The organism is Flavobacterium eburneipallidum (assembly GCF_027111355.2).
Lineage (GTDB): Bacteria > Bacteroidota > Bacteroidia > Flavobacteriales > Flavobacteriaceae > Flavobacterium > Flavobacterium eburneipallidum.
In genome coordinates, this window is record NZ_CP114291.2 from 519,043 (window position 1) to 634,385 (window position 115,343).

101 protein-coding genes and 1 pseudogene (2 of these 102 only partly in view) are annotated in these 115,343 nt (G+C 34.2%); 33 read left to right on the forward strand and 69 right to left on the reverse strand.

Annotated features, from left to right (window positions below):
- From OZP15_RS02165 to OZP15_RS02175, 3 genes are all read right to left on the reverse strand, one after another.
- Positions 1-2,207, reverse strand: partial view of an AAA domain-containing protein gene (locus OZP15_RS02165; protein WP_281336881.1) — the beginning only. Its footprint begins 3,202 nt before the window's first position; 2,207 of the gene's 5,409 nt are visible here — the first part of the coding sequence; it begins with the start codon at positions 2,205-2,207; its stop codon lies beyond the left edge, outside the window.
- Position 2,208: 1 nt separating this feature from the next.
- Complete coding sequence (locus tag OZP15_RS02170) at positions 2,209-3,411, reverse strand: M48 family metalloprotease (RefSeq protein WP_269226867.1); 1,203 nt, start codon at positions 3,409-3,411, stop codon at positions 2,209-2,211.
- 174 nt (positions 3,412-3,585) lie between these two features.
- Entirely contained in the window at positions 3,586-4,482 is an 897-nt protein-coding gene (locus OZP15_RS02175; protein ID WP_281336882.1) for a LysR family transcriptional regulator, read from the reverse strand.
- An 86-nt stretch (positions 4,483-4,568) separates the two neighbouring features.
- Between OZP15_RS02175 and OZP15_RS02180 the strand changes: the two genes are divergently transcribed.
- From OZP15_RS02180 to OZP15_RS02190, 3 genes are all read left to right on the forward strand, one after another.
- The gene (locus tag OZP15_RS02180; protein ID WP_281336883.1) at positions 4,569-5,333 is read left to right on the forward strand and encodes a type 1 glutamine amidotransferase domain-containing protein; all 765 of its coding nucleotides are present in this window, start codon (positions 4,569-4,571) and stop codon (positions 5,331-5,333) included.
- A gap of 3 nt (positions 5,334-5,336) precedes the next feature.
- The gene (locus OZP15_RS02185; RefSeq protein ID WP_281336884.1) at positions 5,337-6,494 is read left to right on the forward strand and encodes an iron-containing alcohol dehydrogenase; all 1,158 of its coding nucleotides are present in this window, start codon (positions 5,337-5,339) and stop codon (positions 6,492-6,494) included.
- A 373-nt stretch (positions 6,495-6,867) separates the two neighbouring features.
- Positions 6,868-7,863 carry an NAD(P)H-dependent glycerol-3-phosphate dehydrogenase gene (locus OZP15_RS02190; protein ID WP_281336885.1) on the forward strand — a complete coding sequence of 332 codons (996 nt, stop codon included), beginning with the start codon at positions 6,868-6,870 and terminating at the stop codon, positions 7,861-7,863.
- Between the two features lie 75 nt (positions 7,864-7,938).
- On the opposite strand, the gene OZP15_RS02195 is transcribed toward OZP15_RS02190, so the two are convergent.
- The 8 genes from OZP15_RS02195 to OZP15_RS02230 all read right to left on the reverse strand — a co-directional run bounded on the left by OZP15_RS02195 (position 7,939) and on the right by OZP15_RS02230 (position 17,619).
- Positions 7,939-8,346, reverse strand: a complete 408-nt coding sequence (locus tag OZP15_RS02195) for a hypothetical protein (RefSeq protein WP_269226870.1) — start codon at positions 8,344-8,346, stop codon at positions 7,939-7,941.
- A gap of 48 nt (positions 8,347-8,394) precedes the next feature.
- Positions 8,395-9,414, reverse strand: coding sequence for a phenylalanine--tRNA ligase subunit alpha (gene pheS / locus OZP15_RS02200; protein WP_269226871.1), 1,020 nt, complete (start codon positions 9,412-9,414; stop codon positions 8,395-8,397).
- 111 nt (positions 9,415-9,525) lie between these two features.
- Entirely contained in the window at positions 9,526-9,882 is a 357-nt protein-coding gene (locus OZP15_RS02205; RefSeq protein WP_269226872.1) for a hypothetical protein, read from the reverse strand.
- 246 nt (positions 9,883-10,128) lie between these two features.
- Positions 10,129-11,334 carry a T9SS type A sorting domain-containing protein gene (locus OZP15_RS02210; RefSeq protein WP_269226873.1) on the reverse strand — a complete coding sequence of 402 codons (1,206 nt, stop codon included), beginning with the start codon at positions 11,332-11,334 and terminating at the stop codon, positions 10,129-10,131.
- Between the two features lie 5 nt (positions 11,335-11,339).
- A complete protein-coding gene (locus OZP15_RS02215) occupies positions 11,340-12,431 on the reverse strand; it encodes a right-handed parallel beta-helix repeat-containing protein (RefSeq protein ID WP_281336886.1) in 1,092 nt (363 codons plus the stop codon).
- A gap of 18 nt (positions 12,432-12,449) precedes the next feature.
- A complete protein-coding gene (locus tag OZP15_RS02220) occupies positions 12,450-14,990 on the reverse strand; it encodes a T9SS type A sorting domain-containing protein (RefSeq protein ID WP_281336887.1) in 2,541 nt (846 codons plus the stop codon).
- Positions 14,991-15,239: 249 nt separating this feature from the next.
- Positions 15,240-16,988 carry a sensor histidine kinase gene (locus OZP15_RS02225; protein ID WP_281336888.1) on the reverse strand — a complete coding sequence of 583 codons (1,749 nt, stop codon included), beginning with the start codon at positions 16,986-16,988 and terminating at the stop codon, positions 15,240-15,242.
- 4 nt (positions 16,989-16,992) lie between these two features.
- On the reverse strand, positions 16,993-17,619 hold the full coding sequence (locus OZP15_RS02230) for a response regulator (RefSeq protein ID WP_269226880.1): 627 nt from the start codon (positions 17,617-17,619) through the stop codon (positions 16,993-16,995).
- A 298-nt stretch (positions 17,620-17,917) separates the two neighbouring features.
- Here OZP15_RS02230 and OZP15_RS02235 point away from each other — a divergent pair, with 298 nt between their 5' ends.
- The 3 genes from OZP15_RS02235 to OZP15_RS02245 all read left to right on the forward strand — a co-directional run bounded on the left by OZP15_RS02235 (position 17,918) and on the right by OZP15_RS02245 (position 21,346).
- On the forward strand, positions 17,918-18,772 hold the full coding sequence (locus OZP15_RS02235; RefSeq protein ID WP_269226881.1) for an MBL fold metallo-hydrolase: 855 nt from the start codon (positions 17,918-17,920) through the stop codon (positions 18,770-18,772).
- Positions 18,773-18,858: 86 nt separating this feature from the next.
- The gene (locus OZP15_RS02240) at positions 18,859-20,001 is read left to right on the forward strand and encodes a geranylgeranyl reductase family protein (protein ID WP_281336889.1); all 1,143 of its coding nucleotides are present in this window, start codon (positions 18,859-18,861) and stop codon (positions 19,999-20,001) included.
- A gap of 595 nt (positions 20,002-20,596) precedes the next feature.
- Positions 20,597-21,346, forward strand: coding sequence for an SGNH/GDSL hydrolase family protein (locus OZP15_RS02245; protein ID WP_281336890.1), 750 nt, complete (start codon positions 20,597-20,599; stop codon positions 21,344-21,346).
- A gap of 71 nt (positions 21,347-21,417) precedes the next feature.
- On the opposite strand, the gene OZP15_RS02250 is transcribed toward OZP15_RS02245, so the two are convergent.
- The 7 genes from OZP15_RS02250 to OZP15_RS02280 all read right to left on the reverse strand — a co-directional run bounded on the left by OZP15_RS02250 (position 21,418) and on the right by OZP15_RS02280 (position 25,862).
- Positions 21,418-21,735, reverse strand: coding sequence for a 2Fe-2S iron-sulfur cluster-binding family protein (locus tag OZP15_RS02250; RefSeq protein ID WP_269226885.1), 318 nt, complete (start codon positions 21,733-21,735; stop codon positions 21,418-21,420).
- A 78-nt stretch (positions 21,736-21,813) separates the two neighbouring features.
- Positions 21,814-22,053, reverse strand: a complete 240-nt coding sequence (locus tag OZP15_RS02255; protein WP_269226886.1) for a NifU family protein — start codon at positions 22,051-22,053, stop codon at positions 21,814-21,816.
- Between the two features lie 34 nt (positions 22,054-22,087).
- Positions 22,088-23,215: an Mrp/NBP35 family ATP-binding protein gene (locus OZP15_RS02260; protein WP_269226887.1), complete on the reverse strand. Its 1,128-nt coding sequence runs from the start codon at positions 23,213-23,215 to the stop codon at positions 22,088-22,090.
- Between the two features lie 397 nt (positions 23,216-23,612).
- Positions 23,613-23,948: an MGMT family protein gene (locus OZP15_RS02265; protein WP_269226888.1), complete on the reverse strand. Its 336-nt coding sequence runs from the start codon at positions 23,946-23,948 to the stop codon at positions 23,613-23,615.
- A gap of 4 nt (positions 23,949-23,952) precedes the next feature.
- Positions 23,953-24,585, reverse strand: a complete 633-nt coding sequence (locus OZP15_RS02270; protein WP_281336891.1) for a LysE family transporter — start codon at positions 24,583-24,585, stop codon at positions 23,953-23,955.
- A 10-nt stretch (positions 24,586-24,595) separates the two neighbouring features.
- Positions 24,596-25,273: a tRNA (guanosine(46)-N7)-methyltransferase TrmB gene (gene trmB / locus OZP15_RS02275; protein WP_269226889.1), complete on the reverse strand. Its 678-nt coding sequence runs from the start codon at positions 25,271-25,273 to the stop codon at positions 24,596-24,598.
- Positions 25,274-25,385: 112 nt separating this feature from the next.
- A complete protein-coding gene (locus OZP15_RS02280) occupies positions 25,386-25,862 on the reverse strand; it encodes a regulatory protein RecX (RefSeq protein ID WP_269226890.1) in 477 nt (158 codons plus the stop codon).
- Between the two features lie 205 nt (positions 25,863-26,067).
- Between OZP15_RS02280 and OZP15_RS02285 the strand changes: the two genes are divergently transcribed.
- Positions 26,068-30,288 carry a DUF8693 domain-containing protein gene (locus tag OZP15_RS02285; protein WP_281336892.1) on the forward strand — a complete coding sequence of 1,407 codons (4,221 nt, stop codon included), beginning with the start codon at positions 26,068-26,070 and terminating at the stop codon, positions 30,286-30,288.
- Positions 30,289-30,445: 157 nt separating this feature from the next.
- On the opposite strand, the gene OZP15_RS02290 is transcribed toward OZP15_RS02285, so the two are convergent.
- The 6 genes from OZP15_RS02290 to OZP15_RS02315 all read right to left on the reverse strand — a co-directional run bounded on the left by OZP15_RS02290 (position 30,446) and on the right by OZP15_RS02315 (position 35,132).
- Positions 30,446-31,228 (reverse strand): DUF3050 domain-containing protein, encoded by a 783-nt coding sequence (locus OZP15_RS02290; protein ID WP_281336893.1) that lies wholly within the window; start codon positions 31,226-31,228, stop codon positions 30,446-30,448.
- Between the two features lie 86 nt (positions 31,229-31,314).
- On the reverse strand, positions 31,315-32,493 hold the full coding sequence (locus OZP15_RS02295; protein WP_281336894.1) for an acyl-CoA dehydrogenase family protein: 1,179 nt from the start codon (positions 32,491-32,493) through the stop codon (positions 31,315-31,317).
- Between the two features lie 195 nt (positions 32,494-32,688).
- Positions 32,689-33,144, reverse strand: a complete 456-nt coding sequence (locus tag OZP15_RS02300; protein ID WP_269226893.1) for a hypothetical protein — start codon at positions 33,142-33,144, stop codon at positions 32,689-32,691.
- 112 nt (positions 33,145-33,256) lie between these two features.
- Entirely contained in the window at positions 33,257-33,970 is a 714-nt protein-coding gene (locus OZP15_RS02305; RefSeq protein ID WP_281336895.1) for a tRNA1(Val) (adenine(37)-N6)-methyltransferase, read from the reverse strand.
- Positions 33,971-34,025: 55 nt separating this feature from the next.
- Entirely contained in the window at positions 34,026-34,553 is a 528-nt protein-coding gene (gene rimM / locus OZP15_RS02310) for a ribosome maturation factor RimM (protein ID WP_281336896.1), read from the reverse strand.
- Positions 34,554-34,568: 15 nt separating this feature from the next.
- Positions 34,569-35,132, reverse strand: a complete 564-nt coding sequence (locus OZP15_RS02315; RefSeq protein WP_281336897.1) for a 30S ribosomal protein S16 — start codon at positions 35,130-35,132, stop codon at positions 34,569-34,571.
- 228 nt (positions 35,133-35,360) lie between these two features.
- On the opposite strand from OZP15_RS02315, the gene OZP15_RS02320 reads away from it, so the two are divergent.
- Positions 35,361-36,056, forward strand: coding sequence for a porin family protein (locus tag OZP15_RS02320; RefSeq protein WP_269226895.1), 696 nt, complete (start codon positions 35,361-35,363; stop codon positions 36,054-36,056).
- Here the strand turns inward: OZP15_RS02320 and OZP15_RS02325 are convergent.
- The 3 genes from OZP15_RS02325 to asnS form a co-directional block, all read right to left on the reverse strand.
- Complete coding sequence (locus tag OZP15_RS02325; RefSeq protein ID WP_281336898.1) at positions 36,051-36,656, reverse strand: hypothetical protein; 606 nt, start codon at positions 36,654-36,656, stop codon at positions 36,051-36,053. The genes OZP15_RS02320 and OZP15_RS02325 overlap by 6 nt on opposite strands.
- A gap of 66 nt (positions 36,657-36,722) precedes the next feature.
- Positions 36,723-38,198 carry an RNA polymerase factor sigma-54 gene (gene rpoN, locus OZP15_RS02330; protein ID WP_281336899.1) on the reverse strand — a complete coding sequence of 492 codons (1,476 nt, stop codon included), beginning with the start codon at positions 38,196-38,198 and terminating at the stop codon, positions 36,723-36,725.
- Between the two features lie 80 nt (positions 38,199-38,278).
- A complete protein-coding gene (gene asnS / locus OZP15_RS02335) occupies positions 38,279-39,712 on the reverse strand; it encodes an asparagine--tRNA ligase (RefSeq protein WP_269226897.1) in 1,434 nt (477 codons plus the stop codon).
- Between the two features lie 211 nt (positions 39,713-39,923).
- Between asnS and OZP15_RS02340 the strand changes: the two genes are divergently transcribed.
- Genes OZP15_RS02340 through OZP15_RS02350 form a run of 3 tightly spaced genes read left to right on the forward strand, consistent with a single transcriptional unit; the run spans position 39,924 to position 44,527 of the window.
- Complete coding sequence (locus tag OZP15_RS02340; protein ID WP_269226898.1) at positions 39,924-40,385, forward strand: hypothetical protein; 462 nt, start codon at positions 39,924-39,926, stop codon at positions 40,383-40,385.
- 5 nt (positions 40,386-40,390) lie between these two features.
- Complete coding sequence (locus OZP15_RS02345) at positions 40,391-42,817, forward strand: GTPase (protein ID WP_281336900.1); 2,427 nt, start codon at positions 40,391-40,393, stop codon at positions 42,815-42,817.
- Positions 42,818-42,823: 6 nt separating this feature from the next.
- Positions 42,824-44,527 carry a GTPase gene (locus OZP15_RS02350; protein ID WP_281336901.1) on the forward strand — a complete coding sequence of 568 codons (1,704 nt, stop codon included), beginning with the start codon at positions 42,824-42,826 and terminating at the stop codon, positions 44,525-44,527.
- Positions 44,528-44,572: 45 nt separating this feature from the next.
- Here the strand turns inward: OZP15_RS02350 and OZP15_RS02355 are convergent, their stop codons facing one another.
- The gene (locus tag OZP15_RS02355) at positions 44,573-45,484 is read right to left on the reverse strand and encodes a helix-turn-helix transcriptional regulator (RefSeq protein ID WP_269226905.1); all 912 of its coding nucleotides are present in this window, start codon (positions 45,482-45,484) and stop codon (positions 44,573-44,575) included.
- Positions 45,485-45,627: 143 nt separating this feature from the next.
- Here OZP15_RS02355 and OZP15_RS02360 point away from each other — a divergent pair, with 143 nt between their 5' ends.
- Positions 45,628-45,843 carry a hypothetical protein gene (locus tag OZP15_RS02360; RefSeq protein ID WP_269226906.1) on the forward strand — a complete coding sequence of 72 codons (216 nt, stop codon included), beginning with the start codon at positions 45,628-45,630 and terminating at the stop codon, positions 45,841-45,843.
- Between the two features lie 47 nt (positions 45,844-45,890).
- Positions 45,891-46,145 carry a hypothetical protein gene (locus tag OZP15_RS02365; RefSeq protein ID WP_281336902.1) on the forward strand — a complete coding sequence of 85 codons (255 nt, stop codon included), beginning with the start codon at positions 45,891-45,893 and terminating at the stop codon, positions 46,143-46,145.
- A 133-nt stretch (positions 46,146-46,278) separates the two neighbouring features.
- On the opposite strand, the gene OZP15_RS02370 is transcribed toward OZP15_RS02365, so the two are convergent.
- Both OZP15_RS02370 and OZP15_RS02375 read right to left on the reverse strand, forming a co-directional pair.
- Positions 46,279-48,897, reverse strand: a complete 2,619-nt coding sequence (locus OZP15_RS02370) for an MGH1-like glycoside hydrolase domain-containing protein (protein ID WP_281336903.1) — start codon at positions 48,895-48,897, stop codon at positions 46,279-46,281.
- 438 nt (positions 48,898-49,335) lie between these two features.
- Positions 49,336-51,753 carry an efflux RND transporter permease subunit gene (locus OZP15_RS02375; protein WP_281336904.1) on the reverse strand — a complete coding sequence of 806 codons (2,418 nt, stop codon included), beginning with the start codon at positions 51,751-51,753 and terminating at the stop codon, positions 49,336-49,338.
- A 184-nt stretch (positions 51,754-51,937) separates the two neighbouring features.
- Here OZP15_RS02375 and OZP15_RS02380 point away from each other — a divergent pair, with 184 nt between their 5' ends.
- On the forward strand, positions 51,938-54,205 hold the full coding sequence (locus tag OZP15_RS02380; protein ID WP_281336905.1) for a cation:proton antiporter: 2,268 nt from the start codon (positions 51,938-51,940) through the stop codon (positions 54,203-54,205).
- Between the two features lie 60 nt (positions 54,206-54,265).
- On the opposite strand, the gene frr is transcribed toward OZP15_RS02380, so the two are convergent.
- From frr to OZP15_RS02420, 8 genes are all read right to left on the reverse strand, one after another.
- Positions 54,266-54,829: a ribosome recycling factor gene (gene frr, locus OZP15_RS02385; protein ID WP_269226909.1), complete on the reverse strand. Its 564-nt coding sequence runs from the start codon at positions 54,827-54,829 to the stop codon at positions 54,266-54,268.
- A 90-nt stretch (positions 54,830-54,919) separates the two neighbouring features.
- Positions 54,920-55,627, reverse strand: coding sequence for a UMP kinase (gene pyrH / locus OZP15_RS02390; RefSeq protein WP_269226910.1), 708 nt, complete (start codon positions 55,625-55,627; stop codon positions 54,920-54,922).
- A 148-nt stretch (positions 55,628-55,775) separates the two neighbouring features.
- Complete coding sequence (locus OZP15_RS02395; protein ID WP_281336906.1) at positions 55,776-56,111, reverse strand: type II toxin-antitoxin system RelE/ParE family toxin; 336 nt, start codon at positions 56,109-56,111, stop codon at positions 55,776-55,778.
- Positions 56,087-56,251: a hypothetical protein gene (locus OZP15_RS02400; protein WP_281336907.1), complete on the reverse strand. Its 165-nt coding sequence runs from the start codon at positions 56,249-56,251 to the stop codon at positions 56,087-56,089. The genes OZP15_RS02395 and OZP15_RS02400 overlap by 25 nt, the downstream gene beginning before the upstream one ends.
- A 600-nt stretch (positions 56,252-56,851) precedes the next feature.
- Complete coding sequence (gene truB / locus OZP15_RS02405; protein WP_269226912.1) at positions 56,852-57,544, reverse strand: tRNA pseudouridine(55) synthase TruB; 693 nt, start codon at positions 57,542-57,544, stop codon at positions 56,852-56,854.
- On the reverse strand, positions 57,544-58,341 hold the full coding sequence (locus OZP15_RS02410) for an undecaprenyl-diphosphate phosphatase (RefSeq protein WP_269226913.1): 798 nt from the start codon (positions 58,339-58,341) through the stop codon (positions 57,544-57,546). The genes truB and OZP15_RS02410 overlap by 1 nt, the downstream gene beginning before the upstream one ends.
- Positions 58,342-58,412: 71 nt before the next feature.
- Positions 58,413-58,652 carry a DUF3098 domain-containing protein gene (locus OZP15_RS02415; protein WP_269226914.1) on the reverse strand — a complete coding sequence of 80 codons (240 nt, stop codon included), beginning with the start codon at positions 58,650-58,652 and terminating at the stop codon, positions 58,413-58,415.
- A 38-nt stretch (positions 58,653-58,690) separates the two neighbouring features.
- Positions 58,691-59,566: a cell division protein FtsX gene (locus OZP15_RS02420; protein WP_269226915.1), complete on the reverse strand. Its 876-nt coding sequence runs from the start codon at positions 59,564-59,566 to the stop codon at positions 58,691-58,693.
- 163 nt (positions 59,567-59,729) lie between these two features.
- Here OZP15_RS02420 and OZP15_RS02425 point away from each other — a divergent pair, with 163 nt between their 5' ends.
- Both OZP15_RS02425 and OZP15_RS02430 read left to right on the forward strand, forming a co-directional pair.
- Positions 59,730-62,774, forward strand: coding sequence for a leucine--tRNA ligase (locus OZP15_RS02425; protein WP_281336908.1), 3,045 nt, complete (start codon positions 59,730-59,732; stop codon positions 62,772-62,774).
- A gap of 368 nt (positions 62,775-63,142) precedes the next feature.
- Positions 63,143-63,823, forward strand: coding sequence for a zinc metallopeptidase (locus OZP15_RS02430; RefSeq protein WP_269227854.1), 681 nt, complete (start codon positions 63,143-63,145; stop codon positions 63,821-63,823).
- A gap of 83 nt (positions 63,824-63,906) precedes the next feature.
- Here the strand turns inward: OZP15_RS02430 and OZP15_RS02435 are convergent, their stop codons facing one another.
- Together OZP15_RS02435 and OZP15_RS02440 are read right to left on the reverse strand one after the other, a co-directional pair.
- Positions 63,907-64,656, reverse strand: a complete 750-nt coding sequence (locus OZP15_RS02435; RefSeq protein ID WP_281336909.1) for a uroporphyrinogen-III synthase — start codon at positions 64,654-64,656, stop codon at positions 63,907-63,909.
- Between the two features lie 13 nt (positions 64,657-64,669).
- Positions 64,670-65,341, reverse strand: a complete 672-nt coding sequence (locus OZP15_RS02440; protein WP_269226916.1) for a DUF4271 domain-containing protein — start codon at positions 65,339-65,341, stop codon at positions 64,670-64,672.
- A gap of 299 nt (positions 65,342-65,640) precedes the next feature.
- On the opposite strand from OZP15_RS02440, the gene OZP15_RS02445 reads away from it, so the two are divergent.
- From OZP15_RS02445 to OZP15_RS02455, 3 genes are read left to right on the forward strand one after another with little or no spacing between them, the layout of a single operon-like run.
- Complete coding sequence (locus OZP15_RS02445; protein WP_269227855.1) at positions 65,641-66,366, forward strand: polyprenol monophosphomannose synthase; 726 nt, start codon at positions 65,641-65,643, stop codon at positions 66,364-66,366.
- Positions 66,367-66,387: 21 nt separating this feature from the next.
- The gene (locus tag OZP15_RS02450; RefSeq protein ID WP_281336910.1) at positions 66,388-67,728 is read left to right on the forward strand and encodes a dihydroorotase; all 1,341 of its coding nucleotides are present in this window, start codon (positions 66,388-66,390) and stop codon (positions 67,726-67,728) included.
- Positions 67,729-67,733: 5 nt separating this feature from the next.
- Positions 67,734-68,264 carry a DUF4296 domain-containing protein gene (locus OZP15_RS02455; RefSeq protein WP_269226917.1) on the forward strand — a complete coding sequence of 177 codons (531 nt, stop codon included), beginning with the start codon at positions 67,734-67,736 and terminating at the stop codon, positions 68,262-68,264.
- 7 nt (positions 68,265-68,271) lie between these two features.
- Here the strand turns inward: OZP15_RS02455 and OZP15_RS02460 are convergent, their stop codons facing one another.
- Entirely contained in the window at positions 68,272-69,261 is a 990-nt protein-coding gene (locus tag OZP15_RS02460; RefSeq protein WP_281336911.1) for an NAD-dependent epimerase/dehydratase family protein, read from the reverse strand.
- A 114-nt stretch (positions 69,262-69,375) separates the two neighbouring features.
- Here OZP15_RS02460 and tyrS point away from each other — a divergent pair, with 114 nt between their 5' ends.
- Positions 69,376-70,668, forward strand: coding sequence for a tyrosine--tRNA ligase (tyrS, locus tag OZP15_RS02465; protein ID WP_269226919.1), 1,293 nt, complete (start codon positions 69,376-69,378; stop codon positions 70,666-70,668).
- A 122-nt stretch (positions 70,669-70,790) separates the two neighbouring features.
- Here tyrS and gldD read toward each other — a convergent pair whose 3' ends face one another.
- The 16 genes from gldD to OZP15_RS02545 form a co-directional block, all read right to left on the reverse strand.
- Positions 70,791-71,354: a gliding motility lipoprotein GldD gene (gldD, locus tag OZP15_RS02470; RefSeq protein WP_269226920.1), complete on the reverse strand. Its 564-nt coding sequence runs from the start codon at positions 71,352-71,354 to the stop codon at positions 70,791-70,793.
- Positions 71,355-71,361: 7 nt separating this feature from the next.
- Positions 71,362-72,657 (reverse strand): gliding motility-associated protein GldE, encoded by a 1,296-nt coding sequence (locus tag OZP15_RS02475; RefSeq protein ID WP_281336912.1) that lies wholly within the window; start codon positions 72,655-72,657, stop codon positions 71,362-71,364.
- Positions 72,658-72,680: 23 nt separating this feature from the next.
- Positions 72,681-73,121, reverse strand: coding sequence for a single-stranded DNA-binding protein (locus OZP15_RS02480; protein WP_281337499.1), 441 nt, complete (start codon positions 73,119-73,121; stop codon positions 72,681-72,683).
- Between the two features lie 388 nt (positions 73,122-73,509).
- Positions 73,510-73,821 (reverse strand): DUF4286 family protein, encoded by a 312-nt coding sequence (locus tag OZP15_RS02485; RefSeq protein ID WP_269226922.1) that lies wholly within the window; start codon positions 73,819-73,821, stop codon positions 73,510-73,512.
- 73 nt (positions 73,822-73,894) lie between these two features.
- The gene (locus OZP15_RS02490) at positions 73,895-75,673 is read right to left on the reverse strand and encodes a tetratricopeptide repeat protein (RefSeq protein WP_281336913.1); all 1,779 of its coding nucleotides are present in this window, start codon (positions 75,671-75,673) and stop codon (positions 73,895-73,897) included.
- A gap of 13 nt (positions 75,674-75,686) precedes the next feature.
- The gene (locus OZP15_RS02495) at positions 75,687-76,310 is read right to left on the reverse strand and encodes a murein L,D-transpeptidase catalytic domain-containing protein (RefSeq protein ID WP_269226923.1); all 624 of its coding nucleotides are present in this window, start codon (positions 76,308-76,310) and stop codon (positions 75,687-75,689) included.
- A 10-nt stretch (positions 76,311-76,320) separates the two neighbouring features.
- Positions 76,321-77,592 (reverse strand): serine--tRNA ligase, encoded by a 1,272-nt coding sequence (gene serS / locus OZP15_RS02500; protein WP_281336914.1) that lies wholly within the window; start codon positions 77,590-77,592, stop codon positions 76,321-76,323.
- Between the two features lie 198 nt (positions 77,593-77,790).
- Positions 77,791-78,447 (reverse strand): CoA transferase subunit B, encoded by a 657-nt coding sequence (locus OZP15_RS02505; RefSeq protein WP_281336915.1) that lies wholly within the window; start codon positions 78,445-78,447, stop codon positions 77,791-77,793.
- Positions 78,448-78,550: 103 nt separating this feature from the next.
- Positions 78,551-78,997 (reverse strand): hypothetical protein, encoded by a 447-nt coding sequence (locus OZP15_RS02510; RefSeq protein WP_269226925.1) that lies wholly within the window; start codon positions 78,995-78,997, stop codon positions 78,551-78,553.
- Between the two features lie 57 nt (positions 78,998-79,054).
- The gene (locus OZP15_RS02515; protein WP_269226926.1) at positions 79,055-79,753 is read right to left on the reverse strand and encodes a CoA transferase subunit A; all 699 of its coding nucleotides are present in this window, start codon (positions 79,751-79,753) and stop codon (positions 79,055-79,057) included.
- A gap of 58 nt (positions 79,754-79,811) precedes the next feature.
- A complete protein-coding gene (locus OZP15_RS02520; protein ID WP_269226927.1) occupies positions 79,812-82,115 on the reverse strand; it encodes a penicillin-binding protein 1A in 2,304 nt (767 codons plus the stop codon).
- 9 nt (positions 82,116-82,124) lie between these two features.
- The gene (locus OZP15_RS02525; protein ID WP_281336916.1) at positions 82,125-82,604 is read right to left on the reverse strand and encodes a gliding motility lipoprotein GldH; all 480 of its coding nucleotides are present in this window, start codon (positions 82,602-82,604) and stop codon (positions 82,125-82,127) included.
- Entirely contained in the window at positions 82,588-83,928 is a 1,341-nt protein-coding gene (locus OZP15_RS02530; protein ID WP_269226928.1) for a PSP1 domain-containing protein, read from the reverse strand. The genes OZP15_RS02525 and OZP15_RS02530 overlap by 17 nt, the downstream gene beginning before the upstream one ends.
- A gap of 271 nt (positions 83,929-84,199) precedes the next feature.
- A complete protein-coding gene (locus OZP15_RS02535; protein WP_269226930.1) occupies positions 84,200-85,075 on the reverse strand; it encodes a virulence RhuM family protein in 876 nt (291 codons plus the stop codon).
- 102 nt (positions 85,076-85,177) lie between these two features.
- On the reverse strand, positions 85,178-86,539 hold the full coding sequence (trhO, locus tag OZP15_RS02540; protein WP_281336917.1) for an oxygen-dependent tRNA uridine(34) hydroxylase TrhO: 1,362 nt from the start codon (positions 86,537-86,539) through the stop codon (positions 85,178-85,180).
- Between the two features lie 151 nt (positions 86,540-86,690).
- Complete coding sequence (locus tag OZP15_RS02545) at positions 86,691-87,101, reverse strand: BrxA/BrxB family bacilliredoxin (protein WP_281336918.1); 411 nt, start codon at positions 87,099-87,101, stop codon at positions 86,691-86,693.
- Between the two features lie 127 nt (positions 87,102-87,228).
- Here OZP15_RS02545 and OZP15_RS02550 point away from each other — a divergent pair, with 127 nt between their 5' ends.
- On the forward strand, positions 87,229-87,912 hold the full coding sequence (locus OZP15_RS02550; protein WP_281336919.1) for a hypothetical protein: 684 nt from the start codon (positions 87,229-87,231) through the stop codon (positions 87,910-87,912).
- A 45-nt stretch (positions 87,913-87,957) separates the two neighbouring features.
- Positions 87,958-88,917, forward strand: a pseudogene (locus OZP15_RS02555) (IS1595 family transposase).
- Positions 88,918-88,937: 20 nt separating this feature from the next.
- Here OZP15_RS02555 and OZP15_RS02560 read toward each other — a convergent pair.
- From OZP15_RS02560 to OZP15_RS02570, 3 genes are all read right to left on the reverse strand, one after another.
- Positions 88,938-89,447, reverse strand: coding sequence for a hypothetical protein (locus OZP15_RS02560; protein WP_269226932.1), 510 nt, complete (start codon positions 89,445-89,447; stop codon positions 88,938-88,940).
- Positions 89,448-89,696: 249 nt separating this feature from the next.
- Entirely contained in the window at positions 89,697-90,161 is a 465-nt protein-coding gene (locus tag OZP15_RS02565; RefSeq protein WP_269226933.1) for a thioredoxin family protein, read from the reverse strand.
- A 109-nt stretch (positions 90,162-90,270) separates the two neighbouring features.
- The gene (locus tag OZP15_RS02570) at positions 90,271-92,349 is read right to left on the reverse strand and encodes a TonB-dependent receptor plug domain-containing protein (protein WP_281336920.1); all 2,079 of its coding nucleotides are present in this window, start codon (positions 92,347-92,349) and stop codon (positions 90,271-90,273) included.
- A 92-nt stretch (positions 92,350-92,441) separates the two neighbouring features.
- Here OZP15_RS02570 and OZP15_RS02575 point away from each other — a divergent pair, with 92 nt between their 5' ends.
- The 10 genes from OZP15_RS02575 (at position 92,442) to OZP15_RS02620 (ending at position 106,564) form a co-directional block, all read left to right on the forward strand.
- The gene (locus tag OZP15_RS02575) at positions 92,442-94,313 is read left to right on the forward strand and encodes an Nramp family divalent metal transporter (protein WP_269226934.1); all 1,872 of its coding nucleotides are present in this window, start codon (positions 92,442-92,444) and stop codon (positions 94,311-94,313) included.
- A 69-nt stretch (positions 94,314-94,382) separates the two neighbouring features.
- Positions 94,383-95,036, forward strand: coding sequence for a metal-dependent transcriptional regulator (locus tag OZP15_RS02580; protein WP_269226935.1), 654 nt, complete (start codon positions 94,383-94,385; stop codon positions 95,034-95,036).
- A gap of 373 nt (positions 95,037-95,409) precedes the next feature.
- A complete protein-coding gene (locus OZP15_RS02585) occupies positions 95,410-96,018 on the forward strand; it encodes an RNA polymerase sigma factor (protein WP_281336921.1) in 609 nt (202 codons plus the stop codon).
- Between the two features lie 56 nt (positions 96,019-96,074).
- Complete coding sequence (locus OZP15_RS02590; protein WP_269226937.1) at positions 96,075-97,190, forward strand: FecR family protein; 1,116 nt, start codon at positions 96,075-96,077, stop codon at positions 97,188-97,190.
- 141 nt (positions 97,191-97,331) lie between these two features.
- Positions 97,332-100,643 (forward strand): SusC/RagA family TonB-linked outer membrane protein, encoded by a 3,312-nt coding sequence (locus OZP15_RS02595; protein WP_281336922.1) that lies wholly within the window; start codon positions 97,332-97,334, stop codon positions 100,641-100,643.
- 28 nt (positions 100,644-100,671) lie between these two features.
- Positions 100,672-102,210 carry a RagB/SusD family nutrient uptake outer membrane protein gene (locus tag OZP15_RS02600; protein WP_281336923.1) on the forward strand — a complete coding sequence of 513 codons (1,539 nt, stop codon included), beginning with the start codon at positions 100,672-100,674 and terminating at the stop codon, positions 102,208-102,210.
- A 92-nt stretch (positions 102,211-102,302) separates the two neighbouring features.
- A complete protein-coding gene (locus tag OZP15_RS02605) occupies positions 102,303-103,283 on the forward strand; it encodes an alpha/beta hydrolase (protein ID WP_281336924.1) in 981 nt (326 codons plus the stop codon).
- Positions 103,284-103,295: 12 nt separating this feature from the next.
- A complete protein-coding gene (locus OZP15_RS02610) occupies positions 103,296-104,300 on the forward strand; it encodes an alpha/beta hydrolase (protein WP_281336925.1) in 1,005 nt (334 codons plus the stop codon).
- Positions 104,301-104,322: 22 nt separating this feature from the next.
- Positions 104,323-105,570 carry a glycoside hydrolase family 88/105 protein gene (locus OZP15_RS02615; RefSeq protein ID WP_349293289.1) on the forward strand — a complete coding sequence of 416 codons (1,248 nt, stop codon included), beginning with the start codon at positions 104,323-104,325 and terminating at the stop codon, positions 105,568-105,570.
- Positions 105,571-105,577: 7 nt separating this feature from the next.
- Positions 105,578-106,564, forward strand: a complete 987-nt coding sequence (locus tag OZP15_RS02620) for a pectinesterase family protein (protein ID WP_269226945.1) — start codon at positions 105,578-105,580, stop codon at positions 106,562-106,564.
- Between the two features lie 165 nt (positions 106,565-106,729).
- Here OZP15_RS02620 and OZP15_RS02625 read toward each other — a convergent pair whose 3' ends face one another.
- The 9 genes from OZP15_RS02625 to OZP15_RS02665 form a co-directional block, all read right to left on the reverse strand.
- Entirely contained in the window at positions 106,730-107,455 is a 726-nt protein-coding gene (locus OZP15_RS02625) for a hypothetical protein (RefSeq protein ID WP_269226946.1), read from the reverse strand.
- Positions 107,456-107,500: 45 nt separating this feature from the next.
- Positions 107,501-108,070 carry a hypothetical protein gene (locus OZP15_RS02630; protein ID WP_281336926.1) on the reverse strand — a complete coding sequence of 190 codons (570 nt, stop codon included), beginning with the start codon at positions 108,068-108,070 and terminating at the stop codon, positions 107,501-107,503.
- 1 nt (position 108,071) lies between these two features.
- Positions 108,072-108,308 (reverse strand): hypothetical protein, encoded by a 237-nt coding sequence (locus tag OZP15_RS02635; RefSeq protein ID WP_269226948.1) that lies wholly within the window; start codon positions 108,306-108,308, stop codon positions 108,072-108,074.
- 338 nt (positions 108,309-108,646) lie between these two features.
- Positions 108,647-110,206 carry a PQQ-dependent sugar dehydrogenase gene (locus tag OZP15_RS02640; RefSeq protein WP_281336927.1) on the reverse strand — a complete coding sequence of 520 codons (1,560 nt, stop codon included), beginning with the start codon at positions 110,204-110,206 and terminating at the stop codon, positions 108,647-108,649.
- Positions 110,207-110,380: 174 nt separating this feature from the next.
- On the reverse strand, positions 110,381-110,509 hold the full coding sequence (locus OZP15_RS02645; protein WP_269226952.1) for a FeoB-associated Cys-rich membrane protein: 129 nt from the start codon (positions 110,507-110,509) through the stop codon (positions 110,381-110,383).
- 14 nt (positions 110,510-110,523) lie between these two features.
- Positions 110,524-111,009: a PAS domain-containing protein gene (locus tag OZP15_RS02650; RefSeq protein WP_281336928.1), complete on the reverse strand. Its 486-nt coding sequence runs from the start codon at positions 111,007-111,009 to the stop codon at positions 110,524-110,526.
- A 52-nt stretch (positions 111,010-111,061) separates the two neighbouring features.
- Positions 111,062-113,161, reverse strand: coding sequence for a ferrous iron transport protein B (gene feoB / locus OZP15_RS02655; RefSeq protein ID WP_281336929.1), 2,100 nt, complete (start codon positions 113,159-113,161; stop codon positions 111,062-111,064).
- Positions 113,161-113,400, reverse strand: coding sequence for a FeoA family protein (locus OZP15_RS02660; RefSeq protein WP_269226955.1), 240 nt, complete (start codon positions 113,398-113,400; stop codon positions 113,161-113,163). The genes feoB and OZP15_RS02660 overlap by 1 nt, the downstream gene beginning before the upstream one ends.
- 93 nt (positions 113,401-113,493) lie before the next feature.
- The gene (locus tag OZP15_RS02665) at positions 113,494-114,159 is read right to left on the reverse strand and encodes an SCO family protein (protein WP_269226956.1); all 666 of its coding nucleotides are present in this window, start codon (positions 114,157-114,159) and stop codon (positions 113,494-113,496) included.
- Positions 114,160-114,427: 268 nt separating this feature from the next.
- On the opposite strand from OZP15_RS02665, the gene OZP15_RS02670 reads away from it, so the two are divergent.
- Positions 114,428-115,343: the 5' portion of a CHASE domain-containing protein gene (locus OZP15_RS02670; protein WP_281336930.1), read on the forward strand. Its footprint extends 1,421 nt past the window's final position; the window shows 916 of its 2,337 coding nt (coding positions 1-916); it begins with the start codon at positions 114,428-114,430; its stop codon lies beyond the right edge, outside the window.

A 115,343-nucleotide genomic window follows, 5' to 3' on the forward strand; every position in this document is an offset into this window, starting at 1 on the left:
TCAATTTTCTGAACCAAATTATTGCGATTATTTTCTATAGACTGAAAACTGTTTTTTGATGCTGTGAAGTCGTAAAAAGTCTTTTTCAAATCAAAAATAAACTCCTTTTTGTCGGCTTGTGAATCGTGAATTAAACTACACAAGTCATCTAATCCCTGGTTTTTTAATCGATAGAAAACCACATCCAAGGCGGCACGTTTCTCACAAACAAAGAGTACTTTTTTGCCATTAGCGACGTAATTGGCAATCAAATTGGCAATAGTTTGCGATTTTCCTGTTCCTGGAGGCCCCTGAATAATATAGCTTTCTCCAGTTTCCGAATATTTTACTGCATTATTTTGTGTAGGATCGCTCGCAACAACATTGAAAGTCTTGGTAAAACTATTGCTAGATTCTAACTCATTTTTAAAGTCTTTTTTTGCCAATGAATTGAACAAATTTTTAAAAACATTGCTTTCGACATCATTTTCAATAACTTGATTGTAATCCCGAACCAATGACATTTTTTTATAATTAAAATTGCCTAAAACCAAATTACAAGTATCAAATTCCCAACGAAAAGGATTGGTTTCTCCTTCATCAAGATGATAAAATTCTCGTTCTATGGTTTTATTTGGATTAAAAAACTGTGGATTGCTTTTAATATCACTGTTTATCAAATATTCTAAAGACGAAGCTTGTGTAAAAACGTAATTTCTGAAAAGTTCTAAACCATACGGTTGAAAATTTTCCTGCTGGTAAGAATAATTTAAATTTCTTTGATCCTGAATGACTTCTCTCTTTTTAGAACGCTTATTAAACTGGGTCAGGATTTGTTTTGCCTGTGAATGAATGAGTTTAATTTTAGGCTTGTTGCTGTAATCAAGGACAATTCCGGAATTATTTTTCTCTACTTGTAGTTTCAATAATTCATAAATATCCTCTATTTTAGTTTCAGAAAGTTGAATCCGTTCCGGCAAACGAATGTCGTATAACTCCTTTAGCATATTCGCTAAAACTGGATTTATCTCCACTTCAGAATCTAAAAATTCCAATGAATATTGGTCTTTCACGCCTTTTTTCTTGGTCAAGGCTACCGAAACTAAAAGCAAAGGTGAAACTATTTTTTCGGAACTATTTTCTTTGGTATTGAACCAATTCAAATTACATAATGCTAATTTTAATTGGCTAAAACCATATTCGTTAATGTCTTTATTTGCCTCTAAACGGATTTTATCTAACGTAGGAATGATGTATGGATTGTCTCCAATTTCCAAATATTTATTGAGTGAAATTGTGCTGTTGTTGCTGATTTTTTTAGAAATTTCGGGATTCCAATAAAAAATAGAATTAGGATCTATATTCTCATAATTCAAAACCTGCGGAACCGATGAAATCGTAAGATTCAGGAATTTCAAATTCGGCTGAAAATACAAAAGACGATTACGTTTACTATTGTCAAAAAGGCGATTGCGGAGTTTTTCGTGAATAAATTGATTCCTATTTTGTGTTTTAGTAACCACTAAACTTGATAAATCATATTCCGTTTCCGGATTATAATCTCTATAATTTTTAAGTTTTTCGGTGATTTCATTTAAATCTTTCCAACGATTTTCCCGATTCAATTCGGTCATTCCGAGAATAATATTGGCAATAGCAGGATTCATATTGCTATTCAAAAAATACATTTTTTTGCGATATTCCACAAAACGCTTCACATCATCAATATCTGTAAAATCAAATTGCAAAGCAATACTCGCCAAAATCATTCCCAAAATAAAAATATCTGTTAATGGATCATGATGGTCAAATTCGAGTTCAAAACAACTGTAATCTTTTACATAAACAGGCTTTTTTACACTGTCTGCATCATTATCAGAAACACTTTTATCTTCATATTCACTATTTATATCATCGCCAATTTCAACAATATTGTGATGTTCTCCTGTAATTTCAAATACAGAACTTTTACTTTTAAAAAATGGGGCAATCGCTTTTGTATTTTGTCTTATTTCGAACGCATTATCCGTTATATGAAAATGTTGATTTTCGATATAAATAGTTGAAATATCTTGTAAAGAGGCTACTTTTCCTTGATTATGAATTCCCGAAACTGTCTTCAACAACGGCATCATTATAGCAATAATATCGTCGTTGGCAAAAGTTCCTTTCTGAAAATTTTCGGTAATAAATTGATAAAAAGCCGATTCCTTTATTGGTATAATCATCTTAATATGTATTTTCTTTGTCAGATTCTAAAATGCTATTTAATGTAGTCGTGCAATTTTGACAGAATGATTTATATGTTTTTTCAGTAAGATTCAGCTCTTTTTTCAAAATCGTTTTCATATTCTCTTCCAAACCTAATTGTTCAGAAATATCAAGAATATGACCTATAAAACCTTCTTTCAAATCGGGATCGCAAAGTGCAAAATCAAGCATGATGTAGGCATAATAGTCTTTTAGATTTTTCTTACTGTTTTCGATTTTTAATTTAAAAGCATCGTCAATAAAGGCATTGTTGTTTTTATCAGCACTTGAAAAATATTGTTTGTAGAGTGTGGTGCAATATTCAGATTGAGTCCATTTTGGTTTTATAATAATCGAGATTAACTCTTTTGTGATGTCAAAAACCAATGTTTTAGTAAACAAGTTTAATTGATGTAAATCCGTTTTGCCCGAAATAATTTTTTCTATTCTTGAATAGAAATTAGTATTATCCGTTTCAAAAATTTGCAAAGATTTGGCACGAATGAAATTTTCCGGATGCGTTTCTCCTTCGGAACCTTCATTGATTCTTTCTAAAATTTCATTGGCTTGTTTTAAGTAACTTTCTGTTGAAACTTTTTCTAAACCGGTATTTAATTTAACCAAAGTATTGATAGTAGTTTCTAAACTTCCACTCACTTTCAATGCTCCTAAATCACAAAATAGTTCCGTGTATAATTGATATAATCTTGCCGTTTCGTAATAAAACAATTCGCTTCTGTTATCACTGGCAATTGTATTGATAATTCTGTTTGTTATTTCGAAATCACCATTTTCTAAATTGAATAATAAAATGTGCGACAATTCATGAGCAAATAAAACCAATAATTCGTCATCGTTTAGCAATTTCAAAATCGTTCCTGATAAAATAATATGCGCTTCATTTTCAAAGAAAACTACTCCTGCATTATTAGTATCAATGGTTTGTGATTGATAAATCGTAATCGGAATAATGATGCCTAATTTATCTTTTGCGATGCCTAAAATATCATACACTTTTGGTTCAGTTTCCGGATCTAATCTATAGGCATTTTTTAATAAATCGGTTTTATACGCTTCTTGCAGTTCTTCTTTTACTTTTTCTTCAGAAAACCAAGACCAAGTTTTAGCTTGCTTTTTGAAATGATTTCTTAAATCGAAATGGAATGGAAATGGCTTTATCATTGTGTGGTTATTATAGCTCGATTACCTTGGTTGGAATATTAATTGATTGATATCAAATTGCAATTATCTATTTAAACTAAATGCATTTAATTATTATAAATACCTATGATTTACACAAATATAAAAATAGTTTTACAATTTAAAGATTAGTTGAAATAAATCAGAATAATTTAGTTAATCCAACGCTTTTTTCAACTCCGATTCAATATTTTGAAAAATTTCGGTGATATTTTCTTTTTTTCCTGACAATAAAAAAACTTCGGTAGCTGGCATTTCCTTGGAATCCCACAATAGTTGAACTTTTTTTTCGGTGATAAAATTCCTTGCATTACAATTCCAAACTACTGCAACTCCTGTGTTTTTAGACAGCAAATTTAACATTTCATATTCTGATGGAATAATATAATTAGGAACCATTGAGGGTCTTTTTTTATTAAAAACATGCAACCAAAACAATTTAATATGCGGAATTCCAGAATCGTGACTGAACCATTTTTGGTTGTTTAACCAATTTTCGGTTGTTGTCAAATCGTTGTTTTTTAGACTTGTCTTGAACTCTTTGGCATCAATTGTATTGGAACCAATTATAACCTGCTTTATTTCGCCTACTTTTTTTTGAATTGTATCAAAGGTGTCGTACTTTTTCGTCATAATAGCAAAATCGAGTTTTTTAGAATTGACCAATTCAAAAAGCTGATCGTTGGTATAGAACGAAAAATCGATAAAGTCGTACATCGAAAGCAATACACTTCCTAAACTAGACATCAAATGTTTGGAAATCCCGACCGAAATTAATCTATTGGCGTTGAAAGCTTTGGCTCGAAAACCATTTTCCACATTTTCCAGTCGGTCTAAAGCTTCAATGATTAAATTATTGAGTAACTTGGCGTATTCTGTTGGCTCCACTCCTTTCGATTTCCTATTGAAAAGTGTATAACCCACATGCGCTTCTAACATTGATATTTGCTGACTTACCGCAGGCTGGCTAATAAATAATTCTTTGGCAGCCAAAGAGAAATTTCCGTTTTTGTAAACCGATTTAAAGGTACGGTACCATTCGAGATTTACCATGATATAAATATATTTATCACAAACATAATTTAAATTATTTTTACTGATAGCAGATTCGCCTTAAATTTGTAGAAATAAAACAAATCATGAAAAAAATTGTAGCACTACTTATTGTAACATTCATTGCAACTAGCCTAATACTAACGGCACAAAACAAAAAGAAAAAAGACATGAAAAAAGTATTATTTGTGGTTACCAGTCACGATAAATTGGGAAACACAGGAAAAAAAACAGGTTTTTGGACAGAAGAATTAGCAGCTCCTTATTATGCTTTGGTTGACAAAGGAATTCAAATAGACATTGCCACGCCACTTGGCGGACAACCTCCAATTGATCCTAAAAGTGAAGATCCATCAGCAGCAACGGAAGACACCAAAAGATTTGATACCGATAAAGTGTTATTAGAAAAACTTAAAAACACTAAAAAATTATCTGAAGTGAATGAAGCCGATTACGATGCTGTTTTTTATCCTGGTGGTCACGGGCCGCTTTGGGATTTAGCCGAAGATAAAACATCTGCCGATTTGATTGTTGCTTTTTACACGCACAACAAACCTGTTGGTTTTGTTTGTCACGCACCTGGAGTACTCAAAAACGTGAAAATTAATGGCGAATTTTTGGTAAAAGGAAAAAAAGTGACTGGCTTTGCTAATTCAGAAGAAGAAGCGGTTGGTTTAACGAATATTGTTCCATTTTTACTGGAAGATGTATTACAAAAAAACGGCGCAACATACAGCAAAGTAGAAGATTGGCATCCTTTTGCTGTAGAAGATGGTTTGTTAATCACAGGACAAAATCCAGCATCGTCTAAACTGGTTGCCGAAAAATTATTAGAACAATTAAACAAATAGATTATGCTTAACTTCGAATTATACAATCCTACCAATTATGTTTTTGGAAAAGGACAAATAGAAAAATTGGCGACTTTAACGCCAAAAAATGCAAAAATTTTATTGGCTTATGGCGGTGGAAGTATCTTTAAAAACGGCGTTTACGACCAAGTAAAGAAAGCATTAACTGATTTTGAAATTGTAGAATTTGGCGGAATCGAACCCAATCCTCGTTTTGAAACTTTGATGAAAGCGGTAGAAGTTATCCGAGAACAAAACATCGATTTTATATTGGCTGTTGGTGGCGGAAGTGTGATTGATGGTGTAAAATTCGTTTCGGCTGCCGTACATTTTGATGGAAATCCAATCGATATTTTACAAAAAAGATTGTTGATCAAAGAAAACGCCATGCCTTTTGGAACCGTTTTAACCTTACCTGCAACGGGAAGCGAAATGAATTCGGGATCGGTAGTAACTATTGATGCTACGCAAGAAAAATTAGCTTTTGGCGGTAGTGCTATGTTTCCGAAATTCTCTATTTGTGATCCAACGGTGGTTCAATCTCTACCTAAAAGACAAATTGAGAACGGAATCGTAGATGCTTTTACACACGTGATGGAGCAGTATTTAACCTACCCACACGATGCTTTATTGCAAGACCGTTTTTCAGAAGGTATTTTGCAAACCTTAATCGAAATTGGACCAAAAGTAGTTGAAAATCCATCGGATTATAAATTGGCTTCAAACTTTATGTGGTGCGCCACAATGGCTTTGAACGGATTAATTCAAAAAGGAGTTCCAAACGATTGGGCAACACACATGATTGGACACGAATTAACGGCTCTTTACGAAATTGATCACGCTAGAACTTTAGCGATTATTGCTCCTAATTTATATAGAGTGATGTTCGAAACCAAAAAAGGAAAATTAGCACAATACGGAAAACGTATTTTCAATTTAACGGGAACTGACGATGAAATTGCTAACGAAGCCATCAACAAAACCGTTGCTTTTTTTGAAACTATGGGAATGCCAACAAAATTATCAGATTGCACGAAAGATTTCGAAAAAACGGCTGATTTTATTGCCACACGTTTTGAAGAAAGAGGTTGGTTTGCTATGGGCGAAAAACAAAATATCACTCCCGAAAAAGTGAGAGTCATTGTAGAAATGAGTTATTAAAAACCACTCCTTCAAATTATTATTTAACACGGATTTCAAGATTTTAATCTTTTAGATTTTAAATCAATGAAATCCGTGTTTTTTATTTTGACATAAATCCATTAAAAAAGGCGTCCCCAAAATTACTTTCAAGCACGCCTCTTTCAAAAATACTAAAACAAAACTAACTAATTCAATCTACTAAATATTTATAAAAAACCAATTAACAGATAGTTACAACGATGTAACAATAAATATATTGTATGAAAATAAAATATTTTTAATTATTTTTTTAAAGTAGTTTTTTAAGGCTTTTAAAAATCTATTTCTGCACGGTATTTATTGCTTTATTAGTGTAATTTTAAGTACTTTTGGCTTTAAAATTTATAAAATAATGACCAAAAATCTAAAATTTGCAGTAATTGGAGGCGGAAGTTGGGCAACCGCTATTGCCAAAATGCTTTGTGTAAATCTAAAAGAAATCACATGGTATATGCGAAACGAAGATGCCATCGAACATATAAAAATCCATCATCATAATCCAAATTACTTAAGCTCTGTTGAATTTGACATTAAAAAAATACAACTAACTAGCGACATCAACGAAGCGGTGGCTTATGCCGATTATATTATTTTTGCTATTCCTTCGGCTTTTTTAGGTGATGAACTTCAAAAATTGACCGAAAGCCTAGATAATAAAGTGATTTTTTCTGCTATCAAAGGAATCGTTCCTGAAACCAGCTTGATTGTTGGTGAACATTTCAATAGCACTTACCATATTCCTTTTGAAAATATTGGCGTAATTACTGGCCCTTGCCACGCCGAAGAAGTAGCTTTGGAACGTTTGTCGTATCTAACTATAGCTTGTGGTGATGCCGAAAAAGCCAAAATAGTAGCCAAAAGCTTGTCTAGCAATTATATTAAAACCAAAATCTCGGACGATATCATTGGTACAGAATATGCCGCTATGCTCAAGAATATTTATGCCATTGCAGCAGGAATTGCTCACGGATTGGGTTATGGCGATAATTTCCAATCGGTTTTGATGAGTAACGGCATCCGAGAGATGAAAAAATTCATCCGAAAAGTACACAAAATGAAACGAAACATCAATGATTCAGCTTATTTGGGGGATTTATTGGTAACGGGATATTCTGTGTTTTCCAGAAACAGAATGTTCGGAAATATGATTGGAAAAGGCTATACCGTAAAATCTGCCATGATGGAAATGAGTATGGTTGCCGAAGGGTATTACGCAACAAAAAGTGCTTACAACCTTAATCTAAATTATGGGGCTAAAACACCAATTATAGATGCCGTTTACAGCATTTTGTACGAAGGAAAATCTGCGAAAAAGGTTTTTGAAAGACTAACGGAGAAGTTGGATTAAATTTTCAGAATAAAGAAAAAAGAGAATAGAATAAAGACTAATCTTCTTTATTCTATTCTCTTTTTTCTTTTCTTTTTACCTTACAATGACCCCATCCACAAACAAAAGCGGCACTTCCTCTACATAATCTGGTGTGATGGAATTGGCTCTAAAAATATATTTTCTGTCGTATAAGGTGTTACCTATAAAGAACGTAACCATAAACTCATTGTTGAGTGCCAAAACACTTTTTTCAACCATTTCTACTTTTACAAAAGTAACCGATGGAACTTCCATAAAAGCGTGACGCAAAAGTGAGGTTTTTTTCATTTCGCCATTGATAGTTCCAAAAGCTTTAGAAACAATCATTACACTATCCAACTGAAAATCGCTGTCGTTTACTAAATAAATGTACCAAACTTTTTCCATAAAATCGTCGCTCCATTCTTGGACTGCGGCAAGGAAAACGTTTTCCACTTCGGGAATGATGATGTCTTTTTTCATTTTTAAAAATCTTTGTCAAAGTTCTAAACTTTGACAAAGTTGAATTATTTATATACTTGCTCTGAATTGCTCTAAAAAACGAACGTCATTTTCGTAGAACATACGGATGTCACCAATTTGATACAACAACATGGCAATTCTTTCGATTCCCATTCCAAAAGCAAAACCGGTGTATTCCTCTGGGTTAATGTTACAATTTTTCAAAACATTTGGATCGACCATTCCGCAACCACCAATTTCCAGCCAACCGGTTCCTTTGGTGATTCTATAGTCGGTTTCGGTTTTCAAACCCCAGTAAATGTCAATTTCGGCACTTGGTTCTGTGAATGGAAAATAAGAAGGACGAAGACGGATTTTTGATTTCCCAAACATTTCTTTGGTGAAATATAAAAGTGTTTGCTTCAAATCGGCAAAAGAAACGTCTTTGTCAATATATAATCCTTCCACTTGGTGAAAAATACAATGCGAACGCGATGAAACGGCTTCATTACGGAAAACTCTTCCTGGAGAAATCGTTCTAATTGGCGGTTTGTTATTTTCCATATAACGCACTTGCACGGATGAAGTGTGGGTACGCAACAAAATATCGGGATTGGTTTGAATGAAAAAGGTATCCTGCATATCACGCGCCGGATGGTATTCCGGCAAGTTCAATGCGGTGAAATTATGCCAATCGTCCTCAATTTCCGGTCCTTCGGAAACGTTGAAACCAACATTGGAAAAGATGTCGATAATTTGGTTTTTGACCAATGATATTGGATGACGTGAGCCAATGATTACTGGCTCTGCTGAACGTGTTAAATCACCATAAACTCCTTTGCTTTCTTCTTTACTTTCTAAAGATTCCTGAATGGATTTTACTTTTTCTTCTGCAGAAGATTTCAGCAAATTGATTACTTGTCCGAATTCCTTTTTTTGGTCGTTTGGTACGTTTTTGAATTCGGCGAAAAAATCTTTCAAAAGTCCTTTGCTTCCCAGAAATTTGATTCTAAATGCTTCTAGTTCTTCTTTGTTTTGTGTTGAAAAAGCTTGTGCTTCGCCAATATATTCTTTTATCTTGTCTATCATTTTCATCCAATAATTGAGTGTGCAAATTTAGGTAAAAGTTAGAAGTTAGAAGTTAGAAGTTAAAAGTTTTTCTGAAATTCTTAACTGATTACTGCTACTGAACACTGAATACTAATCTATAAGTTCCTTTTCGATAAAATAATTCACAATGGCTTCTTTCATCAAAACGGATTGTTCTCCTGCTTTTAGCGGTGGTAATTCTTCTTTTACCTTGTAATGTGGCCAACCATCTTCATCAAAAAATTCGAATTCATAAAAACCATACGGTTCTAATAATCGACAAATAGCGATGTGCATTAGGTTCAGCTTTTCGTCTTTGGCATAGGTTTGATGCACTTTTCCTAATTCCTGAACACCAATTAAATAAATGATGGCGTCTAAATCTAAATCTTCGCCTTGCGAAAATTGATCAGAAAGTATTGTTACAAGTTTTTCCCAGCGTTCTTTAAGTTGTATATCTCTTGACATTATGATTTTAGATTTTAGATTTTAGATTGTTGATTACAGATTTTTTAATCTAAAAAATTGAAATTTCAACTCTAAAAATACTCGTGTAAAGATACCAACATAATTGCACAATTGAAGATTTTTTCAAAATGAACAAACTAAATTTCTGAATCTTATTGTTTGATTATTTTTTGAGAATAGGTATGATCTTCATTTTCAATGTTCAAAATATAAATTTCATTGGATATTTTTTTAAAATATAATGATTTACTTTTTAATTATTTTTTTTGATATCGCACCATTGGATGTTTTTATCTGCAACAAATACATACCTGTGGCGAGATTGCTTACATTCAACTGTTGTAAATTATTGGATTGTTCAAACACCATTTTTCCTGTGCTGTCAATAATTTTAATATGTTCGAGGGTTTCGTTAGGCAAGGATAGATTCAAAATATCAGTAACGGGGTTAGGATAGAGTTTAAGATTTTCAAAATTTAGATTACCCACCGAGAGTGAAGTTTCAAACTCTGGTCGTCCGTACAAACTCCATTTGCCGTCGTTTCGTTTTACACGCAAGTGCAAAACGTGGTCGCCTTCTTTAAGGTTTTGAGGGATGGTAATATTAAGCACTTCATCCACGCTTTGACCTTGTGTAATCGCTATGGGTGTGGCTGCGCCTACGCCAGGATCTTCGTCAATAAAATATTCGGCGGCAATAAGTTCATTGCCTAAAACTTTTGGTGATTTGTAGAATACCTGCCGTGCATACATTCCCCACTGGTTCGAATTATTTTTTACACGAATGTGAAGTATGTGAACACCTTCTGAAACTGCTGTTAAGGGTATTGAAAGAAATTCATTTAATTGAACACCTTGAGAAATAGGCAAAACTTCGCCATTTCCAACTCCTGGATCCGCATCTAGGAAATACTCTGCGGCAACAATGTTGTTACCCAAAATCTGTGGTGATTTATAAAATGCCTGTCGAGCGTATAATCCCCACTGGTTTAAATTATTCTTCACTCGAAGATGTAAGATGTGAATTCCTGTTGCTACAGAAGTTAAAGGAATCGCAAACCTAGTATCCAAATTTGACCCAGAAGAAATGTTCAATACTGTGGCATTTCCAGTTCCAGGATCGGTATCGAAAAAATATTCTGCTGCGATTATGGTATTATTTAAAGCAGCACTGAAATTGGCAATATAGAATGGTTGTCTTCCATAAAGACTCCATTTATTAGCTTCATTTTTACTCCTCATGTGCAAAATATGAATCCCAGAACTTAAGCTGTTTATGGATAAAGTCACATTTTCGTTGAGTGTTGGAGTGCTGGAGACAGCTACATTAGTTGCATTTCCAACCCCAGGATCGGTATCAAAAAAATATTCTATGTTTGATATTTTAGACTGTCCCATCATTGCAAAACAAGAGAGGAGACAGTATGTTATAATAAAGGAATAACTTCTCATCAGATTTAATTTTTGACGTTAGCTTCTGCCTTAAAATTAACTTGAAGCGTGCCTCCTGCTTCTACAACGGCATTGGTAATGTTGATTTGTTTAGGATAAGGCAAATCGAACGGATACCCATTCATTTGAAACAAAAAGCCTTGACCATATATCCCTAAATCATCGCCATCAGAACCAGCATCAATAGCAGGAGAACCTGTTGCTAGTTTATAATTGTTGGTATATAAAAATCCTGGATTTGAAGGTGTGCCAATAGTAACAAATTGTGGATTGGTATTGTTTAGGTTATTCGTTCCAGAAAGTGTGGCAACAGACCCTCCTCCATAATCAAAAGTCAAACAGTTTTGAAAGTTGATAGTACTGTTGTTAGCAGTGATTGATGATATTACGGCAGTCGTTCCCAAAACAAACATATTGTTGTTCATAGTAGGGTTTAAGCAATTATTAAAAAAGGTGTTGGTGGCACCATTGAAGTTCATAATTATTAAATTATTTGAAACGGTATCAGAGGCTATCAAATAATTAAAAATAGCAGAAGTTGGACTTGTATTTGAAACCATATTGAAAATATTGTGCGAAATAATATTGTTGGCATGTGCGGTACTATTAAAATAGATTGAAAATCCACCAGTAGAATTAAATAGATTCCCTTGAATAATATAATTGTAGGCTTGATAAAAATTCAAATAACCGGTAATGCGATTATTTTGTATCAGTATGTTGTTGAAAGCAAACTCGTTTTGATCACTAATTGTCCCGATTTCTAGTCCAGATATTGATGAGCCAGATGCGTTCGTTGCTTCTGTTGCATTTCTAGATAGTGAAATAGAAGGTAAGATAGCGTGCTCACCATTTGCCAATTCAGGACCATGACCAATGCCTCTTAAGTGAATTTTCTTTTTAATAGATAATCCACCATAACTATTTGGAGATGGATGAATGTAGATAAAATCCCCTGCTTGAGCAGCATCATGTGCCGCTTGTACAGAGCTAAATTGTGCGGTGGTTCCAGGTCTGTTATCCACAGTCCAAGTAGTTTGTGCAAAACTGGCGACGCTTACAAGCATCAAGCCAACATAAAGTGTAATTGTTTTCATAATTTTTTAATTTATTTGTTACTGTTTGATAATTTTTTGAGCATAATTATAGCCTTCATTTTCAATATTCAGAATGTAAATTCCGTTTTGAGAATGGGTTAAATCCAATACTTTGTTTTCCGAAATTTTTCTCGATTGATGAATTATTCTTCCGTTTAAATCAAAAACTTTTATGGAAGCATTTTCTATATTTTGATTTGAACTAATGTTGAAAATTCCTGAAGATGGATTGGGATAAACAGTTAAAGATTGTTTTATAAATTCTTCGGTTGATAATGCTGTTAACTCACCTGGTAATATTCTTGCAATGCGACCCACTGTAACGCCGTTATAAAGAATAAAAACTCCTGAAATTAAAATTTTTCCGTCTGGCTGAATTATAATATTGTCAACACCGCTGCTTATTCCTTGATTGTTAGCAGTCCCCGTTCCTGCAATAAAAGAAGTATCAAGGGTTCCGTCGGTATTGAGTCGGGCTATATTTAAAATTGGAGTACCTCCATAAGAAGTAATAGTTCCTCCTATTATGATTTTTCCATCCGATTGTATTTCCATCGAAGAAGGATTAGTATATGGATTTGTTCCTGTATTTGTAAAAAACATTGATTTTGCTACAAAAGTAGGGTCTAATGATCCATCTGCATTAAGACGTGCCAGTCCTGGTGGTGGACTATTCACACCAGTATAACCAACGAAAGTTCCAGAGATTAACAATTTTCCATCAGACTGTATTTTAACTACATCTACACTCCATTGAACTGAAATTCCTAGATTAAATGTTGTGTCAATTGTCCCATTAATATTGAGTCGGGCTATACATTCTTTAGATGTGCCATTATATTTTTTAAAATTTCCTGCAATTATGATTTTTCCATCTTTTTGTAGAACTATGGAATAAATGACATTATCTGGTCCAGTTCCCGGGTCAAAAGTGGTATCAAGTGTACCATCAATATTAAGCCGGGCAAACCTATTTCTTGTAATGCCATTAAAAGTGGTAAATAGTCCTGAAATCAAAATTTTTCCATCAGTTTGTACAGCAATTGAATAAATACTGTTATTTAGTCCTGTTCCTATATTGAAACTAGTATCCAATGTTCCATCAGTATTAATTCGGGCTATACCATTTCTTGAAACACCATTATAATTGGCAAATCGTCCTCCAATTAAAATTTTCCCATCAGATTGTGTTGTGATGGCATAAACAGAACTACTGGGTCCTGTTCCCGTATTAAAACTAGTATCGAGCGTTCCATCAGCGTTCACACGAACTAATCTTTTTGTTGCAATACCATTATAAGAATTGACATATTCTCCTGTGATTAAAGTTTTTCCATCGGATTGTAATGCCATACAACTAATTGATTGAGTAGATCCACTCCCAAATCCTCCCGGATTTAAGAAACTAGTATCAAGCTTTCCGTCAGCATTCAGTTGGGCAAGTCTGCCTATTAAAGTATTGTTATAAGAAGTAAATCTTCCTCCAATTACAATTTTTCCATCTGTTTTTATAGCGATGGAAGAAATACTTTCATTTGCACCCGTTCCTGAATCAAAAGAGTTGTCTAATGTCCCATCTGTATTTAATCTTGCTATACTGTTTTTGGCAGAACCATTATAGGTTGTAAATACACCTCCAATCAAAATTTTTCCGTCGGACTGAATTGCGATACTTTCAATAGTTGAATTAGTCCCAGTTCCCATATTAAAAGTGTTGTCTAATGTTCCATTAGGATTCAGTCTTGCTAGACAGCTTCTTGGTGTAAAATTGTAAGCGGAAAAGTATCCGCCAATTAAAATTTTTCCGTCAGCCTGAATGGCAACGGCTTCTATTCCATAGGCTCCATTTCCTGAATAAAAAGAGGTGTCAAGCGTTCCATCAGTATTTAGTCGGGCAATATTTTTACTAGTCATACCATTATAGGAGGAAAAATAACCTACTATTATAATTTTCCCATCACTTTGAATAGCTAATTTAGTGACTCCTCCATTTGGTCCTGTTCCATTGTCAAATGTAGTGTCAAGTGCTCCATCGGGTTCTAATCTTACAATTTTAGTTGCTCCAAAACCATTGCTGGCAGTATAAGTTCCTGCAACAAGAATATTTCCGTTTGCTTGTACTACAAAAGAAGAACAAGAATTTAAACCAGTGGCTGGAATAAAACTGGCATCAACTGTTCCATCTGTATTTAGTCGGGCAATCTTATTTTTGGTAATACCATTAAATGCAGTAAAACCTCCTATGATTAAAATTTTCCCGTCTGATTGTAACGCTATTGAAGAAATATTTCCGTTAGCTCCAGTTCCTATATCAAAAGAGCTGTCTAGTGTTCCATCAGCGTTCAGTCGCATGATACGGTTTTTGGACTTATAATCATAACTCGTAAATTCTCCTGCTACAATTATTTTTCCATCTGCTTGTTCTATAACAGATTTTACAGCACCGCTTGCACCTGCACCTATTATAGCATTAAAGGTTTTATCGATTTCTCCAGGTTGTGCATACATTCCTCCAATGATAAGGAATGAGAATAAATTTATGAGTAGTTTTTTTTTCATAATTATTGTTTTTTAGAATTTTGGGTATCTTTAAAATCAGGTGTTCAATTAGAATTTACACTGTAAAGTTCAAATAAAATGAAATGTCTTACAATACGCAATTAAGAGTACTGCCGAATGTGATTTTAGGAGTTGTAAATCACTAAAAATCAATGTCTAGATGATTTGACCTAATTCGATTTGTTATCGGGGCAAAAAAAAATACGCCCAATGGCGTATTCACTTTTCTTACATCTATTTTTGGTTGTATTAAAAAGGAATTTTGATACTGATTTTCAATCCATTATTGGATTCCATTTTCAAATCGCCTTTTAGATTGTTGATTCTTTTTTTAATGTTTACCAATCCATTACCGAATTTATTGGCTTTCTGCATCCCTTTACCGTTGTCCTCAATGGTAATTAAAAGAGCTTTTTTGTCTAGCGACGAAATGGTAATTATTATTTTAGTGGCATCAGCGTGTTTGATAGAGTTATTCAGTATTTCTTTGATGGTAAAAAACAAATTTTTTCGAGTATTTCCGTTCAATATTTTAGTCGAAATACCTTCAATATCATCCGAAAAAAGCAATTTAATTTCAGTGCCATCTAGGAATTTGTAAGCATACTGTTTTACATATTCCGAAAAATTTTGAACGTTATTGTTATCGGTATTTAATGACCAGATAAACGCATTGAGACGTTGGGAAATTTCAGAACTGGTATTGCTGATTTTGTCAATCAATATTTTTTGTTTGTCATTGGGATCGTAATTTTTCAATAAATTAGTGTTGATTAAAATGCTACTTAATTCACTACCAATATCATCGTGAAGGTCTTTACTAATTTCATTTTTCTGATCTAAAATGATTTTTTGCAACCTGTTTTTTCTTCTAATGATAACAATGATTAATATTAAAATGAATCCGAAAAAAATTGTAGCCAGAAGTTGTAAAACTTTGATGTTTTTCTGTTTATCCAGTTCATTGATTTTGGATTGCAGTAATTTGTTTTCACTATTGATGTATTGATCTGTAATGTTTTGAATGTAAAAATTCCCGTTTTGATTGATGTTTTTTTCCAATTCCAATAACTTTCCTTGGGTTGATAGCAATAAGTTTTTGTCATTTAGAGCTTGAAATTTAGCTAACGATTGCTCGTAAAAAAGTTTTTGAAAAGAAGCATTTACAGCGTGTTTTTTTATTAATTCTTCTCCTTTTTCAAAATAATATTTTGCCATTTGAGATGGATCAGAACAACATTCCATCAAATTTCCGTAACCCAACAAAGCAGTATCATAAATAGCCGCATTCAATGAAGTTGCGACGGTTTTTTTGAAATAAAATGTAGCAGAATCTTTTATGTTTTGTTTTAAAAATAACTCGCCAAAAGTGCGTTCCACATTAGCAATACATCTTTTGTCATTAAAATTTTTAGCAAAATCATAAGCTCTTTTATTATAAAAATAAGCCGAATCCAGTTGCTTGGTTTTGATTTTTAATTGGGCAAGATCATTGTAAATGTATTCTTTATTGATTTGGTATCTTTTACGACTGATATCCATTTTGACTGGAAAATAGTGCTTGGCTTTATGGAAAGAAGTTTCGGCTTTGGTTAATTTTCCCATTTCAAACCAGTTGATTCCTTCTATTAAATAAGCGTTAGAAAGATGCAAACTGTCCTTGGAAATTTTGGCTAATGCAATAGCTTTTTGAGCTTCGTGTAAACCAAATTGATACAAACCTGAATAATAAAACAATTCTGACTGCAAGCTGTTTACATAATATTGCTGCTGGTCATCAGGATTTTTCAGAAGCATTTTTTTAGAATAATCCAGCCATTTTTGGGCTTCTTCAATTTGGTCGATTTCTAAATATTCTTCGGAAATTGCGGTTGCATTAGCGATTTTGCAACTGCTGGATTCACATTTTGCAAATGCCTTTTTTTGCTCTGAAATTGTTTTTTGAGGAAAAACAAAAACAGCGTAAAATAGAAAAAATAAGAAGTAAATCCATTTCATTTTTCTATCGTTTTAGATACATATTTACCGCTTCGACTCTAGTATTTACTTGTAGTTTTTCATAAATATGTTGAATGTGTTTCCGAACCGTTCCACCACTTATTTGAAGACTGTCGGCTACTTCTTTGTTCATTTTTCCAGTTGCCAAAAGTTCTAAAATTTCGTTTTCACGAGGGGTTAATAAAAGTACACTTTCGTCAATAGCTTCAAATTTCGAAAAACTCGCTACCACTTTTCGGGCAATACTACTACTCATCGGACTTCCTCCATCGAATAAATCGTTCAGCGCATCGATGATTTTGGTTGGACCTTCGGTTTTTAAAATATAGCCGCTGGCACCTGCTTTCAGACTTTTGAAAATAATCTCATCGTCTTCATACGAAGTACACATTAAAAAAAGAAGTTTAGGTTTTTTAGTTTTTAAAATCGAAACACATTCATAGCCATTATAGCCTGGTAAATTCACGTCCATAAGTAGTGCATCAATTTCTATGGTAGGTACAATTTCTATGGCGGTTTCTGCATTTTCGAAAGTTCCAACGAGTTCAAACTGATCCGTAAACTGAATCATCATAGCCATTGCTTCTCTCAAATCACGGTTATCTTCAACAATGCCTATCTTCTTTTTCATCTTGCAAATTCTTTAAACAATATTAAAAATAATAAACCAAATCTAAAATACGCAATTAAGCGTAGGGAATACAAGATATTCATTTAAAATTTTTAGCCACGAATTACACAAATGAACACGAATTATGAATTGTATTAATTACACGAATTATTAAAATTTATAGAATCGGAGTAATTCAATTTTGATAAAAATTAGTGACAATTGGTGTAATTCGTGGCTAACTTTTTTTTAAAAGCGAATGTTTTACAAGGAATAAAATTAAACTATTAAATTGCATTAAATTACAATTAGTCCACAAATGAAACTTTACCCTATAGAAACTGGAAATTTCAAGCTCGATGGCGGAGCTATGTTTGGCGTTGTTCCTAAAACCATTTGGAACAAAACTAATCCTGCCGACAATAACAACCTGATTGATTTAGCTGCACGTTGCTTGCTTATCGAAGACGGAAACCGCCTAATTCTGATTGATAACGGAATGGGAAACAAACAATCCGAGAAGTTTTTTGGTTATTATTCGCTTTGGGGAACTCATTCTTTAGACAACTCTTTGGAAAAGTATGGTTTTCACCGTGATGATGTTACCGATGTTTTTTTGACTCATTTGCATTTTGACCATTGTGGCGGAAGCGTCAATTGGAACAAAGATAAAACAGGTTATGAACTCGCTTTCAAAAACGCCAACTATTGGACGAATGAAAATCATTGGGAATGGGCAACAAAACCCAATGCCCGTGAAAAAGCTTCCTTTTTATCCGAAAATATTCTGCCTATTCAAGAAAGCGGACAATTGAATTTTATTGATAAACCAACTTCAGATTTTGAAATTTGTAATTTGGGATTTTATATTTTTTATGCTGATGGTCACACCGAAAAACAAATGATTCCACAAATCCAATATCAGGATAAAACCATTTGTTTTATGGCAGATTTGTTGCCAACCGTTGGGCATATTCCTTTGCCTTACGTGATGGGATACGACACCAGACCATTATTAACTATGCCCGAAAAGTCTAAATTTCTGAACACAGCCGCCGAAAATAATTATTATTTATTTTTGGAACACGATGCACACAACGAAATCATAACCGTTGAACAAACAGAAAAAGGGGTTCGATTGAAAGAGATTTTTAAGTGTGAGGACATTTTTTAATTTAGAAGTATTAACTAGTTATAGAATTATGATTAAAACATTTTTTGCTTTTTAACCACAATTCCTTTAGTTTTGAAAAAAAACGAATGAAAGTATTTGATGTCGCCATAATTGGTAGTGGACCTGCAGGAGCTTCGGCAGCACTGGAATTGTCTAAAAGCGGAATTTCGACAGTAATTATTGAGAAAGAAATTTTACCAAGATATAAAACTTGTGGCGGCGGTTTCGTTTATCGAGGAAGAAAGAGTATGCCTTTTGATATCGCTTCTGTGGTAGAAAAAGAATTTTTTGAAGTAGATACTTATTTTGCCAATACCAATCTCAAATATACAACCCAAAGAAATCAACCCATTATCAGTATGATTATGCGGGATACTTTTGATAATTTGATTGTAGAAAAATCAAAAGAAAACGGAGTTACGCTGTTGCAAAATCATAAGGTTTTAGATATTACATTTGGTGATATTCAAACCATTCACACATCCGAAGGCGATGTTCAAGCCAAGTTTATCATTGCTGGCGATGGTGCTTTAAGTCCTGTAGCCAAAATAGCGGGATGGAAAGAAACCCGAACCATAATTCCCGCATTAGAATATGAAGTAGAAGTTCCTGCAGCCGATTTTGAACGATTGTCAAAAAATGTTCGCTTTGATGTAGATGCAATTCCTTTGGGTTATGGCTGGTGTTTTCCTAAAAAAAATCATTTATCCATTGGTGTTGGTGTTTTTGTCAAGACAAAACAAAAGATAGATTTAAAAAAATACTATGCCGATTATCTAAAAATTTTAGGCATTACTGAAATTATTAGCGAACAAGCTCATGGTTTTGTCATTCCTGTTTCGCCAAGAACAGATACTTTTGTTCAAAAGAATGTATTTTTGATAGGAGATTCAGCAGGATTTGCCGATCCATTAACGGCCGAGGGGATTTCGAATTCTATATTAAGTGGCGTTTTAGCGGCACAATCTATTGTCGAAAGTAATCTTGATTCAGCACAAGCGGCAACATTGTATCAACAAAAATTAGAGGATGGTATTCTGCCTGAAATTAAAACAGGAGTTCTTTTGTCTAAACTTTTCTATGAGAAAAAAAGAATGAGAAACCTTTTTCTCAAAAAATTTGGGCAACATTTAGCCGAAGCCATGACCGATGTTTTTATGGGTGATAGAAGTTATCCTAAAGATTACAAAGCGTCTATTCGAAGAAAAATCAAGGAGGTTTTGTTTTGATTTAAGCAATGGTCAATATTTAATTTCCATACAAATTCATCCAAAATATAATTTGAGGAACTGTCAGTAAAGTGGGCAACAAAAACTGCCAATTTGAAAAATCAAAGTCACGTCATGAAAACTGTTTTTTCCAAACAAAAACTTCTCACACATACTCTTTAAGAAAGACAATAACCAATAAAAAACATTCTTTTAAATTTTTTAGCCAAATTTAAATCCTTAAATATCAATCTCTTTGAGATAAATTAACTCGTTGGGTGTAATTCATTTTTTTTTAAAACACATAGAAACATAGTTTTTTTATTAGTTCATTCTAGACGCTTCGCTTGATTTTAGTAAATCATAGCTATGTGAATCCAAGTATTGGTCTATCTAACTCTTTTTTCTATGATTCTATGCGTTTCAATTTTTACTATTTCTAAAAATTTAATAAATTACACCCAACGGGTTAAATTAATACTACACAAGGTATTCTATGAGATACAACATTAAACAACTTAAAATTTGAATACAGTTTTTTTTTTTGTAACTAATTTAAAATGTAAATCCAAAATTAAAATTAAAACGTAACTTTAAAAGATACAATTTAATAATAATGAGAACGATATTGATATTACTAATGTCCTTTTTTTTTCTCGCTACAATCACAAGTTGCAGCAGCGAAAATCCAAGTGCTAAATCTGAAACAAATCCAATAGTGTCAGATTCATCGCCAGAAGTTTTAACCCAATCTGCAACCATAACCTATTTAGCTCTTGGCGACAGTTATACTATAGGTCAAAGCGTATGCGAAAGTTGTAGATTTCCAGAGCAACTCATAAAATCTTTAAAAAATTTGAATGGAGAAAATAATTTTTCTGTTGAAATAATTGCTAGAACAGGTTGGACAACAACTAATTTAATTAATGCTATTGATCAACAAAAACCAAGTAATAACTATGATTTAGTTACCTTATTAATTGGTGTAAACAATCAATATCAGGGTGTGAATTTTAGTGTTTACGAAAAAGAATTTCCAGAATTAATAACTAAAGCCATTGGCCTTGCTAAAGGAGATAAAACAAGATTAATTGTGGTTTCTATACCCGATTATGCTTATACACCTTTTGGACAGAGTTTCGGGAATCCAGCTTCAATTTCGACCGAAATTGACCGTTACAATACCTTTGCAAAATCATATTGTCAAAATAACGGAATTCTTTTTATTAACATTACCGATATTACCCGCAATGGGCTAAACAATCCAATACTAGTAGCTAATGATGGACTACATCCGTCGGAAACTGCTTATTATTATTTTGTCGAAAGAATGGTACCTAAAGCGGTGGCTATTCTAAAAAAATGATGGTGAATCCAATAAAAAAAACCTCAAATAATTTAAAACTATTTGAGGTTACTTTTTTTAAATTGAAATTCTTAATATTCAGGAGCCAGTTCTAACTCTAAACCTTCTAATTCTACAGTAATAGGAATTTGGCAACCCAAACGACTATTCGACTTTACATAAAAAGCTTCTGATAGCATAGCTTCTTCATCATCGCCCATTTCTGGTAAGGCAACATCATTCAGCACATAACACTGACAAGAAGCACACATTGCCATTCCGCCACAAGTTCCTTCAACAGGAAGCTCGTAGGCTTTACACAACTCCATAATATTCATTGCCATATCCGTTGGAGCTTGTAATTCGTGAACAACTCCTTCTCGGTCTTTAATTTTTATTAATACATCCATTGTAACCTAGTAATTGGGTAATTTATTATTCGTTTTTTTGCAGGAATGATTTAATCCAAAGTTATCGTGTTGCTTCAGTTATGCAACGTTGACAACAGTTTCTATTTGCGGAACATACTTTTTGATAGTCGTTTCTACACCTGCTTTTAGCGTCATGTGGCTTACGCTACAACTATTACAAGCTCCTTCAAGACGAACTTTTACATGTTTTCCGTCTTCAACAGAAACCAATTGAATGTCGCCTCCATCAGAATTCAAAAAAGGTCTGATTTCTTCCAGTGCCTTTAAGATATTTTCGTTTATTTCTTCTGCTGTCATTTTTTTATGTTTTTTTCTCGTTTAACGAGTTTGATTATTTTTTCACTGCCGAACAACCAGCCATTGTGGTGATTTTTACAGCTTCAGTCGCGGGTAAACTTTCGTTTCTGCTAACTACTTCCTGAACTACATTTCGGGTAATTTCTTCGAAAACTGTTTCAAGAACTGTACCTGTTTGCATCGCTGCTGGACGACCATAATCTCCTGCTTCACGGATAGATTGCACTATTGGAACTTCTCCCAAGAAGGGAACATCTAAATCTTCTGCTAGGTTTTTAGCCCCTTCTTGTCCAAAGATATAGTATTTGTTGCTTGGTAATTCTTCTGGTGTAAAATACGCCATATTTTCGATAATTCCCAAAACAGGAACATTTATCGCTTCAGACATAAACATTGCCACTCCTTTTTTAGCATCAGCAAGTGCTACCGCTTGTGGGGTACTAACTACAACTACACCTGTAATAGGTAAAGCCTGAACGATAGATAAGTGAATATCACCTGTTCCTGGAGGTAAATCCAGCAATAAGAAATCTAATTCGCCCCAATCGGCATCAAAAATCATTTGGTTCAATGCTTTGGAAGCCATTGGTCCACGCCAAATAACGGCTTGACTTGGAGAAGTAAAAAATCCTATAGAAAGTATTTTCACATCATAATTTTCAATAGGTTTCATTTTTGATTTTCCGTTAACCTCAACTGAAATTGGTTTTTCAGATTCGACATCAAACATGATAGGCATGGATGGACCATAAATATCAGCGTCTAAAACGCCTACTGAAAATCCCATTTTAGCTAGTGTTACTGCCAAGTTTGCGGTAACAGTAGATTTTCCAACGCCTCCTTTTCCAGAAGCAACTGCTACAATATTTTTGATTCCCGGAATAGATTTTCCTTTGATCTCTGGTTTTTCAGGAGTTTCAATCTTTACATTGATTTTAATTTTAGCTTCTGGAGAAACTAATTCTAAAATTGTTTTTTTGATATCGTCTTCGGCACGTTTGCGAATGTGCATTGCTGGGGAATGAAGTACTAAATCTACTACTGCTTCATCTCCAAAAGTGATTACGTTTGCAATGGCTCCGCTCTCTACCATATTTTTTCCTTCGCCAGCAATAGTAATGGTTTCTAGTGCTTTAAGGATTTCTTTTCTGTCTAATTTCATAACTACTTATGATTTTCAATCGTGAATTCACAATCAAAAAAACTATGTTTATTTATACTAATTCTAGTGTTATTTTTAAAGTGCAAAGATAGTATGAAAAGTTCTTATTATAAAGTTTTTAGATTGTATTTATTGATAGCGGAATTGCGTGGTTTTATTTAGAGAAGCACAAGAGTTATTAGCCGCTGATTCGCTTTTAAAACAAAAGCCGCATTAAATGCAAAATCATACCGCAGATTCGCAGATTTTCACAACATAAATCAGATGAAATTAACGTAGATTTTTGAATTAGTGAAATACAAAAGTACTGTTTATTTTTAAAATCAGCGAATCAGCGGTGGAATTTTAAAAGCGAATACCGTGCGAATCAGTCGCTATTTTGAAAAATGCCAACGGATTACTGAATACTAATCTCTGGTTCCCAAAAGTGTTTTTCAAAATCTATAATTTGATTATCTACGACTTGAATCCCTTCGTTTTCTAATAATTGTTGCATCAGGTTTGTTCCGTCAAAATGGTGTTTTCCAGTAAGTAAACCTTTTCGGTTTACCACTCGATGCGCTGGAACATCTTCCATATTGTGACAAGCATTCATTGCCCAGCCTACCATTCGAGCCGATCGGGCAGTTCCTAATGCTTTAGCAATAGCTCCATAAGAAGTAACTTTACCGTAAGGAATTTGTCGGGCGATTGTATAAACTCTTTCAAAAAAATTGTCGTTTTCCTTTGCCATTTCCTTACCAATAATAATTGATGATATTAATTAATGTAACGATAGAAACTAATCCAGTGATACACCCAATAATGGTATTCATGTTTTTCATCAGATAATCTGTTTTGTTTTCTATTCGGCTCAAGAAAGAAATATAAAAATAAAAAACCAAAAATGAGCCTAATACAGCTCCGCCTACAAAGAGGAAAATGGATGTAGGCTCGAACGAAAATAATTGATAAGAAGCCAAACTAATGCTGATAAAAACATAGTAAGGAATAGGAAAAAAGTTGAGAGCAGAAAGTAACATTCCTAAAAAAAAGCGTTTTGTTTGGCTGGTTTTCTTTAGCTTTTTTGATTTAGTTTTGGGTGATTTTGCAATTCCTAAAAAATAAATAGTCAATATCGTAAATATTCCCAATCCAATTTCTCGTAATAAAGTAACTAAATCGGGACGGCGATTAATAATTTTTGCAAACAAAATAGCAAAGAAAACTTGAAAAGTGATAACTAATACTGCACCTAAAACAAATCCTATTGCGTTTCGTTTTCCTTCTTTATGATTTACTTTAGCAGCCGTCATATTGATTAATCCTGGAGGAATAATCCCTATAAAAGCAGTAATAAAACCGAAAAAAAGTGGTGTTATGTAAATCATTTACGAAGAGCTATTCTTTGATTTTAAATCGAATATAAGTAATGGCTTTGTTGATTTCTAGATATTGTTTTTCGTAAAAAGTTTGAAAAGCAGTTACTTCCTCTGGACTTCCTTCATTTACATAAACATTATGATTGGCATACAATACCTCGTGTCCTTCGCCGTGTAATAATCCAAGCGTGTAACCGTGCATGAATTCGCTATCGGTTTTCAGGTTGACTATACCGTCTTTTTTGAGGATTTTTTTATACAATTGCAAAAATTCCGAATTGGTCATTCGGTGTTTGGTACGTTTGTATTTGATTTGTGGATCAGGAAAAGTAATCCAAATTTCGTCCACTTCGTTTTCGGCAAAAATATGATTGATGAGTTCGATTTGGGTACGAATAAAAGCGACATTATGCAATCCTGTTTCTACAGCTGTCTTGGCTCCACGCCAAAAACGCGCTCCTTTGATGTCGATTCCAACAAAGTTTTTATTCGGGTATTTTTCGGCAAGACCAACAGAATATTCGCCTTTTCCACATCCTAATTCGATAACAATTGGATTGTCATTTTTGAAAAAATCAGCGTTCCATTTGCCTCTTAACGGAAATAAATCACCTACTACTTCTTCTCTTGTTGGTTGAAAAACATTGTTGAATGTTTCGTTTTCCTTGAATCTCTTTAATTTATTTTTACTTCCCACGTTTTTTAAAAAATTTCAGCAAAATTAAGGAAATAAATCATAGGTTTTAGGAATATAAAAAGAGCATTCGTTTTTTAAAAGCGATGTTGTGCCACTGATTACTGAAAACTGTTCACTGTTCACTGCTTTCCAATTCTTTCAATTTATCATAAACCAAATTACTTTCAAAACCTCGACGAAGGAGGTAGTCACAGAATTTTTTCCGTTTTTTCAAGGAATTGGTTTCTTTAATCGATTCCCAATGTTTTTCGGATAATGAGTGAAAAGTTTCTAGGTATTCTTCGGTTGTGATTTCTTTGAGAGCAATATTGATAAGGGTTTGTGAAATGTTTTTAAACTTCAATTCGTTGACAATTCTAATTTTTCCCCAATGTTTCATACGGTGTTTTCCTCGGGCAAAACTGCAAGCAAAACGTTCTTCGTTCAGAAAATTTTCTGCTAAAAGATGCACCATGATTTGGTCAATTTCATCCGAATCCATTTTCATTGTTCGTAATTTGGCGACCACTTCTTCGTGACAGCGTTCTTGATAGGCACAGAAATATTCTATTTTTTGTGTTGCTTCTTTTATGGTGAAAATGTCTTTCATTTGGCGTTGTATTCAGTTGTCAAATATCGTTTTTTTATTCGTTTTTTCTACTTGTGTTTTCATTTTTCAGACAATTAATATCGTTGTACAACAGATAATAAAGTCTTTTGTCGAGGTTTTTTGTTAGCCAGTTTTTCAACTACTAATTTTATCTACAATTTTTATTTAAAAACAGTGCCCCATCACAAATAAAACTTTCTTTTTTATGAATAATTTTTACTCCAATTCTATAAAAAATACTTCTACAACATTACGTTCAATTGGCTTTTTGATGCTGGTTTTGATGGTCAATATAGCGAATGCTGCTGATTTTACGTCTAATAATTCTGGAAATTGGAATAACCCAGCAATTTGGACAATTACAAGTGGTACCGATGGAGATGGAATTCCTGATGCTGGTGATAACGTAATTATAGCTAATGGAAACACTGTTACTGTTAATATTGCGGCTTTATGTACCACACTTACGATTAACAATGGGAACGCAGCAAGCGGTGTTACAATTAGCGGAACAAATTCACTTACTGTTTCTGGTGCAGTGTCTATTTTAGCAGGATCAGGTACAGGCGATCATAAAATTTTGAATGTTGCAGCGGGTAGCTTAACAGCAGCATCTATTTCAATGGCACCAACAGGAAATGATAATAGATATTCTAGATTATCAATTTCTACAGGGACGGTAAATGTTTTTGGTAGTATAACAATGAATGATGGAGATGTTGACAGGAATCAAGTAACTTTTTCAGGATCTGGGACATTGAATGTAGGTGGTACAATTACGGGCGGAGCATTAACATCTGCTACAGGCACTGTGAATTATAATAATGCTGGTGCGCAAAACATTGGAAATTATACTTACAACAATCTTACTCTTTCAGGTTCAGGGACTAAAACATTTACAACTGCGGTAACTACCACCAATAATTTTTCTATTGCCACAACTGCAATTGCTAATTTGGGTTCGGGTTTAACTCATTCTGCCGGTATTTTAACTCTTGGAGGAGAAGGAACGGTTTCTGGTTCTTGGGGATCAACTACCTCTGGTGCAACAAATCAAACCAATACTTATTTTTCAGGCACAGGTAGAGTAAACAACAGTTGTACTGCTCCAACAATATCTACACAACCTGCAGCTTTGACTATTTGCGAAAATTCAGGAGGAACTTTTAGTGTGGCGACTTCTGCAACCAGTCCAACCTATCAATGGCAATATTCATCGGACAATATAAACTGGATAAATACAGATGCTTCTTTGGCGCCTTATGTTTCGGGTTATACAACAGCAACTTTATCATTAAGTAATACGCCATTATCTTATTCTGGCAATTATGTAAGATGTATTGTGTGGTCAAGTACGGGTTGTCGTACGAATTCTAACTCGGTTCAGTTAACAGTAAGTCCAGCTCTTTCGGCTCCTACAGTAGGAACTATCACACAGCCAACCTGTTCTACAGCTACAGCTAGTGTTGTCTTGAATGGTTTGCCTACAGGTTCATGGGTGTTGACCAGAAATCCAGGAAGTGTTACAACAACAGGAAATGGGACAAGTACAACCATATCAGGACTTGCCGCAGGATCAACATATACTTATTCCGTAAATGGCTTGAGTAATGGTCTAAAAGGGGAGTATTACAATAATATGAATCTTACAGGTTCTCCAGCACTAACACGTACTGATGCCACAGTTAATTTTGATTGGGGTAATGGAAGTCCAGAAGCTTCAATTCCTAACGATGGCTATTCAGTGCGATGGACGGGTCAAGTTCAACCAGTCACTACCGGAGTTCATACTTTTTCAACAAATAGTGATGATGGTATTAGGCTTTGGGTCAACGGTGTACAAATTATTGATAACTGGACGAATCATGCACCAACAGTAAATACGGGTAACATAACACTTACTGCTGGAGTAAAATACAACATTGTTTTAGAATATTATGAAAGTTCAGGTGGTGCAGTTGCTCAATTATCGTGGAGTTATCCGAGTCAACCTTTGCAAATTATACCAACAACACGTTTGTTTCCAATTGGCAGTTGTGCCTCTCCAGCTTCTGCAAATATTGTTATTGATCCACAACCTAGTGGACCAACAGCGCCAATAGTTGGAACCATAACCCAACCAAATTGTTCAATAGCTACCGGTAGTGTTGTGTTAAATGGTTTGCCAACGGGTTCTTGGATATTGACGAGAACTCCCGGAAGTGTTACAACATTAGGAACAGGAACAAGTACAACTATTTCAGCACTTACCCCTAATACATACACTTATTCTGTAAATGGTTTGACTAATGGTCTAAAAGGAGAATATTATACTAATATGAATCTTACAGGTTCGCCAGCACTAACACGAACTGATGCTACAGCTGGTTTCAATTGGGGAGGCGGCAGTCCAGATCCTTCAATTCCTAATGACGGTTTTTCTGTACGTTGGTCAGGTTATGTACAGCCACTTTATAGTGAAACTTACACTTTTTCAACCAGCAGTGACGATGGTATAAGATTATGGGTAAACGGTGTTCAAATTATTAACAATTGGACTAATCATGGAGTTACTGTTGATAATGGTAATATAACGCTTACCGCAGGAGTGAAATATAGTATTGTATTAGAATTTTTTGAAAATGGAGGAGATGCCATTGCTCAATTATCATGGAGTAGTCCAAGTCAAGCTTCCCAAATTATTCCGCAATCGCAGTTGTATTCTATGGATACATGCGGTGCTTCTGCTAGTTCATCAAATATTGTTATCAACTCACCAGTTACAAATACATGGAATGGTGCTGCTTGGTCCACTGGTGCTGTTCCGTCAAGTTCAGAAGCTATTGTGTTTAACGGAAATTATCCTCCAGCAATAGACCCAAATGTAGATATTACAGGTTGTTCGTGTACCGTAAATACAGGAAGAAATGTTACTATAAATTCTGGAAGAACTTTAACAATAACCAATAGCGTTACTGTATCAGGATCGGGTACTTTGACTTTTGAAGACACCGCCAGTTTAGTACAAATTAATGATGCTGCAGTTAATTCAGGGAATATTATCTACAGACGAAGTACGGCACAAGTGATTTCTTCTGATTATACCTATTGGTCTTCGCCAGTGGCTAATCAGACCTTGAATATCTCCCCTTCTTATGCTTCGGGATTGTATTATTCTTATGATGATTTTGCAACACCCGAAAATTGGAAACAAGAATCATTAGCAACTACAATGGCAGTTGGAAAAGGCTATATTATGAGAGGAACTTTAAGTCCTACTCCGTCACCGCCAACTTTTTTCGCAGCTACTTTTACAGGTGTTCCTAATAATGGGGCAAAAACTTTAGCCATTGGACCATCAGGAGTATCAGTGCTTCTAGGAAATCCGTATCCGTCTGCTTTGGATGCCGAAACTTTTTTAGACTATAATGCAGCTGTTTTAGAAGGAACTATTTATTTCTGGACACATAAAACAGCTATTCAAGCAGCCTCGAATCTGCCAGCAGGAACAGCAGGGTCTGGAATTTATGCCTATACGTCAAATGATTATGCTGCTTATAATGCTTTGGGAGGTGTAACAGTTGGTTCTGGATCTCCTTCAGCAAGTGGAAGTCTTACACCATCAGGAAAAATTGCTGCTGGACAAAGTTTTTTTGCTACTAGTACAGCTACTGGGAGTTCAGTTGTATTTAATAATAGTATGCGTGTAGCTGCTAATAACACCCAATTTTTTAGAACCAAAAATGATACTAAAAACAAAACTACAGCAAGAGAAAAACACCGCATTTGGTTGGATGTAAGCAATAAAGAAGGTGCTTTCAAACAAACGTTGATAGGTTATATTACTGATGCTACGAATAATTACGAAGACCGTTTTGATGGAGTAACTTTTGACGGAAATGAATTTATTGATTTTTATAGCATCAATCAGGATAAAAATTTGGTCATTCAAGGTCGTGCTTTGCCATTCGATGAAAATGACGAAGTGCCATTGGGTTTCAAAACCGCTATCACTGGAGCATTTACAATTAACATCAATCATGCCGATGGATTGTTAACCAATCAATCGGTATTTTTGGAAGACAAATTGACCAATACGGTTTCGAATCTAAAAACAGGTAATTATACGTTCAATACAACAGCAGGAACTTTCAACGATCGTTTTGTTTTGAAATTTACCAACAAAACACTAGGAACAGGAGAGTTTGATGATACTAAAAACCAAGTTGTAGTTAGTCTTAAAAACAAACAAATTAAAATTAATTCTTTTGCTGAAACTATTGCTAAAGTGGCAATTTATGATTTGTCAGGGAAACTAATTTATCAAAAATTGAATGTTAATGCTAATGAATTAGTTTTAATTGATTTTACCACAAAGGAACAAGTATTGATTGTAAAAACTACTTTAGAACATGGAACAATAGTTAACGATAAAGTTGTCTATTAGAAATATTTGTCAGTTCGAGCGCAGTCGAGAACCTCAATAACATCTAGACCTCGATGGGACAATTGAAATATTACCCATTTCTAAATGAAACAAAAAAAGCAAATTTCGCTAATTGTTAGCGAAATTTGCTTTTTTTATTGGGGTTAAAAACTAAAATTTAAGCCATTTCAGTTTTCAATAAAATTTGCTCTTCGATAGCGTCCCAAAGACCAATTCTTATTTCTAATGCTTGAATAGAAACGGCTTCGACTTCTGCCCATTTTTGAGCATCTGTTCCGCAAAGTTCGGTTATCATTTGCATTGCCATTGGGCCGTGTTCATCAGCATCGAGTTCGATATGTCTTTCGAAATAGTAAATCAGTTTACTCAAGTCGGCTTTTGGAAAATTAGCCTGAAAATTTCTCAGAATTACGGTAAACATACTTGGAATCAAATCTTCTCTTCCAAAGGTAAACGCCGCCGCAATTTCGTGTGTTTTTCCCTCGTCAATTACTCTGAAAGTGAAGTCCAAAAAGGCTTTGATATTGGAGTGTAAATTACTTTTCTTGATAGCCACATAAATATTTTGAAGCGAATTCAATTCGGATAAAAAGTGATGAATACCTGTCGTATCTGCGCCACAAGCTTCCATTGCTTCAACATACATTTCAAAGTGGCTCTGACGACGACCATCAATACTTAAATCTGTTTCTTCAGCAAGTACAATTTCATTTATTAAATAGCGTGTTTCTGGATTTTCTGTGGCTATCCAAGGAGTAGTAGTACAGGTTAGCTTAGATTGTAATGCTTTTAATAACGACATAAAATCCCAAACGGCATACACATGACTTTCCAGAAAGGAATTCAAATCCTCAATAGTTTTTACCTTTTCATACAAAGAATGATTTAATAATAAGTCTTTTTGAGGTTTGATGCTATTGTTTATTGCTGCTATATTCATTTTTTAATTTTTTTATAAAAATAAAAAAGCTTCTTGAAAACCAGAAGCTTTTACTATCAATTTTATGAATAGTTTAATAGTTGTTTTTATTTGAAAGCCGAAATCCCTGTGATGTCCATTCCTGTAATCAACAAATGAATGTCGTGCGTGCCTTCATAAGTAATCACTGATTCCAAATTCATGATATGGCGCATTATTGAATATTCGCCTGAAATCCCCATTCCGCCTAATATTTGTCGGGCTTCACGAGCAATAGTGATAGCCATATTGACGTTGTTTCTTTTCGCCATCGATATTTGTGCGGTGGTTGCTTTTCCTTCGTTTCTCAAAACTCCCAAACGCCAAGTCAGCAATTGTGCTTTGGTGATTTCGGTAATCATTTCGGCTAATTTTTTCTGTTGCAATTGCATTCCTGCAATGGGTTTGTCAAATTGAATGCGTTCTTTTGCATAACGCAAAGCCGTGTCGTAACAATCCATTGCGGCACCAATAGCTCCCCACGCAATGCCATAACGAGCCGAATCTAAACAGCCCAAAGGTGCGCTTAATCCCGATTTATTAGGCAATAAATTTTCTTTTGGAACTTTGACATTATCAAAAATCAACTCTCCTGTTGCCGACGCCCGAAGCGACCATTTGTTATGCGTTTCTGGTGTGGAGAAACCTTCCATGCCTCGTTCTACGATTAATCCGTGAATTCTTCCAGCTTCGTCTTTTGCCCAAACGATGGCAATGTCGGCAAAAGGCGCATTTGAAATCCACATTTTGGCACCATTCAAAAGATAATAATCGCCTTTGTCTTCAAAATGAGTAATCATACTTCCCGGATCAGAACCATAATTGGGTTCGGTTAAGCCAAAGCAACCCATCATTTCTCCCGAAGCCAGTTTGGGTAAATAGTTCAAGCGTTGTTCTTCGTTTCCGTATTTCCAAATGGGATACATCACCAACGAAGACTGAACCGAAGCCGTAGATCTAACACCTGAATCGCCTCTTTCTATTTCCTGCATAATCAAACCATAAGAAATCTGATCCAAGCCAGCACCGCCATATTCAGTGGGAATATAAGGGCCAAAAGCACCAATATCAGCCAAGCCTTTGATGATTTGCGTTGGAAATTCAGCCTTTTGAGCATAGTCTTCTATGATAGGAGAAACTTCTCGTTTAATCCATTCCCTTGCTGCATCACGAACCAATTTATGTTCGTCCGTCAATAATTCATCAAGGTTGTAATAATCTGGAGCTTGAAATAAGTCTGGTTTCATGATTTGGAAATTGAAGGTCTAACAAAGCTACGGAAAGAAAGGGAAGAAAAAGGAAAGTTTTTGGAGTTTTATAAGGATATTCAAAGTTTGCTTGTCATAAAACAAGTTTTTTGGGGAGAGTCTGATATATGATTAAAAACTTTCTTTCTTCTAAATTTACAAATGGATAGTGATGTGTGTTGAGTTTATTTTTAACTATATTTTAAACCAGTTTGAGTAGTATTTTTTTCCATATGTATCAATAATTATAGTTTTAATTTCTGAAACACCAGTTTTTTTGAAATTATGATCTATAGCTTTAGAATTAACTTTATATGTATATTTGTCCCCAGGTTCCAAAGCTTTCGGGAATTTTTCTGTTGTATTAAAATCTAAAAAATTAAAATATTCTTTTCCATTAATTTTAGTGTCTAATTTAAATCTCGGAATTTCAATTTGACGCTTGTTTTTACCAAGGTTTATAATTGTAACAACGAAAAATGTCTCATCGGTACCAATTTTTTGATTTGAATCTATAGGAAATTGAGTGATATAACTATTAGAGATTTTTAGCTTTCCTCTTCGATCTAAATAAAACTCATATAGACGCCAGAAAAATACGATTGTTGAAATAATTGCTGCATAAATTGATACCCAAAATTTGTAATCCATAGTTTCTAGTTTAATCGATTAGTTTTCTAAAAATCTCATTCAACTACCTGTTTGTAGTTGTTTAGTCTCAAATTTAAGAAATTATTTATAAATCTAAATTGATTTAAGAATTTTACATCTTCAAATAAAAATCCTTTGTCAAAGCAATGTATTCTGGAGTATAAATATGTCGTGCGGTTTCGATGATTAATTCATCAATAGGAAAGTTGTCAATTTCATTGCGGCTAAAAGCCAAAAGACTGCGTTTGATTTCGGAGGTTGGAGTTCCTTTTACTCGGGTAATTTTTAGGGGATACAATTCGCATTCATTGGCAAGAGCCAAGAAATTTTCTTCTTCTTTAAAAGGAATAATAACAGAGAAGATTCCGTTTTCAGAAAGTAATAAAGCGGCTGCTTCAACCAAATCTTCAAAAGGCATAGCGTCCTGAAAACGTGCTAAATCTCGTTGTTCATTGTCCGATTTATAATCTTCGCTGTAAAAAGGAGGATTGGAAACTATTAAATCGTATTCGTCTTCGGGTTCTTCTACAAATTCGTCCAAACCAGCGTGAAAACAAAACAAGCGGTCATTCCAAGGAGAATTTTCAAAATTATCTGTCGCTTGTTCATAGGCATCTTCGTCAATTTCTAAAGCATCGATTTGTTCAGCTGAAGTTCTTTGCGCTAACATCAAGGCAATGATTCCTGTTCCTGCGCCAATATCCAAAACACTAAACGGATTATTTTCGATAGGAGTCCAAGCACCCAATAAAACGCCATCGGTTCCAATTTTCATGGCACAACGGTCTTGTTCGAGGGAAAATTGCTTAAACTGGAATTTAGACATAAAGAATTCAGATTTTTTCGATTAAACGAATAAACAAATAACCGATTAACCCTTTTTACAAATACATTTCAATCAAACCTTCTGGCAAGTCCATGATGATTTTTTTGTTTTCGCGATCTACTTTAACCAAGAAATGGTCAATCATTGGAATTAGAATTTCTGCTCCGTCTTTATTAATAACTTCAAAAAGTGGTTGCGCAGTTGTGTCGTTGACTGATTGGATTTCTCCAACAATTCCCAGACGTTTGTCTTCTACTTCAAAGCCAATTACTTCGTGGAAATAGAATTTGTTACCCGTAAGTTTGGGCAACATTCTTAATGGAAGGTATAAATCGTTGCCCAATAAGGCATCGGCTTCGTCTTCGGTTTTTACATCTTCAAAACGAATGCGAAGGAAATCGTTTTTGTGAAGGGAACTACTTTCAATAAAAAAAGGAACCAAGTGTTTGTTGCATTCAACAAACACTGATTCCAAGTTTTCGTATAACTCTGGTTCGTCCGTGTCTAAATAGGCAAGAACTTCTCCTTTGAAACTAAATTTTTTGGCAATTTTACCTAAATAGAAACAATCCTCTTTACGCATTTTTGCCTTCTAAAATTATGCTTCTGTTTCGTTATTTTCTTCAGCAGCTGGAGCTTCTTCAGTTTCAGCAACTACTTCTTCAGTAGCTTCTTCTTCTGCAGGAGTTGCAGCAGCAATTGCGTCAGCTTCAGCTTGTGCAGCAGCAGCTAAACGTTTTGCATTTACTTCTTGTTCTGCTTTGAAAGCTTTAGCTTTAGCATCAGCTTGCGCTTTTGATAAACCATCTTTTTTAGCATCCACTTTTCCAGCTTTAGCTTCTAACCAAGCTGCTAATTTTGCATCAGCTTGTTCTTGAGTCAAAGCTCCTTTACGAATACCTCCATCAAGGTGGTGTTTCAATAAAGCTCCTTTGTAAGAAAGAATTGCTTTTGCAGTATCAGTTGGTTGAGCACCATTGTGCAACCATTTTACAGCACTATCCAAGTTTAATTCGATAGTTGCAGGATTTGTGTTTGGATTGTAAGTACCAATTTTTTCTAGGTATTTACCATCTCTTTTTGAGCGAGCATCTGCTGCTACAACCCAGTAAAACGGTTTTTGTTTTTTACCGTGTCTTTGTAATCTAATTTTTACTGACATAATCTAATGATTAAATTTTGAGGTACTCGACCTCGATTAATTAAGGGTGCAAAGATACATTTTTTATCAATATATACTAATTTGATTTATAATTTAATTCAAGGAAAATCAACTGTTTAAAAACAGAAGCATCGGCTCACAAAAATAAGGCTTGAATAAAAGTTTTATTCGCATAAAGCAGTTTTTTAGGTTGTGTTTTTTTGTAATTTTATCCCATAAAATAATAATATGCGTTTATTGCTCCAAATATTTCTTCTATTTGCTGTTGTTGATGGTTTTTCGCAAGAGGCAACTCCTGAATTGACTCCAGTAAAAATAGATTCATTGTATAGAGAAGATCAGTTTTATATTTCGGTTTCGCTCAACTCTTTGCAAAACAAACCTATTGGATTGACACAAGAAAAATTTTCTCCTGGATTTACTTTTGGTTTCCTTCGAGATATGCCTATAAACAAGAAAAGAACTTTTGCTATTGCTCCAGGACTTGGTTTTAGCTTTAATAATTACAATCAAAATTTAGCTATTACAAAATCAAACGGAGTTTCAGTTTACAATGTTTTGGATTCCGATGTGGCGTATAGCAAAAATAAATTCTCGCAATTGTCGGTTGAGGTTCCTTTGGAATTGAGATGGCGTTCCTCGACTTACGAAAGTCATAAATTTTGGCGTATTTACGGTGGTTTCAAGATGAGTTATTTGATTTATGATAAGTCAGTTTTTCAGGATGGACAAGGGAAGATTGTTGTTAGTAATAATAAAGATTTTACCAAATTCCAATACGGAGCTTATATTGCATCAGGATATAACACCATCAATGTGTATGCTTATTACGGATTGAATCCATTATTTGAATCGGCAAAAAATAGTACAGAATCTATAGATATGAACTCCATCAATTTTGGTGTTATTTTTTATGTGCTATAACCAAAAACGGAACAAGAGCAATTGCGGAATAATTCCTATAACGAGTCCAATAATTAATTCTTTTACTGTGTGAGCTTTCATTTCTAATCTTGAAGAAGCCACTACACCATTCATTAACACCAAAAAAGCAATCATATTGGTACTTTGAGTTTGATTGTGAATGCTCAAGCCAATAATAAAAAAGGTTAAACCACTTATGGTCATTAAATGAAGACTGGCTTTGGTTTTCAAAAATAATAATACTAATGCCAGTACAGTACTGACTAATCCTCCTAAAAAGAAAAAGTGAAGTTCCGGAAACCGTTCAAAGGTGATGCTTTTTTTGACCAATAAAATAATTAAAAAACAAAGAAATACTAACGGGATTTTGCGTTGGGAAACATCGGCAATCATCATTGAATCTATCTGTCCAAAAGAACGTAAAACGAAGAAAAACAAGACAGGAAGTACAATCGTAACCACTCCAATTTGTATAAGTGCAAAGTATTTTTCTGGATTTGAAAAATAAGAATCATTCAAAAAAAAGAAAAATAAAGCCGCATACATCGGAATAAATATCGGATGAAATAGATAGGAAAAAAAAGGAAGTATTTTTTTCAAGGGTTTATTTGGTTATTTGTTTAATCGTTTATTTGAAAGCTGCGCTGCAATCTGCAATCTCAATTCTTAAATCTTCTTCCTCATTCTAGCCACAGGAATATCCAGTTGTTCACGGTATTTTGCAATGGTTCTTCTAGCAATAGGATAGCCTTTTTCTTTAAGAATTTCTGCTAATTGATCGTCTGGAAGCGGTTTGCGTTTGTCTTCTTCTTCGATGGTGTTTTTTAGAATTTTCTTGATTTCAAGGGTCGAAACATCTTCGCCTTGGTCGTTTTTCATGGCTTCCGAGAAGAATTCTTTAATCAGTTTTGTGCCATAAGGTGTTTCTACATATTTGCTATTGGCCACACGAGAAATGGTCGAAATGTCTAAACCAACCATATCGGCGATGTCTTTTAATATCATTGGTTTTAGCTTGGTTTCGTCGCCTTCCAAGAAGTATTCTTGTTGATAGTGCATAATGGCATTCATGGTTACATAAAGCGTTTCCTGACGTTGTTTGATGGCATCAATAAACCATTTGGCTGAATCCAGTTTTTGTTTGATAAACTGCACCGCATCTTTTTGAGCCGTCGATTTGTCACGTGAACTTTTATAGGTTTGCATCATTTCCTGATAATCTTTGGAAACGTGTAGGGAAGGGGCATTTCTTCCGTTCAGCGTCAAAACCAATTCATCATCTTCTATTCGAATAGAAAAATCAGGAACAACATGCTCGGTAATTTTATTGCTTCCTGTAAAAGAACCCCCTGGTTTTGGGTTCAGTTTTTCAATTTCGTTGATGGCTGTTTTGAGTTGCTCATTCGAAACTGCATATTTTTGCAACAGTTTGTCGTAATGTTTTTTGGTAAAAGCATCAAACTGATTTTCGATAATATCAATGGCCAATGCGATATATTCTGTAGGTGTTTTGTGTTTCAATTGCAACAACAAACATTCCTGTAAATCTCGTGCGCCAACGCCAGAAGGTTCCAATTCGTGGATAACATGCAACATTCTCTCAACGTTTTTCTCATCGGTGTAAATACCTTGAGTAAACGCCATATCATCAACCAAATCCTGCGTGCTACGGCGGATATAACCCATGTCGTCAATGCTTCCTACTAAAAATTCGGCAATTTCACGCTCGTCATCATTCAGCATAAAAGTATTCAGCTGATTGATTAAATCCTGATGAAAACTGATTGGAGCAACCAATGGCGATTCGCGTTCCTCATCGTCATCACTGTAATTATTGGCTTGGGTTTTGTAATCGGGCGTTTCGTCGCTGCTTAAATATTCGTCAATGTTGATGTCGCTAATGTCTTCGCTATCGTTATCATCATAATCATCGAATTCATCATTAGCATCATCGTTGTTGAATTCGTCATTATCGTAAATTTCTTCCTCATCGGTACCCGACTCCAATGCCGGATTCTCGTTCATTTCTTCCAACAATCGTTGTTCGAAGGCTTGCGTAGGCAATTGAATTAACTTCATCAACTGAATTTGTTGTGGAGATAATTTTTGAGAAAGTTTAAGATTTAGAAATTGCTTGAGCATTTAGGTTAATTGTTTAATCGGTTAATTGTTTAATTGGTTAATCATTTAAACAAATAAACAATTAACCGATTAAACATTTTTTAAAATTCTGCATTTTGTGGCGTTCTCGGAAAAGGAATTACGTCACGAATATTGGTCATTCCTGTTACAAAAAGGACTAATCTTTCGAAACCTAATCCAAAACCAGAGTGAACTGCTGAACCAAATCTTCTAGTGTCCAAATACCACCATAATTCTTCTTCGTCGATTCCTAGAGCTTTCATTTTTTCGACCAAAACGTCAAAACGCTCTTCTCTTTGTGAACCTCCCACGATTTCTCCAATTCCTGGAAAAAGGATATCCATTGCACGAACCGTTTTTCCGTCTTCGTTCAAACGCATATAAAACGCTTTGATATTGGCCGGATAATCAAACAAAATTACGGGAGATTTAAAATGTTTTTCTACCAAATAACGTTCGTGTTCCGATTGTAAATCAGCTCCCCATTCGTTGATGATGTATTGAAATTTTTTCTTTTTGTTGGGAGTAGAATCTCTTAAAATATCAATCGCTTCGGTGTAAGAAACCCGTTTGAAATTGTTCTCCAACACAAAGTTCAGTTTTTCAAGCAAAGTCATTTCGCTTCTTTCGGCTTGTGGTTTTGATTTTTCTTCTTCCAATAATCGTCCTTCCAGAAATTTCAAATCGTCTGCACAATTGTCTATCGCATATTTGATTACGTACTGAATAAAATCTTCGGCCAAGTCCATATTGTCATCCAAATTATTGAAAGCCACTTCAGGTTCAATCATCCAAAATTCAGCTAAATGACGAGAAGTGTTCGAATTCTCCGCTCGGAATGTGGGTCCAAAAGTATAAATCTGTCCCAAAGCCATCGCAAAAGTTTCTCCTTCTAATTGACCAGAAACGGTTAAGTTGGTATGTTTTCCGAAGAAATCTTTTTTATAATCGATGTTGCCTTCTTCATTTTTGGGTAAATTATCTAATGGCAACGAAGTCACTTGGAACATTTCTCCAGCTCCTTCTGCATCGGCTCCAGTGATAATTGGTGTATTCACATAGACAAAACCTTTTTGCTGAAAATAGCTGTGAACGGCGAAAGACAAAACTGAACGCACCCGCATAATCGCTCCAAAAGCATTGGTTCGAACTCTTAAATGTGCGTTTTCACGCAGGAATTCCAAGGAATGTTTTTTAGGTTGCATCGGGAATTTTTCTGCATCCGAATCGCCAAGGATTTCGATTTTTTTAACCTGAATTTCATATTTCTGACCTGCACCTTTACTTTCTACCAAATCTCCTGTAACCGAAATTGCTGCTCCAGTGGTGATTCTTTTCAGTATTTCTTCGGACGTATTTTCAAAATCGACGACACATTGTATGTTATTGATGGTCGAACCATCGTTCAACGCAATAAATTGATTGTTTCTAAAAGTTCTTACCCAACCTTTTGCATTGACTTCGTGAAGTAATGTTGGGCTGTTTAGTAAGTCTTTAACTCTGGTGTGTCTCATTTTAATTTTAGATTTTAGAATGCTGATTTTAGTTTATTGAAAAATAAGGGTTTCAATCGAATTACAAATATAATCGATTTGTTTGGAAAGTCATTGGATGAATTGCTCTATTCAGGAGGTATTCCTCGCTTTTCATTATTTTATTCCATTAAAAAACATTTCAATATTTAGCTGTATTTTTCTGTAAGAAATAGCATTAATAATTATATATTTGAAAACCCAATATGAATGTTCCAACATGATTGACCCAAATCGTCCGTATAGCAGACTAGCTATTGATAAAATTTTCACCAAAACCAAAGCTACAATGCAACAAGCCGCACTTATTCGTGGCGGAGATGGATTAGCACTTTACACAGATGTTTACACAGGCAAAATTTTGCGTGGCGGCGATCTTTACGACTACGAACACTTGCGTTCCTCCGAAGCAGTTCACACCCAATTCAAATTTCACTTAACTGATGACCAAATAGCTTTAGTAGTTAATTGTCCCGAAAATGTGGGCGTTACTTTAAGAAGCATCAATCAATCCAAAGGAAAACGAAAAATGGAAGATTGGTTGAGTAATCCTGCTAATATAACTATTTATGGAATTGATTTGAAATTGACTTTAGCGAATTTGAAAAAAGCAGATGAGGGGATTGAGAGAATGGTTAGGAGTTTTAGAAAATAAGTAAAATGAAAAAAGAAAAAGATCATAAATCTATAATTACATTAATAGCTGTTTATATAATTACTGCTGATAAGCAAATAGATAATAAGGAACTTGATACTATTTACGCATATAATAAAAATTGTATTGATATTGAAAACGAAATAAATAATATTTTTTCTGATGATGATAATAAAATTCTTTTGAGTGATTTGGTAAAAGAATTATCTTTTTTTCCTGACACTATAATTTATGAGGCTTATAATTTGTTCCTAGATATTATATATTCTGATGGATTTTGTCATATAAAAGAGCAAGAAAAATTAAACGAGATAAAAAAAATACTACCTTTTAATGATTCAAGTTTAGCTATTTTAGAATTATCTTTTCTTGAAAAATCAAAAAAGTCTCTTTACAAAGAAGAAAAAAAGAAAGACGATAAGTTTTATAAAAAGGCAATTAACAATTCTGATCAATCAGATAAAAAAGAGAAAGAAATTTTATTGAATGGTCCTCAATTTGTGCAAAAAATAAAGCAAATTTCAAAGACAGCAAAGTTTGATTTAAAATTTGTTGAAGAGGTAATTTCCGAATCTTCTAATCGCATTGTCAAATTAATAAATAGTTTAGAAAATAATAAACTTAAAAATCATAATAGGAAAGATGAAGAGTTTGATGGATTTGTTAGTCAACTCCAAAGAACTATAAAAGAAATGTCTACGAACCATTTGCAGGAGAATATTCAAGTCCTGAATAAAAAGAAACGTTCGGTAGATTATTTTACAATTTCGTTTTTGGGGAGGACTAAAGCAGGTAAAAGTACTTTGCATTCTATAATTACAAAAGATGGAGACGACGCTATTGGCGTTGGAAAAGTCAGAACTACTAGATATAATAGAGTATATAATTGGGAAAATTTAAGAATTGTAGATACTCCAGGAATTGGTGCTCCTGGAGGAATGTCTGATGTTGAAATTGCTGAAAGTATAGTTGATGAGTCTGATTTAATTTGTTATTTAGTCACTGATGATGCTATTCAAGAAACAGAATTTCAATTTCTTTCTGAAATTAAAAAGAAAAACAAGCCTGTAGTAATTCTTCTAAATGTGAAAGAAAATCTTGAAATCGAAAGTCGAAAGAATTTGTTTTTAAAAAATCCTAATAAATGGAGGGAACGAAGAGATAATAAAAGCATTCAAGGGCATATAGACAGGATTAATGACTATATGATTAAATATTATAATAGCAATCATTATAGAGTAATTCCTGTTATGCTGTTAGCGTCAAAATTATCTGAAATAGAAACAGATACTTCGGTAAAAAAGATATTGTATGATGGTTCAAATGTTGAAGAATTCTTGATTAGTTTAAAAAGTACTGTATTTGAAAATGGACATTTACGAAAATCTCAAAATATAATTGACGGTACTAATTTTAGATTGAATGCTTTTCATTCGGATATCAATTATCAGTATTTAGCATTGTCTGATATAATTTCACGATTAAAAAAAGAAAAGATTTCTTTTAGTGATTTCTTAAAAAAAAATAAAGGCGGATATGAACAAAATTTAAAGGATGAAGTTGAAACCTATGTTTCAAAAATTAGAAAATTTGCTAGAGATTTTGCAATAAATAATTGTGAATTAAGCGAAAGTAAATTGACTAAACTTTGGGAGAAAGAATTATTAAGTAGGGGCTATAAACAACAATTAGAAAAGAGAATAAGTGAAGAATTTGATATTATTCAAACAGAAATACGGTCAAGGTTAAATGAGTTTTTGGAAAGTTTTCAATTGTTTTTTAACAATTTAAGTTTTAACATAAAAAAAGATTCTACTTTTAATACAAGGAGTTTCTTAAAAATTGGTGGGAGTTTAATTGGAGTTGTGGGAGCAGTTGTTGGTTTTTGTGGTTTGGTGTCTAATCCTATTGGGTGGGTAATTGCAATAGGAGGTATTTTGGTTGGATTGTCTAATCTTTTATTTAAATCTAAAGCCAATAAAATTAAAGAAGCTCAAGAGAAGATAGAGAAGAGTTTGATAAAAGGAATTAATGATTTTGAAATACATTTGAAAAAAGAAATTTCTAAAAGTCTCGATAAGATGTTGTTTGATTATGATAAATCAGTCAATGATAATATGGGTAAATTGATTATTGAAGCTGAAGCATTTCAAAAATTATTAAAAACAGAATTAGATTTTAGTAATAGCAAAGTAGATATACTAAATAAAGCTATGATGATAAGAGTTTTGCAGCATACGAAACATCTCGATTTAGATTTTGATGTAAATAAATTTGTTTCTGAAGACAAAACCATAATTGACATTCAAAGAGATTTTAAGAAAAATCAAATTGAATTAAAAACTAGTCATCAGCTAGAAAGTAAAGACGTAATAAAAATATCTGAATTGCTTCAGTGCGATTTTAAAGTATATGGAACTAAAATTAAATAAATTAAAATGGAGAATAGTGCAGACTTAAAATTTAATAATTTATCATTAAAACTCAATGGGATTATTCAAAAAACATTTTTATTGTTGAATGAATTTGAAAAGATTGATGCTCTAGAATTGTTAACATCTAAATTAAACACAAGTAAAGAAAGTTCAGAGTTAAAAGTTGCATTTGTCGGACAGTATAATGCTGGAAAATCCACGATAATATCTGCATTAACTGGGAGGCGAGATATTAAAATAGATTCAAATGTAGCAACAGATGTTAGCTGTGATTATAAATGGAACGATATTAAATTCACTGATACTCCAGGTATTTTAGCTGGAAAAGTTGAAAAACACGATGAGGTTACCAAAGAAGCTCTTAGTCAGACAGATTTGATTGTTTATGTACTAACAAGTCAATTATTTGACGATGTTATTTTTGAAAACTTTATCGATTTGGCATATAATCAAAAGTTAAAAGATAAAATGCTTATTGCTATCAATAAGATGTCAAAGGAAAAAGGAGATTTTGATATACTTAAAAAAAATTATCAAGAATCGGTACTTACCGTTTTTAAAGAACGTGGATATGATTTTGACTTTGAAATAGTGTTTATTGATGCCGCTGATTATATGGAAGGAATCGATGAAAATGAGGAAGAACTTATACAATTGAGTAATTTTTCTAATTTTATTGAAACCCTAAATTCATTTATTGAGGATAACGGAATAGTTCAAAAGGCATTCGATACACCAATCCGCATAATTAGGGAAGAGTTGAGTCAAGTTGCTTTCGACGAAGTAGATCCAAATTTTAATCTGGTATTGAATAAATATCAAAATAGGCTTTTGAAACATAAATCGGAAATTGTTAGGAAGTCAGAATATTTACTTGAAAATTTGAAAACTAAAATTATCGAACAGGGTTATTTGGTGTCCTCTTCAATTGATCAAATAACCCAAGAAGATTTTGATGTGAAGCAAAATAAGTTTAATCTATTATTGGAAACCGAATCTACGGCAACAATGAGTCAAATTGAAAATTTGATCAAAGAAAAAACTAAAGTGTTGCGTGAAGAATTTGAAGAGATAAATCTAGACGATGATGTTTCTTTTTACATAGATAATCTTAAAAAAGATTCTGAACGTAAAAAGATAAATCCAGTTTTTAATAGTTCTTCTTTAGAAAGTAAAATACGACTCTTAAATACTTTAAAACAGAATTCTGATAAACTAACTAGTTTTTCAGGTGCTAATAAAGCTGCTGGTGTTTTTGCGAAATCGGGCGAAATTAGTGGGTCTGCGGGTCATACATTAGTCAAAAATATCGGCTCTACAATTGGATTTAAATTCAAACCTTGGCAGGCTGTTAAAATAACTAAAAATATTGGAAACGTAGCTAAATTTGCAGGCCCCGCAATAGCAGTTATTTCTACTGGTGTTGAGATATATGGAGCTATAAAAGAAGAAAAAGAACTTAAGGAGATAGCAGTTTCTAAAAGCCAAATGAATGAAAGTTTTTATGAAATTGCTAAAGAAGTAGTTTTACAGATAAAAGAAAAGTTCAATGAATATGTTAAAGAAAACATAGATAATAAGATAAATGAATTCCAGGAAAAGAAATTAGAGATTGTAAGAACTAATGAAACTAATTCAAAATTCCAAGAAGCTATAAGTAAATTAGATAGTGAATTGATAAATTTTATTGAACTGATAAATAATTAAAGTACTAATTAGGCTTCAACTTAAAAGTAAGTTGAAGCCTTGACTTTATAAATACCCCTCAAACCCCTTCCACAATTCCTCCTTAATCTCCTTCGCCAGCCATTTCGGCTCTACAACCTTAACTAAACTCCCATATTTCAAAACCTGTTGTGTGAACTCAAAATTAGGATGAATGCGTAGTTCAATAGCAAAAGCGTTTTCGTTATCGGCATTGATTTCCTTTTGAGAATGATGTAAAGGAAGTGAGACAATATATGGTTTTTGCGAAATGTGAAAGGACAATTCTATCTTCTCTAATTTATGATCCACATAATTCAAACCAATAACCTGGCTGAATTTGTCTTTGGCTTCCTCGGTTTTGGCTTTGAACTTTTTAGTACCTATAGTACTATTTTCTATTCGGTCAATTCCAAAAGTGCGATAGCCTTTTTCAGTTTCGCCAATAACATACCAACGGTTTTGGTATTGCTTCAGGAAATAAGGTTTTAGTGTGTATTCTTCCTGTTTCAAATGATAAAAACTATTGTGCTTGAATGTTACAGGCAATTGTTGTTGTATGGCATCCAAAACAATTTTGAAATTTGGGATGTGTTCTATTGCCGCTTTATTCTCGAATTCTACAAAGGATAGGGCATTATTTTTCTCTTTGAAATTGGCAGAGAAAAGTTCGGCAGTAGTCAGAATTTCTAACAAACTCAAGAATGATTCGGGGTTACTACTGTTTTCTTGGTCAAAGAAATAACCACCATTGTTATAGTCAAATACAATTTCAATTCCAAAATCTCGGGCTAATGTTTCTTTAAGTCTGTAAAAAGTACGATCAATGAAACCTTTGTCATTGTCTTCAAAATAAGCTAAAATTTCTTGCTTGGTTTTGTATGGATTTCGTTTTAGATAAGCCAACAATAAACTTATTCTTCTTAATTGGGTCAGGTTCAAACTCTGATTTTTTTTCATACTGTTTGTTTTATAGTACAAACCTATTGTTTTATAATGACAAAAGATGTCAGTCGTTTTATTTTAAAAAAACAATTTATCGCTGACATAATTTGACAGTCCGCTGACCTAGTATTGCAGTATAAACTTTAAAACAAATCATTATGAAAAATCTTTTCAAGAAACAAAACACAGAAATGGACTTTAGTAGTTTAAGCACCATTTTGACTTCAGGAGCTGCCGCAGGAATGGTAATTGCAAATCATTTGGGCAAAAACCCACAAACAGGAGGCATTATTGGTGTTGGTCTGTCATTATTAGTAACAGGTTTAATGACCGCTTTAGAAGATGAAACTACCTCCTCAAATTCTAAAAGCTAAAATACAAATTATTTTTAATCGGGCGCAAGTCACAACACCTTTAAATTATGTTATTTCAATTATTGTTAAATATTATTGTGTTTTTTATAAAATGCCTAGTCTGGTTTGTATTCGTATTAGCGGCAATTCCTTATGGAATTTATATGTTGTTAAATGATTGGTTTCCCATTTTTACTCATGATGGAGGTTTTTGGTTTTGGTCTGTTTTGTCCGCACTCTCCATAATAGGTTTTGTAGTGTTCTGGAAACCCATTATGTGGATTGTTGGTATCTTACAAGTATTAGGCGCAGGTGCTCAATAATAAAGACTTTTTAAGCCAAATGCTATTTTTCCTAGGCTAAAATATGGCTAAAATGATAAAAAAAGCACCCAAAACCATTAAATTAGATTTTGGGTGCTTCATTTTAATTGTAGCTTTTGATTTTTCAATCTAATTAACTATTCTCCTCCATTTCCAAGATTAAATTGGCAATAAGTGCCGTCCATCCAGTTTGGTGTGATGCGCCAAGACCTTTGCCATTGTCACCATCAAAAAATTCATAGAAGAAGTGTTCGTTTCTAAAGTTTTCTTCTTTGGAGAAAACATTATTTTCATCATCGGCATGGTATTGAAATTTGCCTTCTTCGTTTCTTTCAAAAAGTCGGATTAATCGTTTTGTGAGTTCGTTAGCAATTTCTTTTAAGTTCAGTTTATTTCCTGAACCCGTTGGGAATTCATATACATAAGTTGGCCCATAAAAAGTATAATATTTGCGCAAGGATTGAATAATCATATAATTTAATGGCATCCAAATTGGGCCACGCCAGTTCGAATTTCCGCCAAACATAGCGGAACGGCTTTCGCCAGGTTCATACTGAATTTGGTGTGAATTATTAAATACAAAAGGATGGTCTTTGTGAAACTTGGAAAGCGAACGAATTCCATAATCAGAAAGAAACTCGTTTTCGTCTAACAAGCGTTTCAAAAGATGTTCTAATCTAAAACCCCGCATAATCGAGAATAGAAAATTTCCATCTTTGTTAGCTTCTTCTAAATTAGAAATTAAGGACGCTAAATCTGGACGCGTTCTTATGATTTCGTTGGCTCTTTTTCTAAAATCTTTTAATTCTTCGAATAAATCTTTGTGCATAATTTCGACGGCAAACATTGGAATGACACCAACCAAAGAGCGTACTCTCAAGCGTTCTGTTTTTCCGTTAGACATTTCAACAACGTCATAATAGAAATTGTCTTCGTCGTCCCAAAGGGAAATATCTTTTTTTCCAATATGGTGCATTGCCCAAGCAATGTTTAAAAAGTGACGAAAAAATTTAGCCGATACTTCTTCGTAAATGGGGTTGGTTTTTGCCAATTCGAGTGACATTCGCAACATATTCAAAGAGAACATTGCCATCCAGCTTGTGGCGTCGGCTTGTTGCATTTTTTTGATTCCTTCGGGCATGTGATTGCGATCAAAAACCCCAATGTTATCCAAACCTAAAAAACCGCCTTCGAATAAATCGGTGCCGCTGGTATCTTTTTGATTAACCCACCAAGTGAAATTGATAAGCAATTTTTGGAATGTTTTTTCAAGGAATGCTGTGTCAGGTTTGCCAGTGCGCTGTTTGTCTTTTTCATAAACCGTCCAAACTGCCCAAGAATGAACAGGAGGATTCACATCGCTAAAATTCCATTCGTAAGCAGGAATTTGACCATTAGGGTGCATATAGCTTTCTTGCAAAACAATAAGCAATTGCTGTTTTGCAAAACCAGGATCGATTTCTACAAAAGAAGCCATGTGGAAGGCTAAATCCCAAGCGGCATACCAAGGATATTCCCATTTGTCGGGCATAGAAATTACGTGGCGATTGGTAAGGTGTTGCCATGAAAAATTTCTCATATTGGCACGATTGGGTTTGTCTTCTCCGGGACCACCAAAAAGCCATTTGAAAACATCGTTGTAGTAAAATTGCTTTGTCCATAACAAGCCTGAAAAGGCAGCTTTTGCAATAGCGCGATGTGCTTCGGGGATTTTTTCGGTTATGGTTTTGTTGTAAAAGTCTTCACATTCTTTTTTTCTTTGCTCGAAAATAGTGTCAAAATCTTCCCAAGGATTTTCAAGTTGAACATTACTCAACCGTAGATTAATGCTTTTCTCTTCGCCAGCTTTTAAATCTAATAAATAGCAAATAGCAGCTTTGGTCCCTGTTTTTTCTGGGTTTACAGTTGCTTTTCCGTTTACAATGTATTCATTGATGCCATCTTTGACATATTTATGTTCGTTACTATAATTATAGATTCGTTGGTTATTGGTTTCGTTTTCACAAAATAGTTGTTCGCCATTTTCGTGATAAAAATAATAATCGCTAATTCTAGAACTTTGGGTAAGTATGGTATTGTTGGAAATAGATTTCATATTGGGTCGAGGATGTCTGGCATTGTGTTTCCAGAAATTTCGAAACCAAATATGAGGCAAAACATGAATACTGGCAGCGTTTTTCCCTCGATTGACTACCGTAATTTTTATCAAAACATCATCAATATCGGCTTTTGCATATTCGACGTAGCAATCAAAATAAGCATTGTCCTTGAAAATACCAGAATCTAATAACTCAAACTCCATTTCCTCTCGACTTCTCCTATTATTGTTGACTAAATCGCTGTAAGGAAATTCATTTTGTGGATATTTATAAAGGTATTTGTTATACGTATGTGTAGGAGTAGAAAGCTGATGAAAGTAAAGTTCTTTCACATCTTCGCCATGATTTCCCTGATTATTGGTCAAGCCAAATAGGCGTTCTTTGATGATAGGATCTTTGCCATTCCAAAAAGCGGGAGCGAGACATATTATTTCGCGAGAGTCACAAAAACCAGCGATTCCTTCTTCGCCCCAACGATAGGCATTACTACGGGCTTTGTCATGGTCAATGAATTCCCAAGCTTCTCCGTGTTGACTATAATCTTCACGAACGGTTCCCCATTGCCTTTCGGCTAAATAAGGTCCCCATTTTTTCCAATTTCGGTAGTTGTCAGCTACGGCTAATCTCTCTGTTTCTGAATTTGTGCGAGCCATAAAATAGTTGTCTAAATTTAAAATCTAAAAACTTATTTCATTTTTTGGAATGAAATACTAGGTGTCTTTTAGTAAAAATAAACTTTTTTTTGACAAATGAATATCTAATTGAACAGTATTGTTTAATTCTTGAAAATGCCGAATTCTTTTTAGTATTTCGAAAAAAACACAATAGTTTTTTGATGAAGTATTATTCGTTTAACCCGTTGGGTGTAATTCAATTTAGATTTTTTAAACGCATAGAAACATAGGTTTTTATTGATTTTCGAAGTCGCTTCGCTTATTTTTAGTAAATCATAGCTATGTGAATCCAATGAATTGGTCTATATAACTCTTTTTCTTATGTTTCTATGCGTTTAATTTACAAGAATGCCAATTATCAAACAAAAAATCCCACTTTTCAGCAGGATTCCTTGTTTAATAGTATGCTATAAAATGTTATTTATTTTTTTTCAACGCATCAATTTCTTCATCGCTGTGTTCGAGAATATCAATTTTAGGTTCGATGAATTCTTGTTCGTTTGCTAATGTTTTGTTTAGGGTTAAAACCAAAGCAGGCAATAACATTAAGTTAGACAGCATTCCGAACAATAATGTCAAAGAAACGAGTCCGCCAAGTGCAATGGTGCCTCCAAAACTAGACAGCATAAAGACCGAAAATCCAAAAAACAAAACGATAGAAGTATAAAACATACTCAAGCCAGCATCGTTGAAAGTAGCATAAACCGATTTACGAATTTTCCAGTTGTTTTTCTTTAATTCTTCCCGGTATTGCGCTAGGAATCGAACGGTATCATCAACCGAAAGTCCAAAAGCAATTCCGAAAACCAATATCGTTGACGGCTTCAACGGAATATCAAAAAAGCCCATAATCCCAGCGGTTAACAACAACGGCAATAGATTTGGAATAATAGATACCAATATCATTTTGAACGAACGGAACATAAATCCAATTAAAAGTGCCGTTAGGAAAAAAGCAAAAATCAAAGATGAAAGTAAATTATCCAGCAAGTAAGCAGTTCCTTTCTGGAAAACCAGTGCTTTTCCTGTAATGGTCACATTGTAGCGATCTGGAGGGAAAATTTTATCGGCTTCTTTGCGAATTTCAGCTTCGACAATAGGCATCACTCCACCATTATCATCTCGCATAAAAGTGGTGATTCGGGCGAATTGACCTGTTTTGTCCACATAACTTTTCATCAAATCACCTTTTGCATTTTTGGTCGCATTTTTGGCATACGACAAGATGAAGGATTGCTCTTGTGAAGTTGGTAGTTCGTAATATTCTGGATTTCCGTTATAATACGCTTGTTTGGAATATTTGACCAAATTGACAATCGAAATGGGTTTTGATAATTCAGGAATTTCATCAATAGCTGTTTCCAGTTCTTCCATTCGCTTGAGCGTTGACAGTTTCATTACGCCTTTTTTACGCTTGGTGTCAATCATAATTTCGAGAGGCATCACCCCGTCAAATTCTTTTTCGAAGAAGAGAATGTCTTGAAAAAACGGAGCGTTTTTCGGCATATCTTCGATGATACTTCCTGAAATACGCATTTTATAAATTCCGATAATACTAATAACAAGGAGCGAAACGGCAACGACATAAATAGAAAATCGATTTTCCTTCACATTGCGTAAAATCCAATCCATAAACCATTTTACATAACCACGATCCAAATGTTCGATATGACGGTCTTTTGGGGCAGGAATATAACTGTGAAAAATAGGAATTACAATAATACACAAAAAGAACAAGGCTAAAATATTGATAGAAGTTACATTTCCGAACTCAATAAGTAGTTTGTTATTCGAAGAAATAAAGGTAAAAAATCCAATGGCTGTGGTTACGTTGGTCATCAAAGTTGCCATACCCACTTTGGTCGTAACACGTTGCAGGGCTTTGGCTTTATTACGATGTACTTTGTATTCTTGGTGGTATTTATTGGTCAAGAAAATACAATTCGGAATTCCGATCACAATAATTAATGAAGGAACCAAGGCGGTTAAAACCGTGATTTCGTAATTTAACAATCCCAAGAAACCAAAAGACCACATTACACCAATAATTACGATTAGTATCGAAATTAACGTAGCTCTAAAACTTCTAAAAAAGAAAAAGAAAAGTAGGGAAGTGACCAATAATGAAGCTCCGATGAAAAGACCGATTTCGCTGATAATGGTTTGTGCATTCAGCGTTCGGATGTAAGGCATTCCAGAAACACGCAGGTCGATGTTGGTTTCTTTTTCGAATGTTTCTACCGCTGGAACTAATTTTTTTAGGATAAAATCTTTTCGAGCTGGTGTGTTTACAATTTTCTTATCCAAATAAATGGCAGAGCGAATCGTACCTGATCTTTTATTGAACAATAATCCTTCGTAAAAAGGCAAATCGTTAAAGAGTTCTTTTTTGATTTTTTCTAGATACCCTTTATCTGTAGTTTTAGTTTGATCGACAAAAGAAACCAATTCGAATTTTTGAAGCGAATCGTTTTTTTGTAATTTCTTTAAATCATTAATCGAAATTACCAAATCAACTTCTTTGTTCACTTTTAGCGAATTCATCAATTTTGCCCAAGCAGTGTATGCTTTTGGAGTAAAAAAAGTTTTGTCTTTTACGCCAATAATGACCAGATTTCCTTCCTCGCCAAATTTTTCTAAAAAGGCATTGTATTCAATGTTGACGATATTATCGTCAGGTAACATATTGGCTTCTGTTTGAGTAAAATGGATATTTTTCCATTGCATTGCCAATAAGACTGTTACCAAAGCAATTATCGATAACATTAAAATTCTATTTCGAAGTACTATTCGGGCAATTAATTCCCAAAATCCTAAACTAAACCACTTGATCATCCTATTTTTTTAAGCTCGGCAAAGGTAATTAAAAACTGTCCTATTGTATTGGTTTTTTAACAAAGCTTTTTGTTGGTTAAATTGTTATTTTTTTGTTTTTATTTAGTAATCAAAGTCTTTTTGTGTGTTGGAATTTATATATTTGAATCCATTATTTGGACGTACATATATCAGGTAATTGCTTATGAAAAATAACAAAAACACACTATTTTACATTCTGGTTACAGGCGGTTTTTCGGCTTTGATTTATTGGATTTTAAGCAAAGGAAAAGCTTTAGAAACCGGTAAAGAATTGCTTCAACCTGCAGTGGAAAATGGTCATTGGAATGATTTTATCAATTCGATGTCTGATAATTTGCATCATCCATTGGCTATTCTTTTGGCACAAATTATAACCATAATAATTGTGGCTCGTGTTTTTGGTTGGATTTTTAGAAAAATAGGTCAACCTTCTGTTATTGGCGAAATTATTGCTGGAATCGTTCTTGGCCCATCCCTTCTTGGACTCTATTTTCCTGAATTTTCTTTGACTTTATTTCCAGTAGCTTCATTGGGAAACTTGCAATTTTTAAGTCAAATTGGATTGATACTATTTATGTTCGTTATTGGAATGGAACTCGATTTGAAAGTGCTTCAAAACCGAGCCAAAGATGCTATAGTTATTAGCCATGCCAGTATTGTATTTCCTTTTGCATTAGGAATTGGTTTGGCTTACTTCGTTTATTTTAGATTTGCTCCCGAGGGTGTTGCCTTTTTGCCTTTTGCTTTGTTTATGGGGATTGCTATGAGTATTACGGCATTTCCGGTTTTAGCTAGAATTGTGCAAGAGCGAGGTATTCATAAAACTAAATTAGGTGCCATTGTGATAACCTGCGCTGCGGCTGATGATATTACGGCTTGGTGCATATTGGCTGCGGTAATTGCTATTGTAAAAGCGGGAACTTTTGTGAGTTCGCTTTACATTATTGGATTAGCGATGGCTTATGTTCTGGTAATGTTGTTTGTAATAAAACCATTTTTGAAAAAAATTGGAGAATTATACGAAACCAAAGATAATTTGAGTAAACCTGTAGTGGCTATTTTCTTTTTGACCTTAATTATTTCTTCTTATACCACTGAAATTATTGGAATTCATGCGCTTTTTGGAGCATTTATGACCGGTGTTATTATGCCTGATATTTCTAAATTCCGAAATCTTTTTATCGAAAAAGTCGAAGATGTTTCGGTGCTTTTGTTGTTGCCATTGTTTTTTGTTTTTACAGGTTTACGCACACAAGTTGGCTTGTTGAATGATTCTTATTTGTTACAAATTACAGGACTTATAATTTTAGTAGCTGTTGTTGGTAAGTTTTTAGGAAGTGCTTTAGCTGCAAAATTTGTGGGGCAAACTTGGCGTGATAGTATTGTTATAGGTGCGTTGATGAATACCCGTGGTTTGATGGAATTAATCGTTTTAAATATTGGATTAGACTTGGGCGTACTTACTCCTGAGGTGTTTACGATGATGGTAATCATGGCATTAGTAACTACTTTTATGACTGGACCAATTTTGAATATTGTTAATTATTTTGACAAAAAAGAAACAGAAACTATTGCCGAGTTTTCTATTCCAGATAAATTTAAAATATTAATTTCTTTCGGTAGTAATGAAAAAGGGAAGTCACTTTTGCGCTTGGCTAGCAGTTTAGTCAAAAAACAAAAAGACGCATCTACTATAACTGCGATGCATTTGACTTTGAGTGACGAATTACATTCTTATAATCTAGAAGAATACGAAAAAGATAGATTTAGTCCTATTCTCGAAGAATCCAAGGAGTTGAAACAAGAAATTACCACTTTGTTTCAGGCAACTGTAGATATTGAAACTAATATTGCTGATGTTGCTAATAATGGAGAATATGATTTACTTTTAATAGGCCTAGGACAATCTATTTTTGAGGGAACATTGCTGGGTAAAGTATTAGGTTTTACTACAAGAATTATCAATCCCGACCGTCTGATAGATAAATTTACAGGAAGAGAAGGTTTGTTCGAAAATTCTCCTTTTGACGAGAGAACGAGACAAATTATCTTGAAAACCAAGATGCCTTTAGGAATTTTGGTGGACAAAGAATTACAAGAAGTAAGGAATGTTTTTGTTCCAATATTTAATTCTGAGGATTCATTTTTGATGGATTATGCCCAAAAATTGATTTACAACAACAATTCTCATATTACAGTTTTGGATGTAAAAGATCAGATTGAATCGAATTTTATTTTGAAAAGCGCCATTCATTCATTGGAACAAAAACATCCTCAAAACATAGCATTAATGAAGGACAAAACAATTAAAAAAGAATTTTTAGAAAAACAAGATTTGATGATAATAAGTATCGAAAGTTGGAAAGCCTTGGTGGATTCTAGAAGTGTTTGGTTGACTAATATTCCTTCTGTTTTAATTATGAAACATTAGCTTAAAAAAAATCCGCTCTACTGAAGCGGATTTTTTTTGTGTATCTAAAAGAAAAGCTAATTAAACTTTCATAATTTCAGCTTCTTTAAGAACCAAAAGTTCGTCAATTTTTTTGATAAAACTATTAGTTAAGTTTTGAACTTCTTCTTCGGCACTTTTACAAATATCTTCGGAAGTTCCTTCTTTTTCTAATTTTTTAATATCAGTATTAGCATCTTTACGAGCGTTTCTGATTCCGATTTTAGCATCTTCAGCTTCAGCTTTGGCTTGTTTGGCTAATTCACGTCTTCTATCCTCGGTCAAAGGCGGAACGCTGATGATAACCACATCTCCATTATTCATCGGGTTAAAACCAAGATTAGCAATCATGATAGCTTTTTCTATAGCATGCAACATGTTTTTTTCAAAAGGTTGCAAAGTAATGGTTCTCGCATCAGGAACACTGATTTTTGATACTTGAGAAAGAGGTGTTGCTGATCCGTAATAATCAACAAAAACACTTCCTAGCATAGCAGGAGAGGCTTTTCCGGCACGGATGTTTAGGAATGATTTTTCTAAATGCGCAATAGAACCTGTCATAGATTCTTGGGTGCTGTCTAAAATAAATTCTATTTCTTCTGTCATGATTTTTTAATTAGTGTTCAGTATTCAGTATTCAGTATTCAGTGTTCAGTGTTCAGTTTTTACTGCAAACTGATTACTGACCACTGCTAACTATATGTTTACTTCTGTTCCTACGTTTTCTCCTTGACAAATTTTCAACAAGTTACCTTGTTTATTCATGTCAAAAATCACGATTGGTAGTTTGTTTTCCTGGCTTAAAGTAAATGCTGTGGTGTCCATAACATTCAATCCTTTTTTCAACACATCGTCAAAAGTAATGTAGTTAAATTTAGTAGCGGTAGCGTCTTTTTCAGGATCAGCTGTGTAAACGCCATCTACACGAGTTCCTTTTAGGATTACGTTGGCATTAATTTCTATTCCTCTTAAAACTGCAGCTGTATCTGTTGTAAAATAAGGATTTCCTGTTCCTGCTCCAAAAATTACAATTCTTCCTTTTTCAAGGTGACGATCGGCTCTTCTTTTGATATAAGGCTCTGCAATAGATTCCATTTTCAATGCTGTTTGCAAACGCGTTTTCATTCCTTTTTCTTCAAGTGCGCCTTGCAATGCCATTCCGTTTATAACGGTTGCTAGCATTCCCATATAATCGCCTTGTACTCTGTCCATTCCTGCACTTGCACCAGCAACTCCTCTAAAAATATTTCCTCCTCCAATAACAATTGCAATTTCTACTCCTTTGTTGTGAATTTGCTGAATTTCTTCGGCATATTCGGCCAGTCTTGTAGGGTCAATTCCGTATTGTCTTTCGCCCATCAAGGCTTCGCCACTTAATTTTAGAAGAATTCTTTTGTATTTCATTTCTATTTCTGTTTAAAATTTGGAGTCCTGCTTTCGCAAGTTCAAATCATTTTTCAATTTGAGTCGTGCAAATATAGTCATATTCTAATTTTTGAAAAAATGTTTTCTTAAAATTAATAATAGCGCTAGAATCGGTTGATAGAATGAATTAATCTATCTTTATTTTTCGAGTTTTTTGAATGTACTTAGGGGATCTGCTTCCGTGGAAAGCTCTCAAAACTTCTATTCGATGAGGTGTAATTCTGTAAATAATTAGGTAAGAACCCAAAATGATGTTGCGGTATATTTTAGATTTGGTTTCTAGATGTCGGCATTCCGGATGGAGGAAATAGTTCGATTCAAGATTACGTACAATTATTAATAAGTCTTCAAAAAAAGACAATGTTGCTTTTTCTCCAAAAATTGCTTCTCCATACTCAAAAATCCCTATGATGTCTTCAAAATAAAAGACCGAACGAACTACTTCTTTCTTTCTTGTCTCCATTTCTCAAATCGATTTAAAAACTCTTTTTCGTTTAAAAACGTCCCTTCTTCGGCTTCTTTAATCAAAGAAGCGAATTTTTTTTGAGACATTGGTTTGCCTGGAGTGGCAAGGTTTTTAGAGTTTTCGTTTTTCGTTTTCATTTGAAAAGGCATTTTGTTTTTTGAATCTAAAAATTTTTCAAATATAAAGATACTAAAAAAAAAAGATAGTTATAATACTAATTCATTCCACGGCATTCGCTTTTAAAATTATACCGCAGATTCGCAGATTTTAAAAATGAAAAGAGCTGTTTTATTTCGCTAATTTAAAAATCTGCGTTAATTTAATCTGATTTATGCTGTGAAAATCTGCGAATCTGCGGTGTATTTTGGTACTTAATGTTTCTTTTGTTTTAAAAGTGAATACCCTGAATTCATTCTTTTGAAATAGAAATGATTTTCGAATAGTGATTTGATTTTAAGCTTAATACCAAAAAAATATGCCTAATTTTATTGTTTAATTGTATTTTTTTGTAAATTAGTAATCCCAACCAAATCTATCCTTTGATTTACTTTTTTTATTGGTGTTTACTATTGTTTCACAATTAAAAAACAGCCAAATGAAAAATTTAAAAAATCTATTCGAAAAATTCTACGATGCTATTTCTTCACTATTATTTGGTGGTAAAAGCATGAGCCATTATTAATCATAAAAAATGATTGGTATAAGCTTCACAATATGTTGGCATTATAATGTGAATTTTAGTCTGCTAAACTTTGTTCAAATAAAGTGACGTCTATGGCATCATTTACATTATAATTGCCAATTTTTGTTCGGCGAAGTGCTGTTAAGTGCGAACCTGAATTCAGTGCTTTACCAAAATCGTAAGCCAAGGATCGGATGTAGGTTCCTTTGCTGCAAACTACTCTAAAATCGATTTCAGGCATTGCAATTCGAGTGATTTCGAATTCGTGGATGGTGGTTTTTCGGCTGGCTATTTCAACTTCTTCTCCAGCACGAGCATGTTCATATAAACGAACACCATCTTTTTTTATAGCCGAAAAAATGGGTGGTTTTTGGTCTATTTCACCCAAAAATTGTTTTACCGTTTCGTGAATTAAGGTTTCGTTAATGTGTGAAGTATCGAAAGTCTGATCAATTTCAGTTTCTAAATCATAGGATGGAGTTGTAGCTCCAATGTAGAAAGTTCCAGTGTATTCTTTGGCTTGACCTTGAAGTTCCGAAATTCTTTTGGTAAATTTCCCGGTGCAAATTAGTAATAACCCAGAAGCCAATGGGTCTAAAGTGCCAGCATGTCCTATTTTGAATTTTTTAGGCAATCCCGCTTTATTGATCAAAGCGTATTTTAATTTATTGACTGCTTGAAACGAACTCCAATGTAAAGGTTTGTCTATCAATAAAATTTGTCCGTTTAAATACTCTTCCGTCGTCATTAAATGATGGTCAATGGATGAATAAAATAATGAATTGCCAACAATACAATCCCTGCAATGATTCTGTAGTAACCAAAAACTTTAAACCCGTTTTTAGTCAAAAATCCGATGAAACTTTTAATGGCCAAAAGTGCCACGATAAAAGCTACTACATTACCAATAATCAATAAGTTGATTTGATCGTCAGAAAGTACGAATCCATCTTTATAATAATCGTAACATTTTTTTGCCGTTGCTCCAAGCATTGTTGGAACCGCTAGGAAAAACGAAAATTCGGCAGCAGTTGTGCGAGATAAATTTTGTGACATTCCACCCACAATCGAAGCGCCACTTCTTGAAACTCCTGGAATCATAGCCAAACATTGAAACATTCCAATTTTGAAAGCTTGAAGATAAGTGATTTCTTGAGCGGTTTCAGATGTGTTTGGATTGTTGAACCATTCGTCAACCTTCAATAAAATAATTCCACCAATCAATAACGAAATGGCAACTGTAACAGGATTTTCTAACAAAGAATCGATAAAATCACTCAATAATAATCCGAGAACCACAGCGGGAATAAAAGCGACTATTAATTTGAAATAAAAATCAAAAGATTGAAAAAAGCGTTTGAAATACAAAATAACCACCGACAAGATTGCTCCTAATTGAATGACAATCGTAAAAAGTTTGGTGAAATCTTCGTTTGCAATTCCAAAAAAGGAAGAAGCGATAATCATGTGTCCTGTTGAAGAAACGGGCAAAAACTCTGTAATTCCTTCAATAATAGCAAGGACGATAGCTTGTAATGTATTCATTTTTGAAAAAGTATTCAGTATTCAGTGTTCAGTATTCAGTCTATTGCTAACTAAATACGGAACACTGCAAACTATTTTTTAGGATTTTTAAGTATAGCATAAATGGTGATTCCAAAACCAATCAGAACGGTTGTTGGTGCCAAACGGATTCTTCTAAAGTTGAAGATATCTTCGTTAAAAACATTAGGATCTTCGCTTCCGCCACCTGACATTAGTATAAATCCAAGGGTTATCACAGCAATTCCAATCAATAGAATTTTGTAGTTTACTTTTTCAAAAAGGAATTCGGGTTTTTGTTCTTCGTTTTTCATTTTGTTTTTATTTTTTTACTGAACACTGCTACTGAACACTAGTATAAATCGTCTGTTCTTAAATTCAAAAATCGTTGTGTTGCAAAATAAGTACTTAACCAAGTAATCAAAACGCCTATTCCAAAAACGGATAGCAAAACTAATGCTACAAGCACTTTGTTATCAAGAATTCCTAAACCAGGAAAGTTAGTTTGGATATAAATCAAAACGCCAATGAGTGCTATTATAGCCAAACCTGAACCTATCATTCCTAATCGAACACTTCTTACTATAAATGGTTTTCTGATAAACGCTTTGGTAGCGCCTACCATTTGCATGGTTTTAATCGTAAAACGATGGGAATGAATAGACAAACGTAAGGAACTATTGATTAATAAAACAGCAATGAATGTCAAGAATCCACTGGTGATTAAAATCCACATACTCACTTTTTTGATATTATCATTGACCAAATTCACCAATTGTTTGTCGTAAACAATATCGGAAATCATAGCGTTTTTGCGCAAATTACTTTCAATTTTTGCGATGCTGTCGCGAACTACATAATCGGCTTTCAAATGAATATCATAAGAGTTTTGCAAAGGATTTTCGCCCAAGAAGGTCATGAAATCTTCGCCAATAATGTCGGTATGCTGTTTTGCTGCCGCTTCTTTGGTCACATAAACAAATGATTTTGCAAAACGAGCAGTTTTGAGTTCTTTTCCGAAAGCAGTAAGAGTAGTGTCTTTGGCTTCATTTTTAAAAAAGACGGTCATTGCAATTTCTTCTTTGAAATCGTCAGCCAGTTTTTTAGAATTAATAATGAAAAAGCCAAGTAATCCTAGTAAAAACAGCACCAGAAATACACTTAATACTACCGAGAAATAAGAGGAAATTAACCTGCGTTTTTGAAATTTATCAAAGTTAGAAGCCATAGTTTATTGTAATTATGCCGTAAAAATAACAAACAATTTCTTTATTTAAAGTTAATAACGCCCAAACTTTCAACTTTCGTACAATAAATGTAAATTTGCCACTCAATTTTTTAAAGCCATTTTAGGATTCAAAATCCTGAAAGAGTTAAATATAATATTTAAAATGAAATACAATCCGAACGAAATAGAAGCCAAATGGCAAAAACATTGGGCAGAAAACCAAACTTTTTCAGCTGAAAACAACTCCGAAAAACCAAAATATTATGTTTTGGATATGTTTCCTTATCCGTCGGGAGCGGGATTGCACGTGGGACATCCGCTGGGTTACATCGCTTCGGATGTGTATTCGAGATACAAAAGACATCGCGGATTCAATGTTTTGCACCCAATGGGTTACGACAGTTTTGGATTGCCGGCTGAGCAGTATGCGATTCAAACGGGTCAGCGTCCGGAAGACACGACTTCGGTGAATATTGACGGTGGCGTGGACAAAGAAGGAAATAAAATTGCGGGTTACCGTAAACAATTGGACAAAATCGGATTTTCATTCGATTGGAGCCGTGAAGTACGTACTTCGAATCCGGATTATTACAAACACACGCAGTGGATTTTTATTCAATTATTCAATTCGTGGTACAATAAAAATACTGATAAAGCCGAAGATATTTCAACTTTGGTTTCCATTTTTGCAACAGAAGGAAATGCGAATGTAAATGCAGTTTGCGACGATAATATCATTGGTTTTTCGTCAAGCGAATGGAATGCATTTTCATCTGATGAACAACAAAAAATTCTTTTACAATACCGTTTAACCTATTTGGCAGAAACTGAAGTAAACTGGTGTCCAGGATTGGGAACGGTTTTAGCAAATGACGAAATCGTAAACGGCGTTTCAGAACGTGGTGGTTTTCCGGTTATCCGCAAGAAAATGACCCAATGGAGTATGCGAATTTCGGCTTATGCAGAACGTTTGTTGCAAGGTTTGGACACGATTGACTGGAGTGAATCAATAAAAGAATCGCAAAGAAACTGGATTGGAAAATCAGTTGGCGCAATGGTTTCTTTCAATGTGCTTCCGTCAACCAACAACCAACAACCATCAACTATTTCAGTTTTTACTACAAGACCTGATACTATTTTCGGAGTTACGTTTATGACATTGGCACCGGAACACGAATTGGTTTCTCAAATCACAACTCCTGAACAAAAAGCAGAAGTGGAAGCTTATATCGAAAAAACCGCAAAACGTTCCGAAAGAGAGCGTATGGCGGATGTAAAAACCATTTCGGGAGTTTTCACGGGAGCTTATGCAGAGCATCCGTTTACCAAAGAACCCATTCCGGTTTGGATTGGGGATTATGTTTTGGCTGGTTATGGAACAGGTGCTGTTATGGCGGTTCCTTGCGGCGATGAAAGGGATTATGCTTTTGCGAATTTCTTCAAAGGTCAAAACGGAATGCCCGAAATCAAAAACATTTTTGACAAAGATATTTCAGAAGCTGCTTTTGGAGCGAAAGAAGGTTTTCAATTGGTAGATTCTGATTTTTTAAACGGATTGGGATACAAAGAAGGAACGAAGAAAGTCATTGCAGAATTAGAAAAAATAGGTCAGGGAAAAGGGAAAATCAATTACCGTTTGCGTGATGCCGTTTTCTCCCGCCAAAGATATTGGGGCGAACCCTTTCCGGTATATTATGTGAATGGCTTACCACAAATGATTGATGCGAAACATTTGCCAATCGTGTTGCCGGAAGTAGAGAAATATTTGCCAACCGAAGACGGATTGCCTCCATTAGGAAATGCTTCTGTTTGGGCTTGGGATAGTTTGCAGTGTTCAGTGGTCAGTACGCAGTTGGTAGATAATGTGACAATATTTCCTCTTGAATTGAACACGATGCCGGGTTGGGCGGGAAGTTCGTGGTATTGGATGCGTTATATGGACGCCAAAAACGAAGGTGAATTTGCCAGCGAAGAAGCATTGAAATATTGGGAAAGCGTGGATTTATACATTGGCGGAAGCGAACACGCTACAGGTCACTTATTGTATTCCCGTTTTTGGAACAAATTCCTAAAAGACAAAGGTTTTGCACCAACAGAAGAACCATTCAAAAAACTGATTAATCAGGGAATGATTTTGGGGATGAGTGCTTTTGTGTATGGATACTGGGTTACATTTAGTAATCATACTCCATCTAGTATCTCTGCAGGAAAAAAACTTATTGCAGATGATGTAAAAGACTCATTTTTATTGTTAGTTTCGAAAAGTGATTTTGAAAAAGATGATTATCAAGAACTAGATAAATGGATATTAGAAAGATACCCTAATTCAATATCTTCTGCTGAAATTGATAGAAATAAATCATCTAAAAATATTTTTAGATTTGAAAAAGTAAAACAACACGTAGATGTTTCGATGGTTAATTCTTCTGATGAATTAGATTTTGAGAAATTTAAAGCGTGGAGAGATGTAAATTATAATGCAGAACTTTTCGAAAACGACAAATACATCGTTGGTCGCGAAGTCGAAAAAATGTCGAAATCGAAATACAATGTAGTTACTCCGGATGATATTTGTAATGAATACGGAGCTGATACTTTGCGTTTGTATGAAATGTTTTTAGGGCCATTGGAACAAGCGAAACCTTGGAACACGGCAGGAATTTCAGGAGTTTTTGGTTTCCTTAAAAAATTATGGCGTTTGTATTTTGACGAAAATGGTTTAATCGTAAACAACGACGAACCAACGAAAGACAACTTGAAATCATTACACAAAACCATCAAAAAAGTAGCAGAAGATATTGAAGGTTTCTCTTTCAACACTTCGGTTTCACAGTTTATGATTTGTGTAAATGAATTGTCAGCGCAAAATTGTCATTCTCGTGCGATTTTAGAACCATTAGCGATTTTGATTTCGCCTTATGCACCACACATCGCCGAAGAATTGTGGGCTCAATTAGGAAATTCAGGGTCTATTTCAACCGTTGAATTCCCGGTTTTTGAAGAAAAGCATTTGGTAGAATCAGAGAAAGAATATCCGGTTTCTTTCAACGGTAAAATGCGTTTTACTATCACATTGCCTTTGGATTTAACCAAAGAACAAATCGAGGAAATCGTAATGAAAGACGAAAGAACCCAAAAACAATTGGATGGAAAAACACCAAATAAAGTGATTATCGTTCCAGGGAAGATTATTAATTTGGTTGGTTAAAAAATCTAGTTTCAAATACTAAAATTCCAAATTCCAAAAACAGTAGTTAATTGGAGTTTGGTTTTTTTTTGCTCCTAGTTTGTCATTCCGTAGGAATCTATTTTTCAAGTCAATTGTATCATGAGATTCCTACGGAATGACAAAATTGTGTGTGCTTATTTGTTTGTTCATTGGCAAGAATTATTTAATCCAATTTGTCACGCTGAAAGCGTCTCAACATTCGAGAGCAATCTATTATAGAGGTTTCCAGCGTGACAAATAGCAAGAATAAATTTAGCATCAATTTAACGGATGTCAAATTGGCATTTTCTAAATTTGGTTCACAATTTGATGCTTATTTTGAAACAAGAAACATAAAAAATAAAAATATGGGAATGAGTTATTTAATTCTTGCTGGTGTTATTATGCTGGCAAGTTGGTTAGTGAGTTCTACACTAAAAAATAAATTTGAATTTTATTCGAAACTGCATTTGCAAAATGGAATGTCAGGACGCGAAATCGCCGAGAAAATGCTTGCCGATCACGGAATTTATGATGTAAGAGTAATATCGACTCCGGGTCAGTTGACAGATCATTACAATCCTGCAGATAAAACTGTAAATTTAAGCGAGGCGGTTTACAATCAGCGAAATGCAGCAGCAGCTGCGGTTGCGGCTCACGAATGTGGTCACGCAGTGCAACACGCCACGGCTTATAGTATGTTGACTTTGCGTTCGCAATTGGTGCCAATCGTCAATGTGGCTTCTAATTATATGCAATGGATTTTGCTTGCGGGTATTTTGATGATTAAAACGTTCCCAGGTCTTTTACTGATTGGAATCGTAATTTTTGCTGCAACAACTTTGTTTTCGATTGTGACATTGCCAGTAGAATATGATGCGAGTAATCGGGCTTTGGCTTGGCTAGAAAACAAAAGAATGCTGACACAGCAGGAACAAGCCGGAGCAAAAGATGCCTTGAAATGGGCTGCCAGAACTTATGTAGTTGCTGCTTTAGGTTCGATTGCTACTTTATTGTATTACGTTTCTATTTATATGAATAGACGATAATAGAAAAATTCTAAAACTAAAAAATTCCAAATTCCAATCGTAAATTGGAGTTTGGAATTTTAAATATTTTAGAATTTAGGAGTTTATTTTCCTTTGTTCGCTTCTGCAATATATTTTTCTAAAGCCATTGTCATAGAAGGTGTTCCTGGTGTTGGAGCCATAATATCGACTCTTAATCCTTTGTCTAAAGCTTCTTTTTGAGTGGTACTTCCAAAAACAGCAATTCTGGTGTTGTTTTGCTCGAAATCTGGAAAATTCATAAACAATGATTTGATTCCAGTTGGGCTAAAGAAAGCTAAAACATCATAATAAACATCCGCCAAATCAGACAAATCACTCATTACAGTTCTGTAAAAAACAGCTGGTGTCCAATCTACTTTTAAGGCGTTCAAAGTTACAGGTGCATCGGCATTCAATTGATCTGAAGCGGGTAATAAGAATTTTTCGTCTTTGTATTTTTTAATCAAAGGAGACAAATCGGCAAAATCTTTTGGTCCTACGTATATTTTACGTTTTCTATACACCACATATTTTTGTAGGTAAAAAGCAATGGCTTCTGACTGGCAGAAATATTTCAATCCTTCTGGTACTTTGTAACGCATTTCGTCAGCTACTCTAAAGAAGTGATCCACTGCATTTTTGCTGGTTAAAATAATTGCCGTAAAATTGTTAAGATCAATTTTTTGAAGTCTAATTTCTTTTGCGCTAACACCTTCTACGTGAATAAAAGGTCTGAAATCAACTTTTATTTTGTGCTTTTGTTGTAGCTCAAAATAGGGAGAGTTCTCCACTTTAGGCTCAGGCTGTGATACCAAAATTGTTTTCACTTTCATAATTTGACATTTTCTATGTAATACCTTTTGTAAACCAATAATACATGAAATAATAAGGTGCTATTTCGAGAGCGCAAAGATATAAAATAAAATAAAACAACTTACTGAATATTATATTTTGATAATTTTTTATTGAAATTAAATAGGTTAAAATATTGATTATTATAACTATAACGATAATAATTGTCAAAAAAATTCTAGAAATGGAGTCGTAATAGAATAGAATAATATTAACAGGCAGGATGAATAATCCCATATAAGTTCTAAAAGTAAGCTTATGCAAATTGAATTGCTCTACAAATTCTTCCATTTCGAAGGCTGTTCCAATAATTTTTTCGATTAAAAATTTAGATAAAATAAAGAAAACCAACAACGTAGTGATTTGAATGTGTAAAACCCAATCTGTTTTTGATCCAAATCCGAAAGTAGCAAACGAAAGTTGAATAAAAAAAGCCAGAGAGATGATTTGAACAAAAAATAAAGAAATAGTAAAGCCACTTTTCAAGTTGCTACTTTCTTTGTAGATACTAGTATATTTATCAGAGTAAATTAGTTTTGCAAAATCACTAAATCTGCTTTCAAATGCTGATTTTGTTATTGCAATCACGGCAAATGAAAGTACAAACAAGACAGTTGCCCAATCCTTGTTTTCGATTACCCTTAAATGAAGTATGTTATCCACCATAAGTTTGCAAAATTACTAATTTTTTATTGCCTTTTTTATCAGGGTATTTACTTTTAAATTTCCCACCACGAATTAATTTTAAAACCGTGTAGAATTCGTGGAATTGAATTTAATTCTAAAAAAATTAGTGACAATTGGTGTAATTTGTGGCTAATATTTTTATACTTAAATTGACCTGATTTAAAAATACAAATATACATCAAGAACGTCGATAGCCATTCCTTTTGAAAACAAATAGTATCTTCATTGGAATCAAATCGCATAAAAAGTTTACTTTTGCGTTGAAATTATTCGAAAATATGAACGATTGTATTGTTATAATTCCTACCTATAACGAAATTGAAAACATCGAAAGCATTATTAGGGCAGTGCTTTCCCAACACAAACCTTTTCATGTTCTTATCATAGACGACAACTCTCCCGACCACACAGCCGATAAAGTAGCCGTGCTACAATCGGAATTTGAAGGTAGATTGTTTTTAGAAAAAAGAACTGGAAAATTAGGTTTAGGAACCGCTTATGTGCATGGTTTCAAATGGGCATTGGAGCGCAAATATGATTTTGTTTTCGAAATGGATGCCGATTTTTCTCATAATCCAAATGATTTAGAAAAATTATACGATGCTTGCCATTTTGGAGGATCAGATTTAGCCATCGGTTCTCGTTATGTAACGGGAGTAAATGTGGTCAATTGGCCTCTAGCTCGTGTATTGATGTCTTATTACGCATCAGTTTACGTGCGATTTATAACTGGAATGAAAATTCACGATGCCACTGCAGGATTTATTTGTTACAAAAGAACCGTTTTAGAAACCATCGAATTGGATAAAATAAAATTCGTAGGTTACGCTTTTCAAATAGAAATGAAATACAGAACTTTTTGCAAAAAATTTAATATCACCGAAGTTCCTATTATTTTTACCGATAGAACCAAAGGACAGTCCAAAATGAGCAGTGCCATTTTTAAAGAAGCGGTTTTAGGAGTGATTATACTCCGTTTAAAAAAATTATTTAACACCTTATAAATAGGACAAACGAAAGAGAAAATGAATAGGGTTTTAATCAAGAATGCCAAAATAGTCAACGAAGGAACTATTTTTGAAGGCGATGTTTTAATTGAAAACGACTTAATTGTCGAAATTTCGGAAAGCATCAGTGCCAAATCATCTGAATGCAAGATTATTGATGCCGAAGGCAATTATTTAATGCCCGGAGCCATTGACGATCAAGTACATTTTAGAGAACCAGGATTGACGCACAAAGGCGATATCGAATCCGAATCGAGAGCTGCTGTTGCGGGTGGAATTACCTCTTTTATTGAGCAACCCAACACGGTTCCCAATGCGGTAACACAAGTTCTTTTAGAAGAAAAATACCAATTAGCAGCCGATAATTCCTTTGCGAATTATTCGTTTATGATGGGAGCAACCAATGATAATTTGGACGAAGTGCTCAAAACCAATCCAAAGAATGTGGCGGGAATCAAAATATTTTTAGGTTCCTCAACAGGAAATATGTTGGTAGATAACGAGGTAATTTTAGAACGTATTTTTGCCAGTACTCCGATGCTAATTGCTGTGCATTGCGAAGATGAAATGACTATCAAAAACAATTTAGAAAAATACAAAGCCGAATATGGAGATCAAGTTCCAGTAACGGCACATCACTTGATTCGTAGTGAGGAAGCTTGTTATTTGTCTTCATCCAAAGCCATTGCACTTGCCAAAAGAACTGGAGCAAGATTGCATATTTTCCACCTTTCGACAGCCAAAGAAATGGAGCTTTTTACCAATAAAATTCCATTAGAAGACAAGAAAATTACTGCCGAAGTTTGTGTGCATCATTTGTGGTTTACCAATGATGATTATGCAACCAAAGGAAATCTAATTAAATGGAATCCTGCTGTAAAAACAGAAAATGATCGAAAAGTGTTATGGGAAGCTTTAGTAGATGGTAGAATTGATGTCATTGCTACTGATCACGCGCCACATACTCTTGAAGAAAAAAAGAAATCCTATCTCGAAGCTCCGTCTGGAGGACCATTAGTGCAACACGCTGTTGTAGCTATGTTTGAAGCCTTTCATCAAGGAAAAATTACTGTAGAGAAAATCGTAGAGAAAATGTGTCACAATCCAGCCAAAATTTTCAAAATCGAAAAACGAGGCTTTATCAAAGAAGGCTATTATGCTGATTTAGTAATTGTCAATTCAGGTTTGCCGTGGAGTGTCAAAAAAGAAAATATTCTCTACAAATGTGGATGGTCACCCTTTGAAGGATTCACTTTTAAATCTCGAATTACGCACACATTTGTTAATGGGCAATTGGTTTATTCCGCCTTTAAAGTAAAAGATATTCGTGCTGGAAAACGATTGTTGTTCAATAGATAAAAATCATGAAAATCAGATTAGTATTGCCGTTTTTAGTAATTTTTGCTATCCTTTTGAGTTGTAAAAAGGAAATAGCAAAAGTTCCCAATCGTCTTATCGAAAAAGAAAAAATGGTCAATATTATGTATGATATGGCGGTTCTGGACGCAATGAGAAATCAAAATCCAAGCTTGTTGGATTCTTTCAAAAATAATTCGAACGCTTATATTTATAAAAAACACAAAATCGATAGTGTTCAATTCGCTCAAAGCAACATCTATTATGCAGCCGATTTTAAAGCATATAAAAAGTTGTATGAGCAGGTTAAAATTCGATTAGAAAAAGAAAAAATATTGACCGAAACCATCATCAAAGCCGAGAAAAAGAAAGCGGACTTATTAGTAAAGAAAAACAAAAAACTGAAGCTCAAAAAAGAGGCTGATTCTATCAAAAAAGCAAAACGAGAGACCGCTAAGCAAAAGATGAAAAAAGAAATGGATTCGTTGAAAAAGATTGTGGCAGAAGAAAAAAAGAGGCGAGTTCAAATAAAGAATTAAAGCGGGTTTACAATTTCGAAATATCTTGAATATACTGATGAATTTCTAAAAAATCAGTTGAGATAGCCGTTTTTATTTTTTCGTTAGCATATTGGTTTTTCGAATAGGAAGACTGGGCAGTATAACGATCTAGTTTTCTTTTTTGACCTAAAACATTCGACAAAAACCAATCGATTTTATAAGATATAGTTACTGCTAATGGACTTGCATGAATAGTAGGTCTTTTTACTTTCAAAGCATCAGCAATGGTATTGAATAAGTCTTGAAACACAATGTTTTCAGAAATGAGTATAAATTTCTCATTCGAAAAATTACCATTCATCAAATCTCGTGCAATACGCACTACGTCAGGAACGGCAATAATTCCTGTAGTTCCTTTGGTATAAAAAGAGAAACCATTTTTTATTTTCTTAAAAAGCAATCCGCTTCCTTGTTCCCAAAAACCAGGGCCAATGATAATTCCTGGATTTACAATCACAGTATTCAAACCCTCTTGTTGCCCACGCCAAATTTCCATCTCGGCACCATATTTCGAAATGGCATAATCGCTGTGGTATTTTTCAGGATTCCATTCGGTTGCTTCGGTAGTAATTTTTTCGTTTGCAGCTAAATCACCCAAGGCGGCAATCGAACTGATGTGACAAAGTTTTTTTACTGAATTTGCCAGACAAAAATTGACAATATTAGCTGTGCCTTCAATATTGGTTTTTCGGAGTAAATCTTCGTCTTTAGGGTCGAATGAAATTAGAGCGGCACAATGATAGACATAATCTACATTTTCGAAAGCAATTTCTAGAGAGGGAACGTCAATAATATCGGCTTGAATCCAATTTATTTTTTCGAAAAGAGCTTCTTTTTTGTAAAGTACAAAAAGGTTTTTTGTCTTTTGAATGGAGTCTATATTTCGATAAATAGCCCGAACCTTCTCTTCATTTTCGATTAAATGAAGTAATAAATGTGCGCCAACTAATCCTGTTCCTCCTGTGACTAAAATCATCTTGCGAATTTACGAATTACGAGTTACGAATTACGATTTTTTTTCAACTAACCCAATAAACAATTAACCGAATCAACATTAAAATTTTATCTTTGCCGAAATTGATTAAAAAAGATGAAAAATTTTATTGAAGAAGTGACTTGGAGAGGAATGCTCCACGATGTTATGCCTGGAACCGAAGAACATTTGATGGAACAAATGCGTGTGGCGTATGTGGGCATTGACCCAACTGCCGATTCATTGCATATCGGACATTTGGTTGGTGTAATGTTGTTGAAGCATTTTCAATTATCAGGACACAAACCATTGGCTTTAGTAGGCGGAGCAACCGGCATGATTGGTGATCCATCTGGAAAATCGAACGAAAGAAATTTGCTGGATGAAGCTACTTTGCGTCACAATCAAGAAGCCATAAAAGGGCAATTATCTCGCTTTTTAGACTTTACTTCCAATGCACCAAACGCAGCCGAGTTAGTGAATAATTACGACTGGATGAAGAATTTTTCTTTCTTGGATTTCATTCGTGATGTAGGAAAACATATTACTGTAAATTATATGATGGCAAAAGATTCTGTAAAGAAACGCTTGTCGTCAGAAGCTGCAGAAGGAATGTCTTTCACGGAGTTTACATATCAATTAGTTCAAGGATACGACTTTTTGCATTTGTACAAAGACAAGAGTTGTACGTTGCAAATGGGAGGAAGCGATCAATGGGGAAACATTACCACTGGAACCGAATTAGTCCGCAGAATTGCCAGCGGAAAAGCATACGCATTAACTTGTCCGTTAATTACCAAAGCCGATGGGACCAAATTCGGAAAATCCGAAGGAGGAAACATTTGGTTGGATGCCGCTAGAACTTCGCCTTATAAATTTTACCAATATTGGTTGAATACCTCCGATTTGGATGCCGAAAAATACATCAAGATTTTTACTTTTTTATCCAAAGAGGAAATTGAAGATTTAACAATAAAACATAGAGAAACACCACATTTGCGTTTGTTACAAAAACGTTTGGCTGAAGAAATTACGGTTATGGTTCATTCTGCAGCCGATTTAGAAAATGCGATTAAAGCATCTGGGATTCTTTTCGGTAATGCTACTGCCGATGATTTGAAACAATTAGACGAAGCTACTTTCCTAGAGGTTTTTGACGGAGTTCCGCAAGCAGAAATTGCAAAATCTGAAATCGAAACAGGAATTACTATTGTTGACGTTCTTAACGAAAAAACAGGATTTTTGAAATCGAATGGTGAGGCTAGAAGAGCCTTAACAGCCAATTCTATTTCGGTAAACCGAGAAAAAGTAACCGAAGAGTTTGTGCTTTCGACCAAAGATTTAATCAACAATCAATTTGTGTTGTTGCAAAGTGGTAAGAAAAATTATTTTGTGGTTCGGGTTAAATAATATCGAATCATATTAAAGAATTGATTCCAAACAAGAAAGATTGAGTTGATTATCGATCATTGTTTTTGCTATAAAAAAATTCCCAAAGCGATTTGGGAATTTTTTTTTGATAACGCTTTTAATCACTTCCACTTCAACGTTTCCATCAACCTTTGCATATCATTTTTGATGTAACTGGCTGCAGGCATTATAGAGTCGTAATTCGGTTTGGCATAGAAATAAACAGAGCCTGTAACAAAATGTTTTGTGCTGTCCGTCACATAAAACTGTGAATTGGTAGCGGCATTTCCATCCACTTGATAAAACATTCCATAGACTTTTTTGTCAGGATTCAAATAAGGTTGTTCTAAAATATCATCGGCTTTTATCACGTGTTCATACGTCAGTTTTTGAGCATCTCGCAATAATTTGTCTATGTTTTGATCCACAGGTTTGTAGGTCAAATAAATTGTGGCTTTCATTTTTGGATAGGTGATGGTAAATCCACAATCTTTTTCCCCTTTGATAATCGCATCCGAATTCATCTCAAAAGTAAACGGACAGTTGTTTTCGAAATTGGCATATTTTGCCACAGGATAATCCAATCTCAAATAGCCAGATGGTTTTGGTAAAACTTCGTCTTTACAGCTAAAAAGAGAAAATATCAGCGCTAAAAGAGAAAAAATAGTAAGTTGTTTTGTTGGCATTTTATATTTATTCAATGGTGACTTTTATTTGTTTTATGCGTTTTTTATCAACAGATTCGATGGTAAAGGTGCAATTTTCGAATCCAATTTTCTGATCTTTTTTTGGAAAATTCCCCAGAACTTCCAGAATAAAACCAGCTAGCGTTTCGGCTTCGCCTTTTGTGGCTTCAAATAGTTCTTCGTCCACATCGATAACTCTATAGAAATCTTTGAGATTTGTTTTTCCTTCAAAAAGATAATTCTTGTCGTCTATTTTAGAAAAATTGACATTCTCTCCATCAAATTCATCACTGATATCACCCACAATTTCTTCGATAATATCTTCTAATGAAACCAGTCCCGATGTTCCGCCGTATTCATCGACTACAATGGCTAAATGGCTTTTCATGTTTTGAAAATCCTTGAGCAAATTGTCGATTTTTTTGTTTTCAGGAATAAAAAATGGTTCTCGAATCAATGTTTTCCAGTCAAATTCTTCTTTGTCAATGTGCCGAAGCAAATCTTTCACAAACAAAACGCCTTCTATTTGGTCTATATTATCTCGGTACACTGGAATTCTGGAAAAACCTTTCTCTACAATTTTCGAATAAATGGTTTGGAAAGATTCTTCGATTTCTAATGCAAAAATATCCATTCTCGGACTCATTACTTGTTTGGCGTCGGTGTTTCCGAAAGACACGATTCCTTCCAATATTTTTTGTTCTTCAGACGAACTTTCATCCGAATCAGTCAGTTCCAATGCTTGCGACAATTGATCGACTGAAAAATTCGTTTTTTGTTTTCCTAATTTATCATGCAAATATAAAGTTAGTTTACGCATGGGCAAACTTATTGGCGAAAGCAATTTATCTAAAATTGCCACCGGAACAGCAACTCTTCTTGCAAACTGGCTGCTATTTCTGCTGGCATAGACTTTTGGTAAAACTTCGCCAAAAAGTAAGATTAAAAAAGTAATGACTAGTACTTCTAAACTAAATTTCAAAGCGGGTGAACTGATGGCTGAAAATAAATTTTGACCAATAAAAGAGAATAAAATCACCACTCCTATATTGGCAAAATTACTGGCAACAAGAAGTGTTGCGAGTAATTTTTTTGGTTTTTCGAGTAATCTAGAAATAATTTTTCCTTTGGAAGGATGCTCTTGCAAGCTATCATCGATGTCTTTTTGTGACAATGAAAAAAAAGCTACTTCAGCACCAGAAACTAATGCGGAACAAAACAGCAACACAAAAATGGCTAGAAAACCTAATATTAAATGAATATCTAAAGTAGTTGCTAAAAGAAAACTGGGTTCCGGATCCAAATTAAAACAGATTAGTTAAACAATCAAAACGGTAGGTCATTTATAGGCAAACCGTTATTTTGTGAGTCAAAGTTAGGGTTTTTTTCAACCTCTGGATTTGGAATAGATTTGTGGTCTTCATTTCCTTTTTTGGTTGATAAAAAAGTAAATTCGGTTACTTGAATCTCAACGGTGTGTTTGGTAGCACCATCTTCAGATTGCCATTGACGTGATTTTATGCGTCCTTCAACATAAATTTTATCTCCTTTTGATAAATATTTTTCACAAATTTCAGCAGCTTTATTACGAACCACTAAATTATGCCATTCGGTGGACGTTATTTTTTCGTTGGTGGTTTTGTTGATATAGACTTCGTTTGTAGCCAAAGAAAATCTTCCAATGCAATTGCCTCCTTCAAAATAATGCATCTTCACATCATCACCAAGATAACCGATTAGCATAACTTTATTTAAGGTTCCGTTCATTATATTCAATTGGGATTGAATCAAAGATAGGTTTTTTTTAGAAACCATTCATCTGATTTTGTCAAATTTAGAATATAACGTTAAAGAAGTAAGTAAAAGGAATTAATTATTGGCGTGTTTCAAACAGTTAAAAATTTAATTTTACCATATAAGCCATATAAGTTCACATAAACCATTCAATCAAAAACTTAAATGTACTTATATGTTAAAAAAAAGACACTATTTTGTTCTCATTACTTAAATCTCAAATGTGTAAGTTAATTTTTGATAGCAAACTTTATTGTGTTATGATGTGACAAAAAAGAAATGGTTTCTTGATTCTATTTCTATCCAAAATTTAGAAAAGATCACTTTTATTGCATTTTAAATTGGCTATAACACAGCTGTTTTAATGCTCCGAAATCACTTCCAATTCCGTCCTGAAAGAGAGCATTTTGTCTCCAAATAATTTCACTCCTTCTTCACGTAATGCAGGTGCATCTTCCAAATAATATCTTTGTAAAGTTTCCTTGCTGTCGGTTGCATATTGGACAGAATATGTAACGCCGCCCATTTCTTCTTCAATTAAAACTCTAGCCATTTTTGCCGAAACAAATTTCCCCGTGGCTATCATTTCTGGTATGTGTTTGTGTTGCATCCAAATCATCCATTTGTCGTGAACGCTTTCGTGTATGTTTGTGGTAACGTTGTAAATAATCATTTTGCTGTTAATTTGGTTATTTGTTTAATCATTAATTCGGTTAACCAAATAAACAGTTAACCGATTAACCTTTTTAAAGATTCTTATCTCCCCGCAGTTGACGGTATTCTTTTCGGGCTTCGACAAAGTAAATACTGTCCTGATGATTGAAAATTATTTTTTCATAAAGCAGTTTTGCTTTTTCGGGCTGTTGTAATTTTTTATTTTCAATTTCTGCCGAAAAGAATAAAGCTTCATCAACATAAATTCCATCTACATGATGGTTGATAATATTTTGATATTGGCTTAAAGCCAAATTGTATTCACCTTGTTTTTCATAAACTTGACCCAGACGTAATGATGTAACTGCTTCGATTTCTTGTCCTTTGAAACTTTTCAAAATGGAAAGAAATTGAGTTTCTGCTTCCTTGTTTCTATTTTGATACAACAGAAAATCGCCTTTGGCAAATTGTTTCAAAGCCGTTTGAGTCGAATCGGCAACGGTGTTGTCGCTAATTAAAAGAAAATATTCCAGAGCATCATTGGCAATCAATTGTGTACTCGCCGATTTTAATTCTTTAAATTGTTTCGATGCCCAAACAAAATCCCCTTGAAAATAACTGGTTTTCGCCGCTTTCAAACTTGCTTCGTGAGCAAAGGCATCATTTTTTAAATTTTCTTCTATCTGCGAATAATAAATCAGTGCTTGATTGAATTTCGCTTCAAAAAGGAAAATATCTGCCAATTCCATTTTGGCTTTAGCTTCTTCGTAACCATTCAATTGCAATGTCAGTGCTTTTTTGATAATAGCTTTTCCGTCTTCGGGTTTTTTCAAATTAAAAGCTACGAAATGAGCCTGAATCAACTGCAAAGGCAAACTAATTGGGCTGATTCCATATTCCGTTAACAAACTGGTTAGTTCTGTGTTGATGGACGCAAAATCTTTTTCCTGCGCTTTTTCGATTTTCATCTCTAGCAAATACGAATTCGCCTGAATCAGTAATTCTAAATCTTTGGTATTTTCTAGAACAAATCCTAGAATTTCTTTCGCTGCTTCGGGATCGTCTTCTTCAATAGCCAATTGCCCTAAATTGACAATACTAGAAAGCGATTCGGGATTGCGCTTATAAACTGCTTTTTCTTGAATAAAAGCTTTGCCAAATTCTTTTTGCTGTACATAATACCAGCTCAAATATTCGTTCCAAAAAACATCCTGATTCTTCTGCGCTCTTGTGATTAATGCTTTTCGCAAGGTTTCGTTAAAGTTTTCATCGCCTTCTTCAACTATAAAACGAGCCAGTTGATTTTGGATTTGTATCGAATTAGGGGGATTGGCATACGCTTCGTCCAAGAAAGTAGCAATCATCATTTCGGTGTTTCCCAATTGTCCGTACAACTGCGCCATTTGATAATTGAAATTATATTTTGGCTCGATTGACGTTGCCGTTTGATAAGATTTCAAGGCATAGTCTAACAACACTTTTCTTTCGAAAGAGTTGGCAATTCCATAGACCTCGTTTGGATTTTTTTTGATTCTGTCGATAGCTTGATCGTAGTGCTTTTTGGCGGAAGCTTCATTCTTTTGCAACTGGTAATTATAACCCAATTCCACCAAAAGACTGCCTTGTTTGTATGTATTCAATCGTGCCTGAATGGCTTTTTCAGCTAGATCAAATTGCTTTAATTGCTGGTAACAGTCAACCGTTTTTTGGAAATACTGCTGGTTGTAAGGAGCGCTTTTTAGTAATTCTTCGAAACTGATTTTGGCTTTCTCGAAATCGCCCTTGTCGTAGTAATACTGCGCCAATTGCTCGTTTTGCGAAAAACAAACCAATGAAAAAAACAGGGCGATATGTAGAAAGAGTTTTTTCATTGATTTCGAAATTTTAATAGTAAATAACCAAAAGAATATTGGTTTTAGAACTATCAATTATCTTTTCTATTCTTTTAAAATATTTCTCGTTTACCATTGGGCAACCATAACTATTGCAAATATAATCAGCTTGTTCTTCATAGGGAACGTCAAAATATTTATGCAAAACAACTGCTCTGTCAAAGGCATTGCTATTGGTTTTGTCTAATCCGTATAATTTATAAGCTTTGCCAAATTTACCAATATAGAAATTGCCTATATAATATTTTCCTAATGAGGTTGCCAACGAATTATTGGTATTGCTAAATTTTAGCTTTCCTTGAATTCCAGTTTCTGATCCAGAACCGTGAGCCACTAAACCTTGATCTAAAATAACTTCTTTCTTTAAATCATAAACAAAAAACCGATTCTTCCCAGACGGAATTTTCATATCAATGAAAAAAGCAATTTCTTTATTGTATTTTGGGTTTTGCTGAACAACTTTTCGAATTTGTTGAACTTGATTCTCTAATTTTTCTTTTGACGAATCGTTTATAACAGATATTTTAGATGAATTCTCGGTTTTAACTTTATCAAAAAAATTAAAACTTGTAAATATTATTTCAATAAAAAATAAACCAAAAATTATTTTTTTCATTCGAAAGGAATTAATCTATAATATCAAACCCACAATATGCCCTCAAAACCTCGGGAATTACAATGCCTTCTGGAGTTTGGTAATTTTCTAGAATTCCAGCCAAAACTCTTGGTAAAGCCAATGAACTTCCATTTAAGGTGTGTGCCAATTGGGTTTTTCCGTCTTTGCCTTTAAAACGTAATTTTAATCGGTTAGACTGAAAAGTTTCAAAGTTAGACACAGAAGAAATTTCTAACCAACGTTCCTGCGCTGTAGAATACACTTCAAAATCATAAGTCAAAGCGGATGCAAAACCCATATCACCACCACAAAGACGCAATATTCTGTATGGCAATTTCAATTCCTGCAAAATATTTTTTACGTGCTCTACCATTCCTTCTAGGGCTTCATAAGACTTTTCAGGATGTTCCACTCGTACGATTTCTACTTTGTCAAATTGGTGCAAACGGTTCAATCCACGAACGTGAGCGCCATAAGATCCCGCTTCACGGCGGAAACAAGGTGTATAGGCTGTCGTTAAAATAGGTAATTCATTTTCGGATAAAATCACGTCACGAAACAAATTCGTTACTGGAACTTCTGCCGTTGGAATCAGGTATAAATCATCGGTTTTGTCGTGATACATTTGTCCTTCTTTGTCTGGCAATTGCCCTGTTCCATAAGCCGAAGCTTCGTTGACCATGTGTGGTACTTGAACTTCATTGTAACCAGCAGCTGTATTTTTATCTAAAAAATAATTGATTAAGGCACGTTGTAACTTGGCTCCTTTTCCTTTGTAAACCGGAAATCCTGCGCCCGTAATTTTATTTCCTAATTCAAAATCGATGATATCGTATTTTTTTACCAAATCCCAATGTGGTTGAGCGCCTTCGTGCAAAACTGGAATTTCTCCTTCTTCAAAAACATTTAGGTTTTCCTCTGGCGTTTTTCCTTCTGGAACAATATCAGCGGGAAGATTGGGTAAAGTGTATAGTTTTTCTAACAAATCAGCAGCCAATTGGTCGGCAGATTCAGATAAAGCTTTGCTTTTTTCTTTTAACAAAACCGTTTTTTCTTTAAGAATAGCCGCCTTTGCTTTTTCGCCACTTTTCATTAATTCGCCAATATCTTTGGATAATTTATTAGATTCGGCTAAAGTATTGTCTAACTCCACTTGAGTCGCACGACGGGTTTCGTCTAGTTGTACCACTTCTTGAACAACGCTTGTGGCATCCATATTTCTTTTTGCCAAAGCCTTGATTACTTTCTCCTGATTCTCTCTAATAAATGCAATTTGTAACATATCCTGATTTTTTAAACGCTAAATTTTATAATAACGGTAGCAAATTTAAGGAAATGTTTGAGACTTATGAGACAAAGTTTTGCCTAAAAAGCTATTTCGCAGAGATTCGCAAAATAGATATAGCGATTCACATTTTTTTTTAGAATTAAATTGAAATTTTCTCGGGTTGAAAGAGGTGAAGAGTTTTTTTAGCGAAAATTAGCCAATCACCATTTCTGGAATTCCACCTTCGATAATTAAAGTTGCTTCGGTGGAAGCCATGATGTGCTCTACAGAAATGCCTGGCGCACGTTCCACGAGTTTGAAACCTTTTGGAGTTACTTCCAAAACAGCCAGTTCGGTTACGATTTTTTTGACACAACCAACGCCTGTTAAAGGTAAAGTACATTTTTTAAGAATTTTAGATTCTCCCGCTTTGTTCACGTGCATCATAGCCACGATGATATTTTCGGCCGAAGCGACTAAATCCATCGCACCGCCCATTCCTTTGACCATTTTTTCAGGAATTTTCCAGTTAGCAATATCGCCATTTTCTGAAACTTCCATTGCGCCAAGAATAGTCAAATCGACGTGTTGCCCACGAATCATTCCGAAACTGGTTGCCGAATCAAAAAAAGATGCGCCATCTAAAGTGGTAATGGTTTGTTTTCCAGCGTTGATTAAATCAGCGTCTTCTTCGCCATCAAAAGGGAAAGGTCCCATTCCGAGAACGCCGTTTTCACTTTGAAATTCGACTTCAATTCCTTCGGGGATATAATTGGCTACCAAAGTCGGAATACCAATACCGAGGTTGACAAAGTACTTGTCTTTGACTTCTTGAGCGATGCGTTTGGCGATGTCTTCTTTGGTTAGCATAATTTTATTTTTTGAAACATATAAGTCATATAAGTTTTCTTTTCAAACTTATATTTTTTGAACTATTAAAGGATTTAAGAGCATTTAAGTTTTTGGTTGAAGGTTATTCAGGTTTGAAATTAATCCCATTTAAATTTAATCCATTTTTAGTGATAATGCCTTTGTATACTTTTTGTTCTAAAACGTCTTTTATATTCCCTTTTTCATCTACTTCAGCTAAAACTCCACAATCTTCACATTTGTATGCGTATGCTACAAATTCTAGATTAGTTTTTTCTTTTTTTACAACTCCTTTGTACTGATAACTATATTCCGATTTTTTGAAATTCAAAGTGTCTTTCTCAATTATCAAAATTGAATTTCTAATTACTAATACGCTGTCATTTTTGAAAGTTAATATTGTCTGAAATGTTTCCTTTGGTGAGTCAAAATATATATCTTCTTCAAATCCAATAAAAGTTTTTCCATCTAATATATTACTGTTTTTTTTTTGACATGATGCAAATATTAAAATTAATAGCACTATTGTTATTGGAATGATTTTTCTCATATTCAAGTATTTTTTTGACTGTATTGTTGATAACTGATTACTAAAAACTGACCACTATTACCTATCTTGTACAGTCCTTTTCTCAATCCTCTTCTCGTATTTCTCGCCTTGAAAGATACGTTGCACAAATATTCCAGGAGTATGAATTTGGTTAGGGTCTAGTGTTCCGGCTTCGACTAATTCTTCAACTTCGGCGATGGTGATTTTGGCTGCTCCAGCCATACAGGGATTGAAATTTCTGGCGGTTCCCTTGAAGATGAGGTTTCCTGCTGTGTCGCCTTTCCAAGCTTTTACAATCGCAAAATCAGCTTGGAAAGCCAATTCCATGAGGTGCATTTTTCCGTTGAATTCTCGGGTTTCTTTGCCAATGGCGACTTCTGTTCCGAAACCAGCTGGAGTGAAAAAAGCAGGAATTCCAGCTTGAGCTGCACGGCAACGTTCGGCTAGAGTGCCTTGCGGAATGAGTTCTACTTCGAGTTCGCCCGAAAGCATTTGGCGTTCGAATTCGGCATTTTCTCCCACGTAGGAAGAAATCATTTTTTTGATTTGGTGTTTTTGCAAAAGTAATCCCAGTCCAAAATCGTCAACTCCGGCATTGTTAGAAATGCAGGTGAGGTTTTTGGTTTCTTTTTTGACCAATTCTGCAATGGCGTTTTCAGGAATACCGCACAATCCGAAACCACCAAGCATGAGTGTCATTCCGTTTTCGATTCCATCGAGTGCTTCTTGAACGGTATTTACTTTTTTGTTGATCATTTTGGATTTTGAATCTTAACCCTAACAGGGTTCAAAAACCTGTTAGGGTTGTTAGAAATTAAAATTCGAATTCTTCTGTAGATTGTTCTACTGCTGTAGTGTCTTTTACAACAGCTGCTGGGCGAGTGTAACAATCTACTTTTATAGAAAGATTGGCTGGTCGGTCAAAGGGTTCTTTAGAGACTTTAAGATTTGGATCATCATAACACAACTTCATAAAATAACCCCAAACTGGTAAGGCTGCTGTTGCTCCTTGACCATAAGTTAAACTTTTGAAACGTGCCGAACGGTCTTCACATCCTACCCAAACTCCAGTTACTAGATTCGGAACCATTCCTACGAACCAACCGTCAGACTGATTTTGAGTAGTTCCTGTTTTACCTGCAATTGGATTTCTAAAAGAATAAGGATAGCCTGTCCAACGGTTATCGCCACTTCCTCCGCCTTCGGTTCTCAAACGTGCACCCGAGCCACTTTCGGTAACGCCTTCGAGTAATTTGATCACAGCAAAAGCAATGTCTTTGTTCAAAACATCGTGCGATTCTGGAATGGGTTCAAAAATGACAACTCCGCTTTTATCTTCGATTCTAGAAATAAATTGTGGTTTTACATAAACGCCTTGGTTGGCAAAAGTTCCGTAAGCGGCAACCATATCTTCTACCGTAATATCAACAGCTCCTAATGCAATGGATGGTTGAGTAGGAATTTCGGATTTTACTCCTAATTTATGGGTCAACTCGATAACAGCTTCTGGACTGGTTTTGTCAATCAATTTGGCAGAAATGGTGTTGATAGAATTCGCCAATCCTTGTTTTAAAGTAACCATTCCACGGTATCTATTATCCGAGTTTCTTGGTTCCCAATCTTCGGTTACGTGATGACGTCCTTTGCGAATCATAAATGGTCCATCAACAATGGTGTCGCAAGGAGACATTCCGAGTTGTTCGATAGCAGTGGCATAAACAAAAGGTTTGAATGTTGAACCTACTTGTCTGGCTCCTTGCCCTACGTGATCGTATTGAAAATATTTGTAATTGATTCCGCCCACCCAAGCTTTGATGTTACCAGTTTGTGGTTCCATAGCCATAAGTCCTGATTGCAGGAAGTGTTTGTAGTAACGAATCGAATCCAAAGGAGTCATAATCGTATCTCTTTCGCCTTTCCAAGTGAAGACTTTCATTTTTGTTTTTTTGCTAAAAGAAGCTATGATCTCCTCTTCGCTTTTTTCCATTTCGGTCATTACAGTCCAACGGTAAGAAGCTTTCATGGCTTGTTTGAGGATGCGTTGGGTTTCGGCTTCGGTAATGCTTACAAATGGTGCGTTTTTATTGTCTTTGGCTTCAATAAAAAATTGTTCTTGCAAGTTGGCCATGTGTTTTTCTACAGCTTCTTCGGCATGCAATTGCATTCTGGAATCTATCGTTGTGTAAATTTTTAGACCGTCTTTGTAGATGTCATAATCTGATCCATCGGGTTTTTTATTTTCTTCTGCCCATTTTTTCAAATAGTCACGCAAGTATTCTCTGAAATAAGTAGCTGTTCCTTCGCGGTGACTTTCTAATTTGAAGTTTAATTTTATAGGCAGACTTTGTAATTGCTCTTTTTGAGATTTTGAAATAATCTTGGCTTTTTCCATTTGCGAAAGCACAACATTTCTTCTGTTTTTCACTCCTTCTGGATTTCTAACCGGATTGTATAAGGAAGAGTTGTTGAACATTCCGACTAATATAGCCGATTCGTCAATGGTTAAATCTTTAGGTTCTTTCGAAAAATAGGTTTTTGCGGCTGAACTTACTCCAACGGATGAATTATTGAAATCATAAACATTGCAATACATGGCTAGAATTTCGTTTTTGGTGTATTGTCTTTCTAATCGGATGGCAATAATCCATTCTTTTATCTTTTGAACAATTCTAAAAGGCAGGAATCGAGAACCTTCACCGTGGAATAATTGTTTGGCTAATTGTTGGGTCAAGGTACTAGCTCCTCCGCTGGTTCCCATGCTGGCAATGGCTCTTAAAGTTCCTCTTCCGTCAATTCCTGAATGTTCGTAAAAACGAGCATCTTCGGTAGCTACCAAAGCATCTACTAGGTTTTTTGGAAGGTCAGAATATTTTAATTGTGACCTGTTTTTTTGAAAATATTTACCTAAAATCACTCCGTCTGACGAGATGATTTCGGTAGCCAAATTAGAATCTGGATTTTCTAAATCTTCGAATGAAGGCATAGAACCAAAAAGTCCCCATGAGGCAAATAAGAAAAATACCATGATGCCTCCCAATCCATAAAAGAAAATTTTCCAGAATTTTCCTTTGTAGTAATTGATGTCTTTTTCTTGATTATTGTTTTTTTTAGTAGCCATAATTATGTCTTAATCTATTTTTTCTATTCTAAAACCTACATCTGTTATTCCGTCTAATTCTTTGATTCCTGGAACTTTTCCGTTTTCTCGAACGGCGTGTTTGATGTGTACTTTGTATTTTCCTCTAAAGCGTACTTTTTCTTTATAAAAGAGTTTACTTTCTTTGATGTCCGAAAAACCATCGCCTAAAAGTGTTCCGTCAGGTTCTGCCATTTGGTATTCTAGCGTATCTACTTTTGTAAATCCGTTTGGCATTTCGAGAGCCACAATCAAAAAGAGATTGTTGAATGGATAATCGTTGTTGTCTCTCAAATTTACGAATAAATTGTATCGTTTTGTAGAATCTAATTCAGGTAAATCGAAGCTTACAATACTGTCTTTGTTCCAAGCGGTTCCTACGGTTTTATATTCGTCAAAAACTCTTTTTTTGTCACAAGAAAAAAAGAGAATCGCCACTAAAAGTAGTAAGATGCTATTCTTTAGTCTCATTTTTTTTAATGATTATGGGTTTTCTTGGTTCGGTCGATTTTGGAGCAGGTGCTTTCTTTTCGTTTGAAACTTGACGATTGTTGTTGTTTGGACGATTATTGCTTGGTCTATTTGGTTTAGACTGATTTTGCTTGTTACTGTTCGGATTATTTGGGTTTGTTGGATTAGAATTGGCAACAATCACATTTTCTCCGCCTAATTTGCGTTTTTTGTTTGGTTTTTTCTTCTTTTTAGGTTGGTCAAAACGGGTTAAACTTTCCTGACCCATAGCATTGTTAAAGTGTTTTTCTGGTTCCTGAACTACTTCTATAGAGTAATCTTCCAAAGCTGCTACTTTGTTTTTGAGTTTGTTTTCGGCAATGATTTCGTTTACTTGCTCAATTTTTAGCATGTGCCAATTCGCATAATCACTAGTGTAAGCGAACCACATTAAGCCTTTAAAAATATCTTGTTTTTGGCAAACAGCATCGCCTTTTTCGGTCACTAATTTGGTGTCCATACTTGGAAAACCTTTCAAGGCATCCATATAAGTATCCAATTCATAATTCAAACAACACTTCAATTTTCCGCATTGACCCGCCAGTTTTTGTGGGTTCAAGGACAATTGCTGGTAACGTGCTGCCGAGGTATTTACGCTTCTAAAATCAGTTAACCAAGTAGAACAGCACAATTCTCTTCCGCAAGATCCAATTCCTCCCAAACGAGCTGCTTCCTGACGAAGACCCACTTGTTTCATCTCGACTCTGGTGCTGAATTCTTTGGCAAAATCTTTAATCAAAAGCCTAAAATCGACTCTGTCATTGGCAGTGTAATAAAAAGTAGCTTTCGATCCATCGCCTTGAAATTCGATATCCGAAATTTTCATTTCTAGTTTTTGGGCGATTGCCAATTCTCTAGCACGAACTTTCATTGGTTCTTCTTTATCGCGAGCAGTTGACCAAATATCGATGTCTTTTTGAGATGCTTTTCGGTATATTTTAGCTACGTCTGCACTAGCAGGATTCACTGATTTTTTCTTCATTTGAATGCGAACCAACTCTCCTGTCAGTGTCACAATTCCAATGTCGTGTCCTGGAGAAGCTTCGGTAGCCACGATATCTCCGATGCTTAAAGTCAGTTTTTCGGTATTGCGGTAAAATTCTTTTCTTCCGTTCTTGAAACGTACTTCGACACAGTCAAAAGGAGCCTCGCCATTAGGTAAACTCATATTCGAAAGCCAGTCGAAAACCGTTAATTTGTTGCAGCTATCGGTGCCGCAAGTCCCATTATTTTTGCAACCCTTTGGTGCGCTACCATCAGAAGTTGAACAACTTGTACATGCCATAGTAATATATGTAGTATTGCTATAAAAGCAATTTAAGTTCTTAAAACGTTTAATGGGTAAAGATAGTATTTTTTTGGTTTATGTTACAAGTGGTGAAAATGGCAAAACATCATAAAATTATACTAAAAAAATGGAGTTTTTCTACTTTAATTTTTTAATTTCTTTATCGAAATCAGAAATTATTTTTTGTGTTTTATTGAAGACTTCATATTCAATAATTGCTTTTTTGTCAGCTTGAATTTTAGAAATTTTTCCTTTTCCTTCCAAAACTTTATAATCCTTCCAAAACTTTATAATCATTAAAGTTTAGAAATTTATTGACACTTTCAGCTAATTGTTCCATTGTAAAAGTATTTTCCCGTTCTATCAATCCTTCAATGTAATCAAAATATCCTGTTACGGTTCGCTCCAATTGTTTAATTTCTTTTTCCTGCAAATAATTTTTAGCAACAACTACATCCGATTTCAAGACTCTTCCGTTAGGCCTGTTTTTCCAGGTAGTCAATCCCATATTTTCTTTTTGGGCATCGGCAGTTTTAAAAATGATTTCGGCAGCTGTATTACCAGTTATGGCAAAATGAAATTTATTCTGAACTGTGGCATAGAAATTTTTAGTAATATCGGAATTGTTGTTATAGTCAATACTACATTCGGCAAAAATATCCGTTACTTGCTGGTAAATTCTTCTTTCACTCGCCCTAATCGAACGAACTCTTTGTAGTAATTCTTTAAAATAATCTTTACCAAAAATAGCCTGACCTTGTTTCAAACGATTGTCATCTAAAACAAAACCTTTTATAATATATTCTCTTAAAGTTTGAGTTGCCCAAATCCGGAATTGTGTGGCTTTGGTAGAGTTTACTCGGTAGCCAACCGAAATTATGGCGTCGAGGTTATAATAATTTGTAATGTAATTTTTATCATCAGAAGCAGTTGTTTCCATTTTGGAAATAACTGAAGATTCGACTAATTCTCCCTCCTCAAAAATATTTTTAAAATGTTTACTTATAGCAGGTACTTGCACGCCAAATAATTCTGCTATTGCTTTTTGAGTTAACCACACCGATTCATTTTGCAACAAGACATCAACACGGATTTCTCCGCTTGGTGCTGTATATAGAACAAACTTTTTCAAATCATCCTCCATAATATTAACTAAATGTGTTTTAACAAATGTAGCTATTGTAAACTAAAAAAACCTATTACAGTTTGAATGAAATAGGTTTTTTTATGGTGTAAAATGAAATTATTAATCCTTCAAAATTTTATACAATTTATCGGATAATCGAATTCTAAAAGGAACTTCAAATGTAATTCGATCTCCTTTTCGGGCAATAGTATTTTCAGTTCCGTTGACCATAATTTTTTCTAAAATCAATTCTTGATTTCCAGTTGTTGGTCCTGAAATTAAGATGGTATCACCTGTGTTCAATTCCTGATTTTCGATAGTAAAAAGTCCTACTTGTGCTTTTACATAATAATGTTCAGCTTTACCGACTAATACTTTTTTGACTTTTATTTTTTGTCGAATATCGGTTGGTTTTGGGGCAGAGCCTAAAGCTACATCTGACAATTCTCCAGAATGTTTGAATTTTAAACTTTCCGATTTTCCTTTTCTGAAGACTTTATTTCCCACTTGCTTTCCAGTTCTCAATCGTACTTGATCGACCAATGGCATGTGAATAATTTCCAAACATTCGGTAGAACAGCAGTTCTCCATAGCCGATTTACATTCGTCACATTGGATAAATAATAGATGACATCCATCATTTTCACAATTGGTGTGGTTGTCGCAAGGTTTTCCGCATTGGTGGCATTGGGAAACAATATCATCAGTAATTCTTTCGCCCAGACGATTATCGAAAACAAAATTCTTTCCGATAAACTTGCTCTCCAATCCTTCTTCTTGAATTTGTTTAGCGTAATTGATGATGCCACCTTCTAATTGAAAAACATTTTTGAATCCCTGATGTTTGAAATAAGCACTGGCTTTTTCGCAACGAATTCCTCCAGTGCAATACATTACCAGATTTTTGTCTTCTTTGTGATTTTGAAGTTGTTCGTTTATTATTGGCAGGCTTTCTCTGAACGTTTCCACATCTGGAGTAATCGCATTTTTAAAATGTCCTACCTCACTTTCGTAGTGATTTCTGAAATCGACTACTATGGTGTTGGGATCTTCCAAAATTTCGTTGAATTCCTTGGCTTTCAAGTGAACTCCAATATTGGTCACATCAAAAGTATCGTCGTTCAGACCGTCAGCAACAATCTTGTGACGCACTTTAATTGTTAGTTTTAAAAAGGAATGATCGTCTTGATCTACGGCTACATTCAAGCGAATGCCTTTCATAAAATCATAGGCTTCCAAAGTTTCACGGAAAGCTTCGATATTTTCGGCAGGAACACTCATTTGAGCATTAATTCCTTCGTGAGCTACGTAAATTCGACCCAATGCATCGAGTGCGTTCCAGGCTATAAATAAATCGTCGCGAAATTTTTTGGGATCTTGAATTTTGGCATACGCATAGAAAGACAACGTAAGGCGTTGTTTACCCGCTTGATCAATCAGTTCGGCTCTTTCTTCTGCGCTTAAGGTGTTGTACAGTTGCATGCTATAAACGGTTTAAGTTGTAGAAAAATATTTTTGCAAAAGTAAATAAATTAAACAAAAAGTCATAAAGAATGAACAAAGTTCAGAAAAGATCAAAAAAAAAATGAGATGCAATTTGCATCTCATTTAATTAATTTATGTTTTTTGCTGATTAGCAATATTCGTTGAAAGCATCTTTTAAGTTCTCAGCGATTAATTCCGCTGGACGACCTTCGATGTGGTGACGCTCTAACATGTGAACTAATTCTCCGTTTTTGAACAAAGCCATACTTGGCGAAGATGGAGGAAAAGGAAACATTTGTTCTCTTGCCGCATTTACCGCATCTTTATCAACTCCTGCAAAAACCGTGATTAAATGATCTGGTTTTTTAGCACCTTCTAAACTCATTGCTGCTCCTGGACGTGCATTTCTTGCAGCACAACCACAAACAGAATTTACTACTACGAATGTTGTGCCTTCAGCTTTAATTGCATTAGTAACGTCTTCCGCATTATGTAAATCTTGAAAACCTACAGCTGTTAATTCTGCCTGCATTGGTTTTACCATTTCTTCTGGATACATATTTTTTTATTTTAAGATTAACGAAATTTATTTTAAAAAATCTTTGCAAAGATAATGAGAATTAAAGCTTTATTATAATTTCAAATTGTAAAGTTTTGTTATGTTTACACAATAAAATTATATGAGTATGGAGTTTGCAAAAAACGAGAAATATATAAATAAAGTTACCTTAACAAGTTTTGTTTTAATAGGAGTTTCAATTTTTGGATTTGCAATAATTTTTTTTCAACTATTGTATTTAGATAATAAGCCTGAAAATTTTGGAGTAGTTGGTGATGCAATTGGAGGAATATTAAATCCTTTGATTGCGATTGCTGCTTCTTTTGTAACCTTTTTAGCATTTTATATTCAAAAACAAGCTAATGACGAAATAAGACAACAATTTATTGATCAAAGTAATAAAGAGTTTGATGATTTTTTATATAAAAAATATTCTGACAAGATTAATTTGATAAGTAATGAAATTAATAATTATTTTTTCACTTTTTCAGAATATACAAAACCTAATTCGAAGAGAAATTTTAATGGTATACAAGCAATAATTGAAACATTTAATATTTATACAAAAGAAAGCAAAGAAGTTAATTATTCTACTTTAAAAAAGGAGGATATTGATGTTAAAATGCAAGAAATATATTCAATATTTAGTTTTTATTATTTGAATTTAGATAAAATAAATAATCTTTGTTTTTCTAAAAGAGAAGGAAAGGATAAGAACGAATATGGAATTAAATTAAGAGAGGATTTAATTGACAATATGTTTTTTATTTATAATGCAAAAATTCAATTTATTAAGCACCTATCCCTTTAATGGAAATTAATACCTTGTAAAGTATTATAAATAAAAGCAAAAGTAATGAATTTAATAGAAGTAAATAAAAATTACAACACACAGGCAAAATGCTTGAAATTACTGGAACAATTGCGTTGGGGTAAGAACGTAAGATGCACTTTTTGTGACTCAAACAACGTAAAAACGATAAAATCCGAACAGGGGCGGTACTCCTGCAAAAACTGTAACAAGTCATTCTCTGTTATAGTGGGTGCAATATTCGAGGAAACCCGAATGGAATTACCTAAATGGTTTCAGATTATTACTTTGATGCTTAATGCAAAAAGTAGTATATCGGCAAAGGAAATAGAACGTAATCTTGGAGTTACTTATAAGACGGCTTATTATGCCTGTATGAGAGTAAGGATAGGAATGTTGATGCCAGAAACAAAGTTGAACGGAATTATAGAAATGGATGAAAGCTATTTTGGAGGCAAAGCCCGAAAAAACCATACCATTTCAGACGACAACGTAAGTTTAGCACAAACAACATTAAAAAGAGGACGAGGAACAAATAAAGTTTCGGTCGTGGGAATGGTTCAGCGACAAGGAAATGTAAAAACAAAGATTATTGAAAAACTAACCAAAAGAAATTTGCTATATATGTTGAAGTCAAACGCCAAAAGTGATAACTCAATTTTGATGACTGATGGATTCAGGTCTTACAATGAATTATAAACCTACATCGAGAGGCTTGTTGTAATTCACTCAAAACAATATAGCAAAGGAATAGTGCATATCAACACAATAGAGGGTTTTTGGAGTTATGTTAAAAACGGAATCAAAGGAAGTTTTAAATCTGTTAGCAAAAAGTATCTACCCCTTTATTTAATTGAGTTTGAATGGAAATTTAACAACCGTAATTTCAAAGGAAACGAGTTGGAGAAGTTTCTAAAAAACGCACTATTTCAAGAAAAAGAATTAGAACATTGGAAAGCCCAAAGTTCTCAACAAATTAAAAATATAGCGTATGGGAACGAGTAGTCTATCTGCTTTTATGTTTTCTATTTTGGGCGACACACCTTGGAACAATGCCCCTGAATGGGCGATTTATATTCTTTTAGGATTGTGTTATTTGGGAATTGTTGTTGGTGTAATAGCATTCTGCATTCAATTGAAGTTTCTTTGGGATGAATTTTTTCGTTGATTTCGAAAACGGCTAATATAAAGGCAGAAACAGTTCCTAAAACTAATAATACATTTTTTGTGTAAAGCCAAAGTTTTAATTGAAGTTCTTTATTTTCTTTAGAAATATAACCATCAGAATTTATAAATAAAATGCCTTCAACAGTAATGTAATATCTAAAAATATCTTTATCGATAGTTTCAAACCGTGAAGCATAACCATCTTTAACTAATTTTTGAATAACAGCAAGTTTATCTCTATTTGATAAATTTATTAAAACTGCATTTCTCGAAAAAAGGTCATTATATTCAATGTGTGAATCAGAGGTTTGTTTAAGTAAAACAGATAAAGTTAAATTTAATATTTTATTGTAGTTTAATTTTTCCATAAGTAGAAATTACGATTAAAACAAACATACAAAATAAAAACGAACTATCCATTAAAGGGATACGTGCCATTTATTATTAAAAAATTCAAAGGTTTAGAAAACCATGAAATTAATTTTAAAAAATTGTTTAACGATATTGAAGTATTAGTTGATAATAAAACTCAATAATGGTTTCAAATAATTCTTTATTAGTATTCTTAAATTATTTGTAAATCATTTAAAAACGTTATGTCAATTTGGATAAACCTACTACTTCGTCTTTTCTAGAACAGTTAGTAATTCTTTATCACTTATAAAAGAACCCTTTTGAAACACAATTGAATAATCAGATTCTAAAATGGTAACTGTTGGATAAACCACTTGAGAATTAATGGTTGCTAATGCCGTGGCGAGTTCGTGAATTCCTGTGTTTTGTACATTTGGTTTGAATTGGAACTTATGATTATTGAATTGAATGTCCTCTTTGTTTTCGGCATCCAATGAAATGAAGTAGAAATTATTATTTAAAATGGCGATTATTTCAGGATTTTTGAAAGTAGAATTTTCCATCATCTTGCAGTAATTGCACCAGGAAGTATGAATAAAAACTACCAATGGTTTTGGATTTTCTTTGGATAATTTTTCGGCTTCTTCAAAAGTATAGGTTTTCAATTGGGCAAAACCAGAGGGAATTGCCCAAAAGAAAATCAATAGGATATAAAGCCATTTTTTCATTTGATATCTTTTTATGGTCACGGATTAAAAACATTTCCACGGATTAGATAAAAACTAATAACGCTAGTTTTAAAAATCTGTGAGAATCTGTGGCAAAGAATTATTTCCATTAAAATAAATTATATCGCAATCCAAAGAAACCTCTAATTCCTTGGTTTGGGCCGTAAACATAAGTCGTATCAAATGTCAAACCATACGGATTATTAGGTGTTACCAATACTTTTCCGTTTGGGTCATATTGCACATTTTTATCAAAAGGATCTTCGGTTCTCGAAATCAGGAATGGATTACTTCGTTTTGGTGTAAAGTTCAATAGGTTTTTTATTCCAGCATACAATTCAAAATTTTTCCAGCCTGAATACGTAAATTGAATGTTTTGCAAACTATACCAAGGCGAATTTGGATTTCTTGGATCGGTGTCGCTTAATAACGGTAATTTCATTGGGCTGTACACATTTCCGGTATAATCAATCAGCGTTTTTATTTTGTCTATTTTATAAGAAACTGTCCAAGTCCCGGTAAAATTTTCGGTCAAAAGAGGTCTTGTTTTGATACCGTTTTCTACATTAGAAACATCCATATAAGTAGCACCAAGAATGAATTTCAGCCCATTAGTAAAATTGATGTCGGTATTAAAGCTAATTCCTTGACTCAACGCATAACCATCAATGTTGTTGTAAATGATTTTGTTGGGATTCGATTCATAATCCGAAACAATTTTGTTGCTGAATCGGGTGTAAAATGCTGTGGTTTCAATCCCTAAAAAAGTACCATTCGGGAAGTATATTTTTTTGATGTAGTTTACATTAGCATTGACTGATTTTTCGGGGTCTAAATCATCGGCAATAACCACTTGGCGTGAACCCGTTAAAGCAGCGTGATCTTCGGTAAATAAATTAACGACTCTAAATCCTGTTCCCGCATTGAAACGCAAAATATTGTTGTCATTGATTTTTAATTTATAAGCAAATCTTGGAGTTACAATATTTCCGTGAATGGAATTGTAATCGTATCGCAAGCCAAATAATACTTTGTGTTTTTCGCTAAAAGTAATTTCATCTTGGAAAAAAATTCCGGGAAGCCAGGTTTTTTCGGGATTGTTTCCGTTTAAAGTTGTCGTAGCTGTTGTGTTGTCATCATAATAGGTATAACGAGAAGCAATTCCGGTCAATAAATCGTTTTTTCCTAATTTCTTATCCCAGGTCATTTGCAGAAAACCAATTTTTTGATTAGCAATATAAGTAGTGGTTCCATAACGGCTGTCCTGAAAATGAGCCGTTCCTGAAAACGACAACATCAGTTTTTCGGTGGTTGGCAATTGATAACTTCCTAAAAGTTCGCCTCTTTTGGTGTAAATACTTTCGCCATAAATTTCATCGCCACCACGGTATTTTTTCTCCCAACGTACATCGCCTCCCCAACGATCTTCGTACATTCCACGAACGGCAATGGTAAACAAACGATTTTGATTTCGAGAAAAATTCCATTTGTTAAAAACCGAAATTCTGTTTTGTGCCGTTACATCTGTAAATCCATCCTTATCATTGTCAATCGTTTGATCGTAATTGTAATAATTGATTCCCAATAAGGAAGTCGCTTTTTTGATATTAAATTTCGCGCCCAAATCAGCATTGGTTTCCAACCAGGAAGTGGTAAATACATCGGCAGAAAATAGAGGAGCATTGCTTGGGTTTTTGGTAATAATGTTGATTAACCCGCCAACAGCTTCACTTCCGTACAAAGAAGAAGCAGGGCCTTTTACGATTTCAATTCTTTCTACCAATGAATTTGGAATTCCAGATAATCCATAAACAGTAGATAAACTACTCACAATGGGCATTCCGTCAATCATTACCGAAGTATAAGGACCTTCCAGCCCATTGATGTGAATATCACCGGTGTTACAAACGCCACAGTTCAGTTGAGGTCTTACTCCGTTTACATTTTGCAAAGCTTCGTATATACTAGCTGTTGGGTTTTTTTTGAAAAAAACAGGAGTGTAAACTTCAACAGGTACTGCACTTTCAAGTCTTCTTATAGGTTTTAAAGTTCCCGAAACTACTACTTCATTGAGTTCATTCTGATTGTTTTTCTTTTCAAGGCTATCTTTTTCTACGTTCGGAATTGAGCTTTGTGAAAAAGTTATATTGAGCGAAAACAAAGGTATTATTAAAAATAAATATTTCATTTAGGTAAATTAAATTTTAGACAAAGCTAAAAAAATAATTACTTGAACAAAATATTTTTGTATATATTTGTCTTTATAATTCAAATTCAGCCATGAGCAAATCTTTAGAAGAAGTACATCAATCTGTCCAGACTCAAAATAAATCCTCCATTTTTAGAAAAATATTAGCCTTTTTTGGTCCTGCTTATTTGGTAAGTGTCGGTTATATGGATCCAGGAAATTGGGCAACAGATATTGCCGGCGGAAGCCAGTTTGGGTATTCTCTACTTTGGGTTTTGCTGATGAGTAATTTGATGGCGTTGCTTCTGCAAAGTTTAAGTGCAAGACTCGGAATTGTTACTCAACGCGATTTGGCACAAGCATCCAGAGAAACGTACTCCAAAGGGATTAATTACATTTTATACTTTTTAGCCGAAATTGCAATTGCCGCTTGTGACCTTGCCGAAGTGCTGGGAATGGCAATCGGAATTAATTTATTGTTTGATATTCCATTAATTGAAGGTGTTTTAATCACGGTTTTAGATACTTTTTTATTACTGTTTTTAATCAATAAAGGTATCCGAAAAATGGAAGCTTTTATTATTGTATTGGTCGCAATTATTGGATTTTCTTTTGTTTTCGAAATGATTTTTGCCGAACCAGAATTGGATAAAGTGATTTACGGTTTAATTCCTTCGATTCCTACCGAAGCAGCCTTATATATTGCCATCGGAATTATTGGAGCAACGGTAATGCCACACAATTTGTACCTGCATTCTTCATTAGTGCAAACCCGAAAATTTGATCGAAGTGGAGCAGGAATCAAACAGGCATTGAAATACAACTTTATCGATTCGACTATTGCGCTGAATTTGGCTTTTCTAGTAAATGCTGCCATTTTAATATTGGCAGCAGCCACATTTTACAGAAACGGACTGCACGAAGTTGCCGAAATTCAGGATGCACACCGATTTTTAGAACCGCTTTTGGGAAATAAATGGGCGCCTATTTTGTTTGCCGTAGCTTTAATTGCAGCGGGACAAAGTTCGACCATAACAGGGACTTTGGCAGGACAAATCGTGATGGAAGGTTATTTGAATTTACGAATTCAACCGTGGGTTCGAAGAATCATCACGCGATTGATTGCGATTGTGCCTGCCGTAATTGTTATTTTAATTTATGGCGAAAGTGTAACTGGAAAATTATTGATTTTAAGTCAGGTAATTTTAAGTTTACAGCTCGGTTTTGCTATTATTCCGCTGATTCATTTTGTGAGTGATAAATCGAAAATGAAAGGCTTTCATATTTCTAAAATTACTCAAATTGCCGCTTGGATTATTGCAAGCATTATTGTTTCATTGAATGCGAAATTGGTTTATAATGAAATAACGGGTTGGCTTGAAACTTCCGAAAATCCAATTGTATTATGGTTTACGGTTGTTCCACTGGCATTTTTCTTTCTGGGATTGTTGCTTTACATTGTTTTCAAACCTTTTATTACCAAGGCAAAACAGGATATTCAAAACCATTCGCCACATAATTTGAAATTGCAATTTTCTAAATCCGGAAGTTATACGAAGAAGAATATCGCCGTTTCGGTAGATTTTTCAACTGCTGATGAAGTGGCAATCAACAGCGCTTTCGAATTGGGCGGAATGGACGCTAAATACACTTTAATTCACATTGTAGAAACAGTTGGAGCAATGATGTATGGCGAAAATATTGACGATCATGAAACAACGATTGACGAAAAATTATTGTTAGAATACAAAGAAATGCTTTCACAAAAAGGATTCAAAGTAACCACCGAACTCGGATTTGGAGAACCGAACAAAGTAATTCCAACAATTGTCAATGCCCGAAATTTTGATGTTTTGGTTATGGGAACTCACGGTCATACTGGTTTTAAAGATTTAATTTTCGGAACAACAGTCGATAAATTGCGTCATAAAATTTCGATACCTTTGTTGATTGTAAAAAATTAAAAAGTGTATTAAGAATTTAACGTTAGTAAGCGCTTCATTTTACTTCTAACCTCCAACCTCTAACCTCAAATGACTTTTTCAGAAGAAAATTATCTTAAATCAATATACCATTTAACTTCGTCATCCGATGCTGAAGTAAGCACTAATGCCATTGCCGAAATGATGGAAACCAAAGCCTCATCGGTTACAGATATGCTTAAAAAATTGGCCGAAAAAGACTTGGTTAATTACAAAAAATACCAAGGAGTTTCGCTAACTGCCAACGGAAAACTGGCAGCCAAAATGATTGTTAGAAAACACCGTTTGTGGGAAGTTTTCTTGGTCGAAAAATTGGATTTTTCTTGGGATGAGGTTCATGATATTGCCGAACAATTGGAACACATCAAATCCGAAAAACTCATTAACAAACTAGATGATTTTCTAGGAAATCCTACCGAAGATCCGCACGGAGATCCTATTCCAGATGCGAATGGTCAAATTGTCAATACCGAAAAGCATTTGCTTTCTGAACTTTCCGAAAATCAAAACGGAATTTGTGTAGGTGTGAAAGATACTTCGTCAGAATTCCTGAAATACCTGGACAAACAAGAAATTTCTCTAGGATCCAAAATTGAAATTATCGGAAAAGAAAGCTTCGATTTATTACTAAAAATTAAATTGAACAATCAGGAATTAACCATTTCGAATAAAATTGCGAGTAATATTTTTGTGAAGGTGGTATAGCTCTGGCTAGAATTATTAAGTTTAAAACCATTAAGAGATTTTAGAAATTAAGAATATTTTCTAAAATCTCTTAATGGTTTTTTTTCTGGTATTAAAATTAGGTATCAAGAAAGAATTGATATTCTGTGTTTTGGGGAAATTAAAATTAAATTATGGGTATTTTTATACTAAATGAAAAAAAATATACAATTTAATGAGTATATAATAAAAAAGTTGTCCTTTATGTATAAAAGGACTTTTTGTTAATGTAATTTTGGTTAGTAATGTTAGTTGGTAGGTAAGAAAGAGTTGTTGTTCTAAATAACAACTCTTCTTTAAAAACGAAAACAGTAAGAGTATAAAATGAGTAGTAAAAATTAATAATTTTTTGAGTTTGAAAAATCAAATTTTGCATAACGCTATTCTGGATGATAATGAACTATGGTTGGAAATAAAAGCGGGGCACGAAAAAGCGTTTTCCCTACTTTTTAAACGATACTATAGTTACTTAATTCAGTATGGAAATTCGTTTTCTCCATTTTCTGAAAAAATTCAGGATTGTGTTCAGGATGTTTTTACAGATATATGGGTATATAGAAATAGCCTTGCCGATACTGTGGTGGTCAAAGCTTATTTGTTGTCTTGTGTTCGCAAGCGTATTGTGCGTTTGCAAGAGCGGGATAAGGTTTTTAATAAAGCAAAATCTGTTGATGCTATAGCATTTTTGTTCGATTTTTCGGTAGAGCAACAATTAATTTCAGATGAATTAACGGCTGGAAAAGTAGTACATCTTAATAAGGTTTTGAACGTTTTGCCGGCTCGACAAAAAGAAGCTTTGTATTTGAGATACCACAACGGATTGAATGTCGATCAAATAGCCGAGATATTAAATGTTAATTACCAATCGGCTAATAATTTATTGCACAGAGCATTAGTGAATATTCGTAAAGAATGGAAAGCCACTTTACTATTGTTTGTAATGTTAGGAGTGAATTGGATATAATTAATTAGAATGTAATAAGTTGGCTGTTTTTAGGATGGCTGAAACACTTTTTTAAAATGAAAAAACGAGAACAATATAGAGAAATAGAAGATTTTTTGGCAGACGAATCATTCCGAATGTGGATGAAGTCCAAAAATGATACCGATGGTTGGGAAGAATGGACTTTGGAACATCCAAAACGAGCAAAATTAGTAGAAGAAGCTCGTTTGTGGTTGTTGGCGATGAAAGTTCCAGAACAGAATTTGTCTCAAGAACAAGTAGATGCCGCTTTGCAAAACACTTGGATGAAAATAGAAGAAAAAGAGCATGAAAATAAATTGGAACCGAAACTAATTCAATTGTGGAATACGGCTTGGTTCAGCAAAATTGCCGCTATTTTGGTTTTAGGATTGCTTTCGTTTTATGCTTACACTAATTATTTTGTTGACCAAGCCAATTATTCTAGTTATGATGAAATAGTGAGCAATCATGACGAAGACGGTTTGTTAGAACAAATTAATAATTCGAATAAACCGCAAATTGTAACTCTATCCGATGGAAGTTCGGTATTGTTACAACCCAAAAGTAAATTGAGTTATCCTAAAATTTTTAAGGGAAATGAACGCAATGTTTATTTATCAGGAGAAGCTTTTTTTGAAATTAGCAAAAACCCTAAAAAACCCTTTTTTGTTCATGCGAATGAAATTGTTACTAAAGTAGTAGGAACTAGTTTCAGAATCAAAGCCTACGCCAATCAATCTGATGTGGAAGTTTTAGTACGAACAGGAAAAGTAAAAGTAAATTCAGAAAAAACGAGCTACAATTCCAATCAGAAAGAGATTGTTTTGTTGCCCAATCAAGCACTTCGTTTTGGTCGAAAGAATCAAACTTTTGATAAAATTACTGATATCACTGCCGATAAATCCATTAGTAATTCTGTTAGAAGTATCGAGCAATTAAGCTTTGAATTTACGGATATTCCCGTGGCTCAAATTCTCAAAACCATGGAACAAGCCTATTCTATCGAAATAGATTTTCCAGAACAAGAATTGCTAAAATGCCATTTAACAACTTCTTTGAGCGATCAGCCTTTGCCCGAAAAATTAAAGATAATTTGCAAAAGCATTGGTAATAATTCTAGTTATACGATGAATGGAAATCAAATTACCATTTTGTCTAAAGGATGTAATTAATTCAAATAGTTATAAAATAAAAAGTGCCGATATGCTGTAACACATCGACACTTAAAAGCTTCATTCACACTCTGTAAAGTGGGTTTGAAATGTTTCTTAAATACCCTTCAAAATAGTATTAATCAAAACCAAACCAAAATTATGAAAAAAACCGTAGTAAAACAACGATTAATAATCCGACTGATGAAAATGACATTCTACCAATTTGTATTAGCACTTGTTTTTTCGAGCGTTACCATGGCTAACAGTTTGAATGGACAAGTAAAATTAGATACAAAGGTGACCATTTCTATAACAGATATGGACCTGAATAAGGCATTGACTGAACTAGGAAAATCAGCCGATGTGAAATTTTCTTATAACTCAAGAATTGTGCCTTCTGACCAAAAGGTAAGCGTTAAGGCGGATAACGAAGCTTTTTCTATAGTGCTTTCTAGAGTTTTGAAACCACTTAAAATTTCTTATGCCGTAGTAAGCAATCAAATTGTTTTGCAAAAAGCAAGCGAAAAAAATGAAAAAAGTACCAATGTTTCAGCAGTCAATCCACAACAAAAAGTGTTGAGTGGAGTAGTTGTAGATGCTAAAGGGCTTTCGCTTCCAGGTGCTAGTGTAATTGTCAAAGGAACAAGCAACGGAACTTCAACAGATTTAGACGGAAAATTTAGCCTCAAAGTAGAGGATGAAGGGTCAATTTTGGTCATTTCTTATATGGGCTATGATACTTTAGAAATACCAGTTGGTAGTAAAACTGAATTTAGAATTACGCTGAAAGAATCGTCTCAAAGTTTAGAGGAAGTTGTGGTTGTAGGATATGGTTCAAGCAAGCAAAAAGACTTGACAGGATCTGTTTCTTCTGTGAAATCAGAGAATTTTAATAAAGGACCACAAATGAGTGCGCAACAAGCTATTCAAGGAAAAATGGCTGGAGTTGTAATTGCTCAAAATAGTGGAAAACCAGGAGGGTCAAACAAAGTGGTTATTCGTGGTGGAACTTCATTAACTGGCGTAAACGATCCTTTGTATGTTATTGATGGCGTTCCAATTTCTACAACAGCAGGAGTGAGTCAAGCTAATATTAGAGGAAACGGAACTGATTTTTTCGATCAAGAACCAACCAATCCTTTGATGACCATAAATCCAAATGATATTGAATCGGTAACGGTTTTGAAAGATGCTTCTTCAACAGCTATCTATGGTTCGAGAGGTGCAAATGGTGTAATTGTTATTACTACCAAAAAAGGAAAATCAGGTAATCTAAAAGTAACTTTGGATGTAACAGGTGGTATTTCAACTGTTTCAAACAAATTGGATGTGTTATCTGCCGATGAGTATCGAAAAATCAATACCGATTTAGGTCTTACTTTTTCAGATTTAGGAGGCAATACCAATTGGCAAGACGAAATTTATAGAACTGCTGAAATAAAAGATTATAATTTGTCTTTTTCAGGCGGTTCAGACAAAACGGCCTATAGAGCTTCATTAGGATATGGCGATCAAGAGGGCGTTTTGATTGGTTCCAAATTAGAAAGAGCCAATGCAAGAATAAACGTGAATCATTCGGCACTAAACGACAAACTTTCGTTTGATTTAAGAGTGAATTATGGACAAACATTCTCTAATAATTCACCAGTTTCTAACACAGTAGGAAGTGAAGCAGGAACGAGTATCAACTATGAGTCTTATGTTTTTAATCCGACTTATCCAATTTATAATGCTACTGGAGGTTACAATCACGTTCCGCCTTATCGAATTAATCCAGTTTCATTTTCGAACGATGTTTTAGATGAGGTTACCAACGATAGATTCTTGGGAAATTTATCTACAACTTATAAAATTATTAATCCTTTGAGTGTGAACGTAAATTTAGGTTATACCAATCAAGGGATAAATAGAAATTCATACATCAAAAAATCCAATCCATTAGGCGAAGGAATGGGTGGTTATGCTAGTGTTCAAAAACTAGAGGATTACAGTAAATTATTGGAAACTGTTTTGCGATACGATGAAACCTTTGGCAAACATACGGTAAATGCTATCGCAGGATATTCATACCAATATTTTGTAAACGAAGGAATTCGTAATGCCGTATCTGGATTTTTATCCGATGAATTCAAATGGTATAGTTTGCAAGCAGCTAGCACGAATCAAGGCGTAACTTCGTTCAAGGGAAGTAATAAATTGATTTCGATGTATGGTAGAATTAATTATAGTTTTAATGATATAATTCTTGCTACAGGAACGATTAGACGTGACGGTTCAAGTAGATTTGGATCCGGAAATCAATGGGGAGTATTTCCATCAGGATCTTTGGCTTGGAGAATTTCTAATATGGATTTCTTCAAATCAAAAACGATTTCAGATTTAAAAATTAGAACCAGTTATGGTGTAACCGGAAATCAAGAAATTGGAAATTTGAATTCTATAACCAGACTTGGAGCTACTTCAGCAGGATATATTGTAGGTGGACAAAGAATTACAACTGTTTTGCCATTGCAATATGCTAATCCTGATTTAAAATGGGAGCAAACTGCCCAATTCAATACTGGGGTTGATTATTCTTTGCTTGACGGAAGAGTTCGTGGTAGCATCGATTATTACATCAAGAAAACTTCGGATCTTTTGTTGAATATACCAGTGCCTTCTCCTACTGCCGTTAGTACGCAATTAGCCAACGTAGGAAGCGTTCAAAACAAAGGAATCGAATTAGAATTGTCTGCCGATATTATCAACAAAGGCGATTTTACTTGGACAACTTCTATCAACTACAGTAGAAACAGAAATGAAGTATTGAGCTTGTCTAACAGCCAGTTTAAAGGCGACAATATTCAGGTAGCACCATTGCAAGGTCAAGGCTTAACGGCTGGTATTTTTGCACAATTAATTCAACCAGGATTACCAGTAGGTACTTTTTATGGACGAGAATTTAAAGGTATTGAAAATGGTGTTGAAATTATTGATCCTGAAATGAAAGTAATTGGTTCGGCTCAACCTGATTTTACCTTTGGTATTACTAATTCATTGTCGTACAAAAGAATTTCTCTTGGATTTAATTTTAGAGGTTCTATTGGAAATGATGTGTATAATTTAACAGCCAATAATTTAGGTTATTTGAGTAATCTTCCAGGGCGAAATGTGTTTAAAGAAGCCGTAACAAGCGGTGTTTTAAGAAGTCAGCCTAAACAATATTCGTCAAGATGGATTGAAGATGGATCTTTTGTAAGATTAGATAATTTAACATTAGGATATGATTTCGACCTAAAAAATTTGCCTCTATTATCTAGTGCAAGATTATTTGTTACAGGGCAAAATCTTTTGTTATTCACTAAATATTCAGGTTTAGATCCAGAGGTTAATTCGGATGTTTCGGGTACAGGAATTGCTCCTCTTGGAGTAGATTATTTGGCTTATCCTAAATCTAAAACAGTAAGCGTTGGATTAAGCGTTTCGTTTTAAACATAACTTCAATTAATAAATTACTATCATGAAAATATATAAAATCAAATTAATAGTGTACGCATTTGTTGTCTCGATTTCCTTACCTGGATGTACCAATTTAGACGAAGAAACATTTGGGAGTTTGTCACCAGACACTTATTATAACAATGAAGCAGAAGCACTTTCTTCTGTAGTAGGAGTGTATCAATCCTTGTCGCAAGTTGCTCATATTGGCGATCCATGGCGTATTGCCGAATTTGGAACCGATGAGTTTATAGTTCCCGGAAGAGCCAGTGGGGGATGGTTTGACCAAAATAATATTGACATAATCAATCATACTGTAGCTCCAACAAATGCTACTTGTGGTAGAGCCTGGAGAAATATTTTTCAGGAAATTGGTACGGCTAATGCTGTTTTAGAAAGTTTGCAGGCATCGCCAAATAGTGCCAATTTAAAAGGATTAATTGCTGAGGTAAGAGCCTTACGTGCCTACGGTTATTTCTATGCAATGGATTTTTGGGGTAATGTGCCTTTGGTTACTGTAGCCAGAATTGATCCTAATAATTTGCCAAAGAATACGCCAAGAAAAGACGTATTTGCTTTTATAGAAACAGAAATGCTAGCCGCCATTCAAGATTTACCTTCTATAACTACAGTTAATAAAACCAGTTATTATCCAAGGTTTACCAAAGAAGCTATTTATGGTGTTTTGGCAACTATGTATTTGAACGCTCAAGTTTATACAGGAACGCCTAAATGGACAGAAGCTATTGCAATGTGTGATAAAATTATTGCTACAAATAAATATTCGTTGGAAGCCACTGTTGTAGATAATTTTAAATCCACCAACGAGCAAAATTCAAAAGAAATCATTTCTTCTTTCTCCATTGCACCAGCACAAAATGCAGGGAATAATCAGTTCATTTTATACACTCAAAACGGATTGGATAAATTAAAATACAATTTGCCTTTTACACCAGCCAATGGATACAGTACGTATCAAGAAGCTTTAGATCGCTACGAAAATCAGGATGTTCGTAAATCATTAATCGAATACGGACCTCAATTTTATTTAGATGGTGTTACGCCTTTACGCTATCCAAATGGAACACAATTGAATATTGTTGCTGTAAAAAGTTTAATCAGTGCTGAAGATAATGAAGGCTATAAGGTCTTGAAATATACTCCAATTGGAACTTCTTGGTCTGGTTTTAATGCCGATAATGATTTGGTTTTAATGCGTTATGCTGACATTTTATTAATCAAAGCGGAAGCACTATTTAGAGGTGGAACTACTACAATTCCAGATACTGCATTAGGTTTAGTAAATCAAGTAAGAGGCAGAAGTAATGCTTCGGTTTTAGCCAGTTTGACTTTAAAAAACATCGAAGACGAAAGAGCCAGAGAATTAATCTGGGAAGGACACCGCAGAAGAGATATGATTCGTTTTGGAACTTATTTTAATGGAACTTGGGCATTCAAAACCACCCAAACAGAAGCTTTTAGAGCCATATATCCTATTCCGCAAGAGCAACGAACAGCGAATCCAAATTTGGAACAAAATCCAGGTTATCCGAATAATTAATTGTTTTTATAACGAATACTTACCCATGCGTTTTTAGAATTTTCTATTTACGGATGGGTTTGTTTTTCTTTAAATTTGATAAAATAATCTAAATGAAAATTTCACTCTTTTTTTTATTGTATTTAGGATTTGTAGTTGGTATAAATGCACAGTCTTACAAAGGGGTAACTGGAGTTAGAGATACGTCTTATTCAACTAAAAGCGCTTACAAATATGATGTGAAAAAACATCCATCGATTAAAATTGTTTCTGAATTTCAATTTCCTTCGGTTAAAGAAAAACGGAATATCGCCTATTGCGAAATCGGGAAACGAAAGTTGAATCTCGATGCTTTTTATAATACAAATAAAACAAATTCGAAACGAACAGCAATCATCATTATTCATGGTGGCGGCTGGCGTACCGGAAGTAGAGAGCAACATTATCCGATGGCACAAAAGTTGGCTAGTTTAGGTTATATTTGTTTCACACCAGAGTACCGACTCTCAACCGAGGCACTTTTTCCAGCTGCTATTTATGATCTAAAAGCAGTGATTCGTTGGGTTCGACAAAATGCAGAAGCTTATAATTTTGATCCAAATAAAATTGCTGTTTTAGGCTTTTCAGCTGGCGGCGAAATGGCTTCTTTTATGGGAACAACGGGAAATATGCCTTTATTCGAAGGGACTTCTTGTAATTTAGATACAAAATCGAATGCCAATGCCGTGGTGGATATTGACGGAACTTTATCTTTTGTCCATCCCGATGGTCGTGAAGGAGATGATAGCAAAGGAATTTCGGCAGGAACCTATTGGTTTGGTTATTCGAAAGCCGAAAATCCAAAATTATGGGAAGCTGCTTCGCCTTTGAGTTATGTAAGTGCTCAAACGCCACCAACACTTTTTATCAATAGCGCTGTGCCATGGATGCATGCGGGAAGGGAAGATTATATTAAGGTTTTGGATAAAAACGGAATCTATTCGGAAGTCAAAGAATTTGAAGGCGCACCGCATTCTTTTTGTTTGTACGAGCCTTGGTTTAGTCCAACAATTGAACACATAAATAATTTTTTGACTAAAGTTTTTAAACAATAAAATTTCAATACTATGAAGCAGTTTTTTCAAAATATATTTGGGTTGATTCTTTTTGTTTCTTTTTGTACTCAAGCACAACAAAAGACAATTACCATTCCCAAAGACACTTCTTTTACTGTCAAAAATGAATACAAGAAATACCTGAAAAAGTATCCGCAAATCACTCCTGCAAAAGATTCTTTACCTGAAAATGTAAAAGAGAACAGGAATCTGGTTTACACGACATTAAAAAATACTCCTTATGGAGACAGAGATTTGCATTTGGATGTTTTTTCGCCAAAGAAAAAAGGAAAATATCCAGCCTTAATCATGGTTCACGGTGGCGGATGGAGAGCAGGAGATAAAGCACTAGAGGTACCAATGGCTCAAAAACTGGCAGCCAAAGGAATTGTAACCATTTGTGTCGAATACCAATTGTTGCAGGAAGCGCAATATCCAGCAGCGGTTTTTAATATAAAATCAGCAGTACGATGGGTGCGTGCCAATGCAGATAAATACGGAATTGATTCCAACAAAATAGCCATTTCTGGAGATTCAGCAGGAGGACAATTGGCTTTGTTGGTCGGACTCACAAACGGAGTTCAGTCCAAAGAAGGAAATCAGCGGAATTTAGGTTTTTCAAGCGACATTCAGGCGATTATAGATTTAGATGGAGTAGTCGATTTTATGGCACCATTGTCCCTTAATCTAAAGCGAGGTCCCGATTCACCAGATGTACAATGGTTGGGAGGTACTTTCTATGAAAAGCCAGAAATTTGGAAAGATGCTTCTCCTATTTTTTGGGCTAATGAAAAATCATGTCCTATTTTATTTGTCAATAGTGGTTTTCCAAGATTTCATGCCGGACAGGACGAATTAATAGGAATGATGAAAGATTGGGGTATTTACACAGAAGTTCATAAATTTGACATCCAATTGCATACATTTTGGTTATTTGATCCTTGGATTGACTCTACCGTAAATAACATGAATAATTTTTTAATTAAAGTGTTTGATAATCAGTTGGTAAAAAAATAAAAACAACATTTAAAATACAATTATGATGTCACGAATTAAAATTACCCGAATTTCTTTGATTTCTTTAATAGCTTTTAGTTTATCTCTTGTAGCTTGTAAAAATGGCTACAATGCAACTACAAACAAAGAATCAGCAGGGAAAATTGTTCCTGAAAATTTAAAATGGTCAGAGAGAATGGTGCTGTCAGAAATGCATCGTTTTCCTGAAGCAACAAAATTAGATTTTTCTCCAGTACCTCAATGGGGCTACACTAACGGATTAGTTTTAGGTGCTTGTGCGAAGGTTTATGAAAAAACCAAAAACCAAAAATATTATGACTATATCTATGCTTATGCCGATCAGATGATTGAGAAAACAGGAGAAATAAAAAGATACAAATTAGCGGATCAAAATTTGGATATGATAAAATCAGGCGATGTTCTACTTTATTTGTACCCAAAAACAAAGGAAGAGCGTTTTTTAAAGGCGATGCAAACCTTAAACAGCCAGTTAGAATCGCAGCCTAAAACATCAGATGGTGGGTATTGGCATAAAAAAATATATCCTTTTCAAATGTGGTTGGATGGTTTGTATATGGCAGAACCATTTCATGCTCGTTATATAAGAGAATATGAAAAAGATGCTTCTAAAGCTGAAAAGGTTTATGATGATGTAGTGCTTCAATTTGATTTAATTCAAAAGCACAGTCAAGATCAAAAAACTGGATTATTATTTCATGGTTGGGACGAGAGCAAAGAACAAAGTTGGGCTAACAAGCAAACTGGAAATTCACAGCATTTCTGGTCCAGAGGAATGGGTTGGTACGGAATGGCATTGGTAGATGTTTTAGATTTTTTACCTAAAAACCATCCAGGAAGAGAAAGACTGATTCAATATTTGAATGAATATGCAGAAGCTATTGTTAAGGTTCAGGATCAATCAGGATTATGGTGGCAGGTTTTAGATCAGGGAAACAGACAAGGGAATTATTTAGAAGCCACAGGAACTGCTATGTTTGTTTATACATTGGCCAAAGCTGCTCATAAAGGTTATATTCCAAATAAGTATTTAAAAAATGCAAACCAAGGTTATGACGGACTCATTAAAAACCTAGTTACGGTTGAAGAAAATGGAGTGGTAAACTTAAATAAATGTTGTGCTGTAGCTGGTTTAGGTGGTAATCCATACAGAGATGGAACTTATGAATATTATATAGGTGAAAAAATCAGATCTAATGATCCTAAAGGAACTGGGCCTTTTATACTAGCCAGTTTAGAATTAAATAAATAAACTATTAATGAAAAACACGAACCAATTAAAATACCTTTTGTTTTTACTTTTGGTCACTCAATCTTTTTTTGCACAAACAGCTAACCCTGAAAAATACAAATACCAATTTGTGGTTGCCAAAGACGGTAGCGGCGATTATAAATACATTCAGGATGCGATAGATGCGATGCGAAAATTTCCGTTGGCACCCATTACTTTGTATATCAAAAATGGAGTTTACAACGAAAAAATAGAATTGTCTGCTAATAATACCGATGTTGCTTTTATTGGCGAAAGCCTAGATAAAACCATTATCACCTACAATGATTATTCGGGCAGAGGCAAAATGGGTACTTTCGATTCTTATACCGCCAAAATATCAGGAAATAGATTCAAGGCAGAGAATATTACTTTCGAAAATTCCGCAGGGCGAGTAGGGCAGGCAGTGGCTTTGTATGTCGATGCTGATAAAGCCGTTTTTAAGAATTGTAAGTTTCTAGGCAATCAAGATACTATATATTTGGGTGGCGAATATGCCAGACAGTTTTTTGTCGATTGTCATATCGAGGGAACTACGGATTTTATCTTTGGACCAGCAACAGCGGTTTTTAAAAACTGTACTATCTTGGCTAAAACCAATTCTTATATCACCGCTCCCAATACGCCAAAAGACAAAGAATTTGGTTTTGTTTTTATGGATTGCAAAGTGAATGTAACACCCGAAGTAGATAAGCTTTATCTGGGTCGTCCTTGGCGAGCGTGGGCAAAATCCGTGTTTATAAAATGCGAATTTCCCAAACAAATAGCAGTTGAAGGCTGGGACAATTGGGGAAATGTTGAGAATGAAAAAACCGCTTTTTTTGCAGAATACGAATGCAGCGGTGAAGGTTTTAAACCAAAAGAAAGAGCTTCTTGGACACATCAATTAAAAAAATCAGAATCCGAAAGATATACTTTGAAAACTATTTTAGGCAACAATTCAAAATCTTCTGAAAAAGAATGGTACGAATTGTAGTTTTCTAGGTTTATTTTAACGTAAAAGCCATATCCGTAAAGATGTGGCTTTTTTGATTGGTTTTGCTTGTTTGACTTAATGGGGACGAAGTCGGAGACATTCGCCCAGCACGACCCTGTATTTTAAGGTCCTTTGTTCTTTAAGAATATTTCGTGTAGATGGGTTTTATTCCCAATCTAGTGCTTCAGAAAAATAAACATTTTCAGCACTCGAAGTATTATAATTCCATAAATCTAACTGTTGAGATAAACTATTAACACTGAACCCATTTGAGTTATGAGTGGCGTTTATAATATTAGTCATTAAGCTATTTCCTAAATTATTTTTACTAAATATTGCATTTAATTTTTGATAGTTAAATTTAAAAAAAGTCAGTGTATAATTCATTAATTCAGAATTTGTATCGTTAAATTCATTTACACGCAACCATTTATTGTTTTTGTTTATCATTAAGATAAATCCATAAGGTTTTTTTGTTGACATCGAATTATGAAAACTGTATTTTATATATTTATAATTTTCGTTTTTATAAGTGAAATTTATTACTTGAGCCAGTTGAAAGTAATTTAGATTCTTATCCAAAGCATTTTTTTGATTCAAATCTTGAGTTGCATCTGCATCTAATTCACTTATTGGAGTATTGTTATTTAAGTTTATCCAAGCGAGAGAGTTTTCAGATAAAATAGAATTAATCAATAGTTCAGGACTATTGTTAGTTACTCCACTTATTGAACTTATTGTTCCTTTAACAATAATGTTATCAGGATACAACCCATAACTTAAATTTGTAATATTAGGATCTGTACTATTTAAGTTTATCATTACTTGCGCATAACTAAAAAAGTTGATACTAAAGAATATACTTAAAATTATTAATTGTATTTTTTTCATTTTTATAAAATTTATTATTGATTATTTTTTTTAAAAATTGAGAAATTAATCTTTGAAAGAGTCTAAAAATTTGAACTGAAACTTTTCTTCTTTTAGACTTTTTATTATTCGACTATTATAAACACGATAGGTAAAATATGTGATGCCGATAAAAACTAGAGCACCTAAAATAAGATAACCTAATTGTTTTTTTTTGTATGCTTCAGTAAAATTACATTTTCCGTTGGCATCACAAATAAAGCGGTCATCATATGTAAAATACACAGTGTTTTGAGGAAAAAAAGATTTGATTTTCTCTCTCTTTACTAAATTATATGTTCTGATATTATCATTAAAAAGTTGTCCTACAAGGTTTTTTTGTATTAAAGTATTTTCTTCAAGTAATAAACTAATCTTTTTATCAGAATCTTTAAAATTGATATAATGAGAATCTCCATTTCTATTGCCAGCATGTGAAACACTATAGATGGAATCTATTTTAACGTTTTGCATTAAAATATAATCCTTTGACAAACAAATGTTTAATTGTTGCTTGTATATTAAAAGAAATACACTTAAAAGAAATATGTATAAAATTATAATTATCCCTTTTGCAAACATGCCTTTTTTTATCATGTTAGTTTAAATTAATTTCGAAATCTTTTACTAATTCAACAGGGTCAGAAAAGCCTACTTTCCTACTATAATTTATTAGATTTATTCCACTAACTCTTGCCTTCACCACCATAACAAATGTTAATATTATTCCTGTTAAATTTAAAATAATTTTACCGTCTCTAGATTCACCTGAATCTTCTATACATGAAACACTAGATCCAGAAACATTAAAATTAACAAAGTTATTATTTTGCACATCCGTTTTTAGTTTAACTCCCCCCGACGTCCTAGATATGCAATAAACGTCCTAGTTTGGATAGCGCAGAATTGCATTCTGTGCCCACTCCAATGAGTCACTACAACAAATCTAATACAATTATTTGTACAAACTATTTTTTAAACAAAAAGCTATACCGTTTTATAAGTATAGCTTTTTTTTATTTGTATAACCTGCTCAACTTTGTGGGCCATAGAATGCAATTCTGCGCTATCCGTTGACGACAATATTTATTGCATATCCGAGCGATCGGGATATTTTCGGTGGCTGTTTTTGATTTAATTGTAAAAAGCGTATTGAAAAACTTTCAAATACAATCAATTCACAATAATAGTTTTCTGCCAAGACTGCCCTTTAGAATACAACTTTAAGATATAAACTCCTTTCGGAATATTATTGATTTTTAGTTCATTTACACCAGTTTTTAAGTCTGTAAATTCTCTTGTAACTTGTCCCAAAGAATTAATTAATTGGGCTTTTTCAACAAAATCTTTTAGTTCAATAAATAAAGTATGTGAGACAGGATTAGGCCATATTCTAAAAAAAGTTGCTGTTTCCTGCTGGGTAGAAAGATTTTCTTTCAGGGTGAATTTCAAAATAGCGCCAGGATTTGACATCGTACTTACAGTGTTCATACCTGATGCATCTGATGTTTTTCCAGAAGAATCGGTAATGATGTAAAAAGATTTTCCGTCGGGAGAAACTACAATATCGCGATACCGGTTTTGAGTATAAAACAATTGTGTAACATCATTTTGTTCTACTGCAGTTCCGTTCGCATTTAGTTTCACTCGGTAGATTCTACCTTTTTTTAAACTGGTCACTAATAACGAATTTTTCCATGATGGGATGGCATCACTTTCGTAAATGGCGATACTGGACGGAGCGATATTGGGACGACACATCCAAGAATCTGTACAAGCAGGATCTTTATAGGAATTAGGCAGAAACATGGAGAGAATAGGATCCTGATAATTAGTAGCCGTAAAAGAAGTTTCATTGCCAGCCAGACAGCCATCAGTATCATATTGTAAATTGTCTTTTATACCTGCTACAAAGGGCCAGCCATAATTTTTTCCTGAATTCATAATATTAATTTCATCATCGGAACTGGGGCCTTGTTCATCGGAATATAAAAGGCCATTGGTGCCAAAAACAAGCCCTTGCGGATTGCGATGTCCATACGTATAGATATGACTTTTAACACCGTTTATAGTTGGGTTGTCAGCAGGAATCGTTCCATCGGTATTCAATCGCAACAATTTTCCAGGATATTTTGCCCAGTTTTTGGCATCTATTTCTTGTTGAGTTGGTAGGAATTGAGCCAAATTAGTATTACATGCTTTATTGGCTTGGTCACCAATAGTGTAATACAGTTTTTTATCTGGACCAAAAAGCAACCTGCCTGAATTGTGATCATTATAAGCAGGAAGATTGTCAATTAAAATCACTGGCGAAGACAAAGAGCCGTCATTTCCGTTCAAACTATAGGTGTAGCGAACCAATCTTTGTTTTTCGTTGGCAATGCTAGTTCCAACGGTATGAGATAAATATACATAAGGACTTCCTGTTAAGAATCCCTCGTCAAAGGCGAAACCCAGAAGTCCATCTTGACCACCTGAAGAGTAAGCACCTGCTATTTGTATTAATTCATCTCGCTGACCTGTAGTTGGGTTTATCCTAACCACTTTTCCTGCTGTTTTTTCAGTTACCCACAAATAATTATCAGGGCCATAATTCAAATCAAACGGAACACTTAATAAATTATTTGCGCCAATTTGGGTCATAGTAAAGGTTTCATTTTGTGCTTGAATTCTAGGACAGGATAGAATACAAAAAAGTAAAATGATAATAGGTAATCGATTACATAAGTTCATAAATTATTGGTTTTCGGTCTGTTAATTTTATAAAGTAACAAATAAAATACCAATTTATCAAAAATATAAATCGTCTTATTCATCGAGGATTGATAAAGGGAAGATAAAAAAAGATGGTTTTTTGAATCAGAAAACAGCTTACAAAGAAGCTTGAAAATTGGGAAGAAAAATATTTTAATTACACCCACAATCTGTACCACTACAATTTTTATCTGATTTTTTCTTTTTTATAAAGAATTTTTTAATCAAAAATCCAACGGCAATTCCTAGAATGGCAAATGCTATAATTTTCTGAAAATCCATTTTTTTAGTTTGTTTTAGGATGCAATTTTCTCTAAAGCAATATAGTTCTGAAACGCTCCGTTTTTGTCAAACATCGGATAGGCTTCGATTTCGCACCAGTATGAATCGCCATTTTTTCGGTAATTTAAAATTACTTCTTTAAAGGGTTGCAACTGATTTAGAGCGGTTTTTATTTTTTTTCTAGTAGCTATAGAAGTGCCTTCGCCTTGAAACATAGCTGGAGATTTCCCTAGTATTTCATCGGGTTGATAACCACTTATTTTAGCAATAGTATTGGATACAAATACAATTTTGAAATTTTTATCAGTAACAATAAGTTCTCTGTTTTCTTTTCGGGCTTGTTTCAAATAATCTTGTTTGATATTCCAATTCGATTGTAATTTTTTAAACAAAACAACATCCGAAAAAGAGTCTTTTCGAAATTCCCAAGTAGTCAAGGGTAAGGATTGCAATTTAAGTTTGCTGTAATTTAGAGCACAAGCATTTTCATAATTTCTCATAATACAACTATTTATTTCTGAAACTGTAAAATTCAACGGAAAGATACTCTTTTTATTTTAAAATCTGAAAAGCAATCAATGCTACAAAATAAGCTAATCCGCTCATTAGAAACAACTGCATCGCTGGCCATTTCCAAGAATTAGTTTCTTTTTTAGTAATCGCTAGCGTACTGGCACATTGCATAGCAAAAGCGTAAAAAAGCATCAAGGATATTCCAGAAGCAAAATTGAATATTTTTTTACCCGTCACTGGGTGAATTTCTTCTTGCATTTTATTTTTGATAGTGGCTTCATTATCACTGCTTCCCACACTATAAATAGTGGCTAATGTGCCCACAAAAACTTCTCTAGCAGCAAACGAACTGATAATGGCAATGCCTATTTTCCAGTCATAACCTAGTGGAGAAATGGCAGGTTCGATGGCTTTGCCCATAATTCCGATATACGAATTCTCCAGTTTTTGAGAAGCTACTGCGTTTTCAAATTCCGTTTCGTTTAATGGCTTTTCAATGGTTCTTTCTTTGACGATAGTTTCGGCTTCATTGAAATCTTTTCCGGGGCCGGAAGAAGCTAAAAACCATAAAATAATAGAGATTGCTAAAATGATTTTACCCGCACCAACAACGAATGCTTTTGTTTTTTCGACTACATTGATAGCAACGTTTTTGAAAAGCGGTAGTTTATAGCTTGGCATTTCGACTACAAAATAGGTTTTGGTATCTAGTTTTAAGACTTTGTTCAAAATATAAGCCGACAAAATCGCTGTTCCAAATCCTAAAAGATACAACAACATCAATGATAATCCCTGCATATTTAAAATACCAAAAACACGTTCGTTAGGAATTACCAATGAAATGATGATGGCATAAACGGGCAATCTCGCCGAGCAAGTCGTGAAAGGAGTTACTAAAATGGTAATCAACCGTTCTTTCCAGTTTTCGATATTTCGAGTAGCCATAATCGCTGGAATAGCACAAGCCGTTCCCGAAATTAAGGGCACGACACTTTTGCCTGAAAGTCCAAATCGGCGCATGATTTTATCCATCAAAAAGACCACACGACTCATATAACCGCTTTCTTCGAGTATGGAAATGAATAGAAAAAGAAATGCAATTTGTGGAATAAATATCAAAATCCCTCCAATTCCAGGAATAATTCCCTGCGAAAGCAAATCGGTTAAAATTCCGCTAGGTAATTTTTCGGAAGCCCAGCTGCTCAAAGAGGCAAAAGTGCTGTCAATAAAATCCATAGGAATGGTTGACCAACTAAATATTGATTGGAAAATTATAAATAAAATGGCTAAAAAGATACAATAACCCCAAAATTTATGAGTTAGAATATTATCCAATCGGGTTCTAAAATCGGTTGCTGTTGAAGCATCTACTTTCAAACCTTCTTTGAGAACATCATTGATAAATTGGTAGCGTTTTATGGTTTCTTTTTGTTGTAAACGTTTCAGTTCCGAATGCGGTTTGGTAAATGTACTTCGGATTTCATTGCGTTCTAAATTCAAAAAATTGACATCTTGCGTAATCACCAACCATAATTTGTACAACAACTGGTTGGGAAATGCTTTTTGTAAATTTTCAAAATAAGGAGAATCAATTACTGACGCATTCAAGCAGGGTTCATGCGAAATGATTTTATAAGAAACAATCAGCTCTTTTAATTCTTCAATTCCAGAACCTTTTCTGGAACTGACTAAAGCAATCTTGGTTTTTAATTTTTCTTCTAAATATGGAATATCAAGCGAAATCCCTTTTCGTTCCATTCGATCCGCCATATTGATGACTAATATCGTTGGAATTTCAAGGTCTTTTATTTGAGTGTACAGCAGTAAATTTCGTTTCAAATTCTCCACATCAGTGACCACAATAGCTACATCGGGAAACAATTTGTCATTTTTGTTCAGCAACAATTCAATAACGACACTTTCGTCCATCGAGCTGGCATTCAAACTATAAGTTCCAGGTAAATCGAGAATATTGGCTTTAATATTATGGGGTAATTTGCAAAAACCCATTTTTTTCTCAACCGTAATTCCGGGATAATTCCCCACTTGCTGGTTCAAACCCGTAAGTTGATTAAAAACAGAAGTTTTCCCCACATTTGGATTTCCAATAAGAGCGACATTGATATTTTGCTGAATCATTATAAGTTGTTTTTGATGAGTTCAACTTCAATGTCACGGGCAGTTTCTAAACGAATGGCAAGATGCGAACCGTTGATATCCAAAAACAAAGGATCGCCAAAAGGGGCAATTTGAAGTAATTCGACCATATTCCCCGGCAAACAACCCATTTCGAGTAGTTTAAGCGGAATAATATCAGCATCAAAATCTTTGATCAAGGCTTTCTCTCCTTTTTTTAAGTTGGCTATTGTAGTTTGCAATTCTTATTTAGATTGATTTTAGATTGTAAAAATAGACAATTATTCTTTATTGCAAGACATTTATGTTTTCAGTTGTGTTAAAATAGGTCTAATTTATTCTTCACACAAGAAATTAATATCCTCAATCAACTTTTGAATATCTTCTTTTTTGGTTCCGTCATAAAAACCACGAACTCGTTTTTTGGTATCCACCAGAACAAAGTTTTCGGTATGCACCATATCGTATTGTTCTTCGGGTTTTCCTTGTTTTACGGCCAGATAGGATTTTCTTGCCATGGTGTAAATGGCTTTTTTGTCGCCAGTAACCAAGTTCCATTTGCTGTCAATAACACCATTTATTTTGGCATATTCTTTCAAAACCGAAACGCTGTCCACATCAGGCATAACGCTAAAAGATAGAATTTTGACTTTGGGGTTGTTCAGAAATGCCTTTTGAACATCGACCAAATTAGTGGTCATTTTGGGGCAAATTGATCCGCAAGTCGTGAAGAAAAAATCGGCTACATAGACTTTGCCCTCGTAATCTTTTTGGGTAATGGTTTTGCCATTCTGATTGGTAAACGAGAAGTCGGCAATGCGATGTTTATTGGCAATATATTGCACCGTTGTATCCACTAATTCAGGATTTACGTCAGCAGGATTGTATATCGGCAGTGATTTTTTTGGCTTCAATGCGGTGTAAAAAAGCGAAATCACAATGATAGAAAACACGAATAACACTCCAAAGAATTTTCGATACTTATAGAAAAAAGATTTCATAAAAATAATTTGGTACAAAAGTACAAAATGCGTGTTTTAAAAAAGGATAGATGATTTTATTTTAATTATATTTTAAAAAGAAATAACATCTTAAAAATTACAGTATTGATTTTTTTTTCTTTATTTTTATTAGATTCTTTCGGAGTGGACACTAATTTTAATTTAAAATTATTGTTTTAAGTAAGTATAAATCAGTTTATTGTCATAATAAATGCCAAGCATAATTATAATTTATTTAAAAAAAATATTAATAGAATAGAAAATCAAGATGGTAAATTCGAGATCCATAAACGTAAACTCTTCAAGAATTTCAAGTCCTATCTGGATTTCCTTGATAGTGCTACTGCTTGGTCTTATAGTTACTTTTTGCTTCTCTAATTACTTCTATCAAGAGGAAGAAACTCAATCTAAAAAAGATTTTATTCAAGTTTGCAATGAGATAAGATCAAAAATAATTACTCGAATTAATATTCAAACAGAGTTTTTAATTAGTGGTTCGTCTTTTTTTGAAGCTTCGAAAACAGTAACACGAGAGGAATGGAAGTCTTTTAATAAATTCTCTACTGACAATGTCAAGTTTATAGGTGTTCAAGGGTTGGGTTTTTCGACTGTTATAAAAAGAAAACAGCTTGAAAAACACATTTTAGCCATTCGCAAAGAAGGATTTCCAGAGTATAAAATTTTTCCAGAAGGGGAACGTACAGCTTATACATCTATAATTTACATCGAACCTCACGACAGAAACAAAGCCGCTTTTGGTTATGATATGTTTTCAGATTCAGTAAGACGCCAAGCGATGGAAATGGCTAGAGATAGAAATAAACCAGTACTTTCCGGAAAGGTTTTTTTGCGTCAAGAAACAAATAAGAACATTCAAGCCGGCACATTATTGTATGTTCCGGTCTATGATGAAGTAAGTGTAAATACGATAGAAGCTCGTCGGGATGCTATTGTAGGTTGGGTTTTTAGTGCTTTTCGAATGGACGATTTGATGAATAGTATTTTAGGAAATGTTCATATAAGAAATAAAGCAAACATAGGTTTACAAATTTATGATAATGGCAGTGTTCAACAAAAAGCACTGTTATTTGATAGTCATAAAAGTCAAAAAATTGAAGATCAAGCCAAAATTTCAACTCGAACAATACCTGTTTTTTTGAACAACAGAAAATGGACTTTGGTTT

What these genes read in the sequence shown, in the direction of transcription:
- OZP15_RS02515 (WP_269226926.1), bottom strand. Translation starts at nt 79,753, where the DNA reads ATGATCAACAAAAAAGTAAATACCGTTCAAGAAGCACTCGATGGAATC.
- OZP15_RS02550 (WP_281336919.1), top strand. Translation starts at nt 87,229, where the DNA reads ATGGAGTTTGCAAAAAACGAGAAATATATAAATAAAGTTACCTTAACA.
- OZP15_RS02295 (WP_281336894.1), bottom strand. Translation starts at nt 32,493, where the DNA reads ATGAAACCAGACTTATTTCAAGCTCCAGATTATTACAACCTTGATGAA.
- OZP15_RS02375 (WP_281336904.1), bottom strand. Translation starts at nt 51,753, where the DNA reads ATGATCAAGTGGTTTAGTTTAGGATTTTGGGAATTAATTGCCCGAATA.
- OZP15_RS02320 (WP_269226895.1), top strand. Translation starts at nt 35,361, where the DNA reads ATGCGTTTATTGCTCCAAATATTTCTTCTATTTGCTGTTGTTGATGGT.
- serS (WP_281336914.1), bottom strand. Translation starts at nt 77,592, where the DNA reads ATGTTACAAATTGCATTTATTAGAGAGAATCAGGAGAAAGTAATCAAG.
- OZP15_RS02440 (WP_269226916.1), bottom strand. Translation starts at nt 65,341, where the DNA reads ATGGTGGATAACATACTTCATTTAAGGGTAATCGAAAACAAGGATTGG.
- OZP15_RS02480 (WP_281337499.1), bottom strand. Translation starts at nt 73,121, where the DNA reads ATGAACGGAACCTTAAATAAAGTTATGCTAATCGGTTATCTTGGTGAT.
- OZP15_RS02210 (WP_269226873.1), bottom strand. Translation starts at nt 11,334, where the DNA reads ATGAGAAGTTATTCCTTTATTATAACATACTGTCTCCTCTCTTGTTTT.
- OZP15_RS02580 (WP_269226935.1), top strand. Translation starts at nt 94,383, where the DNA reads ATGACTTTTTCAGAAGAAAATTATCTTAAATCAATATACCATTTAACT.
- OZP15_RS02570 (WP_281336920.1), bottom strand. Translation starts at nt 92,349, where the DNA reads ATGAAATATTTATTTTTAATAATACCTTTGTTTTCGCTCAATATAACT.
- OZP15_RS02380 (WP_281336905.1), top strand. Translation starts at nt 51,938, where the DNA reads ATGAAAAATAACAAAAACACACTATTTTACATTCTGGTTACAGGCGGT.
- gldD (WP_269226920.1), bottom strand. Translation starts at nt 71,354, where the DNA reads ATGCCAACAAAACAACTTACTATTTTTTCTCTTTTAGCGCTGATATTT.
- OZP15_RS02270 (WP_281336891.1), bottom strand. Translation starts at nt 24,585, where the DNA reads ATGATTTACATAACACCACTTTTTTTCGGTTTTATTACTGCTTTTATA.
- OZP15_RS02665 (WP_269226956.1), bottom strand. Translation starts at nt 114,159, where the DNA reads ATGAAATCTTTTTTCTATAAGTATCGAAAATTCTTTGGAGTGTTATTC.
- OZP15_RS02290 (WP_281336893.1), bottom strand. Translation starts at nt 31,228, where the DNA reads ATGAATATAGCAGCAATAAACAATAGCATCAAACCTCAAAAAGACTTA.
- OZP15_RS02520 (WP_269226927.1), bottom strand. Translation starts at nt 82,115, where the DNA reads ATGGCTACTAAAAAAAACAATAATCAAGAAAAAGACATCAATTACTAC.
- OZP15_RS02345 (WP_281336900.1), top strand. Translation starts at nt 40,391, where the DNA reads ATGAAAAAAGAAAAAGATCATAAATCTATAATTACATTAATAGCTGTT.
- OZP15_RS02235 (WP_269226881.1), top strand. Translation starts at nt 17,918, where the DNA reads ATGAAACTTTACCCTATAGAAACTGGAAATTTCAAGCTCGATGGCGGA.
- OZP15_RS02265 (WP_269226888.1), bottom strand. Translation starts at nt 23,948, where the DNA reads ATGGCAAAGGAAAACGACAATTTTTTTGAAAGAGTTTATACAATCGCC.
- OZP15_RS02535 (WP_269226930.1), bottom strand. Translation starts at nt 85,075, where the DNA reads ATGGAGGATGATTTGAAAAAGTTTGTTCTATATACAGCACCAAGCGGA.
- OZP15_RS02415 (WP_269226914.1), bottom strand. Translation starts at nt 58,652, where the DNA reads ATGAAAAACGAAGAACAAAAACCCGAATTCCTTTTTGAAAAAGTAAAC.
- OZP15_RS02305 (WP_281336895.1), bottom strand. Translation starts at nt 33,970, where the DNA reads ATGTCTAAATTCCAGTTTAAGCAATTTTCCCTCGAACAAGACCGTTGT.
- OZP15_RS02505 (WP_281336915.1), bottom strand. Translation starts at nt 78,447, where the DNA reads ATGCTAACCAAAGAAGACATCGCCAAACGCATCGCTCAAGAAGTCAAA.
- OZP15_RS02495 (WP_269226923.1), bottom strand. Translation starts at nt 76,310, where the DNA reads ATGAAAAAAATAATTTTTGGTTTATTTTTTATTGAAATAATATTTACA.
- tyrS (WP_269226919.1), top strand. Translation starts at nt 69,376, where the DNA reads ATGAAAAATTTTATTGAAGAAGTGACTTGGAGAGGAATGCTCCACGAT.
- OZP15_RS02250 (WP_269226885.1), bottom strand. Translation starts at nt 21,735, where the DNA reads ATGGATGTATTAATAAAAATTAAAGACCGAGAAGGAGTTGTTCACGAA.
- OZP15_RS02450 (WP_281336910.1), top strand. Translation starts at nt 66,388, where the DNA reads ATGAATAGGGTTTTAATCAAGAATGCCAAAATAGTCAACGAAGGAACT.
- OZP15_RS02400 (WP_281336907.1), bottom strand. Translation starts at nt 56,251, where the DNA reads ATGAAAACGAAAAACGAAAACTCTAAAAACCTTGCCACTCCAGGCAAA.
- OZP15_RS02490 (WP_281336913.1), bottom strand. Translation starts at nt 75,673, where the DNA reads ATGAAAAAACTCTTTCTACATATCGCCCTGTTTTTTTCATTGGTTTGT.
- OZP15_RS02425 (WP_281336908.1), top strand. Translation starts at nt 59,730, where the DNA reads ATGAAATACAATCCGAACGAAATAGAAGCCAAATGGCAAAAACATTGG.
- OZP15_RS02220 (WP_281336887.1), bottom strand. Translation starts at nt 14,990, where the DNA reads ATGAAAAAAAAACTACTCATAAATTTATTCTCATTCCTTATCATTGGA.
- OZP15_RS02180 (WP_281336883.1), top strand. Translation starts at nt 4,569, where the DNA reads ATGAAAAAAATTGTAGCACTACTTATTGTAACATTCATTGCAACTAGC.
- OZP15_RS02590 (WP_269226937.1), top strand. Translation starts at nt 96,075, where the DNA reads ATGAAAAAACGAGAACAATATAGAGAAATAGAAGATTTTTTGGCAGAC.
- OZP15_RS02420 (WP_269226915.1), bottom strand. Translation starts at nt 59,566, where the DNA reads ATGGCTTCTAACTTTGATAAATTTCAAAAACGCAGGTTAATTTCCTCT.
- OZP15_RS02460 (WP_281336911.1), bottom strand. Translation starts at nt 69,261, where the DNA reads ATGATTTTAGTCACAGGAGGAACAGGATTAGTTGGCGCACATTTATTA.
- OZP15_RS02285 (WP_281336892.1), top strand. Translation starts at nt 26,068, where the DNA reads ATGAATAATTTTTACTCCAATTCTATAAAAAATACTTCTACAACATTA.
- rpoN (WP_281336899.1), bottom strand. Translation starts at nt 38,198, where the DNA reads ATGCTCAAGCAATTTCTAAATCTTAAACTTTCTCAAAAATTATCTCCA.
- OZP15_RS02240 (WP_281336889.1), top strand. Translation starts at nt 18,859, where the DNA reads ATGAAAGTATTTGATGTCGCCATAATTGGTAGTGGACCTGCAGGAGCT.
- OZP15_RS02625 (WP_269226946.1), bottom strand. Translation starts at nt 107,455, where the DNA reads ATGAAAAAAATACAATTAATAATTTTAAGTATATTCTTTAGTATCAAC.
- OZP15_RS02620 (WP_269226945.1), top strand. Translation starts at nt 105,578, where the DNA reads ATGAAAAACACGAACCAATTAAAATACCTTTTGTTTTTACTTTTGGTC.
- OZP15_RS02640 (WP_281336927.1), bottom strand. Translation starts at nt 110,206, where the DNA reads ATGAACTTATGTAATCGATTACCTATTATCATTTTACTTTTTTGTATT.
- OZP15_RS02545 (WP_281336918.1), bottom strand. Translation starts at nt 87,101, where the DNA reads ATGTATCCAGAAGAAATGGTAAAACCAATGCAGGCAGAATTAACAGCT.
- OZP15_RS02195 (WP_269226870.1), bottom strand. Translation starts at nt 8,346, where the DNA reads ATGAAAAAAGACATCATCATTCCCGAAGTGGAAAACGTTTTCCTTGCC.
- OZP15_RS02175 (WP_281336882.1), bottom strand. Translation starts at nt 4,482, where the DNA reads ATGGTAAATCTCGAATGGTACCGTACCTTTAAATCGGTTTACAAAAAC.
- OZP15_RS02225 (WP_281336888.1), bottom strand. Translation starts at nt 16,988, where the DNA reads ATGAAATGGATTTACTTCTTATTTTTTCTATTTTACGCTGTTTTTGTT.
- pheS (WP_269226871.1), bottom strand. Translation starts at nt 9,414, where the DNA reads ATGATAGACAAGATAAAAGAATATATTGGCGAAGCACAAGCTTTTTCA.
- truB (WP_269226912.1), bottom strand. Translation starts at nt 57,544, where the DNA reads ATGACGACGGAAGAGTATTTAAACGGACAAATTTTATTGATAGACAAA.
- OZP15_RS02230 (WP_269226880.1), bottom strand. Translation starts at nt 17,619, where the DNA reads ATGAAAAAGAAGATAGGCATTGTTGAAGATAACCGTGATTTGAGAGAA.
- OZP15_RS02445 (WP_269227855.1), top strand. Translation starts at nt 65,641, where the DNA reads ATGAACGATTGTATTGTTATAATTCCTACCTATAACGAAATTGAAAAC.
- OZP15_RS02170 (WP_269226867.1), bottom strand. Translation starts at nt 3,411, where the DNA reads ATGATAAAGCCATTTCCATTCCATTTCGATTTAAGAAATCATTTCAAA.
- OZP15_RS02260 (WP_269226887.1), bottom strand. Translation starts at nt 23,215, where the DNA reads ATGAAATTAGACAGAAAAGAAATCCTTAAAGCACTAGAAACCATTACT.
- OZP15_RS02575 (WP_269226934.1), top strand. Translation starts at nt 92,442, where the DNA reads ATGAGCAAATCTTTAGAAGAAGTACATCAATCTGTCCAGACTCAAAAT.
- OZP15_RS02350 (WP_281336901.1), top strand. Translation starts at nt 42,824, where the DNA reads ATGGAGAATAGTGCAGACTTAAAATTTAATAATTTATCATTAAAACTC.
- OZP15_RS02605 (WP_281336924.1), top strand. Translation starts at nt 102,303, where the DNA reads ATGAAAATTTCACTCTTTTTTTTATTGTATTTAGGATTTGTAGTTGGT.
- OZP15_RS02600 (WP_281336923.1), top strand. Translation starts at nt 100,672, where the DNA reads ATGAAAATATATAAAATCAAATTAATAGTGTACGCATTTGTTGTCTCG.
- OZP15_RS02215 (WP_281336886.1), bottom strand. Translation starts at nt 12,431, where the DNA reads ATGAAAACAATTACACTTTATGTTGGCTTGATGCTTGTAAGCGTCGCC.
- OZP15_RS02395 (WP_281336906.1), bottom strand. Translation starts at nt 56,111, where the DNA reads ATGGAGACAAGAAAGAAAGAAGTAGTTCGTTCGGTCTTTTATTTTGAA.
- OZP15_RS02205 (WP_269226872.1), bottom strand. Translation starts at nt 9,882, where the DNA reads ATGTCAAGAGATATACAACTTAAAGAACGCTGGGAAAAACTTGTAACA.
- trhO (WP_281336917.1), bottom strand. Translation starts at nt 86,539, where the DNA reads ATGCAACTGTACAACACCTTAAGCGCAGAAGAAAGAGCCGAACTGATT.
- OZP15_RS02430 (WP_269227854.1), top strand. Translation starts at nt 63,143, where the DNA reads ATGGGAATGAGTTATTTAATTCTTGCTGGTGTTATTATGCTGGCAAGT.
- OZP15_RS02360 (WP_269226906.1), top strand. Translation starts at nt 45,628, where the DNA reads ATGAAAAATCTTTTCAAGAAACAAAACACAGAAATGGACTTTAGTAGT.
- frr (WP_269226909.1), bottom strand. Translation starts at nt 54,829, where the DNA reads ATGACAGAAGAAATAGAATTTATTTTAGACAGCACCCAAGAATCTATG.
- OZP15_RS02435 (WP_281336909.1), bottom strand. Translation starts at nt 64,656, where the DNA reads ATGAAAGTGAAAACAATTTTGGTATCACAGCCTGAGCCTAAAGTGGAG.
- OZP15_RS02300 (WP_269226893.1), bottom strand. Translation starts at nt 33,144, where the DNA reads ATGGATTACAAATTTTGGGTATCAATTTATGCAGCAATTATTTCAACA.
- OZP15_RS02370 (WP_281336903.1), bottom strand. Translation starts at nt 48,897, where the DNA reads ATGGCTCGCACAAATTCAGAAACAGAGAGATTAGCCGTAGCTGACAAC.
- OZP15_RS02565 (WP_269226933.1), bottom strand. Translation starts at nt 90,161, where the DNA reads ATGAAAAAATGGCTTTATATCCTATTGATTTTCTTTTGGGCAATTCCC.
- OZP15_RS02365 (WP_281336902.1), top strand. Translation starts at nt 45,891, where the DNA reads ATGTTATTTCAATTATTGTTAAATATTATTGTGTTTTTTATAAAATGC.
- OZP15_RS02255 (WP_269226886.1), bottom strand. Translation starts at nt 22,053, where the DNA reads ATGACAGCAGAAGAAATAAACGAAAATATCTTAAAGGCACTGGAAGAA.
- OZP15_RS02280 (WP_269226890.1), bottom strand. Translation starts at nt 25,862, where the DNA reads ATGAAAGACATTTTCACCATAAAAGAAGCAACACAAAAAATAGAATAT.
- OZP15_RS02645 (WP_269226952.1), bottom strand. Translation starts at nt 110,509, where the DNA reads ATGGATTTTCAGAAAATTATAGCATTTGCCATTCTAGGAATTGCCGTT.
- asnS (WP_269226897.1), bottom strand. Translation starts at nt 39,712, where the DNA reads ATGAGACACACCAGAGTTAAAGACTTACTAAACAGCCCAACATTACTT.
- OZP15_RS02560 (WP_269226932.1), bottom strand. Translation starts at nt 89,447, where the DNA reads ATGGAAAAATTAAACTACAATAAAATATTAAATTTAACTTTATCTGTT.
- pyrH (WP_269226910.1), bottom strand. Translation starts at nt 55,627, where the DNA reads ATGAAATACAAAAGAATTCTTCTAAAATTAAGTGGCGAAGCCTTGATG.
- OZP15_RS02610 (WP_281336925.1), top strand. Translation starts at nt 103,296, where the DNA reads ATGAAGCAGTTTTTTCAAAATATATTTGGGTTGATTCTTTTTGTTTCT.
- OZP15_RS02630 (WP_281336926.1), bottom strand. Translation starts at nt 108,070, where the DNA reads ATGATAAAAAAAGGCATGTTTGCAAAAGGGATAATTATAATTTTATAC.
- OZP15_RS02355 (WP_269226905.1), bottom strand. Translation starts at nt 45,484, where the DNA reads ATGAAAAAAAATCAGAGTTTGAACCTGACCCAATTAAGAAGAATAAGT.
- OZP15_RS02650 (WP_281336928.1), bottom strand. Translation starts at nt 111,009, where the DNA reads ATGAGAAATTATGAAAATGCTTGTGCTCTAAATTACAGCAAACTTAAA.
- feoB (WP_281336929.1), bottom strand. Translation starts at nt 113,161, where the DNA reads ATGATTCAGCAAAATATCAATGTCGCTCTTATTGGAAATCCAAATGTG.
- OZP15_RS02485 (WP_269226922.1), bottom strand. Translation starts at nt 73,821, where the DNA reads ATGATTATTTACAACGTTACCACAAACATACACGAAAGCGTTCACGAC.
- rimM (WP_281336896.1), bottom strand. Translation starts at nt 34,553, where the DNA reads ATGCGTAAAGAGGATTGTTTCTATTTAGGTAAAATTGCCAAAAAATTT.
- OZP15_RS02245 (WP_281336890.1), top strand. Translation starts at nt 20,597, where the DNA reads ATGAGAACGATATTGATATTACTAATGTCCTTTTTTTTTCTCGCTACA.
- OZP15_RS02455 (WP_269226917.1), top strand. Translation starts at nt 67,734, where the DNA reads ATGAAAATCAGATTAGTATTGCCGTTTTTAGTAATTTTTGCTATCCTT.
- OZP15_RS02525 (WP_281336916.1), bottom strand. Translation starts at nt 82,604, where the DNA reads ATGAGACTAAAGAATAGCATCTTACTACTTTTAGTGGCGATTCTCTTT.
- OZP15_RS02410 (WP_269226913.1), bottom strand. Translation starts at nt 58,341, where the DNA reads ATGAATACATTACAAGCTATCGTCCTTGCTATTATTGAAGGAATTACA.
- OZP15_RS02530 (WP_269226928.1), bottom strand. Translation starts at nt 83,928, where the DNA reads ATGGCATGTACAAGTTGTTCAACTTCTGATGGTAGCGCACCAAAGGGT.
- OZP15_RS02190 (WP_281336885.1), top strand. Translation starts at nt 6,868, where the DNA reads ATGACCAAAAATCTAAAATTTGCAGTAATTGGAGGCGGAAGTTGGGCA.
- OZP15_RS02510 (WP_269226925.1), bottom strand. Translation starts at nt 78,997, where the DNA reads ATGAGAAAAATCATTCCAATAACAATAGTGCTATTAATTTTAATATTT.
- OZP15_RS02185 (WP_281336884.1), top strand. Translation starts at nt 5,337, where the DNA reads ATGCTTAACTTCGAATTATACAATCCTACCAATTATGTTTTTGGAAAA.
- OZP15_RS02615 (WP_349293289.1), top strand. Translation starts at nt 104,323, where the DNA reads ATGATGTCACGAATTAAAATTACCCGAATTTCTTTGATTTCTTTAATA.
- OZP15_RS02315 (WP_281336897.1), bottom strand. Translation starts at nt 35,132, where the DNA reads ATGTCAGTAAAAATTAGATTACAAAGACACGGTAAAAAACAAAAACCG.
- OZP15_RS02595 (WP_281336922.1), top strand. Translation starts at nt 97,332, where the DNA reads ATGAAAAAAACCGTAGTAAAACAACGATTAATAATCCGACTGATGAAA.